Genomic DNA, 111,907 nt, shown 5'->3' with positions numbered 1-111,907 from the left:
AACGCGGTGCAGGCGTATGGTACTCGGCATGGTCGTGATCCTTTTTTGATTTACGGAATGGACGAACCTAGGACGGGCGTGGCTTGGCCGATCCGACACCGGATCGAATTTTTCTTCAAGAAAAATTGCTCGGGCTATGGCGGCTCAGCCGGGCATGCCATCGAACTGCGGAACATCGAGCGGCCTTGCCCAGGCGAGCCGCCGCTTGGTGAACATCTCGACCCCCGGCTTGATCAGGTCGGGCCGGTCCAGGCTGCCGACCGTCACGAAGACGAGGCCGGGGAAGCTCTCCAGGTTGCTGCTGAACAATCGGGCGCCGCAATCGGGGCAAAAGTTGCGGTCGAGGCCCTTGCCTGAATCGGCGATGTAATGAAACGCCTTCGGGCTGCCGCCGATCACGGTGAAGTCATCCTGAGGTACAGCGAAGAACGTCGCGGCCTCGCCGCCCGTCGCCCTCTTGCAGTCCAGGCAATGGCAGTTGGCGATGAAGTTCGGGTCCGTGTCGAAGGCAAATCTCACTGCGCCGCAAGCGCATTGTCCCGTATATTTCCCCGTCATGTCAGGCGCCTCTCGTGTTCGAACTTTTGCGATTGGCTCTCCACGGCCCTAGATCGCCGAGCGTCCTTTCGGGACGCACAAGGACGCTCTACTCTTTGAATCGACACGTGGGCACGAGCCGAATGAGGAAATCTCGCCTCCCCGTGGTGGCCATCGTGCCCAGGGCTGAAGCCCTTAAGCCGCGGCCTGCTTTCTCAAGGCGTCGAGCAGCGTCCGGGCACCCTGTTTTGACGAAGCGGGGTTTTGGCCGGTGATCAGCAGGCCATCCTGGACGACATGCACACCCCAATCGGCCGTCTTCGAAAACTTTGCACCCTGCTCCTTCAGCACGTCCTCAAGCAGATAGGGAACGACCTCGACGAGGTGCATGGCTTCTTCTTCGGAATCGGTGAATCCCGTGACGGCACGGCCCTTGGCGATGGGCTTTCCATCCGGTGCCTTCACATTCGTCAGGATTCCCGGTGCGTGGCAAACGAGCGCCACGGGTTTTCCCGCCGCAAGCATATCCTCGATGAGCGACAGCGCATTGCGGTCGTTCGTCAGATCCCAAAGCGGGCCGTGCCCGCCGGGGAAGAACACGCTGTCATAGTCCGCCTGCTTGATGTCGGACAGCCTCAGGGTGTTGGCGAGAGCAGCGGTTGCCGCCTGGTCTCGCTCGAACCGTCGCGTGTCTTCCGTCTGGAATGCCGGTTCGTTGCTTTTCGGATCGAGTGGAGGCTGGCCGCCCTTTGGCGAAGCGAGCGTGATGTCGACCCCGGCGCCACGGAAAACAAAGTAAGGGGCCGCGAGCTCCTCGAGCCAAAAGCCCGTCTTCCTGCCGGTGTTTCCCAGTTGATCATGCGATGTGAGAACCATGAGAATTTTCATTGCTCAGCTCCTTCAAAGCCGGCCGGCGGACAACGCCGTCGGCGCCCGGTTTTACGGTGATTACTGCCTGCAGATCTCATGCTGAACTGGGCAAATCATAGATCGCTCGCCCCCGCGACACAAGCTCTCCTTGCGCGGCAGCGACCGACCCGCCAGCTTCTAGCCCAGGGAAACGTCTCAAGGGCATTTGAAAAGCCTCACCGGCTTTCGCGGTCCGCGCTGGATGATGCCCTTGGCCTCCAGGTCCAGCTGAACGGCCTTCAACCACCATCCGGCCTTGGCGCCGCCGGGGAATTCGACCTCGGAGAGGTGCGGCAGGATGGCGATATTTGCCTCTGCCACGGTCAGTCCAGGTGCCTGCGCGGGCAATGCGGCCAGCAGAGCGTGGCGCATTGCCATGTATTTCGCCTTGTTGACCCGCTCCGTATGATGCGGCGAGGTTATGCTTTCAATGAGGATTTTTTCGTCATCAGGCATCGATAGCTCCTTTGATGGCGATGTCGGGGGCTTTGAAACCCATCGCAATCCACGCGGTGAGAAGCCTGCCATAGAAGCCGGCCGTCGCCAGTGCGCCGGAGGGAACATCATCAGGCACGCTCGCGCGATCGGGCGCATCCTGGGTCATCGTGCGCAATTGCAGACGTGGAAGCTCGTCCTGCTTCCAGAGATTGCCGTAAAGGCTAAGCCAGTGACCGCCCTTGAACTCCAGAAAAATGGGCGTGTTGCAGCAGGATGCCAGGACGCGCCGCGTTGACGCATTGGGTCCGAGGCGGAATTCCCGCAGGTTTTCGGTTCCGGCCAAAAGGCTAACCCGATCCTTGCGATAGAGCACGTAGCGCGTACCGCCATGGATCGTCCGGATCGCCTCCGGCATAGAAAGCGTCTCCAGCCTTCCGGCCGCGTCACTGCAGCTCCTGCAGTGGCATTCCGCGCAGATGATCGGGGCGCCGCGCACCTCGAGGTGAAAGGTTCCGCAGGCACACGTCAGATGGGTTGTCTTGTTGTTCATGACATCGCTCGCTGTTGAGGATCGCTAAATAGCCGCAAAATCAAACTAGACCGTTTAGTTCCGTTATAAGAACTAGACGGTTCAGTTTGATCATGTCAAGTAGGGTTGGAGCGGAGATCGAGAATGTTGATACCGGGTATGGAAGCCGACCTGGCCCAGGGGCGAGCCGGCACTCGTTCGGAGCGCAAACAGGCGGCGATCGTCGGTGCCGCGGCCGAAGTCTTTCTGAGCACCGGTTATGCCGGAGCCAGCATGGACGAAATCGCCAGCCGGTCCGGCGTGTCCAAGCAGACGGTCTACAAGCACTTCTCCAGTAAGGAGGCGCTGTTCGTCGCGGTGCTCACCCAGATGATGGGAGAGGCAGATACCGCCGTTCACACCGGCCTCCCCCAGGTGGAGAACCGCGCTCAGCTGGAAGCCTATCTCCTCGACTACGCCGTCCGCCAGCTCACCATCGTCCTGACGCCCGGACTGATGCAATTGCGCCGGCTCGTGATCGCGGAGGCGCAACGTTTCCCGGAACTCGCCAAGCTGCTTTACGCGCGAGGCCCTGCACGGGCGCTTGAGGTCATGGGCAGCGCTTTCGAACAGCTAGCCGGCATGAATCTGCTGCAGTTCTCCGATGCAGCGGTAGCCGCATCACAGTTCAACTGGCTGGTGATGGCCGACCCCGTCAATCGGGTCATGATGCTGGGCAATGCGGCCATTCCGACGAAGCAGGAGATTCACCGCCACGCCGAGGCGGCCGTCGCCACCTTCCTGGCGGCATTTCTGCATCCAGATCAGCGATGAACGCCGCCGAAGGCCCGGTCATCACAGCGGCAGTGACTGCAATTTTCCGCACGTGCCAACAGGTCGGAGGTCACAAAGCCGCCGCTCAATCGTCAGCAAATCGCCTCGTTACCGCCGCACCGTGCCCTCTTAAAGGTTCCATCGTCGCGACCTCGCCCGGCCTTTGAGTGGCTGAGCGATCGACCGAGGCGGTCTTGCTGCCAATCAATCATGCACTTGAAGAGGAATGAATATGATCACTCGTTACACATCTGTCGCAGCATTGAGCGCAGCAGTCTTCAGTCTGCTTGCTTTCAGCCCGGCATCCGCTGTCGACATGGCCCAGGCGCAACAGCAGCCGGCACAGGCGCAGCCGCCGGCGCAAGGCCAGACGCCGATGCAGGGACAGCCCGGCGGCAACGGTGCGACGGCCCCCGTCAGCGATCAGAAAATCGAAGCCTTCGCCGTTGCCTATCTGCAGGTCGACAAGGTGAGACAGGAATATTCGGCCAAGATCGGCGCGACCAAGGACGAGGCTGCCAAGCAACAACTGCAGGAGGAGGCCAAGAAGCAGATGGTCGATACCGTCCAAGCCTCTCCCGACATCTCCGTCGAAGAATACTCGTCGATACTGACGGCGGCGCAGAGCGACCCGGCTCTGGCCAAGAAGGTTCTGGAAAAGATCGGCGCGCCGCCGCCGGGCCAGCAACAACAGCAGCCGCAGCAATAGGCTGCGCGCAGCGCACCACCAATAGGCAGCGGACGTCCTTCCGTTCGCGCCGGCAGCAGTGCCCGCCATTTGCCGGGCTCTGCGTTCCACCCAAAAAGTCGACGAAATGATCGGCTAGAACAGGATGATTTTAGGCCGGGTCGGCCTAAAATCTGAATCCTGTTCTACATTATATAGTTAGAGCATGATGTCGTCCGAAAACCGCTCACACTTTTCGGCATCATGCTCTGGTTCAGTATTGCGACCCGCTCTTGTTGTTCAGGTCGTGCCGTTCGGTGCCCGTCAGCGGCGGGTTGAAGATGCTGACGAGAATGAGATCCTGATCCTTGCCGCCGCGCAGATAATGGCGGTCGTGCTTGTCCAGCACATAGATATCACCGGTGCGGATCGGAAAGACGTTGCCGTCCATATCCTCCACTTCGCCCTCGCCCTTAATGCAATAGCAGGCCTCCAGGTGATTGCGGTACTCAAGCAGGGCTTCGCTATTGGCGCGAACGACGGTATGGCACACCGTAAAACCCATGCCGTCGTCTTTGGTCAGCAGGCGGTGGCTCGTGCCATTGCCCCAGTCGACGAAACGCTCGGTGAGCTCCACCTCCTTCAGATTTCTGACGAACATAGCCTGTTTTCCTGATAAATTATTGAAGATGTAGCGATGATTCATTTTTATCGCTCATGGCAATTAGCTATTGAAATAGCTGGAATTTTCAAATGATGATTCTTGCGTCATCTGTGAGGAAATTTTACAAATGCGATTGCCGCCGTTGAACGCCCTGCGCGCCTTCGAAGCCACGGCCCGCCTGATGAGCCTTTCGAAAGCGGGCGACGAGTTGCACGTCACTCATGCGGCGATCAGCCATCAGATCAAGCATCTGGAGACTTGGCTCGGCCGCAAGCTGTTGCAGAAATCGGGCCGCGGCGTTGCGCTGACCGCAGCCGGCAGCGAATATTACCGGGCCGTCTCCGGCTCGCTGGCGGCGATTGCACATGCGACCGGCAATATGCGGCGCGATCACGACATGCGGGCCATCACTGTCGGCTGCATTCCTTCGATCGCATCGCGCTGGCTCGTCCCGGCCCTGCCCTCCTTCCACGAAATCGCCCCCGATCTCGACGTCAGGATCGTCTATGCCCGCGCCGAAGAGCGCTTCGACGACGAGAGCCTGGACGTGCTGATCACCATGGGCGAGGATCTGAGCGGCGGCAGGGAAAGCCGCCTGCTCTTCTCCCGCCGCAACCAGCCTGTCGCCAGCCGCCATTACCTTGCCAAACGCAACTGGACGATCGACGACGTCTCGCTCGGCGGCGCCGATCTGCTGCACGACGAATCCGTCGACGGCTGGAAGGAATGGTTCCGCAAGGCCGGCCAGAAAGCGCCGGAGCTGCTCCGCGGCCCGATATTCCAGGATTTCAATATGCTGGCGACGGCCGCGATCGCCGGCCACGGCGTGGCGCTCTGCCCCGTCGAAGTGTTCCGCCGCGAGATCGAACGCGGCGACCTGCTGGTGCTTTCCGATATCGCGACGGCAGAAAACCAGGGCTATTACGTCATATCGAACAGCTGGGCGAAAACGCCGGTGCACCGCTTTATCGACTGGTTCATGACCGAGTGCGGCCCCCCCGTGTGTGATCCCATGCCGCAACCCATCGCAGGGTCGCCGTTGAATCGATGGATGAAAATGGGTCGCGGTCATAAAGACATGGCATAAGCCCATCCGAGCGCCAGTTGGGCAGAGTTGGGGATTGTTAATCAGAAATACCTAATGTAAATCTTGGCGTGCACAAGTTGTGTGGGAGCTGATTTGCTACGATATCTGGTTATGACAAGCGACTAGGGAGGGCCTCGGACATGCGAAAAATTCGTGCGGCCCGCTCGGCCCTCGGACAAACAGAGGCAAAAGCTTCGAGCCCGATCGACCGGCTTTTGTTCTTTGACCGCGAATTCAATCCCGTCGAGAATTTGCTGGGCAATGAGCTGCCTGCTTCTGTCAAACCGGCAGCGTCGTTTTGGGAGCATTTTCCAGAATTGGACAAATCGGCGATTACGCTCGCCCTCCGTTCATTGGGTGACAGTGCCCAGCCTTTGCGAATATCGGGGAATCTTGGCACACCAGGGTCGCACGGGCTGACGATCTATCGGATCGGAGATCTGTTTGCCGTGGTTCGGTCCGAGGAATCTATTGACGATGAGCGCGCAACCCTTTTGCATCTGGCCACCCACGATCCACTCACTGGACTGCCGAACCGACGCCAGTTCAGTGAGGACCTCGCTGTGTCCTTACTGGAGACGGAAGGCTCGAATGAAGCTCTATCTCTCATGCAACTCGACCTTGATGATTTCAAGCCTGTGAACGACACGCTTGGGCATCCGGCTGGCGACAAGCTTCTTCAGCTCGCTGCAAGCCGCATTCAAGCGTGCCTCTCCAGCGATGACAGAGCCTATCGACTGGCCGGCGATGAATTCACGGTCATTTCCATGGGCCCGGGGCACCCCGCCAAAGGGCATCAACTAGCAGAAGTTTTGGTTGATGCATTCAAAAAGCCCTTCACGATAGATGGCATCGCACTGTTCGTCGGTGCCAGCATCGGCATATCTGCTTCTCCCCCGGACGGTACAAGCCCGGAGCAGCTTATGAAGGCGTCGGACGTCGCACTCTATGCCGCGAAGAAGGAAGGACGCGGCCGCGCGAAGCCGTTTGATCCCTCGATGCTTGAATTGCTGGAACAACGCGAACTGCTGCGCCGCAGCCTTCGCATGGCGTTGGTCCAACAGCAATTCTCCGTCGAGTACCAACCCATCGCCGAGGGCGGCTGCATTGTCGGCTTCGAAGCATTGCTGAGGTGGTACCATCCCTTACTTGGAAAAATTCCGCCTGCGGCATTTATTCCGATGGCCGAGGCCGATGGAATGATGCCAGAAATAGGCGCATGGGTCTTGGAGCAGGCATGTCGCGAGGCGATGAAGTGGCCGCCGAACTATATCGTCGCCGTCAATTTGTCCCCAGCTGAATTCCTGACAAGCGGCCTCACGGATCGGGTATCCCAAACGCTAGACCTGATCGGGTTGCCGCCAGACCGTCTGGAGCTTGAGATAACCGAAAGCGTGCTGCTTGAGCGCACCGTCAACAATATCGACACCCTGAATACTCTCAACGTGCTAGGGATAAGAATCTCGCTTGATGATTTCGGGACCGAATACTCTTCGCTCAGCTATCTGAAGACATTCCCTTTCGACACGATCAAAATCGACAAATACTTTATCACCGACCTCGAAAGCGATCTGAAAAGCCAGGCAATCGTCCGCTGCATCGTTAATCTCGCACATGACCTCGATATGCAGGTGACAGCCGAAGGAGTCGAGACGCCAGGTCAGGCGGAATGGTTGCGCAGCGTGGGCTGCGACAGGCTTCAAGGCTATCTGGTCAGCAGGCCGCTTCCGGTCAAGGCAATTGGCGAGTTCATCGCCCGGGCGGAAACATCCCTAAGCCACGCCCTGCCGCAGTGAACAACCGATTTCGCCGTGTTTTTCGTGATTGGCATGCATCGACCTGACGCCGCAGGCAAACGAATGGAGGGTCTATTGGAAGAGGAAGCACCTAGCTTCGATGACCATGCATTTGCGCCGATGGTATCGCTGGAAATGAACGTTGCGATGTTCAAATCTCGATGGCAGTTTTGCGACAGGATCACGGAATATCTCTCGGACATTCTCGGCCAGGGTCACAGCGATCCCGCTCGATATTCGAATTTTCTTTCCGTCGCAGCCAACGAGCTCATTGAACTCGCTTTCCGTTCAACGGGTGAACTGGGAAGGATACGTTTCAGTCTCTATCGGAGCGCGGCATTCAATCGGCTGAGAATTGCGTTTCCCGGCGAGGAAGCATCTGGCCGCAAACACACGAGTGCGAGATCAGGCGAATACCTGCCTGTCCCCGATACCGAGTGCGGATACTTGGTCATGAAATCCGATGGGACGGTTTTGCTCAGCGATTTGGCAACAATATTCCGCGCCGCTATCCGAATTGAGAAAGACGGCGGACAAGGGATTCAAATCATTGCGGATTTCCCCTCGGCCGAGGACTTCCGATGAACCTGCTGCTGCAACCCTTCACGGTTTATTTTGATCCGACAAATCAGGAGCTGGTGCTGTCTGGCAAGATGCGGCCCGAAAGTGCCGCCGAGATTGGCGATGCTCTCGAGCTGGTGCAGCAAAGTTTGGGAAAATACGGCGGAGTCGTTTACGTCAACGTCAAACGTCTGACGCACATCAACATGACCGCCTTCGCCGCCCTGTCCGATGTTCTCGCGGCAAACTGCCGGACCAGGCCGGAGCGGAAGATCGTCATCATTACGTCGAGCGTGGTGGCATGGTCGACCTCGTTATTCCAAACGCTTGCAGCATCACAACCAAACTTATCGGTCGAGGTCTACGATTCGGCATTCTATCCGGGCCAGAGCTTTGTCGAGGATGAGACTTTCATTCCGATTCTCCGTACCCAGACGAAAATGACATGGAGGCACGAACGCGAATTGCTGCCTCGCCACGGCCTGCGCAGCGGTCTTGTCATCGCCGATATCTGTTGCGGAATAGGTGATTTCGCGGCCTTGGTTCAGAGGGAATTTAAACCGGCACGCCTTGTCGCACTGGATCATTCGGTGCGCAGCCTCGAATATGCCCGCAGGGTCGCCGCCGACTTCGATCTGCAGGGAATCGAGTACACCTATGGCGACGCCTCGCAAATGTTGCTGCGAGACAATCAATTTGACTTTGTGACCTGCCGACATTCGCTGCAGATCTTCAACCGTCCCGAGATGCTGCTGCGGGAACTCTACCGCATCTGCAAGCCTGGCGGCCGTGTCTACATCACCAACGAAAAAAACTCGCATTGTCTGGGCGAGCCACATGCTGAATCCATAAAATGGACTTACGAAGAAGTCGCCAAACTGTTCAAGCACTTCGACATGGATGTCGAGATGGGGCCGAAAAGCCGCCACCTTCTCGCCGACGCGGGGTTCGATAACATCAAGGTCGATTCCTTTATGGTCACGAATCTTGACGGGGATCCCCAAGACTTCGCAGACGTGATCGAAGCTTGGGAAAATGTCTACGCGGGCGAGATGGCCGTCAGACGGGGCGACTCATCAGATTTCATTCGTAGGTTCCGGCAAGGATTCAAAGATCATGTCTTTGCTGCTCTTCATCCCAAGGGTTATGCAGGCTGGCCTATCTGGGCAGCTTCGGGCCGAAAGCCGCTGTGATGGACGAGAGATCATCGAAGAGGCCGGCAAGATTAGGCTCATTTCGGGCAAAGTTCATCTTGGTCGTCGGTGGAGCTGTCCTTTTTGATCTGCTGGTCAGCGGCGGACTAGCACTTTGGAATGTTCAGAGGCTGTCGCGCGACGCCACCCTCGAAGTCGGACAGGGTCTGGAAGCAGCAAGCCAGGAATACATCCGCACATATGCCGATTCCACCGCAGCCCAGGTGAGTTTGCTCCTGCGGCAGGTTCATAGCGACGTCAGCACCTTGGCAGGTGTGCTCCAGGCGCAAATCGACGATCCCGAGCGTAATTCCGATGTCGGCGCGGCGATCGCGCGCACATCGCCTGGCAGCGTCAGCCTTGTTTACGACGAGAAGGGAAAATGGTCTCAGAACCTGCCCGGCTCCGCTTCGGTTGTGAGCGTCTGGGGTTACTTGCTCGGACCTGACCATCGGCCGAAACCCGACATCCAGCGCGATCTAGAGACGAGCGCGGTTCTCGACATCGTTGCGCCGAGCCTGCTGCAGCACGGCGCTTCCAAGCTGCAGATGTACTACATCGGACCGAAAGAACGGCCAATCTTCAGGACGGCGCCCTACACCGACCAGGCTCAGACCTTCGATCGCCTTTATTCGGGGCACAACGAAGCCGATTTCTGGGACTTCTTTTTCCCCGGGCTTTACGAGTCCTGGCAGAGCTGGGCCAAGGACGCGAAAACGCGACCGGTCGCCGACGATATCACGCAGACCGCTCCATATACCGATGCCATTACCGGAAAGCTGATCGTCAGTTTCTTTCATCCATTGTGGACAGCCGACCGGCAGGATGTCGCCGGGACGGCTGGCGCGGACATCACACTCGACCAGCTCGCGCAGATTGTTGAGAATGTGAAAGTGGCCCAGTCCGGCTTTGGATTTCTCGCAATGTCCGACGGAAACGTTGTGGCGATCAACAGCACAGGAGAAAAAACCCTCGGTCTGCGTTCTGCGAGCGATGCGAGCGGAGCCGGCGCCTTGACCGGCCTGGAGCGCTCCCTGAAGGGAAGTTCCCAGCCTGCCATCGCCAAACTGGCTCTTGACCGAGAACAGGGCATTCAGCACCTGCTGTTGCAGCAGGACGGCAACGAGGTCCCCTATATCGCTATCGTCAAGAAACTGCCGGCGACCAATCTCTGGGTCAGTGGCCCGGTTCGGCAAGAGGCGATGTTGCTGGGGGTGGTTGTGCCTGAACGAGAAATCCAGGCCTCGCTCTATGCGGCCCAGGCCAAAATTTCGGAAGCTACCAACCGGATAGTGATCTACCAAATCCTGGCGATCCTAATGTCACTGCTTGTTGTGGCTATAGCAGTAATTGCGGCTTCGAAACGAATAACGAGCGGAATCAGCGCACTTGCCAATGCCGCCAAACGGATTCAGGCGAAGGATTATTCGGTCAGGGTGGCCATATCAAGCAAGGATGAGGTCGGTGAGGCTGGTGAAGCATTCAATCGGATGGCCGAACAGATAAGCTATCACACGGAAAATCTCGAACAGCTTGTCGAAGAGCGAACAGCTCAAATCGAAGATGCAAAGGAAGAGATTTCGACACTGAACGCACAGCTCCAGCGAGAAAATCGACGTCTCGGAACAGAGCTCGCCGTCGCCGAGAGAATCCAGCTCATGGTTCTTCCGCTGCACCAGGAGCTTGAGGAATTTCAGGCGCTCGAGATCGCCGCCTATATGAGACCGGCGGAAGAAGTCGGCGGCGATTATTATGACGTATTGAAGAGCGGAAATCGGTTGAAGATTGGCATCGGCGACGTCACCGGACACGGGCTCGAAAGCGGCGTGCTGATGTTGATGGTTCAGTCCGTCGCCCGCGCCCTGCAGGAAGCAGGAAACACCGACGCCGTCAAATTTCTCACAGACCTGAACAGCGCCCTGTTTAAAAACATAGTGCGAACTAAAATCGACAAGCATCTCACTCTGGCGTTTCTTGATTACGACGGCAAAGAGATGATCCTGTCGGGACAACACGAGGAAGTTGTCATCGTGCGGGCGAACGGCGAGGTCGAGCGCATAGACACTATGGATCTGGGTATACCGATCGGGCTGGAAGCCGATATTTCTGCCTTCATTAAGACCCGCGAAATAAGCTTCGAGACGGGCGACCTCATACTCCTGCATACCGATGGCGTAACAGAAGCCGAAAACGACGCTGGAGAACTCTTTGGCATCGAACGTCTGTGCCGCGAAGCACTGCGCTTGAAGGACCAGAGCGCTGAGAAAGTCGTTGCCGGAATTGTAGCGACATTGATGCTCTTCATCGGACCGCAGAAGATTTACGACGACATTACGCTTCTCGCAGTGCGACATAGGTGAGACATGACGCCAACGGTATATGGTATCGAATCTCTGGCGGGCATAAGCCTGGATTCAAGCACTCGCCTCACGTTAAACGACGGACCGCTTCAGCTTGGATGGAAGCACTCAGGAATGACTTCGGACTTTATAGCGGAGGTCATGGCTCTGCCCTATTCTCGTTCAAGAAAAGACTATGTGCAGGCGCATCATGACATCGGATATCTCAGCAATGAGTTGATCGAAAATGCCGTTAAGTTTCGACAGCCTGGGGAGATCCTTATTGAAGCCGGCATATTCGACTGTACTTTTTTAATCAGGGTGAAGAACACGATCGATGGCGTGACATCCTCTCGCTTTCAGCAGCTGCTGCATCGCCTTCAATCGAAGGACCCTGGGGAACTTCTTCTTGAGCAAATCGAAACCAATGCCATATCGGCAGAAAGCAGTTCGGGCTTGGGGTTGCTCACCCTTCTGAGCGACTACGACGCAAAAATGGCATGGGCATTCGAAGGGAATAATGACGAGCGTATCATACTGACGACGACTGCAGCTGTGGCGATGCCACCCTCCTCCAATCTGTGAGCGAAGAATGGAAATCAGCGACGAAAACTTCCGCGTATGGGCTGAGAAAAACGAGGTCTATTTCGATGGCGTATTCCGGCTGGCGGGACCGGACGCCTATGCGCCTATCTACTCATTGATATCGGGCCTGCTCCACGAGGGGCACAAACAGGTGACGTTCAACCTGACGGGTCTCGAGTTCCTCAATTCCTCCGGCATAAATCTCCTGGCCAAGCTGACGATCGAAGCCAGAAAGATGGGCGACCTCCTGCTCGTCGTCAAAGGCACCAGCCAATATCCTTGGCAAGCGAAATCGCTGCCGAATCTCAAGAAGTTACACCCGCTTGTCGATTTGCGCCTGGCGTGATTTCAGGCGAAGCGGATTTCGGCCGGACGCGACCTCGGCGCCGCACAGCACTACCTTTCCTCCCTTCCTGTGCCTGTCACAGGAATCCAGTGCGACCAATCCTTGGGCGAAAGACTTTTCCCGCTTGCGGGTATTGAGTCATTCACGGCGCAGACGCGCCGTGGCTGGATTCCTGTGGCAGGCACAGGAATGAGGGAGAGTGAGGTGGGCGTCTTTGCCTAATTTTCCGATTGTATGTGTGACCCTTTTCGCTTTTGTGGGTAACCGGCGCTCCGCTCTCACCTTATCCTCGCCGCCCCAATCTGTGATCGCCTTTCCATGGACGAGCAACGGGAATTTTCTCCATGGAACTGCATGTTGCATAGCAGGTACGATCTAACCCATCCGGATGATTGTAATCACTGGTCCGGTCTATAGTTTAGAGCAGGTTTCCGGCGACTCCACGCGAAATAGTCGTCGATTGGGGCTCGATCTTCGCGACGAATTCTTTCTTCAAAGATCATGCCCGAAGCAAGTAGATGTGGCTGGTGTAAAGGAACCTTCATGGCTGGAGCAGCCTTGATCGGTTAGGCTCCATGTCATCGGCTGATGTTTGAAAGGTAGCGACATGCACAAAACAATGGCAGTCGGCCTGGCAGCCTTGATCGCCATCTACCTTCTCGGCGGCATGAGCGCGAGACATGAGATCTTTCCTTGGCCGCAACTTTCCGCGCTGAGGAAAATGGTTGGCGGAGAGAAGGTGGCGGCTCCAAGCCGTTACACTTTCGACGACAAGGAACGACTGATCGGGGATGAATCAAAAACGCTTGTGACCTGCCCGACTCAGACTGACCGAACTGCTGTCTTACTCATTCTTGGCCAATCGAACGCAGCCAACTACGGTGGACAACGGCACAGGTCAAATTATGGCGCTCGCGTTGCAAACGCCTTTGACAAACGGTGCTTCATCGCGGCGTCGCCACTTCTTGGATCGACCAACACCAGGGGAGAGTATTGGACGCTTCTTGGGAACAATTTGATCGCATCGGGTCAAAATGACAGCGTCATCCTCGCACCTCTCGCATATTCCGGATCTGAGGTCGCACGATGGGCGGCAGGTGGTGACTTCAATCCCGTACTGGTCGATACAGTTAAACAGCTTCAGGATTCCGGTTACCGGATAACGAGCGTCCTCTGGGTGCAAGGAGAGGCGGACCTCGTTATGGGCACCACTGCGGAGGCCTACCAGGAACGTTTCATGTCGATGGTTGACACATTGCGTCAGCACGGCGTTGAAGCACCCGTTTACATTTCGATCGCATCGAAATGCCTCGAACCGAGCAACGGCGGCTTCAAGGAGCATATTCCAGACAATGCGATAGTACGGGCGCAACTGGCCCTGTCAAAAAGCGGCCACGGTATCCGAGAAGGTGTAAATTCTGATGCGTTACTCGATGGAGACGACCGCTACGACGATTGCCATTTTGGGGGCACAGGCGGGGAGAAAGCGTCGCAGGCCTGGCTGAACATTCTGCGCTCCGGTGGCCGCCTGGAAACCGCGCGATAGTCTTGCCTGAACCGGTTTTCGCGCCTTCGCGAGCGTCGGCCTCGGGCTCTGTGCGGTATTCGACACCTTGTCACTTGTCAGCGACTTCAACGAAAAGGGCAAGGTTTCAGCCGGCGCTCTTCTTGTGGCGAGTTCTCATAATGAGGAGAGGCGCGCCTCTTCGATCCTCCCGTTTCGAGCCGACGAGATTGGCTGCGACGATTACCGCCAGCACCGGCGGTCAGGAGCGGCTGGATGCGGACGAGAGCGGGCCCCACATGGCCAGCGTTCCTCTAGTGCCTTTCCGGGTTAGATTGAAGCATTCTGCCGGAGCAGGTTTTCGTCAGGGCAAAGGCGATTGGCGAAGGGCATACCTCTTGATACGTCCGAGCCGATCGCCTTTGATCCTGGCGGAAAGATGCCCGGCCCACCGGCCGCACCGCTTCGCCATGCGAAGCGACAAGTGCGTCCGGCGATTCTTAAGTCTTGCAGATTTGCCAGGCAAATCTGCGGGAGGGTTGGCTGAAACGGGCCGGCTGATCGACCGGCCGGCTTGGCCGTAGAGCCGGGCCACGACGCGCGCCGGCCGGTCGACCATCCGACTCCGTTTGAGCCAACAGAATGCTGCAATCTAACCCGGAAAGGCTCTAGGACTATAGGCGGGGGCCGGCGCCGGACCTCAGTCCGATGTGCAACGGGCGATCGCAATCTATCTTTCATATCTGCTCAAGCCGTGCATCTGCCCGGCGCTTGATGATCTGGTTCGGAGGAAAACGATGCGGACAGCAACCTTAGCGTCCTTGGCCTTGCTCTCGCTCGCGCTTGCAGCAAGCCCCCTAACGATTGCCGGGATCGACATGGCCGCACTGGCAAAGAGCGGTGGAAACGGTGGGGGTAATGGCGGCGGCAATGGCGGCGGCGGTGGAAACAGCGGCAACCATGGCAGCAGCAGCCAAGGTAGCGGTTCAACCCATGGCAGCTCCAAATCGCAAGGCGTGAAAGGCAAGTCCAGCGAGGCGGCAAGCAAGTCCAAGTCCGTCAAGGCGGACGGGACCAAAGTCAGCGCGAAAGAAAAGAACCTGTCGGCGCAACTCGCCGGCCTGAACTCCTTGAAGCGAAACTACAAGGCGTTGATGCATACGTCGGACCCGCGCATGACGGCTATCGCGGCCTACGCCGTGGCCTATGCCCAGTATGAACTCGACAATGGAATCGAGCCCGCGGCCGATGACCCTCTGTTGGGGGACGAGGCGCTGGAGGACGCATTGGCTTCCGCGACGAAAACCGGTGAAGTCAGTCCGGCGGTTCTGAGCCAGGCCAAGACCATTCTCGGGATTGGCGACGCAAACGGGAAGATCGATCAAATCCGCACCTCGTTGGAGAACGCCGCGCCGGCGACACCAGACGAATAGCCGCGAATTCAGGTGCGAGCGGTGTGGAGCTGACAAGCATAGCTCCACACTAAATTAAGAGAGCATTTCCGTTTTGTTTGAGTACGGAAATGCTCTTTTTTTGCAATTTCCCGACAGTCCCAATTGCCCCGGCGGCTCTAGAGCCTTTCCGGGTTAGATTGCAGCATTCTGTTGGCTCAAACGGAGTCGGATGGTCGACCGGCCGGCGCGCGTCAGCCCGGCTGCCGATGACTCTCACGATGGTGCGTTTATCCTTCGCTCCAGATATCTCTGCTAAGCCGGATCTTGGCTGTACGATCGCATAGTCCGCTTCGGCAGATCCACTCCGCCGCAAGGCGACGATAGCATTTTTGGGGCCATTCCAGCGATCAGGGACATTCGAATGCTCCCAGATGGCAGAGAGTTCCCCATGTCCGGCACTGCCTTTCAAAATCTCGCTTACCTCGAACGTCACCCGCGCCTTCGAATGCATCTTCAGGACTTCATAGTTGATGAAAGTCCCGCGGATGATGACATCAGCCTCGAACAGACCAGAGAAAACTGGCCGGGGCACCGCGCAAGCATGCGCACTCGCCAGAGCAGTGAAAATGAACAGCAAGGTTGCCGCAAGCAGCAGTTTCATTCCACAATCCTATCTCCAAAACACATTTGTGCAGAAGCCTCATGAAACACTACGCCGTGGCGATGCCGGGACGGCTTGACCAAGATGGAGCAATTTCATCCAAGCATGGTAGCGGATTTGGATGAGGGGGTACCTCGAATGTCAATCTTGCTAAGAAGTTTGTCGCTACTGGTCGGAATAACTTTAGCGGTGCCAGCCTTTGGCAATTGCTTAACCGCCAATGAGACCAAACAGGGCGTGCTGCTGACCAGAGAAGTGCCTTTCCTTTCCGTATTCTACAAGCCGGACGGTCCGCGTCTCACCGAACAAAAGCTGGTGGAGCGTAACCGTTCACTACAGCCGGTGTCGGCTGTATATTTGCACCCCTTGCTCGTCGAAAAGAGAGTTGGTCCCAACGGGAAGCATGAGCTGAAATACGCGAATGAGATTGCGTTGGACGATCTACCACAGAAGAAGAACTGGCAATCCGACACTACGCTTTTCATCAATGGCAAAAAATCCGTTTCGGGCACGACTTTTATTAGGTTCGACGGCTTGGGAGAGGAAACTATTTCATCTTGTTCCTACAAAGTTTGGGCCATCAACAGCCGCCTGGAACTGACGGAATTGCCTCCGATCATTTTCGAACAATACTATTCCCCCGAGCTTCGTCTCGTTCTTCGTTCGGTAAGGCTAGGCCCCTCCAACCAGCCATTGAGCGAGGTTCGATTTGATCGGCTCCAAATTGGCTGGGGCAACTGATTGATCGTCATATCCCGTTACCAACACGAAAGCTGGATCGCATCAATTTCCTGAAGTCGAGGCCGCAGAAGTCGACAAGGGAACGACGCAACGATCGCGGGTTTGACCGTCTCCGGCGGGTCGCCTTCGGCCTTTGCCTGTTCGAAACGGTGACGAAGCTGCGTTTCGCTCGCCGCGCGCGCCTCTATCAATGCCTGCCGCACGGGTTCAGACTCAATGAATGTAGACAAGAGCCGGTCATCCGGCAGATTGCGCAGCGCAACCTCACCCCTCCAACTCAACAATCGCACACCCATACCCCTCAAGCTCCAGCCTCCCCCTCACCGGCTTCTCCCCATCCAGCAAATCCCGTCCCGCCGGCACGCCACCAACCGTCACCGCCTGATCCGTATAATTCTGCACAAACAGCAGCCGCCGCTCCTCGTTCATTCGCATCGTCACCTCCACACCCTCCGGCAGCCCGCCGACCAGCGGTTCGATGCCGGCAGGTGCAAACAGCCGTTCGGTCAGCGCCTCGGTCAGATCAGGCGTGAGATAGGTGCCGAGATAGACCACCTGCCCCTTGCCGAGTTTGCGGGATGTCGCCATCGGCTGGCCTTCGGCGTAGCGGTTGGACCAGGCGGCGATCACCTCGACGTCGGGGTCGATGGTGAGGTTTTCGTAGAAATGGCCGGCCGTCATTTCGCGGTTGCCGATCTTGAAGCGGCGCTGGCGGCGGTGGGATTCGGCCGGTTTGTTCGGCGGAATGACAAGGCCGCCGGAGCGCTCCATCACGTCGAAGAGGCCGTTGGCGCCGGGGGCGGCGAGGCGGCCGAAATCTTCGACGCGCACGCCCGTCAGCTTCGAAAGCGCCGTACCAGGTGCCGTCTCTCGGATGACGTGGTTGTCCTCGTTGCGGGTGCCGGTGCGTGCGCCGATGACGACGGTGCCGCCTGCTTCAGCGAAGGCTTCGAGCCTCGCCGTCCATTCGTCCTTCCACATCACCCAATGGGGGACATAGAAGAGCTTCAGCTTGGAAAGATCGTCCTCGGGATGGATGAAGCCGCAGGCGATGCCGCGGTCGTAGCAATATTGATGCAGCAAGATCGCATCGTCCTGCGGGCTCGGCAGGCCGATCGGGTAGGTCTTGTGGGCTTCCTGATTGTCGAAATCGGAGCCGGCGATACCGACATCCATGCGCACATAAGTGCCGAGGATCTTGTCCTTGAGCGCCGTCATCTCGGTCGCGAAGCGCTTCGCCTCCTCATAGCGATGGCGGCCGATATCGTCATGGTCGATAATGCCCATCCAATAGATCTCCGCGCCGAAATGGGCGGGCCGCCAGCGGAAGAACATCAGCCCGTCGGCCCCATGGGCGACGGAAGAGAGCGCCATGCGGCGCAGTTCGCCCGGCTCCGGCGTCAGCGTGCAGAAACCCGGCTGGCTGCCGAAGCCCGATTGCTGCTCGGGAACGATGTAGTTGCCGGAAAAACCGCGGCAGATATCGAGATGCAATGCCTGGACCTTGGCGTGGTTTCCAAGCCGCTGGAACTCGTCATAGAGCATCGGATAGATATCGTAGCCGACGAAATCGAGATCGGTGGTGAACTGGCCGCGAAAGTCGATATCCCTCAAGCCGCCGAGATTGTGGAAGACGAACCAGGAAGGCTTCACATCCCGCAGGATCTCGACCTGATCGTGCTGGAAGCGCGCCGTCGAAAAGGCCAGGAAACGGTGATAATCCTGCAGATGGCCGGGGCTCGGGAAGGTCGGGCCGAATTCTATCGGCAGCACCACCTGGTCGAAGCTGTCATAGGCCGTCGCCCAGAAATCGCCGCCCCACGCCGTGTTGAGCTTGCTGATCTCGCCATATCTGCCGGCAAGGAAGGCCCGGAATTCGGTGAGCGTTGCCGTCGAAAAGCTCTCTGGCATGCTGGTATTCAGCTCGTTGTCGGTCTGCCAGCCGACGACAAAAGGATTGTCGCGATAATGCTCGGCCATCGCTTTGGTGATACGCCGGCTGTGTTCGCGAAAGACCGGGCTTGCCGTGTCGCAATGCTGGCGCGAGCCATGGCTCATCGGCCGGCCCTTGCCGTCGACCCTTAAAATCTCCGGATGCGCCACGGTCAGCCAGCGCGGCGGCGTCGCCGTCGGCGTGCACATGATCGTGTCGATGCCGTAGCGCCCGAGCATGGCGATGGCGCGGTCGAACAGGTCGAAATCGAAGGTGCCGAGTTTCGGCTCGAGAATATGCCAGGCGAATTCGGCCATTCTGACCACGTTGAAGCCGGCCTTCGCCATGCGCTCGGCGTCGCGCTCCCAGTAGCTTTCATCGACGTGCTCGGGATAGTGCGGGGCGCCGACGAGGAAGCGGTCGGTCTTGACGGGGTTCCATACGGAGAGGGTCTTGTCGGACACGGTGGGGTTTCCTGTGATTATCTGTCGAGGATGGTCTTGCGGGCGCTGATCGTGCGTCCGCCATCGGATGAAAAGAGATAGAGTTCCCGGGCGTCGAGCTTCAGCGCCACGTTCTGGTCGGCGGCAAAAGGCGCGACGTAGCCAAGCTGCACCGTGATGTTGCCGGTGCCGCTTTCCGAGGCGATGGTCTTGAGATTGCCGGCGTCGACATAGAGGATGGTTTCGCGGCCGAGATGCTCGACGAGCCTGATCTGGCCGTGGATCGCCCCGCCCTCGCCGCCATCGGCGACCATCGATATGTTCTCCGGCCTTACACCGAGCGTCAGGCTGGCGCCCTTCTGCAGCACCGTCGCCTCCGCCAGTTCCACCGTCACCGGCAAGAGGCCCGGCGCCGAAACCGTGACATTGCGGCCGGACACGTCGTCGACGGTAACGCCGAGGAAGTTCATCCGCGGGGCACCGAGAAAGCCCGCGACGAAGAGGTTGTTTGGGTTGCGGTAGAGCTCGAGCGGCGAGCCGACCTGCTCGATCACCCCCTGGTTCAAGACGACGATGCGGCTTGCCATGGTCATGGCCTCCACCTGGTCGTGAGTGACATAGACCATGGTGGCGCCTAATTCGGCATGCAGGCTGCTGAGCTCGACGCGCATCTGGGTTCGAAGTGCAGCATCGAGGTTCGACAGCGGCTCGTCGAAGAGGAAGACGTCGGGCGAACGGGTGATCGCCCGGCCGATCGCCACGCGCTGCCGCTGCCCGCCGGAGAGCTGCTTCGGCCGCTTATCCAACTGGTCGGTGATCCTGAGGATCTTGGCTGCGCGCGCCACCGCCGCCTCGATCTCGGCCTTCGGGCGCTTGGCCATGCGCAAACCGAAGCCCATGTTTTCCGCCACCGTCATATGCGGATAAAGCGCGTAGGACTGGAAGACCATGGCGATGCCACGATCCCCAGGCTCCTGTTTGCTGACGTCGCGGCCGTTGATCAGGATCTGGCCGGAGGAGATCTCCTCCAGGCCGGCGATCGTCTTCAAAAGCGTGGACTTGCCGCATCCGGAGGGGCCGACCATGACGATGAACTCGCCTTGCGCTACGGAAAGATCGATGCCGCGCAGCGCATGATAGGCGCCGTAATTCTTGTTGATCTGGCGGAGTTCGAGACTGGTCATGCGTCCTGGCTCTCTGCTGTTGAAATCGGAACTTCCAAGGGCCTGTTGTCGAGATCGCTCATCCCTTCACCGCCCCCATCGTCAGGCCGGCGATGAAGTGCCGCTGCATCAGGAAGAACATGACGACGGGCGGCACGGCGACGACGATGGTGCCGGCGGAAATCAGGTTCCAGGCCGAGACCCACTCGCCGCGAAGATTGGCAAGGCCGGCGGTCACAGGCTTGACGCTGTCGCTGACGGTCAGCACCACGGCCCAGAAGTAATCGTTCCAGATGAAGGTGAAGATCAGGATGGCGAGTGCGGCAAGCGCCGGCCGCACCAGCGGGATCGCCACATGCCATAGCGTCTGGAAGGGAGACGCCCCTTCCGCCCGGGCCGCCTGGAACAGTTCATCGGGCAATGCCGCGATAAAATTGCGCATGAACAGCGTCGCAAAGCCGGTCTGGAAGGCCACATGGAAGATGATCAGCGCTGCGGTCGTATCGATCAGATCGAGCCGGACCATCAGGTCGCGCACCGGGATCATCATGATCTGGTGCGGCAGGAAATTGCCGCCGACGAACAGCGCGAAAATCAGCATGTTGCCGGGAAAGCGGTAGCGCGACAGCACATAGCCGGCGAGCGTGGAAAGCACCAGGACGCCGATCACCGAGGGAACGGTGATCGTCAGGCTGTTGAGGAAGTAGCGGGCCATCGGTGTCTGCGTGAAGACCGCCGTATAATTGTCGATGACGCCGATGCCGGTCGGCCATCCCCACAGATTGCCGCCCATCACATCCTCGGACGAGCGGAACGAGGTGAGGATGATCGCAAACAGCGGGCAGAGCCAGAGCAGCAGGACAATGACGACAGCGAGAACATAGAGGCGGCGCTGCCAGATGGCGGCATCGGGAATGGGACGAGGATACATCAGCCTCCCCTTTCTTCGGTATGGATGATGCGGCTGAGGTACCAGACGATGAAGACGGCCATGATCACGAACAGCACGGAGGCGATCGCCGCGCCGTAACCGAAGCGGTAGGAGAAGATCGACTGTTCGAACATCTGGTAGGCGAGAACCGAGGACGAACCGAACGGGCTGCCATTCGTCATCACCGACACCATGTCGAAGGACCTGAGCGCTCCGACGACGGTGACGGCAATGGCGATGAAGGTGACCTGGGTCAGTTGCGGCAGCACGATGTGCCACAACATGTTCCAACCCCTTGCCCCGTCGACGCGCCCTGCCCCGATCAGCTCTTCGCTCAAATTGTTGAGGCCGGCGAGATAGAGCACCATGCAGAAGGTGACCTGCGGCCAGAGGGCTGCGATGACGATCGCGAAGGTGACGAAATGCTCGTCGGAGAGAACCGCCGGCGCCGTCGCGCCGAACGCCCTGAAGATCAGTGCGAGCAAGCCGAACTCCGGCGTATAGACCCAGGTGAAGACGACGCCGACCGTCACAGAGGCGAGCACCAGCGGAATGAAGAACAGCGACTTCAGGAAGCGCATGCCGCGGATTTTCTGGTTGACCAGCAGCGCGATGGCGAGCCCGAGAGGGGGTGCCGCCATGAACATCACCAGCCAGATCAGGTTGTTCTTCAGCGACACGTAGAATTGCGGATCGTTATAGAGCTCGACGTAATTGCCGAAGCCGATCCAGACCATCGGGCCGAAGCCATCCCAGTCGTGCAGGCTGATCCAGAGGCTCCTGACGGCCGACAGCAGGATGACCGTGAAGAACAGCACGATCGCGGGCGCGATGAGCAAAGTCGGGGTCAGCCACCAACGCTGGCGGCGCCATAATGTCTGCATTACAGGAGCCTCATTTTATTCGTCTGGGTTTTGCCGCCCCTCAAGCCGCTGTCAAAGCCCGCCACCCCCTCCTTCGTCATGCTCGGGTTTGTCCCGAGCATCTACCTCCCCATCGATAGGGCAGCAGATCCTCGGCACAAGGCCGAGGATGACGTCGAGTGAGGGAGCGGCTTACCAACAGACAGAGCGACCGACACCCGCCCCTTAAATCTTATAAATCCGCTTCCGCGTTCCCTCGAGGCGGGTCAGGATGGCCTTGCGCCGGTCGGGCTTGGCCATGAACTCCTGGAAGCCGACGAGACCTGCCTGCGCCATGTCGGGGTCGCTGTCGCGGTCGTAATATTGCGACGTGCCCTGCACTGTCTTCATCGTCTCGACGGCGATATTCACCAGCGGATCCTTGCTCGGCGGCAGATCGCTGCGCGGCGGCACGTTGCCGCCCGGCTCCAGATAAGCCGCCAGATTCTCCGGCTTGTAGAAATAGGCGAGGAATTCGCGTGCGCCCTGCTTGTTCTTGGCCTTGGCGGGAATGTGGATCGAATTGACCGAGAATTCCTCGAAGTGGCCGACCTTGGCGTCGAGCACCGGGAAGGTCGCATAGGAGAGCTGCGGCAGATCTTCGGCGGTGAAAGCCGAACGCAGGAAAGCGCCGAGGTTCATCATGCCGGCCTTCTTCTGCGCCAAGAGCGCCGCAGCCTCCTGCCAGCCGAAGGACGTATGGTTCTCCGTGAAGAACCCCTTCGAAATCATCGCCTCCCACTGATCGAAAACCGCCGTCAGCGCGGGATCGAGATAGCTCATCTCGCCGTTCATCAGCGCCATATGCTTGTCGAGGCCGTTGACGCGAAGGTTCATCTGGTCGAACCAGCCGGCCGCCGGCCACAATTCCTTGGTGCCGATCGCGACCGGCGTGATGCCCGCGGCCTTGCACTTGTCGCCATAGGCCATGAACTCTTCGGCCGTCTTCGGCACGGTCAGGCCATACTGCTCGAACACATCCTTGCGATAGAACATGCCCCAGAGCGTGCCGCCTGTGGGAAGGCCGTACTGCTTGCCGTCTTCGGTGACGGCCCCTGCCGTCGCGCCGAGCACGTCCTTATATTTCTCTTTCTCGAAAAGGTCGGAGATATCGTCGAACAGGCCGCGCTTGACGAAGGCGCGCATGCGGTTGCCCGAAAACCAGGAGCAAATGTCAGGCGCGCCGGCGACGAGATAGTTGCGAATGGCCGTCTTGTGGGCCTCGTGGTCCATATTGTTGATGACGACATTGACGCCGGCTTCCTTGCTGAAGCCCGCGGCAATCGCCTTCAGCGCGTCGAGTGCAGCGCCATTGTTTTCGGCCGAGATCATCGTGACCTCTTGGGCCTGCGCGATCGCAGGGATCGGAAAGCTGCCGGTGACCGCCGCCGCAGACACCATGCCCGCACCCTTCAGGAAGCTCCTGCGGGTGGTTGACGGAAATTGCTTCGAAAATGCCATTGAATTCCTCCCAGTTGACCGATCGACACCGCCTGGCCCAAGCGACCTCCTCCTTGAAGCGCTCGATCAGGCATTCAACGCGCCGATCCATCCGTCATCCCAAGGCGTATAATCCGCTTGGCTCAGTTGATCGGCGGCCAAACTTATGCATAGATCGAACCAGCCCGCAATAATTAATTTACAAAATTAAGGAATGTATCGTGAAGCTGAAAGGCGACCAGACCACGGCGAGAGCCATGAACCGACGCCTCATCCTCAACCTTCTCCGCCGCGAGGGGCCGAGGAGCCGCGCCGATATCGCGACAGTCATCGGCTTGAGCCCGGCCGCCGTCACCTTCGTCGTTGCCGACCTTTTGGAGGAAGGCATCGTCATCGAAGGGAAGACCGTGCCCGGCCTCACCGGCCGCCGCCCGATCCCCGTGGATATCAACTACGAACACGCGTTCGCCGTCGGCTTCAAGCTGATGGTGGATTCGGTGGAATGCGTGGCAACCGACCTTGCCACCAACCCCGTCGCCGCCATGCGGGTAAGCCTCGACGGCCACGAACCGGATAAGGTCGCCGACCTGCTGGCGGGTACCGTTCCCGAACTGGTGAAGCTCGCCGGCCGGCCGAACGCCAAGCTCGCCGGTATCGGCATCTCCATGCCCGGCGTCATCAATCACGAACAGACGGCCTGCGTGCGCAGCTACCGATTCAAGTGGGATAATGTCCCCCTCGCCTCGCTCGTCGCCAGCCGCGTCCATGTGCCGGTCTGGCTGGAAGACGACACCAATGCCTATGCCATCGCCCAGCAGCTCTTCGGGCTCGGCCGCCAGCATCGCAACATGGCCGTTCTCGCCGTCGGCGTCGGCATCAGCTGCGCGCTCGTCATCGAGGGCAAGCTCTATCGCGGCGCCAATGGTGCCGCCGGCAAATTCGGCCACACGCTTTACGAGGAGAACGGCCGGCTCTGCGAATGCGGCAAGCGCGGCTGTCTTATGGCCTATCACTCCGAAATCTCGATGCTCCGACGCTGGCGGGAAGCGACCGGCCGCGAGGAACTGGGACTGCCGGAATTGTCGGCTGCGCTCGCATCAGGCGATGCCGCCGCCCTCGCCCTCGTCGCCGATTCCGGCCGCGGCATCGGCACCGCTCTTGCCAATCTCGTCAACATTACCGATCCCGAAGTCATCGTCGCCGGCGGCGAAGCCGTCTCCCTCGGCGACCCTTTCCTCACGCCCCTGCGCGAAGCGCTTTCCGCCCGTACCTTCCGAACCGCCCCGCCGCTCTTGCCCGACTGGGAGGACAATTCCTGGGCTCGGGGGGCGGCCGCCCTCGTCACCCAAAAAATCTTCGACTTCGAATCCTCCGGCGGCATTACGGACATTGCCAGCTTGGCGAGTGTCATGACCGCGGGTTCGTCGTCGGCGGCGTAAAGCCGCGAGAGATCGGCGGGATTGCTTGCCGTGTAAAGCCCCCTCTGCCATCCCCCCACTGGTGGGGAGATCACAAGCGGCTCGCGCTTCCTGGTCATCTGCCGTTTCGCCGCGCTGAACCGCTAATTGATTGGGGAAGCCGTTGCGCCCAGCCAATCTCCCCACCTGTGGGGGAGATGGCCGGCAGGCCAGAGGGGGGCTCCAGGCACACCCTATCACAAGCAACGTTGGCCCGAACCGATGCCGGCCCAATCTTTGACAGTTATCTCACGCAGACCAACGCCGCGGCGCCGCAGATACACTGGCTTACAAAAATGCGGGTTTGCCGACACATCCCTGGTTCAATCATCGACTTAAATCCCGATGCGGCCGATGAGCCGACAAATGGTCAATTCAGGAAGGATGACACAATGAAAATGATCCAGGCTATGGCGCTCGCCCTTGTTCTCGGCGGCGCGGCAGCGGCACATGCGGAACAGCCGATCCAGCGCACCGATCTCATCAAGAACGATATCGACGTGCCCGGCCACGAGGTCGTTCAGGTCCGCGTCGATATCGCCCCGGGCGTTCTCGCGCCGAACCACTCGCATCCCGGCGAGGAAGTCGCCTTCGTCATCGAAGGGACGCTGGAATACCAGCTCGAAGGCAGAGAGCCGGTGACCCTGAAGGCCGGCCAATCCTTGTTCATTCCCTCCGGCGTCGTTCACTCGGCAAAGAACGTCGGTAGCGGCAAGGCGTCGGAATTGGCAACCTACATCGTTCGCAAAGGGGCGCCGCTCGTCGTGCCCGCCAAGTGAGCCGTTTGTAGAAATTTTCGTCCGGATCGGGAGCTGCCGTGGCAGGGATCCTCGGATCAAGGTTCCGCCCTCGCATGGCAACTCCCTTCGACCCGTTTACCGAGACAGGGTTAGCGCCAAGGGCGCCCCGGGCCGAATGCCGACGGACGGCCACGCCGCTTGCGTTGGAGCCGCCGTTTTGCCCTTGCGGTCGCCTTCCATTCACGGCAGCATGTCCGTGTCCTCAATCATCTGAACCTCTCACATCAGGAGGATTACCATGGCAACGTCGGAGCGCCCCTCCTTTGTCGTCCACTGGAGCGAGATCGAACGGCCTGACGACTCGCACTATGACGAAGACGACGAGTTGATGAGCATCGGTGCGCCCTTCGGACGCTATTTTGGCCTGGCAAAATTGGGCATTCATCATGAGCGCTTGCCGCCCGGCCGGCGTACATCCTTTCCGCATGCCGAGAGCGCCGAGGAAGAATTCGTCTATGTCATCGAAGGCGAGCCCGACGTCTGGCTCGATGGCCATCTGCATCGGCTGAAGCCCGGCGACGCCGTCGGATTTCCTGCCGGCACCGGGATCGCCCATAATTTCCTCAACAACACGCAAGCCGAAGTGCATCTCCTCGTCGTCGGCGAGCGCCACAAGGCCGAAAACCGGATCTTCTATCCACTCCACCCTCACCGTCGACCACTGCATAATGATTGGTGGGATGACCATCCCACCCATGCCCTTGGTCCGCACGATGGAATGCCGGACCTGGTGCGGGAAGCAAAGGGCCGAGGAAACAGCGAATAGATCAGCCAGGCCGATAGTCGGCCGCAATGGCGGCTTCGCGCAAAGCGGAGACCAACTTGTTTGGAGCTTCGACAGTTTTGGGCTCAGGCCAGCCAACCGCAACAGCTCGTCATTTTCGTTTGCAACGCCTTCCGTCAGCCGGGCGGCGGCAATCGGGGGAAGCCAGACCAGAATGCTGCCGACCTCCGATCCGGTGACCGAGGCGTAAGCTTCAACATAGCCCATCGCCCTGTCCGGCACCGCATGGTGCAACAGAAGGTATGTTCGGCAGACATCGGCCAGAGGATTGCCACAGCAAGCGTCGAGCCAGTCGACGATCATAAACCCCTGCCCCGATCCGTGAATATTCCAGGGGTGAAAATCGCTATGACACACCCTGTCGCCATCCGGAAGGGAATCGAGTTCCAACAGGAGCCGCTTTCTGGACGCAGGATCCAGCCCCTCGGCTCGCCGGATCCTGGCCGAAAGCCTGGCCATCAGAGACTGCAACCCGTCGCCGGGTTTTTCGTGAATGCTTCGATGCAGTTGCGCCATGTCTTCAAGCGGCGCTCTTGCAGGTGGGACGCTTGGCCGGCGGCCATAGGTCTCCAAAGAGACGCGGGGCGCTTGCATCTCGATGCGCTCCATGCGTTGGATTTGTCCTTAAACTAATCCGGATAATTTGTCAGAGGAGCGTCGACGATGAAGACCGCCATCATATTCGACTGTGAATTTCTTTGCCTGGAAGGCTCGCAACGCAGATTTTGGTGCGCGGCCCACGATCCCGATCCTGTCATTGCGCAGATCGGTGCCGTCAAGCTTGGCCTCGAAGGCGAGTTTCCGATCCTCGATACGTACAAGTCCTATGTTCGGCCCATCGATCGCTTCGGCGAGAGATATCCGCTCGATCCTTATTTCACCAATCTGACCGGCATCACCGAAGAGGATATCGACGCCCATGGCGTGGCGTTGGAGGATGCACTTTCCGGCATCGACAGCTTCTCGGGCGGCGCCCGGTTTTGGTCGTGGGGCAAGGACGAGTTGAACATGTTGGCCATCAGCTGCTATGTCGCAGGCATTCAGCCTTCTATCCCGGCCCGCCGCTTCGACAACGCCGTCAAGCTTTTCATCGCTGCGGGCATGCCGATCGAGGATTTGGCAAAGACACCCAGCAACAAACTGGCCGACTACTACGGCGTCGACCATCCTCCATTGCGTGGGCATGACGGGCTCGACGACGCTCTGTCAATATCATACACGCTGCAGCATCTGATGAAGATTGGGCAATTGCAGCCCGAGGTTTTTGACCGAACCTGAGGACACAGAGAGCGTCACGATCCTCCCCTACCGTGCAAACCTGCGGGCGCCGGCCACGCAGAGGATGACGGCAACGGTGACGGCGAGCATGGCCCAGGTCACGGGCTCGTGCAGCAGGGTTGCGGCAAGCGCCAGGCCGAAGAACGGCTGCAGCAGCTGCAGTTGGCCGACCGCCGCGATGCCGCCCTGCGACAGGCCGCGATACCAGAAGATGAAGCCGATCAGCATGGAAAACAGCGAGACATAGGCCAGGCCAAGCAGCGCCGGCGTTTCGATGCCGGAGAAGGTCGCCGGCCGATGCAAAAGCGCGACTGCGACCGTCGCCGGCAGCGACAGCACGAGCGCCCAGGAAATCACCTGCCATCCGCCGAGCGTGCGCGAAAGCCTGCCGCCTTCGGCATAGCCGAGGCCGCAGACGACGACAGCCGCCAGCATCAGCAGATCGCCGACCGGCGACGCCGTCAGTCCCTGCGTCAATGCGAATCCCGCCACCAGCGCGCTGCCGAGGACGGAGAACAGCCAGAATGCCGGCTTCGGCCGTTCTCCGCCACGGATAACGCCGAAGATCGCGGTCGCAAGCGGCAGCAGGCCGATGAAGACGATCGAATGAGCGGAGGTGACGTGCTGCAGCGCTAGCGCCGTCAACAGGGGAAAGCCGACAACGACGCCGAGCGCCACGACCGCCAGGGAGAGAATGTCACGCCGGCTCGGCCGCTTCTCTCTAAAGGCGATCAGCAGGCCGAGCGCAAGAAAGCCGGCGATCGCCGCGCGCGCCACGGTGAGGAAGACCGGATCGAACTGCATCACCGCCACGCGCGTCGCCGGCAGCGATCCGCTGAAGATCACCACCCCGATAAAACCATTGATCCATCCCGATGCCATGCGGTCCATCTCGCGCTCCATGATGCGCTGCACTCCTTCATTCTCTAGCTTTTATCGGCCAACACGGATGGTTATGACAGTCACAGTCTGATACAATTTTGCAAAACTGTAATGGTGCAGGAAGCAATACGGATGAATGAAGACGCACACGCGTGGAGATGGTCACCGCGACGATCAGGCAGCGCATCGCCGGGCGCAGCCTGACGCCGGGCGCAAAGCTACCATCTGTGCGAGGGCTGGCTGCGACGTTGAAGCTGTCGACTTCGACCGTCGTCGACGCCTATGAGCGGTTGGTTGCCGAAGGCGCGATCTTGGCAAGACCAGGCTCGGGATTCTACGTCGCCAATCAGGCAGCCCCCTTTGCGCTTGCCGAGGCCGGGCCGAAGCTCGACCGCGCCGTCGACCCGTTCTGGATATCGCGGCAATCGCTGGAGGCTGGCGAAGCGGACCTGAAGCCGGGATGCGGCTGGCTTCCGCCTTCCTGGCTGCCGGGGGACGGCATGCGCCGCGGGCTCAGAACGCTTGCCCGCGCCGACGGGCCGGCACTCGCCGATTACGGCTCGCCGCTCGGCTTGCCGCAGCTGCGCCAGCTGATTTCGCGGCGCATGGGCGAACGGGGGATCGAAGCCTCCCCAGACCAAATCATGCTGGCCGATTCCGGCACGCAGGCAATCGATCTGCTCTGCCGTTTCCTGCTTGAACCCGGCGACACGGTGCTGGTCGACGATCCCTGCTATTTCAATTTCCATGCGCTGTTGCGCGCCCATCGGACAAAGATCGTCGGCGTGCCCTACACGCCATCCGGTCCCGATGTCGAAGTGTTTGCGCAAGTCGTCGCCGATGAGCGGCCGCGGCTCTACATCACCAACTCCGCCATCCACAATCCGACCGGCGCAACCTTGTCTCCCGTTACGGCTCACCGGGTTCTAAAACTCGCCGACCAGTTCGACTTGACCATCATCGAGGACGATATCTTTTCCGATTTCGAGCACACGCCGGCGCCCCGCCTTGCCGCCTTCGATGGGCTCGAGCGGGTCATCCACATCGGCAGTTTCTCGAAGACCCTGTCGGCCTCGGCGCGTTGCGGTTTCGTCGTGGCGAAGCCGGAATGGATCGACGGCCTGACAGACCTCAAGATCGCCACCTCCTTCGGCGGCGGCCGGTTGGCGGCGGAACTGGTGCTGAACGTCTTGAGCGACGGCAGCTATCGCAAACACATGGAGACGCTGAGACACCGGCTGGCCCGGGCAATGAGCGAGGTCTCGGCCAAGCTGAAGAATCTCGGTATAACGCCCTGGCTGGAGCCCCAGGCCGGGATGTTCCTCTGGTGCCAACTGCCCGATGGCATCGATGCGGCTGATGTGGCGCGGGCCGCACTCGAAGAGAGGATCGTTCTGGCTCCGGGAAACGCGTTCAGCCTGTCGCAATCGGCAACGAATTCCATGCGTTTCAATGTGTCTCAGACGCTCGATCCAAGGGTGTTCGAAGCGCTGGGCGGTATGCTGGCAGGAAGAAGATAATGGAAGGTAGGTGGTAGCGGAACGAGCGCCTTGCTCCCTCTCCTCCCCAGCGGGGAGAAGAGATATGCGGCAGCGCCTCGCCCTCCTTGAAAGTATCTTTCCCGGAAATGGAGGACGTTGTCCTTCCTTCCCCGCCATCGATCATCAGAACGACCGGTGGACCGCCTTGTCGTTGGCAAGGCGCGTCACGCAGCCTTCGAGCTTGGCGAGCAGCAGATCGAAGTCGAGCGGCTTCGTCAGATAGTCCGCCGCTCCGCCGCGCAGGCCGGTCAGCGTGTTTTCCCGGTCGGTCAGCGCCGTCAGCAGGATGAACGGAATGTTGGAAAGCTCCGGGTGATTGATCTGAATTTCGGCCAGAAGCTGGTGCCCGTCCATGACAGGCATCGAAATGTCGCTGATGACGATATCGGGCCATTTCGACAGGATCACTTCCAGTCCCTCGGCGCCGTTGGAAGCCTCGAGCGTCTTGTAGCCGGCTTCGCTCAACTCTTCGACGAGCAGGTTCCGGATCTCGACTTCGTCTTCTATGCAAAGGACGGTAACCATGAGCTCTTCCTTAAGCTGCGACTTGTTGATCCGACAATAGAAACTCTATTGGCAGAAGAATGGTGAATGTTGTGCCTTTGCCGAGCTCGCTCGTCACCTCGACGGTGCCGCCATGCAGTTCGATGACCTGCTTGACGACGTTGAGGCCGATGCCGGTTCCGGCAATACCCGTCGCGCTGCGGGCGCGATAATAGGGCTGGAACAGCTTCGGCAGATCCTCCGCATCCATGCCGATGCCGCTGTCGGAGATGGCGACCTCCACCGTCTTCTCATCGACCCGGGCGCGGACATGAATGTCAGGCGCGTTGGGCGAATATTTGACGGCGTTCGAAATCAGGTTGGTGAAGACCTGTTCCATCGCGCTGCGGTCGAACGTCAATATGTCAGGTATTGGCTCAAGATCGAGATGGAACACATGCGTGCGGCTGAGATGGCGCTGCCTGTCGCAGCAGGTGACGAGCAGGGCTTTCAGATCGCCTTCGCTGCGCTTCAGTGTGATCTGTCCGGTTTCGAGCCGGCCGCTGGCGAGGATGCTCTCCATCAGGTCGACCATGCGCACGACGGCGCTTCGGATCACGCCGGCTTTTTCGTGAACGTAATCGCCGCTGACGTTGGTCGTCGAGCGGCAAAGCCGCTGGGCGGCGGCGTCGATGATGGCGAGCGGCGTGCGAAACTCGTGCGAAGCCATGGCGACGAACTGGCGCTGGAGCACATTCACCTGACGTTCGTGCACCAGCAGGCGGTCCAGTTCCTCTCTCTGCCTTTCGATCTCGGCCGTTCGATCGGCCACCATCTCTTCCAGATGGTTGCGGTGATGGGTGAGCTGCGCCCGGCTATCCAGCAGGGTCAGCGAAGTGCGATGCAGACCTCGTCCGAGCCAGAAAACGACGGCAATCAGCAGCGCAAGGCAGCCAAGTCCCGCCGGCGCAATCTGCTGAAGCAGCATAAATCCGGGCAGGATAGGCGGCCACACGAGATAGCCGATCGTGCCGCCATCATGGGACGGCACTGGCACCTGCGCCCGCTCGTCCTCCCCTTTCGAAGGCGCGAAATGTAATCCTTCGAGCCGCGCGTAATGGGCGATGCTTTCGGCAGCTTTTCCATCGATGAACTTGATCGAGATGGCGATGAACTCCTGGCCCGCCTCGATCTGCATCCGGGTCGAGCTCGGCAGAATAGGACGCGCGCTGGCAATTGCCGGCCGGTTGCCGATCATGATCGTCCGAACCGCGGCCAGTTGCCCGAGCGCTTCGGCGCCGGGTTTTGCAGCCGGCTCGACGAGAACGGCGCGCATCTCCCCGGCCAGAGCGGTCACTTCCCGGCCATCGTCGTCACCGAGCCGCGGCGGCACGGCATCCGCGCCGTCACGGAACGCAAACATCAGGCGATTGGTATCGTCGAAGACATAGGTCCTGTCGTGCCCGAAATACCGGCTCGTCCACCGGCCGACATTGTCGAGCAGCCATTCATGGTTCCGTTGCTTGGCATAAAGGAAGGCGTCATCCCATTTGGTCACGCTTTCCTGCTCCCGGGGAAGTGCCGCGATCTGCTCTTCCAGTCCCTGCCGAACGAAGTCGGCCTGCCGGCGCAACGAGAGATCATCGACCTTCACCGCAGCGAGCCACGCAAATCCGCACAGCAACACAGCCGCGGCGCAGGTGAGCGTCACCAAGACGAATGTAATGTGGGATGTGAGCCCGACCTTCAATATCTGCAACCTTTTGATGGCGCCCGCTGCCGAGAAATTGACACGCAAAGGTTGACGGACCGTGAATTATGCGCTCCCGTGCGGGGTCTGCGGCAGGTCTCCGATAGGCATTCCGCAATCGTTGAAGGAGAAGCACATGGATGCAGCAGCATTGTCGGATACGTCAGGCATCAGGATCGAGCCGATCGCTGCCGTCCATATCGACAGCTTTCATCGTACGCTGGACGTCGTAGCGCGGGAGAAAAAATACCTGTCCATGCTGGAAGCATCGCCCCTGCCCCAGACTCGTGAGTTCGTGATGGGCATGATTGCGAAGGGCAATCCGCAATTCGTTGCCGTCGCGCAGAACCAGGTCGTCGGTTGGTGTGACATCAGCCGGCATTTTTTCCCGTCGCACGCCCATCGCGGAAACCTCGGAATGGGGATCCTTCCCGCCTGTCGGGGCAGAGGTCTGGGACGAAGGCTCATCCAGACGACCTTGAGAGCCGCACAGAAAGGCGGTTTCGCCAGGGTTGAACTCGATGTTTACGAAGACAACGCCCGTGCTATCGCTCTCTACGAAAAGATGGGATTTGCCCGCGAAGGCATCGTCCGGCGTGCGGCACGCATCGACGGTCGGTTCATCGATGCGATCAGCATGGCGCTTCTGTTCGACGAGCGCGACTTCTCATAGATGCTGGTATCGCCATCGATTTCTGAAAAAGCCCCAGCAAGCCCGACTGATCAATCATTTGGCCTGGAATTGGAACAAACGCCCTTCGCGCAATTAAAGCTTGTCGCGTGGCGAGTGATGGAGCACTTTCGAGGCCTTCCAATCGGCAAACAATAAGCAGAATCGAGGCGGGAGGCTGGCAGTGGCGCACCAAATATCGGCGTGCCACCCACCGATAGAATCGACAGATGGCCGAAGCGGCCGTCGCCCTCCGGAGCCGACGGCTGAGGACGCAATCTTGCTTGATCACTGCGGTCCACCCGAATTTCCTTGTCCAATCCTTATACGCACTGTGCATCCGAACCAACAAACTCTATCCCAGATCAATGATCCTAAGCCGGTGTGCGACGGCTGCGGCCGCGCCCCGGCTGGAGACGGAAAGCTTGCTCAAAATGTTAGACACATGAACGCTCGCCGTTTTCGAGGAAATGAATAGATTCTTCGCGATCTCCCGATTGCTATGGCCAGCCGCTACGAGCCGGAGGACCTCGAATTCTCGATCTGTCAGGCCGAGGGGCGCCTTCGGCGCCTCCTCATCCTCTTCATCCCGTAAATTAATACGCGCTTTTGCAGCGAGGGCTTCAATCTGGTTGGCCAAAAGTCGGGCGCCGATCGAATGAGCAAGCTTCGCACCGTGCCTGAAATGGCGCACTCCACTCGCCCGCTTACCGGCGTTCACTGCGGCGGCACCTGCCTGCATAAGGGCGTACGCCTGCCGAAAGGGCTGGTTCAATCCAGCCCAGCTTTGGGCAACTGCAGCCCATCCATCGAGATCAGAAACCGTGGCGCGCGACATCTCAGCCAAAATCGCCAGCCTCTCGGTCTGCTCTACCATATTTCGGCACGGGGTCTGAGCGGCAAGCTCGGCCAATTCCAGAGCAATGTCTCTCTGGTTCGTATCGACGGCAACGCGGATGGCGGAAGCCAGGAGCGGCCAGGAGGCGCTCCCTCGCTTCTCCAGATGCGCCAGAGCGAATCTGACCAAAAGCGCCGACTGATCCATGTCACCTGATAACGCTGAGCTTTCAATGTCAAATCGCAGAAGGTTGGCCGCCATACGGCTGACAACTTGGGGGCCTGGCGGGAGAGCGCGCAACGATCTTGCCAGCGCGCCAATTCGATCCGCATCCCCCAATGCCAAGGCGATCTCCGCTTGGCATTCGAAGACGTGAACAAGCCCCAATGCCAGCGGATCCAGTGCCGCCATCCGTTCGCATGTCTCAGTGGCTTCGGAGACACGGCCCAAGACCAAGAAGGCGCGGCAGAGGGGCGAACCAACAAGTGCTCCTATATACCGTGCCTGCCCGAGCTCGACCGTCCGCGCAAAAATCGCCGGTCCGATCTCAATGATTTCACCATATTCTCCTGCGTCGAGCAGGGCCTGCAGCAGTGCTGCGCCCGCAAGAATCTCGACTCGGCCTATGGACACCTGCTCCGCCTGCATTGCGACGGTCCGATGGGCCTCGATGCGAGACACGTTCAGCGCCATGTCCAGCGACGCCGCAATGATCAGGGCCTCGATACGATACTCCTCATCGTCGAGCCTCTCCGCCAAATCCCTCAGTTCCACGCCCAAGCACCTGGCGCGATCGAACTCTCTCCGTAAAATCAGCGCACGGGAAAACTGCCCGAGGGCATCAGCGCGCAACCTTGTGGGACGGACTGCATGATCGAGCGCGCGCTCAAGGTCTGTGATCTCGCCTGGAAGAAGCGCGTGCTGACGCATTACCGCGCGCTGCAGAAGAAGCGCCGCCAATTGTTCGCCATCGCCGTCGGTATCCAGTTCGGCGAGTGCGCGTTCGACAAAGGCGAGCCCCTGCTCCGCCTCCGCTGCCCAGCAGGCGGCGTCAGCAGCGAGTTCCAACACCTTGCAATGGTCCACGCCGATCAATCCAGTCGCACCTTCGACCTCGGGCCACGCCGCTAACACGAGCTTCAGCATCTCCATCTGGTCTACATAGGCGAAAGTGGCAGCGGCTTCCGCAGCAGCATGCCAGGCCCATTTTAGGCACCGTTCCGCTTGGCCGGCGCCGTGCAGATGACGCGCGAGCGCTACGGAATGCCAAATCCGATAGCTTGGAACTGGTCCGCGTTCGAGCACGTCGGCATAGAAGCGATGGATGGCCACCTTTTCGCCGGCGATCAGGTCGCTCCGCACAGCGTCCTGGATGAGCGCGTGGCGGAACGCATATCCATCACGCTCGGCCGCGACCACCCCCGCCGAAATCGCGGGGCGCAACAGTTGCGCGAGCTCGAGGTCAGGTTTGTCCGTCACGTTGCGAAGTAGCGAATGGGTAATATGGGGTCCGCCGAGCGCCAGCACTTTCAGCAACTCGCCCGTGGATGCCGGCAGGTCTCTCACGCCTCTCAGCAGGTAATCGTTGAGCGAGCCTGGAACATCTGTGCGCAAGCTTCCGCTCGCATCGATAAGTGCCTCGGTGAACAGCGGGATTCCGCAGCCCCGCAAATACACGCTGTTAATCATAGCAGGCGTTGGCGGCGACCCGAGCAGGCCCTGGAGCTGCACGGCGATCTCCGCGCGGGTGAGGCGAGGAAGTTTCAGCACTTCAGAGCCTTCGGAAAGAGAGAGGTCCACGATGGTTGTCCGCAATGCGTTGGGGCCGTTCGCCTCCTCGGGTCGATAGGTGACGATCAGCATGACCCGAGTTTTCTTCAGCCGCGTCGAAAGAAAGCGAAGCAAATCGCAGGTTCCCTGATCGGCCCAGTGAATGTCCTCGATGACCAGGATGAGCGGCATCTCGCGCGCCAATTCCTCGAACAACTTTCGAAGTGTCTCGAACAGCCGCGACCTTGCGATGCCAGCATCAAATCGCTCGGAGGTCTCGCCGAGTTCGGGAAGAAGCCAGGCCAGTTCTCGGGCACCCTCGCCGCTGACAAGCGATCCGACTGCCGACTGGCCGCGCAGACGAACCAATTCATGCAGAAGAGCTGTAATAGGCGCGTAAGGTAAGGCCGATTCCCGTTGCTCAATGCACCCACCTTTTAGGATCAAGGCCCGGCCTGAGAGTCGCTCGGCGAACTCCTCGACCAGCCGACTTTTTCCGCCACCTGCTTCTGCCCCGAGAAGAATGCAACATTGCCGACCGTCAGAGACATCTCGGAAAGCGGTTTCCATGGATTTGAGTTCTGCGGCTCTGCCCGAGAACCGCGCCCTTTTGCGGAAAGTCGACACAAAATGCTCCGATACCTGGAATTCGAGATTAGCCGAGATGAAGCCATAATCATCCCATGTGTACAACCGGCAGCAGGCTGCCCGATCCCGACGGTTAGTGAACACCAGCAGGCAGGCCTTCCAAGGCAGAGTTGCGGTTGATGCAGAGCGCCGCCGACTAGATGCACTCAGTCGGTTCGGCTGGATTTTTCTGCCCCCGGACGTGCATTTCCAACCGGTCCTACTCAATATGCCCGATGCGGCACCCCCCACCTTAGCCACAGTATGCGGACATCGAGAGGACATCTGAACACGGGCGATCGGGTAACCGCCTGACCCTGCCCACCTCTTCTTGGACCATGGGCAGATGAAACGAAGGAAGGAACGGTTGGATGAAACTTTACTCTACGCCCGGATTCTCCAGCTTGGCGGACCACATCGCCATGCTGGAGGCTGGAATTCAATTCGACCTGGTCAAGGTCGACCTAGAGACGAAGCAGATTGAAGGGGGCGGCCGATACATGGACATCAATCCGGCGGGCTATGTGCCCGCCCTTATGTTCGACGATGGTGAGGTGCTGACCGAAAATGTTGCCATCCTGGCTTGGATCGCCGACCGCGCACCGGAGTTGGCACCGCAGGGTCATCTGGGCCGCTTCCGCCTGCTCGAGATGCTGAGCTTTCTCGCAACCGAGATTCACAAGCGCTTTCCCACCTACCTATCGCTTCCGGAGGAAGCCAGGGAGCCGACGGGCCAGCAAATAGTGCACTGGTTCGGCTTCGTCGCCGGCCGACTTGAACGGGGTTATCTGTTCGGAGAGACCTTCATGGTCGCTGATGCCTATCTTTTCCAACTCGCGTGGGGCGCAGCTCAACTCGGATTCGCTCTGCCCGAGCCGTTAGACGAATACATCGCACGGATCGAACAACGGCCGGCGGTGCAAGCCGCGCTGCACCGAGAGGGCCTGGCATGAGTGGGCTGATGATCCGCACGGACGGAGTCGAGCTCGCGACGCAGAGCTTCGGCGATCCGAACCAGCCGCCGCTACTTCTGATCATGGGCGGAATGGCGTCGATGCTGTGGTGGCCGGAGGAATTCTGCCGCCGGCTCGGCGAACGGGGTCGCTTCGTGATCCGCTACGACCAGCGCGATTCGGGCCTTTCGACCAAATATCCGCCCGGTCGGCCCGGCTACACTTTCGAGGACGCCGTCGATGACGTCTTCCGCGTGCTCGACGGTTACGGAATCCCGAACGCTCATATCGTCGGCTTTTCCCTCGGCGGCATGGTCGGGCAGGTGGCCGCACTGAAGAGCCCGGAACGCGTGCTTTCCCTAACGGCGATCAGTACTTCGCCAGTCGGTGTGGATACATCCCATTTCCCTCCGAGCGGCGAGGCCTGGCTGGAACATATGGCCGTGGAGGCGGACTGGTCGGACCGGGCGGACGCGGTCGCGTACCTGGTCGAGGATTTGCGCCTGACCGCCGGAATGGCACGTCCATTCGACGAAGCCGGAACTCGAGCCTTCCTCGAACGGGACTTCGACCGCTCCGGAGGCTATCTGAGCGCCACCAACCACAGCGTCCTCTTTGAGATCGGCGAGACATGGCGGGGCCGGCTCGACGAGATGAACGTGCCGCTTCTCGTCCTTCACGGCACCGCTGATCCGGTCTTTCCGCCGACGCACGGAGAGACACTCGCGCGGACTGTGAAAGATGCGAAGTTCGTGAAGATCGAGGGTGGCGGCCACGAACTTCATCCCGGAGATTGGGAAGAGATCATTTCCGCCATCGACGAACATGTCGCAAGATCGATGTGCGTCTAATAACAGAGACAAGCCAAATGGGGATAGAGATATTGGATCGTGCCCGGCCACTCCCCTATCGGGCGAAAGCCTCGAACGGATTGTCGTGGGTCAGGCGCGTCAGGGTGCCGTCGTCTATGCCCCGCCGTTTCAACTCGGGCAACAGGACCGCGGAAAGATGGGTGTAAGGCTTGGGTGTCCCGCCCATCGGCAGCGCCGGATCGAACCAGCCCCGGTCATGGCTTAACAACAGGCGGTCGCCGCAGCCAGCATCCAGCGCCTTTATCACCAGCTCGGCCACCTCCTCATCCCCGGCCCGGCCCACATGGTCATATTCGATCCAGGCGCCCCGCTCGGCAACGGCGACATTATAGCCGAAGTCCTTTTCTTCCTGCGTGTGGATCGAGATGAACCTGTCGGCCCGATAGCCTTCCGCCTCGATGACATCGAGCTGATCCATGACGACCCGTCCCCTGATCGTATGGCTGCCGATGACGGCGCCCGTCTGAGCCGCAGCGCGCGCGGCTGCCCGCAGGATTTTCGTCTCGAGCGCCGTCATCCCGTCATCACCGGCGCTGAGCTTGATCCAGCCTGCCTCGAACCCGGTCTTGTCGATCTGCTCCGTCAGCTCACGGAGCATCCATGCCTCCAGTTCCTTCTCGGAGGCATGGCGGACCCATTCGGGAATCCAGGGTTCACGGTAATTGCCGGTGGGAACGACGATCGGAAAATCCGTCGCAAGGGACACGGCAAGATCGATATCCGCACGGCGTCCGACGCCGCCTGTCGAGCATTCGACCAATGCCGTTACCCCGAGCTTCTTGATCCGCTCGATCTCGGGGGCCATCAGCCGAACGACGTCGTCGGTCACTGCTTCGGCATAACCGGGCTGGTCCGGCGTCCTGAGATCGACGAAGACGTGCTCGTGCGGGAGGATCATCCCAAGTTCGGATTTGCTCTTAGGCCCGAGCGTCGTGCGCAGATATTTCAAAGTCTCTCCCCCACAGTCGCACCGGCTTTGCGTGCAGCCCTCGACCGATACCGGAGCCTCGACACTGCCGCAAAAGTAGATCGTTACATGATGAAATCAATTGCCCGCTCGATGGAAATTCTGACAACCTGACCCTTCAGAGCCTTTCCGGGTTAGATTGAAGCATTCTGCCGGAGCAGGTTTTCGTCAGGGCAGAGGCGATTGGCGAAGAGCATACCCCAAGGTACGTCCGAGCCGATCGCCTTTGATCCTGGCGGAAAGATGCCCGGCCCACCGGCCGCACCGCTTTGCCATGCGAAGCGACAAGTGCGTCCGGCGATTCTTAAGTCTTGCAGTTTTGCCAGGCAAATCTGCGGGAGGGTTGGCTGAAACGGGCCGGCTGATCGACCGGCCGGCTTGGCCGTAGATCTGGGCTACGACGTGCGCCGGCCGGTCGACCATCCGACTCCGTTTGAGCCAACAGAATGCTGCAATCTAACCCGGAAAGGCTCTAGGTCGACTTCCGACCTGGCGCCCTCCGGCAGCCATGCCCGCTACCACTTCACGCTGAACCTGACCTTGGCCCCGACGGCGTTGCTATCGCCAAAGTCCTTGAGGCTGGTGCGGGCGAAGGCCTCGCCGTAGGCCGCGTATCGGTCGTCCGCCCAGCTGAGCGAGCCGCCCATGCCAAGGCCGCCCCAGAGCGCCTGGTTCTCGCTGACTAGGCTGGTCCCCGAGACATCGACATCCGAGCCGTCGAGGAAGTCGTAGTAGAGATTGGCGATGCCGTAGAGCTTCGAGCGGCTGGTCCTTCCGGAGACATCCTTCCAGTCGTTGTCATAATCGGCTGAGATGCCGAGACGGCCGGTCAGGCTGTCGCCGTCGTCGAGCGATGTGGCGGCGCCATATTGATCGGTGAAATCATCGAAACGCACGGAGGAATAGGCAAGCTGCGCCTGCGGCGTCAGCGACCATTGGTTGGTCAGCGCAATCTTCTGGCCGGCTTCGACGCTGAGCCCATAGCCGAAGCCGTCATTGTCGTCGGCAAGCGTGGCATGAAGCGTCGAGGATTTAAGATCACTGCTGTACCAGGTCACGCCAGCCTGCGTGTCGATGTAGAAGCCGCTGTTGCCGTACCAGGTCAAGGTGCCGTCGAAGCCGTAGCCTGTGGTGTCGATATCGCCCTTGCCGAAGCGCGAAGAGACGTCTGCCGAGGCCGTATCGACATGAAAGCTGAGCCCGCCGATCAGCATGCCTGCCCCGCTTTCGTGCAGCATTCCGTCGACGCCCGCCTGCAGCGTCCAGCTGTCGACGTCATATTCGGTGCCCGTCGTCGAAGTCTCCGGTTCGAAATGCGAATGCGTCCCGTCGATGCGGGTCCAGATCGCCTTGGAAGGGTCGTTCTGGGCGGCGGATTGGCCACCGTCCACTTCGCGGCCGCCGGTGCGCTGGCGCAGCGTGCCGAATTCGTTGAGGTTCTGCAGCACGCCGGCATAGGCCTCGTAGAGCGGCACGCTCGGCGCGTATAGCGGCCCGGTCGCGGTGCCTGCGGCATCGAGAATGGCTGAGCGCAGATACCAGTCGCCATCGGCAGGCGTGCTGACGCCACCTTGGTAAAGTCGATAGGCATAGGCGCCGCCGACCACGGCCTGATCGCCCTCGAACACATAGTCGCCGAGCAGCGAGAAGGTGCCGGCCGACGTACCGCCGACATCGACGATCTTGATGCCTTCGACGGTTTGTCCGCCACCGCCCCCGAGGTTGGTCACCTTGACATCGGTGGTGCCTGATGTGTTGCCGGTGACGACGAGGCGGTCGGTCGCGGAAGTATCGTCGCCGAGCACGCTCTCGATCTCCAGAGTGCCGCCGCTGCCAATATAGTTACCTGATATCGTCAGCGTGCCGATGGAATTGCCCGGCGCCACCACGCCGGCATTGGTCACATCGCCGAAGATCGTGCCGGTGCCGCCGAGAATACCGACGCCCGATGTCGTGACCGGGCTGGCGATCGAGCCATTGACGGCGAGCCGGCCGCCGCTCACCGTCGTGGCGCCAGTATAGGTGTTGACGCCCGAAAGCGTCTGGCTGCCGCCGGTGACGGTCAGCCCACCCGTGCCGCCGATCACGCCCGCGAAGGTGTCGTTGGCATTAGCGATCGTCAGGGTTTGGGGCCCGAGCAGCACGGTGCCGCTGCCGGCCAGGCTCTGGATGGTCGGGGCTGCTGCCCCGGAAACGTCAAGAGCGCCGTCGGCGACAACCCGGCTGGAATTGGCGACGGCGCCGGCGCCGGAAAGGGCGAGGCTGCTGCCGAAATCGATCTGCGTCTCGCCGGTATAAATGCTGCTCGCCAGCAGGCTGAAGACACCGCCACCGGTGACGGTCAGGCCACCGACGCCGGTGAACCCGGACGCGGCGTCGGTGCCTACGGTGAAGCCGTTGGTATCGAGTGTCAGCCCGCCGGCGAGCAGATTGAGCTCGCTGCCGGAAAATCCGTTGATGAAGGTCGCGTTAGCGGCGGTAGCGCGCAGAATACCATCATCGAAATTGGCCTGGCTCGCGCCTGCGCCGCCGCGCAAGGTTTGAGCCTGCAGCGTGCCGCCGCCGGTGATGTTGAGCGTGCCGGAAGATGTCACGCCGCTACCTAGGGTCGTGGTTGTCGCGCCGACTTGCCCGCCGTTCTGAATGTTGAGCGTACCAGCGCCTTGAAAACCGAGTACAAGAGGTCCGAGCGCGTTCCATTGCGATCCCGGTCCTGTCACCGTGACGATGCCGGTGCTTCCAGCCGCAATTCCCAGCCGGGCCTGGCCCGTGCTTGTCAGGGTGCTACCATTCTGGATCGTCAGAACCCCAGGCACTGTACCAGCTTGGCCCACGGCTGTGATTCCCACCGAGACGCCGACCGGCCCGTTGACGCCGAGGACAGTCGGCCCCTGCGATGGCGGCTGACCAATGGTTACGGGTTGACCGGCGACGGGAGCGATGCCCGCCGACCAGTTGCTCGCGTCTGTCCAGTCACTGCTTGTTGCTCCGGTCCAAAAAGCGGTTTGGGCCGAGGCCGCCCCCGCGGACAGGGCCATAAGCACCGCTCCCGACACTATCGAGAGATAAAGGTGCCGTGCTATAAACTCCCGACGCTTTCCCGCGCTGCTTAAAGCCGGCGTTGCGAACGAACAGCCGGAACTCAGCACCGCGAAGCAAATCCGTGAAAGAAGCTTCTGTTTCCTGGTCCTGCGAAACACAGAGCTTGCCCGCATGATGTCGCCCCATAAAATGCTCTTAAAGATTGATTTAAAATAGATTTTATCGAATCGGCAACTAAACCGCGATTAAAATTGACGAGTGTTAAGAAATCATGACGGTCTCGGGCGCTAAAAATGGCCATAAGGCAAAGCCGTGGATGGGCCACCCGACTGACGGTAGCCGAAACATCGCAGCACTTTGCTTTCCTAGATGCGGCTGGCCGTCCCCGCCCACGCCGCATCGACAACTCGCCTTCCATCCTTGCCTCTCCCAGCCCTTCGCATAGCTCAGGGCGTTCGGCCGATCCACTGGATCGATCACTCCCGCTTTGCGGGACCGGGCCTCACTTCGGCCGGCTGATCGCGCGGACCTTACCGCTGGCGCCGCCACCGCAGAAGAAGCAGTCGGCGCCGTCGGATTCGAGGCCGGAGACGCCGGTGCCTTCGGGCATCTCCAGCCGCTCCAGCACCTCGCCGGTTTCGGGGTCGATGCGTCTGACGTCGCTGTCATCGCCCTCCCAGGTTCCGTGCCAAAGCTGGCCGTCGACCCAGGTGACGCCTGTCACGACGCGGTTTGATTCGATCGTGCGCAGGATCTTGCCGGTCCCAGGGTCGATCTGATGGATCCTGCGGCCGCGGTGCTGGCCGACCCAGAGCGAGCCTTCGGCCCAGGCAAGGCCGGAATCGCCACCATTGCCAGGCGCCGGGATGGTGGAAAGGATACGACCGGACTTCGGGTCGATCTTGTGAATGACATCCTCGGCGATCTGATAGAGGAACTCGCCATCGAAAGCCGTACCGGCATGGGACGCAACCTCGATCGAGCGCACCACCTCACCGCTTGCGGGATCGAGCGCGTTCAGCCTGTCGCCGGAGGCGAACCAGACATGCTCACCATCGAAGGTGACGCCGTTGACGCGCTCTGCACCGGGAAAGGGTCCATATTCACGGATAATCGTCGCAGCCGATTTTTTCATCTCTTCCATCCTGTTTGCCCGTTGACCAGGGCCATCTTCATCAGTCAGGCCATACTAGTCGCTTGGCAAAGGTCCCGGGAGTAACAAGATCGTCGGGAAACCTGGTAGCGGCGGACTCATCCAGCGCCGCGCCCGCCCGCGCCCGAAGGATTGCACCTTGCCCTCCCCGGCAAGCGAATCCAGCGCCCGCTGTACGGTGCGCGGGCTGGCACCGAGCGCGATCGCCAGCGCCGAACTCGACCACGCCTCGCCGTCGGCGAGAAAGGCGAGCACCGCGCCATGCTGGCCTTCGACCAGCGGCGCCAGCACGGCGGTCCCTCCGGCACGGCGCGGCGAGAGTGCAAAGCCGCGTTTCGTCGCCGCGACCTCGGCGAGCGCCCGCAGTTCGGCACGCAGCCGGCCGATCTCGACGCGCAGCCGAGCACGATGCGATTCATCGGCATGTTTGCCGCGGAAAGCGCGCGCGATGAGTGTGCCGCGTGCCACATCCGCCGGCCAAGCTTCGGCAAGCGTCCGGGCGAGCGTGAAGAGCACCGGCCGCGTTGCCAGCGACACCGAGAGCTGATCGTCGCGCACGACATGCCGGCAGGCATCGACGACGAGCGTGCCCGAACCGAGCAACTCTTCCACCTCCCCGAGCAGAAGCGGGCTTTCCCGCCAGCGCGAGATCAACCGCGCCACCGGCGCGCTGAGCACGCGGGCTGCATTTTCCACCTCCGCCGTCAATACCGGCATACCGGCCTCGCGTGCAGCCCGCCTCGCCCGGTCGAGAGCCTCGTGCGCCGCTTTCGTCTGCAGGCGCCGGATCGCGATGCCCGCGACCACCAGCTCATGAGCAGCCCTTGCCGCCGGCGGCAGCGGCGTCGGATCGAGCGTTTCCAGCGCCCGCTCGGCCTCGTCGAGCCGGCCGATCAGCACCAGCCGGCGAAGCTCGACATTCCTGGCATGGGCGGCATTGACCCTGTCGCCATGCGCTTCGAGCACCTTGCGCGCCGCCTCCAGCGCCTTGGGCGGCCAGGTGAGATCGCGCGAGACCAGCGCGATCTCGGCCTCGGCGACCACGCAGCGCGCTCGCGCCATCGCCTCCCGCGGGCCGAAAGCACGCGCCGCACTCTTCAACAGCGCCTTGCCACGGATGAGATCGCCGAGCTGCGCCATCGCAATGCCACGCAGCGCCAGCGCGGGCGCATCGTCGCGCAGCGCCACCCGCTTCAGCGCGCCGAGCGCATCGCCTGTTGCCAGCGCTCGCGCCGCCGCCGTGATCAGCGAGTCCATTCAAATCCCGTCACACTTGTCACTCCCACCATTTCCCCACCCGGCCTTAGATTTGTCGTCGACCGGCAAGCAAGCCAGCGCCGGATGCTACGACGAGAAACAGGCAAAGGAGAAGACCCATGACGGCACAGCTGAACGCAACACGCCAGCAATGGCTGGCGGCTCGCCTCGATCTGCTCGAAGAGGAGAAGGCGCTGACCAGGCAGAGCGACGCGCTGGCGATCAAGCGCCAGCAATTGCCGCGTGTCAGGATCGACAAGCAATATCGCTTCGACACTGACGGTGGCAACGCCTCGCTGAAGGATCTCTTCGGCGGCCGCTCGCAGCTTCTCGTCTATCACTTCATGTTCGGGCCGGATTATACCGCGGGATGCCCCTCCTGCTCGTCGATCGCCGATGGCTTCAACGGCTTCTTCGTTCACCTCGAAAACCACGATGTCGCCTTTTGGGCGGTCTCGCGCGCGCCGCTCGCAAAGCTCGAAGCGTTCAAGCGGCGGATGGACTGGAGCTTTCCCTGGGCCTCCTCCTTCGGCAGCGACTTCAACGGCGATTTCAGCGTCTGGTTCTCTGCCGAGCAGCAGCACCAGGGCGAGGTAGACTATAATTACCGCCGCGAACCGCCCGCTCCCGAACCGCTCCCAGGCAGGACTGTCCAGGAGTGGCAGCCCCGCGACAGCGAAGCCCCGATCGCTCAGATCGCCGCCATGACCGGCACCGACATTTCCACCTATACGCGCGACCGTCCGGGTGTCAGCGCCTTCGAGTTCATCGACGGCGCCGTCTACCACAGCTATTCCAGCTATGCGCGCGGGCTGGACGGGCTCTGGGGCATGTACCAATGGCTCGACCGCGCACCCAAGGGCCGCAACGAAACCGGCATCTGGTGGCGCCACCACGACCGGTACGGCAAGGAGTGACGCCGATGCTGCTCTCCGCCCACACTCCAGAGCGAGGCGACGGCAACGTCGCTCTCAACGCCGCCGAATGGCTCTCGCTGGCCGCCTCAGCAGACGCATCAGCTGCTAAGCCGAGCAGTGGCATGGCGAGCCCGGGCAGCCGGATCGCCGCCCACGCCGCCGATTGGCTGTCGCTCGCCGCAGCCCCGACATTCGTGATCATGGCACTGCTGACAGCCGCGACCGGCAGCGCCGACATGATCTGTATGACGACGCCGGAGACCTTTCCGATCGGCGGGATGGTGCCGATGTACCTGCTGATGAGCGGCTTCCACCTGGCGCCCTGGCTACGGCTCGCCGCCGGCTGGCGGGCATAACCCACCGATCACGCGCCGCGACGGCGCCGGTATCTCTTCTCCCCAGCGGGGAGAAGAGGGAGCGAGTCGCACTCCCGCTTAACCGAGTCCGGCCTTACCCATTACCAAAGCGACCAAGTTCGTGCCCTCACGTCTATAAAGTCGATCGGCCCGCCGGCAACATCATCGTCGAAGACCGCACAGGAAAGCTTGCCGCCGAAGACGCAGCCGCCATCGATGTTGGTGCGGTTTCCTGTCGTCACCGGGTTGGACAGCGACGGTGTATGGCCGTGGACCAGGTGCTTGCCCCAATAATTGCTGGACTCACCGGGAGGGAACCGTAGCCAGAGAAGATCGCGCTTGGTCTGCCGTTCCAGCGGAAATTCCGGAACAACGCCGGCATGGACAAAGATGCGATACCGATCAACATGCATGAGGGGACGATCGGCGACCCATTGCAAATGCTGAGGAAGAACCCTGCCGTCATAGGACATTTCGGTTTCAAGCCCGCCGTTGCTGATCCATACGTCTCTGCTGTCGCGGTCGGCATAAGCAGCGACCATCATGTCCTCATGATTGCCTTTCAGGCAAATCCATCTCCACGACTCCGATGGACCGGCGATGATCCGGTCGAGGACGCTTTTGCTGTCAGGCCCGCGATCAATATAGTCGCCAACGAAGACGACGGTCCCTTCAGACGCATAAGCCTCGATCCGATCGATCATCCTGTTCAGCGGATCGATACAGCCGTGGATATCACCTATGGCGAACGTGTAGGGCATGTTTCAAGCTTCTCGGTTGCAATGCGACGGCCCGCAGCCAAGGATGAGAAGACGCGCCAGGACTTTGTGCGGAGGCTCACGCCGCTCGCCGTCTGCCGCATGATAGCAAACGGAAGCCCGCTGCCATCGCAAAAACCGACTCGTTCTCCAGCATTTATGGCCATAGCTCTCCTTCCGCTTGAATTCGGATATGATCATCGCACCAACCATCGAAGATGCCGATCCGCAGACGGGTGCGACCTTGCATTGTGCGGTCGCCAACGGCTATGTCTTCATCACCATGAAGAAATACGGACGAACCTATCACCTACCGATTTCGCCCGGAGCGACAAGCGACGATAAGGTCATGGCGAAGCTTGACGGGCTGATGATTGGCGATCTTGTCATCACAGAGAAAATGGATGGTGAGAACACGACCATTCATCGGGGCGGGTCTCATGCCCGTAGTCCCGATAGCCGTTACCATTCATCGCGTGATTGGCTTAAGGCTTTTGCTGCCGGCATCAGCCCGCAGCTGGCAGATGCCGAACGCATCGTGGGTGAGAACCTCTATGCCCGGCACTCGATTGGTTATGATGATCTTCCGTCATACTTCCTCGGCTTTGCTTGGATTGTCGACGGCGAAGTTCAATCCTGGGATCGGACTCTGGCTCGATTCGAAGAACTGAGCATCGTTCCGGTGTCGACTCTGTATCGGGGGCCATACAAAACCGGCCTGTTCGAGGATACTGCGGCCTCGCTGGATAGGACGAAGCAGGAGGGGTTTGTCGTTCGGATCGCTGATGCGTTCCTGGAAGCCGAAATGCCAGTTCGGATGGGCAAGTATGTGCGGGACAACCACGTTCAGAGTGAAACGCACTGGATGCAGTCGGAACTCATCCCAAATCGCTTGGCAAATTCCTGACGGCCGCTCGCCTCTCCTCCGTCATTCCTGTCACAGGAATGACGGAGGGGTGGGGTTGCGCTTCTGCCAAAATTCACGCCGGCGCAATGCCGAAACGCAACAGCTATCTCCCCTCGACAAAGCTCCTGCGGATCGCCTCCCAGCTCTCCGCATCCGGCGCCAGCAGCAGCCGGCCCTCGGTCATCGCAGGACGATAGGCTTCGCCGCTGAGCAATGCCCCGTAGCCGCCGGCTTCGTGATGGATCAGCACGCCGGCGGCGTGGTCCCAGGGCTTGAGCTCGGCGTTGAGCGAAAGGCTCATAGCGCCTGTCGCCACCGCCCGGTATTCATAGGCCGAGCAGCGCCATGTGGTGGTGCGGGCAAAGTGCAGCATGCTCCGAGCGTAGACCGGCTGCTCCTCGGCAGGGAACATATGCAGCGGCACGAAGCCGTGCATTTCCCCGATCGGCCCTGGCGGCGCGACGCTGAGCCGGGTCCTGGCGCCATCGCGGGCGATGTGCCACGCGCCCTGCCCCAGCCGGGCGGCAAGGAAATCGCCGGTCACGGGATAGTGGATCAGCCCGGCAACCGTCTCGCCGCCGGAGACGATCGCCACGATCATGCCGAACAGCGGCAGGCCGTGAGCGAAATTCCAGGTGCCGTCGACAGGATCGATGATGACGGCGAGATCGGCTTCGCCAAGCCGCGTCAGAATCGAGGGATCGGCGGAGACCGCTTCCTCGCCGACCAGCAGCGCCTCGGGAAAGTGCGCCGACAGCGCTTCGGTGAGCCGCCGCTCGGCGCCGAGATCGGCATCGGTCACCAGATCGTCGGGAGCGGTCTTGGTGCGAATGCCCTCGGCGGTGACGCCGAGGAAGCGGGGCAAGATTTCCGCCTCCGCCGCCCGGCGCATATCCTCCATCACGGCGGAGAGTATGTCGTCCGATACGTCCCTCATGTCCGGCGCGCCTCGATATAGGCCTTAAGCGCGGCGGGCTGGTCGGTCTGGATGACGCTAACGCCGGCCGCCATCATCCGTCCCCAGATCGCATCGGGATCTTCAAGTGCCGCACTGTCGGTCAGGCCGCAGCAGGAGACCGGATCGAGCGTGTTGACCCAGAGCGAGATTCCGGCGTTGCGCAGACGTTCGTGCTGGCCGGCCAGCGTTTCAAGCTCATCGAATTTGGCTTCGCACATGAAGGGGCGCGCCGCGATGACTGCCTTGGCGGTCTCTTCGGCGCTCCCGACCCTGAAGAACGCCTGGCCCATGAACGGAATGCCGTCGATCCCGGGCTGCCTGGCGAGCCAGGCCAGCGCCCCCGGCGTGTCGGCGCGAGCCTTGAGATCGACCTGGTCGGCCATGCTCATCTCTTTGACCTTGGCCGCGACGATGCCCATCATCTCGAGGTCCTTCAGGTCGAGATCGACGAAGATGCGGCCGCGTACGGTTTCGAGCACCTGTTCCAGCGTTGGAACGGTCTGCGTCGTGAACGGCTGATCCGGCCCGCCATCGGCCATGCGCAGCCGCAGGCTGGTGATCTCGGCGATGGTCATCTCCTCGGGGATGCGATCGATGCCGGCCATGCGCTCGAGCGTGTCGTCGTGCAGGATGAACAGCACGCCATCGGCGCTCTGGCGGATATCCACCTCGACGATGTCATAGCCGCCGGCAATCGCATTCTCGATCGCGGCAAGGCTGTTTTCGGGAGCCTGATGCCAGGCACCCCGATGGGCGACGATAGCGCAGGGGCGCGACGGGTCGGCAATGTGGTCGATATATTTCATGGGGATGTCCTTTAGTTTGCGCCGAATGCGCCTGGCATGGCCTTGCCGCTCTCCGCATCGAAGAGATGCAGGCGGGAGGCAGGGAGATTGAGAAAGAGTTGGCTATGATCCGGTATTTCAGCGCCGAAGGGCGTGGCGATCCTGACGACCGAGCCGCCGAGCTCGACTGCCAGGATCGCATGCGAGCCGAGATCCTCGCGAAACCGCAAAGCTGACGTGACCACATGTCCGTTGGCAGTGTCGCCGATGAGGATATCCTCGGGCCGAATGCCGAGCTGATAGGCGCCGTTAAGCCGCGCTTGCGCCACCACCTGCCCGTCGGCGAGCCTGAGCACCGTGCCGTCGCCGATGACCGGCAGGATGTTCATCGGCGGCGCGCCGATGAATTTGGCGACGAAGACCGAGGCCGGATGGTGATAGATCGCCTTCGGCGTGTCGAACTGTTCGATCCGGCCCTTGTTGAGAATGAGGATGCGATCAGCAAGCGTCATCGCCTCCACCTGGTCATGGGTGACGAAGACGGTGGTGGCGCCGATGCGCCGGTGCAGTTCGGCCAGTTCGACGCGCATCTCATGCCGGAGCTGCGCATCGAGGTTGGAAAGCGGCTCGTCGAACAGAAGCACGCCGGGTTCGCGCACGATGGCGCGGCCGATCGCGACGCGTTGCCGCTGGCCGCCGGAAAGCTGCCCCGGCTTGCGGCCGAGGTAATCGGAAAGGCCGAGCATCTTCGCCACCGCCCCGACCCGCTCGATGCGCTCGGCCTTCGCCATGCCTGCGACCTTGAGGCTGTAGGCGATATTGTCGAAGACGCTCATATGCGGATAGAGCGCATAGTTCTGGAACACCATGGCGCAGCCGCGATGTTTCGGTTCCAGATCCTGCACCTGCCGGCCGCCGATGACGATCGTGCCGCCGCTCACCCGCTCCAGCCCGGCGATCACCTGCAACAGCGTGGACTTGCCGCAGCCGGAGGGACCGAGCACGACGGTGAATTCGCCGGCTCGGAGTTCGACATCCATCGGCGGGATGACGACGGTCTCGGCGTCATAGGCCTTGGTGACGCCTGATAGCGTGATGTTGGCGGCAGCGGCGCGGATGGCCATGTCGATGGCGTTCATGCCTATTTCTCCGTGAGAGCGAGGCCCTGGACCAGATAGCGCTGCAGGAGCGCGATCATCGCGAGCGGAATGATGGAAACGATGACGGCGCCGGCCATGATCATCGGAAAGTCGGGGATCTCTCCCTCCGAATCCGGCACGAGCCGCGCCAGCCCGACGACGGCGGTCTGCATGTCTGACGTCGAGGCGGCGACCAGCGGCCAGAGATATTGCGTCCAGCCGCTGAGGAAGGTCAGCACGAAGAGCGCGGCGAAGCTGGTGCGCGACAAGGGTAGCAGGATATCGAAGAGAAAGCGGATCGGCCCTGCCCCATCCATGCGCGCCGCCTTGAACAGATCCTTGGGCAGGGTGAGGAAGAACTGGCGGAACAGGAAAGTGCCGGTGCCATGCGCCACAAGCGGCGCGATCAGGCCGAAATGCGTGTTCAGCACGCTCCATTCGAGCTTCACCGGCGCGCCGAAATAGTCGGCGATCAGCCCGTTCAGGCCGGTGATATCGAGCAGCGCGTTGACCGGCGAAAACACGTTCGACGCCACCTGGTAGGTGGTGATGACGCGGATCTCGATCGGCAGCATGATGGTCGCAAGGATGAGCGCGAAGACAACGCCCGCCAAGCGAACCCTGAAATAGACGATGGCATAGGCCGACAGAAGCGACAGGACACAGGTCGCGAATGCATCACCAAAGGCGACCACCAGACTGTTGAGCATCTGGACCGGGATGTGCGTCTCGGTGAAGATGTGCGCCGCATTGGTGAAAAACTGGTCGCCGGGATACCAGGCGAGCCCGTTGCGCAGGATGAATTCATAGGACTGCGAGGCTGTCGCCAGCGTCAGATAGAGCGGCCCGAGGATATAGACGATGCCGACGATGAGCACGAAGCCGGCAGCGGTGTTGAGGGAACGTGCGTTTTCGATCATGGGGTCACCGCTCGTAGTTGATGCGCCGGCCGAGGAAGAGGAATTGGGCGGCGGTGAGGAGGACAACGAAGACCATCAGGATCGCCGTCTGGGTCGAGGCGCCGGAGAGGTCGTAGCCGCTGAAGCCGTCGGTATAGATCTTATAGACCAGCAGCGTGGTGGCGCCGCCGGGGCCGCCATCGGTGATCGTATCGATCAGCGCGAAAGCCGAGGTGACGCTTTCGGTGAACTCGAGCACCAGCGTCAGGAAGAGTTGCGGCATGATGAGCGGCAGTTGCACGTCGAAGATGCGCCGCCACGGCCCTGCCCCATCCATTGCGGCTGCCTGGTGCATGGTCTTCGGGATCGACTGCAGGCCGGCGAGCAGGATGACGAAATTGAACGGGATGCCGCCCCAGACATGCGCGGCGATCAGCGTGATGAAGGCATCCGTGCCGTTGATGCCGGGCGCCCAGATGCCGGGAAAGGCTGAGTTGAGTGGCGCGAGCACGCCGACGAAGGGATTGAAGATGAAGGCGAAGACGACGCCGATCGAGGCGCCGGCAACCCCCTTCGGCCAGACGAGCACATTACGCGCCGGCAGCGCCAGGCGGATCTTCCGGTCGGCCGCGAGCGCAAGGATCAGCGGGATCAGCACCGCAAGCGTGGATGCCGTGACCATGAAGATGATTGTGCGCCAGCCGGCCTCCCAGAATTCGGGATCTGCGAGTACCCGCGCGAAATTATCCCAGCCGACGAACATCGAGCCGCCGCCGAAGGGGCGCTCGAGGAAGAACGACCAGTAGAACGCTTGAAAAACCGGCACGTAGAAGAAGAGCGCAATCAGCAGCATGAGCGGCGCTACCAGCAGAAGCGGCAGCCAGCGATGGCTGAAGAGAGAAGATTCCGACGTCATGGAGAAGCCCTGCATTGGAAGACCGCACGGGAGCGCGGGACGCGCCCGTGCGTGGGACGCGCGGGACGTTCAAACGTCCCGCGCGTGAGATGTCGGGATCACTGCATCCTCACGCCCTTGTAGGTCTGCTCGAAGCGGCGCAGCAACTCGTCGCCGCGCTTCTTGGCATTGTCGAGCGCCGCCTGCATGGTCTCCTGGCCGGCAAAGGCCTTCTGCGTCTCTTCCATGAACACCTGGCGGAACTGCACGTAGAAGCCGAGACGGATGCCGCGGGTATCCGGCGTGCGCGGCTGGTTCATCGACTCGATGCCGACGGCGGCCGTCGCATATTTCGGCGCGTTCGCCTCGCCGCTCTTGGCGATCGCATCCATCACGTCGTTGGTGACGGGCACGTAGCCGGTGGCGGCGGTCAGGAACATCTGCTGTTCGGGACGGCGCAGGAAATCGAGGAAGGCCTTGGCGCCTTCGACCTCGGCCTTGTCGTGGCCCTTCATGATGTAGATCGAGGCGCCGCCGACGAGCGTGTTGTGGCGCTCATGGCCCTCATACATCGGCGCCATGCCGACAGTGATCTGGTATTTGCCGTCGAAAGCCTTGGCGGACGCGGTGTAGGAGCCCGACGAATTCTCCATCATCGCGCATTCGCCGGTGTTGAAGGCGGCGGTGAAATTGCCGGCCTTGGTATCGGTCCCGAGCTTGACGAGACCTTCCTTGCGCCAGTCGACCAGGTTCTGGAGATGCTTGGCGCCGAAGGTGGTGTTGAAGACATATTCGGCGTCGAGGCCGTCATAGCCATTATGCTCGGAGGCGATCGGCAGACCGTGACGGGCCGAGAACTGTTCGAGCACACGCCAGGTATCGCCGTCGGTGACGAAGGGGCATTCATGGCCTGAAGCCTTCAGCTTGCGGGCGGCCTCGATGATCTCTTCCCAGGTCGTCGGCGTCTTGGTGATTCCGGCTTTCTCAAGCTCGGTCTTGTTGGTGTAGAACAGCAGCGTCGAGGCATTGTAGGGCTGCGCGAAAAGCTTGCCGCCGGATGTTTCGTAATAGGCGCGCGCCCCGGCGATGTAATTGTCCCACTTGACCTCGGGCAGTACGTCCTGAACCGGGACGACGGCATCCGACAGCATCAGGTCGAGCGTGCCGGCATCGAAGAACTGGATGAGAACGGGATGGTTTTTAGCCCGGAAAGCGGCGATCGCCTTCTGCATCGACACTTCATAGCTGCCCTGGCCAACGCAGGTGACGTGATGCCCAGATTGCGCGGCATTGAAAGCGGCGCACTGATCCTGGATCGCCTTTTCGGCAGCGCCCGTATTGCCGTACCAGAATTCGATGTTGGCGGCCTGCGCAGAACATACGCCCGCCATCAGCGCGGCCACAGCCGCGAGAATGGAAATCTTCATCTTGCCCTCGCCTGTTTTGATAGCCGGGTTCATGCCCGGCACCCTGACGAGGCTTTATTACACGCAGTGTGTAACAATTTGGTGACGCACACAAGACACTTGTCGCGGAACGAGGCTGCTGTTATAGGGTGAATGAGCTAAGTAGCCAGGAATACAACAACAATTACTACACCTCGATAGTAATTTTTGGACGAAGGAGGTGTTTGATATGGCCTATTTTCCGGAGCCGCTCATCGCGCCGCACTTCCTGCGCGAAGGCGGCGGCGTCGTCTCCTCGAACGAGCGCGATCTGCTGAAGCTGATCTGGCGCAATCCCGGCCTTTCCCGATCCGAGGTCACCTGCCACACCGATCTCACCCAGCAATCCGTCTACCGCATCATCGACCAGTTGGAGGAGCGCGGCATCGTTTCCTTCGGCTCGCCGAAGCCCGGCGCCGGCCGCGGCCAGCCGAGCCCGACGCTTAGGCTGGACGGCCGCTACGCCTATTCCTGCGGCATCTCTGTCAACACCGACGTGATCGGCGTCTGCCTGATGGATATATCGGGCAATGTGCTGGCCGAAAGCAGCATTGCGCTACGCGAACGCACCATGGCCCAGGCGCTCGATCTCGTTCGCGAGCAGCTGATCGAGCACCAGAGGGCGAACAATCTTTCCGAAGGGGCCTTCTTCGGCATCGGCTTTGCCATTGCCGGCTTTCACGTCAGCGGCACCCGCTTCAATGCGCCGCTGCCGCTGCATGAATGGTCGCTGATCGAGCTCGGCCCGCTGTTGTCGGAATTTTTCAACAAGCCGGTCTGGGTGCACAACGGCGCCAAGACGGGAGCCATCGCCGAATCCATGTTCGGCGTCGGCCGTTACATGAAGCACTTCGCCTATCTCAGCTTCAATTACGGCTTCGGCGGTGGCCTGATCACCAACGGCGAACTGCTGCATAACGGCATCGGCAATGCCGGCGAATTCTCAGGCATCTACGACGCCGAGGAAAACAAACGCCGGCCGGCCTTGCAGTACCTGATCGAAAAACTCAACCGCAACGGCGTCGACGTTCCCTCGATCAGCTATATGCGCAAGCATTTCGATCCGAAATGGCCGGGAGTGACAGAATGGGTTGATGAAGTGACGCCGGCCTATAACCGCCTCATCAATGCGATCTGGGCGATCTACGACCCGCAGGCGATCATCTTCGGCGGCCAGGTCCCTTACGCTCTGGCGCAGATGCTGATCGACCGGACCGAGATCTATGACCGCCCCCGCTACGGCGTGCCGCGCCCCCGCCCGAAGCTTGTCATCTCAGAAATCGCAAGCGACGCCTCGGCCATGGGTGCCGCAGTGACCCCGTTCAAATCGGCCTATTATTGAACCCGCCGCTTCCTCGGCATCAACGAGCCCGAAACCGACTCCCGCTCAGCGGCTTACGGCAATTGCCTCTGCTCTTGCTTTAGGAAGCCGATGGGCAAGTAGCGCTGGACGAGAAGCGCATTTTTTGCCCTGACTCGGCGCAGGCGATTTTCGCCCGGCCGGTCCTGCGCTATGATCTGATTCTGGCGCAGCCCACGCCTCCCCCCTCCACCGGGAAAGCAGATTTCATGCGGGGCCACCCGAAACCGAACCGACTGTTCGAGCACTTGCATAAGGAGGGATTGCGAAAACCGCTCGCAATAGGAGGTTTATGAATGAAGATGTCTGCGCCTATCTATCACCTGAAGCGTAAAGCCAGAAAGCTCTCCCGAGCCGAGGACCTGCCCCTGCACCAGGCGCTCGACCGCATAGCCCTGGAAGAAGGCTACGGCGGCTGGAGCCTGCTTGCGGCAAAAGCAGCGGCGGAAGCACCCGCCGGCAAGCTGTTTCAGCAATTGCAGCCCGGCGATCTCCTGCTCGTCGGCGCCCGGCCAGGCCACGGCAAGACCCTGATGGGCCTCGAACTCGCCGTCGAGGCGATGAAATCAGGCCGTCCCGGTGTGTTCTTCTCGCTGGAATATACGGAAGAGGATATTGTCGATCGCTTCCGCGCCATCGGCGTCGACCGGGCGCAATTCGAGCGTCTGTTCGAATTCGACGGCTCCGACGCCATCAGCGCCGGCTATATCGCCGAGAGACTGGCCTCCGCACCGCGCGGTACGCTCGTCGTCATCGACTACCTTCAGCTGCTCGACCAGAAGCGGGAGAACCCCGAACTCTCTGTCCAGGTCCGCACTCTGAAGGCTTTCGCCCGCGAGCGCGGCCTGATCGTGGTTTTCATCTCCCAGATCGACCGATCCTACGAGCGATCGCAAAAGCCCCTGCCTGATATCGCCGATATCCGGCTGCCGAACCCGCTCGACCTGAAACTGTTCGACAAGACGTGCTTCCTGAACAACGGCCAGCTGGCGTTTCAGGCTACGCGATAACGACCTGCCGTGATCCGCTCGCGGGCCTCACGCACGGCCCGCGGCACCTTGCTCCATTGGTCCGGTTTTATCATACTGCCCGGCATGAGCGGATATGGGAGCCCTGTCGATTTCTACACGCGCCCCCGGCCAGATGACATCGGCCGGGCCGCATGCCCCGCCCTTGCAGCGCTCAAGGGCGTCGAAACCGTTGCTGCGGCCGTGCAAGGCGCGTGCTGCATGAATCCTGGGCTCCGCGCTACAATCAGCCGCTCACCCCGGCGCGCAGGGGAAGTCTGGCGAGTGGATGATTTAGTTCGCCAGCGACATGTACGGCGAACCTTCCGTCCACGTGTGAGAGGAACACCGCTCTGATGTCCGTTGTCAATGCTTTGGGCATGAGGAACCGACCGCCCAAACGAACGGCTGTTAGGGTGATCGCGTATGGGTGGAGGCGGAACTCAAGGACGTCGGTGATCAAGCTCTGATGCGCGGGTTGGATACCGCATTCCCGATTGTGCGTCCGGGGCTGTTCCTATCTTACTGCGGGCGTCGGACAGTGCCGGCCACAAAGCGTCTGACGGGTGTTCCCCTGCCGTTGTCCCGCCTCCGCCCATGCGCGAGGTGCAAGTTCGTTGCGACGATCTAGGATCTGATCGATTGCGCCTCCCTTGCAACAGCCCACATGAAGCCCGCCAGTTCACGGGCGATCGCAGTGCAAACCACCGTCGTTCGCTTTCCTCGTCCGGCCAACATGCGATAACGAGCCGTCAACCGGCTCTGAGCCTTCCATGCGATCTCCCGCACTTTCGGCGGCGCTTCCTGCAGACGGTATAGCTTCCTCGCGCCGACCTTCGGCGGGTGGCGATAAGTCCACGCGCTCTCGACCAGCATGTGCCGAACCCGACCGTTGCCTGCCTTTGTGATCGAGCCCCGTCTGACCGTCTCACCCGTTGATCGCTCACCAGGGACCAAGCCGAGATAGCCCATCAACTGGCGCGGACTTTCAAAACGGCTCACGTCGCCGACCTCAGTGGCGAATGTGACGGCGACGATCAGATCGACCCCTCGCAGTGTCTGCAGAGCTCGAATGACCGGAGCCAGAGACCAATTCGGGACGAATTCCTCAATTACCGTCTCCAGACGTCCGACGCGTTCTTTCGAGACGCGCACCGCCTCGACCATTTCCTGCAAGGCTATCTGATGCGCCGGATGATCGAACTGTTGCTCCTGCAGCCAGCAAAGGTATCGCATCGTCCAGGCTTTCTTGCGTGGATAGATACGACCATGCTTGAGCATAAAGGCACTTATCTGTTGCCGGTGAACCCGCAAAGTCTCGACAGCGGCAGCTCGAGCACGAACGAGGTCCCGCATCGCCTCATGGCCCTCATCGGGAACCCATACTTCCGTGAGCTCGCCGGCCCTCAATAGCCGGGCGAGCGCAAGCGCATCTCGACGGTTCGTCTTTACCCTGTCGCCTGGTTTCCTTGGTATCAGTGAGGGAGCCACAACCACACATTCATGGCCAAGTGATCGGATTAGCCGATGTAGGCCGTAGCCAGTTGGGCCTGCCTCGTAACAGAAATGCACGTGATCAAACTTTGCGGCTATTCGCTGGATGACGCGGCGCATGTTGGCATCCGATGCATCAACCTCACCCCAGAAGCGAACCTCTCCCTCCCGGCCGGATTCAGCGACAGCGACCGCATTCTTTAGTTTGGCAACGTCGATTCCAACGAACACTTCTCTATAATCTGCCACGGCTCGTCCTCCTGTGATGAGGATCGGCTCGGCCTGTCCGAGCAACCCTCGGAAGACCAGTGTAGGGCGAGCCACCTCAGCTACGAAGACGGACATACGGTCTTACAGAAAAGGCAGTAAGTAGGCGATTTAACAAGTATTCAGGCGGCGTAGGGGTGCGGCGTATAGCAGAGAAAAAATGCTTGCTGGGGGCGTGAATGTTCTCGGGGCACACCAAGAGGGCCATCACCTGCAGCCTCGGTAGCGACGAACTCTGCAAGCACAACAGGTGCGAGTCGAAAGCCCCCTGGTGAACCGCTATCTCGGGTCACTCGGCTGAGCTTGCTTTACGAAAGCGCGCTAATTTCACCCGAGCAGTTGCGACTCGGCTAGCGTGAGGATGAGATCCGAGTCCGATTCTTGATTGTGCACCAAGCCAACAACTTTAGGCATGTGCGCAGCGACGTTGGTCACCCGGCGCACGCGAATGTGGTTGTCCTGAATCGTGTTGCGGACCTCGCCGCTGGGTAGGCCGCTGCGCACCAGGATCTCCAATGCGGCGGCCGTCTTTGCACGGCGCTTTATGGGAGCGGTGACGGTAAAGATTACAGCCTGCCCTTCCGGTACGACCTCAGCGAGAGCGACTTTCAAGCTGTTGATGAGCCGCACAACGGATTTGTCAAACCGCAGGCGAATCTTGGCAGCGGTGATGCGATCCATAATCTCACGCTCGACTATGGACGTCTCGACTGCTGGCGGCCCTGCATTCATGCGAACATTTCCTCTCGACAGAACGACTCCTCATCGTCCAGCCGTGCAGTGGCGAACTCCAATATACTGTAACACGCATTTATGTCAGCGGTTTAGCGCGGCACAACGATCTACCTCTGAAACGCGTTATATCCATCAATCGCAAAAGCAAAGTGCGAACGTCACCCAGGCTCCTCCAGTCCTGTGCCCATCACAAGATGAAGGAGGAGAGGTCCACGGCAGTTGATCCAATGCCGCACCCATTCGGTTCCGATTGTCTTCCGGGCCGAAATTGTGCGATGACCCATCGACCTCAGACACAACAGATCAAGGTGCGGCATCAGCATGAAGAAGATCGGTTTCCTCTCTTTCGGGCACTGGACGCCCTCGCCTCAATCGCAGACACGCTCGGCCGGCGATGCGCTGCTGCAGTCGATCGAGCTTGCGGTGGCGGCCGAGGAGCTCGGCGCCGACGGAGCGTATTTTCGCGTGCATCATTTCGCCCGACAGCTGGCCGCACCCTTCCCGCTGCTTGCCGCCGTCGGTGCCCGAACCAACCGAATTGAGATCGGCACCGCCGTCATCGATATGCGCTACGAGAACCCGCTTTATATGGCCGAGGATGCCGGTGCGGCCGACCTCATTGCCGGCGGCCGCCTGCAGCTTGGCATCAGCCGCGGTTCGCCCGAACAGGTGATCGATGGCTGGCGCCATTTCGGCTACGCGCCGCCTGAAGGCCAGAGCGAGGCCGACATGGCCCGCCACCATGCCGAAGTCTTCCTCGAAGTGCTGCGCGGCGAAGGGTTTGCCAAGCCGAACCCGCGACCGATGTTTCCCAATCCGCCCGGCTTGCTGCGCCTCGAGCCCCATTCCGAGGGGCTGCGCGAGCGGATCTGGTGGGGCGCGAGCTCCAACGCCACTGCCGTCTGGGCGGCGAAGCTCGGCATGAACCTGCAGAGCTCGACCCTGAAGGACGACGAAACAGGGGAACCGTTTCACGTCCAGCAGGCCGACCAGATTCGCGCTTATCGCGCGGCCTGGAAAGAAGCCGGCCACACGCGCCAGCCGCGCGTCTCGGTCAGCCGCAGCATCTTCGCGCTGATCGACGACCGCGACCGCGCCTATTTCGGCTACGGCAACGACGAGGGCGACAAGATCGGTTTCATCGACGAAAAGACCCGGGCGATCTTCGGTCGCAGCTATGCCGCCGAGCCCGATGCCCTGATCAAGCAGCTCACCGAAGACGAGGCGATCGCCGAGGCCGACACGCTGCTGCTCACCGTCCCCAACCAGCTCGGCGTCGAATACAACGCTCATGTCATCGAAGCGATCCTGACCCATGTCGCGCCTGCGATGGGTTGGCGCTAACGTCTCGGGCAAGCCGTCTTCGTCGGCAGGGCCCCAGCACTCTACCGCTCATGCGCCGTTCGATGTGCCGCGGCCAGTTTCCCCATGGCCTGCTGGATAGCCGAGAAAAACAGGGCCGTCGTGATCCCGAACATCATCAGCCCGTTGGCTGCCTGTAGCGGCCCAAGCAGCCGGATACGGCCATCGAGCACCACGTCGCCATAACCGAGTGACGTGAAGGTGACGCCAGAGAAATACATTGCCGTTTCGAAATCCTCGAAGGCGCCGAGCGCACGATATAACAGCGCCCAAAAAGCGACCTGAAAGATATTGCCCACCATGAGCACGATCATCAGAACCGAAAATTGCACGAAGATCGTCCGCCAGGGCTTTCGGCCGATGGGTTGTGTGCGCGCGTGAGCAAAATAACGCGCGGCCAGCACTGAAGCCAGTGCCTGCAGCGCAAGGCACATCGACATTGCAAGCAGGCCAAGACCAATGACTGTAATCATGGGGCCGGACCTTCGATCTGGGGTCCGTCCTCGGCCGGGCGCTGATGCAGCCATTCCATCAACAGCACGAAGCCGACGGCCAGCAGCACGGGGCCAACAAATATACCGAGAAGGCCGTCGGCTATCATCCCTCCGATGACACCGACCAGGATGACCGGCATTGGCACGTCCGATCCACGGCCGAGCATCAATGGTTTGAGCAAATTGTCGCTCAGCCCGGCGACCAAGGACCATATGGCGAAGATGATTGCCGGTGTTGTCGCTTCCGTGGCAAAAACATAAGCCATGACGGGCAGCGTCAACAGCAGCGGCGGTATCTGCACGACTGCCAAGAGAAACGTGACAAGCGTCAGAGCGCCGGCCGCCGGAACACCAATGGCAAAGAAGCCAATGCCAACGAGCACCGACTGGATCCCCGCCACGCCGACCACGCCGACCGCCACGCCCCGGATCGTTGTGGCAGTCAGGTGGATGAGCCGGGCACCCCGCGCCTTGCTGTTGGTGACGAGTTCCAGCAGACTGAGGGCAAATGCCGCAGCACCCCTGGCGTAAGCGACAAGCACGGCGGCGATCGCGATGGAGAGAACGAAGGAAAATCCGCCGGCGGCCAGGCCGCCAGCGAAGGATGCAAGCCACGCAGCAGGCTTGCTCAATATCTGGCCGTATTGACGGAGCGCCGAAGGTAGGTTGGCGACAGCGAGCGACCAGCCCTCCGAGAGCTTCGCCCCGACCACCGGCAGGTCGGCAAGCCGCGGTGGAGGCGGCGGAATTGTCAGACTGTGGTTCTGCAAGCCGGAAACAAGCCAATAGATGGAAGATCCGAGCGATGTGACCACGACGAACATGGGCACCAGCACGACGGCAACGCCGAACATCCCGATGAGAAATGCCGACCAGCGATTGCCGAGCCGGCCGGACAGGCGCAGATGCAAGGGATGAAGCATGACCGCCAGGATCACCGACCAAAGCAGAATGCCCATGAATGGCAATATGATCCTGGCACAGGCATAGACCAGAAGAGCGACCAGTCCCAGTTGAACCGCGGCATGGACAATGGACGGTCTCGACGGCGCAAGATCGACATTCGATACGCTGGAAGTCATTTTCCCCTCCCGGTCCGGAGCCTCCGCGATTGAGCGAAGCCGGACGTTCACGAATCGGACAACGAAACCTTCCACCCGCTATCGGGCCTGCACTTCATGGTGCGGCGAAAATTTTGCCTAGGCGATGAAAGACCGTCTCCAACCCTCGGTCATCATACATTACTTCGTGAACACGGGATACGCCGACCGCGCGTCTCGGTCTGCCGCAGCATCTTCGCGCCGGCCGGCGACAGCGACCGCGCCTATTTCGTCTGCTGTAACGACGATGGCGACAAGATCGGCTTCATCGACAAGACATTGCCCCGGCGCTCGGCTAGCGTTGACGCCAGTTCCCGGACCCCCAAACCCGCGGATATCTTGCACGGAATTCGCGGGGACTGCAGCCCTCGCGTTCGTGAAAGACCCGCGAAAAATAAAACGGGTCATCCAGGCCGATCATGGCGGCCACCGTTTCGATCTTTTCGTCGGTGGTTGCCAACAGCTGTTTGGCATGGTCCATGCGCACCCGAAGCTGAAATGCCTTGGGAGGCAGTCCGGTTTCGAGCGTGAACCGCCTGCGCAGCGTGGCCGCAGACATGCCGTGTTCGGCGGCAAAGGCTGCGAGGTCCAACGGTTGCATCGCCCGCCGCCGTAGCGTTTCCACGATGTCGGCCATGTCCCGCCTTTCCCGGCGCCGATCGGCCGCGCCGCTTGCCTGTCTGGCGGCTGATATGACGATGCGATGCAGCATCAATGCCGCCGACGCCTGCCCGAGGTTGGTGTCGTCAAGCAGATCGGCATGAAGCTTGCCGAAGAGCCGCACCACCTCGTCGAGATGATGCAGGGCCACGAGGGGACGTCGCTCCGCGATGATCCTCAGCCTCACGAAGTCCCGCGTGAACGACCCTTCGAAAAGCGCCCAGCGCTCGTCCCAGCCGTCTTCGTCGGGGCCATAGGAATGCACGCGGTTGGGAAACAGCCAGAACAGTGCAGGTCCGCTCAGGCTCATGCGGCCGGTGGCGACGGTTTCCAGCCAGCCCTGCCCGCGCTCCACCAGCACGACGGCGAAACTCGGTAGTTTCCGGTCCGTCACCGCACGGCGGGCCTGCTGCCTGCCGCTGCCGGTGACTGCCAGTCCGCCGGCCGCGCCGAGCGGCGTTCTATAGATGGCCTCGGCATCTCTCATGGTGAGCGAAAAGTCCAGCTATGAATTTTCTCTATGTCGGTTGGCATGCCGGATCAGGTAATTGATGACAAGCCAACTCAAGCGACGGAGGAGTGAAATGTCAATTGCTGCGGAGGTCATACAATCCCGCAAGATGGAATTTCCTCTTGCCGCAAATGGCAGAACCTTGCCCGCGGAGCGCATCGGTTGGCTCGCGCCGACCGATCCCGGCATCGGCATCGACGCCATCCGACGCCGCTATCAGGATGATGGTTATGTCTGGCTGAAAGGCCTTCTGCCGCGGGCCGATGTGATCGATTTCCGCCGCTGGGTCTTCGAACGCCTCGCCGAAACCGGGTTGGTCGAGCTCGGAAGCGATTTTTCGCTGGGCTTAGCGTCTGCCGGTGGCTTCGACAAAAGCCTGGCGGACAGGCGCCTGATGTCGCTCGTCCGCTCCGCCGCCTATGAAGGCTTCTGCGCGCAAGCGCCGCTCGCCCGCTTCATGGACGATTTCCTGCAGGGCATCTCCTATCTGCACAAGCGCAAGCTCATGCGTTTCGTCCAGCCGGGATCGCCGACGGCCACACCCGCCCACTATGATCTCGTCTATCTCCGCGGCGGCACCAGCCGCCTGGTGACGGCCTGGATTCCGATCGGCGACATCCCCACCGAGATGGGCGGCCTGGCCTATCTCGAAGGCTCGCACGCCCTGGGCGTCAGGATGGAGGCCGAGTTTCAGGCCGCAAGCGGCGATCTTTCTGCGGAAGAGCGGATCAGTGCCTATAACCGCCACATGGCGGAAGGCGGCTGGATCTCGAAGGATCTGCCCGATATGGCGGAGCGCTTCGACACCCGCTGGCTCGCCGCCGATTATGAGGCCGGCGACGTGGTGCTCCACTCGCCCTACATGATCCACGCCTCGACCACCAACCAGGACCGCAGCCGGCGGCTGCGCCTTTCCACCGACATAAGATATCAGAATGTCGACGACGAGATCGACGTCCGATGGAACAACCATTGGAGTCTCGGCGATATGCTGTAGTCCGGCTTTCCAGGGCCTATTCGGCAGAACCCCGATCGTCTGACGTCGACGCCGGCCGCGCGCCAGCCGGCATTGGCGGCCATGTCCGTTTCCTGCCTGTTTGTCGTGCCCCCGGCCACCCTTGTTGACCGGCGATCCGGTGCGATGGCGGCTATAGCAGGTTGTTTGACGAATGGATATCGATACAGAAGCGAAGCGGTCGGACCTTACTGCCGCGTCGGACGTTGATGGTCGGAACCTTGAATCGATCCCATGACTGACCGACTTATGGCTGTAGCCGAACCGCTCGAGTTGCCTGATGCCGCGTACGAACCTGAACGATATTCTGATCTTCATGGCCGTCGTCGATACCGGAAGCTTTATCGCCGGCGGCCAAGCCATGGGCCTGTCCCGTTCGGCGGCAGGAAAGGCCGTCATCCGCCTTGAAGACCGGCTCGGCGCGCGCTTGCTCAACCGCACGACGAGGACGTTGAGCCTGACCGACGAAGGCCGGATGTTCTACGAACGCGGGCTGCAGATTCTGGCATCGGTCGACGAGGCGGAGGCGAGCGTCGCGGGGCAGAACAGCACGCCACGAGGCGTTCTCCGGCTTACCGTTCCCGATGCCTTCGGGCGGCTCGTCGTGCTGCCTTTGCTTGAAAAATATCTTCGGGTCTGGCCCGACATCCAGGTCGAAGTGAGCTTCACCGATCGCGTGGCCGACATTGTCGAGGAAGGCTTCGATCTGGCGATCCGGATCGGCGCGACGGCGGCGGACACCCGCCTGGTCTCACGCGTGATCGCTACCTATAAGGCGCGGCTCTGCGCCTCGCCGTCCTACCTTGCCGAGCGCGGCGAGCCGCGCGACATCGACGATCTCCCGGTCCACGACTGCCTGATCTTCGCCGGCCGCAATCAAAGGCAGGGCTGGCGCTTTCGCCAGGAAGGCGGTTCCTGGATCAAGGCGCACGGCCGCAGCCGCCTGAGGCTCGACAGCGGAGAGGCGATCCGCGACGCCGCCCTGGCGGGGCTGGGCATCGCGCTGCTTCCCGACTTTCTCGTCGCCGACGACCTCGCCGCCGGTCGCCTGCGGCAGATCTTGCCCGACCTCGAAACCGATGACGCCAAGATCGTCACGCTTTATCCCGACAAACGCTTGCTGGAACCACGTGTCCGCCGCTTCATCGATCTGATGGTCGAGGAGCTTGGGCGCCAGGGGCAAGGCACGCGGCCGCGACGCTAGAACAGGATGATTTTAGGCCGGTCGGCCCAAAGTCTGAATCCTGTTCTAAATTATATGGTTAGAGCATGATGTCGTCCGAAAACCGCTCACACTTTTCGGCATCATGCTCTGGAACAGCAGGCGCACGCTTTCATGCGCCGGCATCGGCGACCGCCTTGTCGAAGCCACGGAAGCTTTTCAGCGCCAGGGGAAAGAGCGTTGCGGCGAGATAGGCGAGCCCGGTGAGCGAGAGCGCCGTGGCTAGGCCGATCGTGCTGATCAACGCGCCGCCGACGAGGCCGCCGAAGGGGATGAGGGCAAAGCAGAGGGCGGCGTTCATCGCAGTGACGCGGCCGGTCAGCGGCTTGGGGATGCGCTCGAAGATCACCGCCGACAGGATCGGATTGAGGAAGCCCGAGGCAAATCCTGCGATTGCCAGGGTGAGGAAAATGAGGGCAAGCGGCGCATCCAGCGCAAGAATGAAAAAGCGCGGAAATCCGGTCAGCAGGAAGGCCACGGTAAAGACCATCAGCCGCGGCATCCGTTCGCCGATCGCAGCGGCAATCGCAGCACCTACGATCGAGGCGCCGGTGAAGGTCGCAAACATCGTCCCCAGCAGTTCCGGGCCATGGCCCGAACTCTGCGTCCAGACTGGCAGCAGCACCGCCCCATAGGCCTGGTCCAGCAGGTTGGTGATCGCCACCATGACGACGATGCTGACGAGCACCGTATCACCACGTAGAAAGCGCCAGCCTTCCCTGAGATCGCCGAGATAGGAGGATATCTCGTCCGGCTGGGCCTCGGGAGTGCTGCGCGGCTCAGGCATACTCCTGAGCCGAGGTATGCCCACGCCAACGATCAGCGCCGCGGCGGCAAAGGTAATGGCATTGACGACGAGCGCCTGGCCCGGGCCGATCAGGCCGATCAGCGCGCCGGCGCCCGCAGCACCCGCCGTCGAGGCCAGCCGTTCGATGGCGCCGACGACGCCGGTGACCCGCTCGAGCGGCATGGCCGCCAGCGCGGCGATATCGGGAACCATCGCCTGCTTGGCGGCATCGGAAGGGCCACGCAGCACGCCCATCACAAAGACGATCGGCAGTAGCAGCGGCGTCGTCAGCAGTCCGAGCCAGTCAAGCATCGGCACCAGCATGACCACGGCCACCGAGGCGATGTCGCAGACGATAGCGATACGCCTCGGGCCGACGCGGTCGATCAGCGGGCCGCTGAGCGCCTTGGCGGCGACATAGGGCAGCATCTCCATCATCGCCGTCAGCCCGGTCAGAACCGGGCTGCCCGTCGTACTCAACACCAGCCAGGGAATGGCGATGGTCGATAGCCGCGTGCCGGAAAGTGAAAGCGTCTCGGCCGCAGCAAGCGCCAGAAATGGCCCACCCCTTCTCATGGCTCGCCATCCCCTTCGCGGTGCGGGAGTCGCCCCGGATAGGGAAAAGCGTGCAGCATGACCGTGAAGGGAACCATACCCGGGGGCGCTAGCTCGCCCAAAGGCGGAGCCACCCGCATTGCTTCGAGAATGAGATCGGTCAGCCGCCTGGTCAGGGCTTCGGCCTGTTCCGCCGTCATCGGGATGATGATGTCGCTGGCCGTACTCGCCTTGCGCCACTCCGCCGGCAGCTCGGCATATTCCTCCAGCGCCTGCTGCATCTGGCCGACCTGCAGGGAGAGTATCGCCTGGTTGAAGGCGAGGTCGAGATAGAGCGCTTCACCCTCGGCCTCGCTTGCCGGCACCGAGGTGAGCTCGTGACTGGCGCGCCACCAGCGGTCGCGCCGCGAAGCATGCGGCGCTTCCTCGATGAAGCCGTATTGGGCAAGCTGGCGCAGGTGATAGCTGGTCGCGCCGCTGTTTAAGCCCAGCCGCACTGCCAGTTGCGTCGCCGTGGCGGGTCCATCGAGCCTGAGCATGCCGAGCATGCGCAGCCGGACAGGATGCGTCAGCGCCTTCAGCGCGGTCGGATCGGGTACGACGCGGCTGAGGGCGCGGGGTGCGGTGACTGATTGAGCAGGCTGCGGGCGCGGATTTTTCATACCGGAAGCCTACTATTGCAAAGATATCTTTGCAAATCTTTCTTTGCATAAACGAAGGTCGCTCACAGCACCCTGCGTTGCGGCTCAATTTTCCGGCAGGGTGAAGACCGCGCAAGGCTGGGCGATGCCGCGCAAGCTGTGCTCTCCGAGCGGCATCAGGGCCGTCGCCGTATTCGCTGCAACCGCGCCCGAGATCAGCACACTTCGGCCGAGCGGCTTGCACAGTCCTTCCAGCCGGCTGACCAGATTGACGGCGGGGCCAATGGCGGTAAAATCCAGCCGGTCGGCTGCGCCGATATTGCCCCATAGGATCTCGCCGAAATGCAGCGCCGCGCCGAAGGGCAGCGGCGCCAGCCCCTGCGCCAGGCGCATCTGGTCGAGATGGGCCATGCCGGCACGGCTGGCAGCAACCGCCCTGAGGGCTGCCTCGCAGGCTTCCCGGTCTCCGTGGCCCACCGTTCCCGCGTCGTCGGAAGTGTCCATGACCGGAAAGATCGCCAGCACGCCGTCGCCGATGAATTTCAGCACCTCGCCGCCAAAGGCGTGCACCGCGCCTGCCACGCGGTCGAACCATGCGTCCAGCGTCGCGATCATCGCGTGCGGCTCCGTCACCTCCGAAAGCGCGGTGAAATCACGCAGATCGGCGCAGAGAAGAGCGGCACGTATGGTCTCGCCGGTGCCGCGAGCAAGCTCGCCGGCTTGCACCCGGGCGGCACTACGCCGGCCGAGATAGGCTTCGAGCAGGGCTGCCCGCGCCTCCCGCGCCGCGAGCGCTGCGAGCGGTGCGGCGGCAAAACGCGCGACCTCGCGCAGCCGGTCGGCTTCGGCCGGAGCGAATCCGCCGGCCTCTGCCCCGTTGTCGGTACCCGCCCAGCCGAGCATGGGACTATCCTGCGAAGGTCCTCTTCGCTCCTCCCATACAGGCCCGAGCGCGGTCAGCCAGTCGCGCCCGGCCTCGCTCTGCGGGGATGCGGCAAAGGCGAGCGCCTCGATGACAGCACCGGTCTCGGCCCGCCACAACCAGGTGCGCCGCGCAATGATCGGATGAGGCACCGAAAGCGTCAACGTGCCGCCGGAAAGCGGCAGGCCGTCGGCCAGCAGCCGGCGCCCGAGTTCGGCCAGAAACCGTTCGGGACCGGGCGAGGCTCCGGCCTCGTCAACCAGCCAGGCAAGGGGAGATGGCAAATCCATACCGTGATCATGGCACGCCCTCCCGTGCAGCCGCAAGGACATCCCCGAGGTGTCGACAAACCGATATCCCGCACGTCCGTCGGGACATCGATCAGGCTGTTGTCTCGAGCGCGTCCTCCCGCAGACGCCCGACATTAACAGCACGCCCCTGTCGAAAACCATTCACCGCGGTGGAAAACGAAAAATAAACACTTTAAACTTGCGCCGCTTTGATTCCATTATAACGTCGTTCGTCATCGTGTGATTGAGGGGTGCGATGGGTACGATATTCTGGCCGAAAGATCCGCTGGATGGGAATGACATGACGCTGCTGACGTCGATCCTTCGGCGATGGTGCGCACGCTACGAGATCGAGTTTACGGCAGACGAGAGCAAGCTGAAGGCGAAAGAACTCGTCGAATGGTTCGAATTCGGCGTCAAGGATCCCGTCGAGCTCGAAGAACTAATCGACGGCAAGAACTGGCTCGTCAGCAGGATTTGATCGTCTCGAACAAATCGGGAGGACGCTGCCTGTCAGCGTCGGCGAAGCTGTTTCACCAGAAGAGGCCGGGCGAAAATCGTCCCGGCCTCCGTCCATCTACAACTAAGCGGGACCCTTAGTCATAATCCCGCCAACGACGGTCGCGATCCCAACGCCGTTCATGGCGCCAGCGCGGGCCATCCCAATCCCGGTGACGCCGCTCCCAGCCCCAGCGGGGTGGACCACCGTAGAAAGCGACCGGCGGCGGGCGGCGCCAGTTTCGCCGGCATTCGCCCCAGCGCGTCAGATGCCAGCCGCGACCGCACGCGTAGTCGACCGTTGTGATATTGCTCTGGACATTGATTGTCCCAATCGGCATCGCCTGCGCTGTGCCGAATGAGAGGCTGCCAGCGAGCAAGGCAGCCGCGATAGAAAGTGCCTTCATCGAGAACTCCATTTCAATCCAGCCGTCCACACCTTATGACCGCCAAATTGAACTGGAGATGAACTACGCGTTCATGTTTGCGGAAGAAAAAGAAGCGCTTCCGCACGGCCGGTCTGAGCGTTCGCCGACCGCTGCTGTCGCAACGTCAAGCGCTTCAGAGGCGCCCGGCTGCCTGCAAAAATTGTTCATGTCCTGCCGTAAAAAGGGTCGGGACCCGGATCACCCCCGGCGGCGACCTCGGTCAGCCGTCCGAGATAATGTGCCCAGCCCTCCGCATGGCCGGCGCATTGCTCGGCGCTCGGCAGGCCACTATGGGTGAGCCGCAACAGCGTTCCACCTCCCTGCTCGATCAGATCGATCTCGACCAGGCTCGACCCCGGCGGCACCACCTCGCTGCCGTCCCAGCCGAAGCTGTAGGCAAGGCGATGAACCGGCACCACCTCACGAAACGAGCCACGCGCAAAGCGGGCGCCGGTAACGTTGACGAGATAGAGCCCGCCGGGCCGCGGCTCGACCTGCGCCTCCGTTCCCATCCAGCGCAGAATCTTTTCCGGGTCGGTCATCAACGCGAACACCGCGGCCGGCGGCGCCGCGATATGGGTCTCGCGGCGGACGACGAAGGGGTCTTCCATCTCTCTGTCTCCCATGGTTGCCACGGCCCTGCCCGCCGCCGGTGGAGCGGCGTATCCTGTCCTGCCGTGCTATTCTGACGTGAATGTCCTCATTCACAGCATGTAGGCGCAAGCCCATCCTCCGCAAGGTGGCTTTCCCGCCGCGATGGACGAACAAGCGAAATCGCCGCGTCGGGAGCCCTGATACTGCATTGGCCTCGAAGCATTCGACCTATTGCCAGCCGGTCGCCTTCCCCCTATTGTCCGCGCCGTTCTCAGGGCGGGGTGCAAGTCCCTACCGGCGGTATGCATTTAGATTGCGAGCCCGCGAGCGCCTTCTTCGGAAGGGTCAGCAGATCAGGTGAGATGCCTGAGCCGACGGTCATAGTCCGGATGAAAGAGAACGTGCGTTCCTGCCGCCCTCGCGGCCGTCGGGGACGTTCGTGATCGCCTTGGGTGATGTGTCTGTTCGCCAAAGGAGATTACCGTGACACCCACCCGCTACGCCTTCGTCAAAGCCAACTGGCACGCCGACATCGTCGACCGCGCCCTTGATGGCTTCCATCAGCTTATTCCGCCTGACCAGGTCGACGTGTTCGATGTTCCCGGCGCATTCGAGATGCCGCTGCTGTCACGCGATCTTGCGGCAACCGGACGCTATGCCGCTGTCGTTGCCGCCGCCTTCGTCGTCGACGGCGGAATTTACCGCCACGAATTCGTTGCCCAGGCCGTCGTCGATGGGCTGATGCGCGCCGGCATGGATACCGGTGTGCCGGTGCTGTCGGTTTCCCTGACGCCGCACCAGTATCAGGAAACCGAGCACCATAAGCAAATCTACCGCTCACATTTCGTCGAGAAAGGGCGCGAGGCAGCAAAGGCGGCTCTGACGATCGGTAAAACCCGCGCCGCTCTCGCTGCGTGAGAGCGGCTCGACGAGCAGAAGAACAACAACCGATGAAGACGGCGGGGTTATCCCGCCGTCGACCACTCAATACCGACAGAATAATTGATTCGACGCCCTCACCGCGCTGTGGTCCACTGGCGGTGACATGTATCGCCATTCTTAACGCATCCCAAACCCCAAGGAGCTGAAGATGAGCAATGCAATGCGCAGTGAAACCCCCATTGAGACCCCGAATACACGGCCCGTCGACACCAAGCTCGAGGTGGTCGTCATCCCCGTTTCCGACGTCGACCGCGCCAAACGTTTTTACGACGGCCTGGGCTGGCGGCTCGACGCCGACTTCACCAATAATGCCGATTTCCGGGTGATCCAGTTTACGCCGCCGGGCTCCGGCTGCGCGATCATCTTCGGCAAGAACGTCACCGCCGCAGCCCCCGGCTCCGCCCAGGGGCTCTATCTTATCGTCTCCGACATCGAGGCCGCCCGCCGCGATCTCATTGCCCGCGGCGTCGAGGTCAGCGAAGTGTTCCATGACGCGGCTGGCGTCTATGCCGGAAAGGACGAACCCTATCTGTTCGGGCGGCTTCGCATTGCCGGCCGCGATCCCGATCACCGCAGCTACCGCTCTTTCGCATCCTTCAAGGATCCCGATGGCAACGGCTGGCTGTTCCAGGAAGTCACCACGCGCCTGCCAGGACGCATCGACGCCGACGGGACGACATTCGCCAACTCAACCGATCTTGCGTCAGCCATGCGCCGTGCGGCGACCGCGCACGGCGAACACGAGAAGCGAAACGGCGGCAAACACGACGAGAACTGGCCGGACTGGTACGCCGAATACATGGTCAGTGAACAGGCCGGCAAGCAGCTGCCTTTATAGGCAAAGGCTGCGGCGTCAGACGGCAACATCATTTGAGAAGCGTCTCGGCACGCACCGCGCCGAGACGTTTTATCATGTCCTTGCCCTGCTCGTAGCGGCTCTTTGGTTCAGATACCCTCGCCGCCCCGTGAGCCGATCTCGGTTGGACCTCAGCCGCCATACCACATCCGCCGCAGCAGGTGATCGCCGCGGACGAACTGGTGATAGAGCGCGGCGCCGGCATGGAAGACCAACAGGCCGACAAGCAGGAAGGCGCCGAACCCATGCGGGCCACGCGGCGGATAGGCGGTGAAATCAGGCAGCGTGGCACCGGCTGCCCCGAAGACGGCGGGAGCAGCGCCGCTGAGGATCATCATTCCGATGCCGCTGGCGACCATGCCGAGAATGAAGACGTAAAAGACGACGTGGACAAAGCCCGCCAGGCGCTCCTGCCAGCGAGGCGATGCCGCCACCGGCACAGGTTTGCGATCGAAACGCCACCACCAGACAATGCGAAAAGCCGTCAGAAGCAGGACGACGACTGCCACCGGAATGTGGAAGCGCAGCAGCCCGGCCTTGGTCGCCGCGTCCATGGCGTTGGCGGCCCGGAAGCCGGAGCCGAGCAGTGCCAGGATCAGAAACGCACTCAGCCAGTGGATCGAAACCGCTATTGCGCCATAGCGATCAGCCCTGCTCTTCAACATCTCCATGTCCTTCGAGCTTGCTGCGCAGCGCCTTCATGACGGCATGCGTGGTTTTGACATCCTCGACCTGAAGCCCTTCCGCGAGCATGTCGACCCAGGGGGCCTGCAGGCGCATGGCGGTTTCATATGCCTGTTTTCCCCCGGCCGTCAGCACGACGAGCTGTGCCCGTCGGTGGTGAGGGTTGGGCCGGAACGCCAGAAGCCCTTCCTTCTCGAGATCGTTGACGATGCGCTGGACGTTCTGGCGGTTGGCCCCCATGTTGCGCGCCAGCCACGCGACCGGTTGTGGCCGGCCTGCTGTGACGACGGTGCCGAGGACATGCCAGCGGGCGCTCGTCAGGCCGAGCCCGTCGACGAGCTTGTCGCCCGCGTTGATCATCCGGTTATTGAGCCGGAAGAGATCCAGAATGAGGTCAGTCAAAGCTGTTCCGGCCGGGGTCCGTTGGGGCTTCATTTGTCACCATATAGTTATATTGACATCATAGTGTCAAATTGAATATGTATCGGTATTACCAGATTGACATCATGTAACCAAATCAGATGGAGTCGACCATGTCGCTCATGCGCCCGATGGACCCTGCCTTCCCGATCGATCGCCAAATCGCGATCGATGCCTCCGCGATCGTCCTCATCAACCTCTTCACGCTCGACAAGGCTGACGAGCAGGCCTTCCTTGATGCCTGGCAGGCCGATGCGGCCTTCATGAAACGGCAGCCTGGCTTCATCTCGACCCAGATGCATCGCGCTATCGGCGAAAGCCCTGCTTATCTCAATTATGCCGTCTGGGAATCGACCGCCGACTTCCGGGCGGCATTCTCGCATCCGGAGTTTCGGGCGAAGCTCTCGGACTATCCGTCCTCGGCGGTCGCCTCCCCGCATCTCTTCCAGAAGGTCGCCGTGCCGGGCATCTGTGTGGCGTAAGCAAAGCGGCGGTGGTGGAGTATGACGGAGGAGTTCCCTTGCCAACGGGCTGAAGGGCACGAGCCTCGACGGCCAAGTCCTTGAGTGTCGGGTTGATCTCGGCCTCCGGCGAGCCGGAAGCCGTCATTGCGATGCGGGAGACATCTGCGACGTTATCCAATTGGAAAATGCGAGCATAGCCGCTGTTGGCGGCCTTGATTGCAGTCGGGTTAGCCAGTAGCTCCCCAACGATATGGTCGTAGGAAAAGGTTGTCTGATAGCCCCCGAGGATAGATGTCTGGAAAACATCGACGGCGGCGCCAGAGCGATCCCCAGTCCTTGCAGGGCCGCCTCCATCATGCCGAGGGAAGAGTCGAAGACGATACCTGCGTTTATCTGCGCCGCCGGAGGAACGTTCGCTGCCGCAAACCAGGTGCTCCATTCGTCCGCCCTGTAGCTCCGCAAAAGCGTCGCCTCGACCAGGTCTGCAGGCGACCTCAAACACGCGGCCAATTTGGGCGTGCACAAAGGAGAGAGCGGAGCGTCGAACAGACGTAGCGCATCTGTGCCGTGCCAGGAACCGCTGCCGAAGCGAATGGCAAAGTCCAGTCCCTCGGCCGCCATATCGACGCGATTATTGTTTGTCGAAACACGCACATCGATGAACGGGTGCTGCTGTTGAAAATCCGAAAGCCTTGGCAACAACCAGCCGACGGCAAACGTCCCGACCACACCCAGGAATAGCAATTCCCGAACATGCCCGGCTTCAATCCGGTCCAGCGTGATCGCCATCTGATCGAAGGAATTCGTCAAGGTCGGCAAAAGAGCTTCGCCTTCAGCGGTGATTTTCAAGCCTCTTGGGAGACGCTGAAAAAGGGCAGCTCCCAATCGCTTTTCCAGGCTTTTAACCTGCTGGCTTACAGCGGCCTGGGTAACGCAAAGCTCGATCGCGGCCCGGGTGAAGCTGAGATGTCTTGCCGATGCTTCGAAGGCCCTCAAGCCATTTAAAGGGAGGAATTGCCGAACCATCTTAGCCCTAGATTTTCTTGGATCTCCTCCGAGATATCATCGTTTGCTGCCGTAAAACAGTGCCATTAAATGCCGTCCTCATGCGCCTTTGCGCTGATGAAGCTGCTTTTAGAGGATGAAAAAATGAAGCGTGATTGGATAGGAATTCTATCGGCCGCATTGGTCTCGACATGCATTTCCACAAGTGGCTTTGCGGCTGACGAGCTGAAACTGAAAGCCATCTCGGACGCCGCGATTAAACCAATCATGGATAAATACGGCATTCCGGGCATTGCCGTTGCCATCACCGCTGATGGACAGAACCACATCTTCAACTACGGCGTCGAGTCGAAGGACACTGACAGGCCCGTTACCGCGACGACCATGTTCGAACTGGGATCGATCAGCAAAACCTTTACAGTTACCCTCACCTCCTACGCGGACGTGACCGGCCGACTTTCGCTGTCGGACAAGGCAAGCAAATATCTTCCGTCGATGAAGGGAAAGCCGTTCGGCGATGTCGTGCTGATGGATTTGGGCACCCATACGGCTGGTGGATTTCCGCTGCAATTTCCCGACGAAGTCAAAACCGAAAAGCAGCTGATGGAGTATCTCGCAACCTGGAAACCATCATATGCCGCCGGAACGCACCGAACATACGCCAATCCAAGCATCGGCGCGCTCGGATATATAACGGCAAAAAGCATCGGCAAAGACTTCGCAGCTCTCATGGAAGACCAATTGTTTCCCTCCCTTGGATTGAAAAGCACGTTTATTGATGTGCCGAAATCGCGGATGGTCGACTATGCCCAAGGCTACAAGCGAACCGGTGAGCCGGCTCGGATGACACCTGCCATTCTTTCGTCCGAGGCCTATGGAGTGAAATCCACAGCAAGCGACATGATCCGGTTCATCGACGCGAACATGGGTCTGGTCGAGCTGGACGATAAGTTGCAGCAGGCGATCATGAATACGCACAAGGGATACTTCGATGTCGGCGCGATGACCCAAGACCTTATTTGGGAACAGTATTCCTATCCCGCGACATTGACGACGTTGATGGACAACAATTCCAGCGCCATGCTCAAGACCATTCCCGTCAAGCAACTGATGCCGGCAATGAAACCGCGTGACGATGTGTGGATCAATAAAACCGGTTCCACGAATGGTTTCGGCGCCTATGTCGCGTTCATCCCGAGAGATCGAGTTGGTATCGTCATTCTGGCCAACAAAAACTATCCCAACGAGGACCGTGTCTCTGCCGCTCACCAGATACTGACTGATATAAGTTCGGCGCGCTGACCCGGTAGAGCATGATGCCGAAAAGTGTGCGCGGTTTTCGGACGACATCATGCTCTAACTATGTAATTCAGGACAGGATTGAGATTTTGGGCCGACCCGGCCTAAAATCATCCTGTTCTGGCATCAACGGTCGAAGATGTCCCGCCATTGCTTCTCACCGATCAGGCAGTCGGCACCCGTCTCGGCGCTGGCTGTTTTTTGCACCGTCGCCGGCGGGGAAATGCCGCTGATCTCCAGTACCAGCTTACGGCGCACGGCAACGGCGAAATCCTCGATCTTGCGCACCGGCAGCACGAAGGCGCCGGGACCGCCGATCACGCAATCGGCGTAATATTTGTCGAGCCCGTCAGGCGCATCGGAAGGCCGCAGCATGATGGCGAGGCCGTTGATGATCATGCCGGCTTCCACTGCCCTGTCGCGGGCGGGCGTCACGGGATTGCCGGAATTGTTCGGGCCGTCGCCGGAAACATCGATCACCTCGCGCCGGCCCTGAAAGGGGCTGGCGATGATCATGCTGGTGCCCTGGGTGATCGCGGTTGAGATCGAGGTGCGCCGCTGCGTTGCGATCGGCCGAGCTTCGAGCTTGTCGGCAAAGGCGATCGCATCCTCTGCCGTCTCGATCACCTGCCAGTCGATCACGGAATCCTGGACGACATAGCCCGCCCATTCGAAATAGCTGATGGCGATGCGCCCGGTGAGGCCGCCCTTCACCGCATCGATGAATTCCTTGTGCTTGATCGCCTCGACATAACCTTCGCGCTGGATGCCGATCTCCTCGAAATCCATCGACCGCGAGGTGTCGACGGCAAGCACCAGCGTCACATCGACCTCGTTCGCGCCGGCTCCGGCGGCCGGAGCGACGGCAGAAAGACCCATGAGCACCGCAAGCGTCGTCAGCATCGGCAAATCCCCGCGCCATCCAAGCGCGGAAACTGTAACACAGCTTGGCCGACGCAGGACGTCAGGCTGGGCGGGTGGCTTCAATTTTCGGTGATATCATGAGCACCCGCCTCGCCCTTCGAGGCCCCTTGGGCGCGCGCCCCGGATTCAATGCAATGGCAGCCACAAGGGGCTTTTCCACGCCTTCAGCGCCTCGAGAAAGACCTGCAGGCGCAGGGGCAGGAAGCGGCGGGTGGGATAGACGGCATGCACGAAAATTTCCTCGGAAGACCAGTCGGGCAGCAGGCGGATGAGTTCGCCCTTTCTGATCTGCTCGTCGCAATAGGTCGAGGGCAACAATCCGATCCCGTGGCCGCGATAGGTGAAAGCGCTGACCGCCTCGAAATCCCGGCTCGATATTGGCCCGGAGACATGCACGCCGACCGATTTGCGGCCGCTGACGAGATGCCACTCCGCCTCGCCGTTGCGGCCGTTCAAGAGGACGCAGTGATGGTCCTTCAGGTCTTCCGGCTTTGAGGGAAGCGCCCTGCCCTTTAGATAGTCCGGCGCGGCGACCAGATAACGCACGCTCTTTCCGAGCCGCTGCGCGACGATGGAGGAATCCTTGAGTTCGCCGAAGCGGATGGCGAGATCGATATTCTCGGCGATCAGATCGAGGAACAGGTTGGTGACGAAGAGATCGATCTGGATATCGGGATATGCCTTCAGGAAGGATGAAATGAATTCGTAGAACACCTCCTGCCCGAAGATGACGGGCACGGAGATCTTCAGCAGACCTTCCGGTTTTCTCTGTGTCTCGGTGAGAGCCTGCTCGGCGTCGAGGAGATGGGCGAGCGGTTCGCTGCAACTGTCGTAATAGGCCCGGCCCTGCGCGGTGAGACTGAGCTTGCGCGTCGTCCGCTGCATGAGCGTCACGCCGAGCTGCTCCTCCAGCGACGTCACTTTCCGGCTGACGGTCGACACCGGCATGCCGAGGGAATGGGCAGCGCGGCTGAAGCTGCCATACTGCGCTACCTTTACGAAAACAGCGATGTCGTTCAGATCGGCCATGCACTGATTTTTGCATGGATGCAAAAGAGAATCCAGATATTTCCATCTAATCGGGGAATGAAGTTTTCGCCATATTCACCCTGCGAAAACAAACACAACCCGATGAGGCGCATTCGCGGCAGCCCCATCTCGAGCGACCCGGCCTTCGAAGGTCCCAAGTTGCCCGAACCATATTTATGGAGTTCAACATGACTACGGGAAAGACTGTCATCGTTACGGGCGCCTCCCAGGGTATCGGAGCAGGCCTCGTCAACGCCTTCATCGCGCGCGGCGACAATGTCGTCGCCACCTCGCGCCAGGTAAGCGCCTCAGAGGCTTTCCAGGCCTCCGACAAGCTGGCGCTCGTCGACGGTGACATCGGCGATGCCGAAACCGCAGCGCGGGTGGCAAGGACCGCGATCGATCGCTTCGGCTCGATCGATGGCCTCGTCAACAATGCCGGCATTTTCTTGGCCAAGCCGTTCGTCGATTTCACGATGACCGACTTCCGGACATTGTCCTCGACCAATCTCGAAGGCTTCCTGCACCTGACCCAATTGGTCGTCCGGCAGATGCTCGCGCAGAAAACCGGCGGCAGCGTCGTCAGCATCACCACGCCATTGACCGATCATCCGATCGCCGGCTTCTCCGCTTCGGTGTCGATGATGACGAAGGGCGGCATCAACGCCATCTCCAAGAACCTGGCGATGGAATATGCGAATGAGAAAATTCGCTTCAATATCGTAGCGCCTGGCGTGGTGGACACGCCGCTGCACAAGGACAATCCGAAGGATTTCCTCAGCACGCTGTCGCCGATGGCAGGCATTTCCAACGTCGAGGAGATCGTCGACGCGGTCGTCTTCCTGACAGAAGCTCCGCGCGTCACCGGGGAGGTGCTGCACGTCGATGGCGGCGCACATCTGGGCAAATGGTAAACCAACAGAAAGCGCACGCAGCCGGCGCGGAACGACGGCTGCAGGAGCTCGGCATCACGCTTCCTCCGCCGCCGACGCCCTTCGGCGCCTATGTCGAGGCGGTAAGGACCGGCAGCCTGGTCTTCTTCAGCGGCATGCTGCCGGTCGTCGGCCACGAGCCCCGCTATATCGGCCGCGTCGGCGGCGCGCTGACGGCCGAGGACGGCAGGAAGGCGGCCGAAACGGCGATCCTGAGCGCCCTCTCCGCCGCCAGGGATTATCTCGGCTCGCTGGACAAGGTGGTGAAGGTCGTCAAGCTCGGCGTCTATATCGCCACCGAAGGCGATTTCCGCGGCCACCCCAAGGTCGCCGACGGAGCATCCGAAATGCTGCTCCAGGTGTTCGGCGAGGAAAAGCTCTCCGGCCGCGTCGTCCTCGGCGTCGCCAGCCTGCCTTTAGGCGTACCGATCGAGCTGGAACTGGTCCTGGAGATTGAGGATTGAGTGAAGGGCGCGCTTCGGCGCGCCTTGCCCATCGCCTCAAGTGGCTTCGCTTACGCTCAGCGCATTCGCTCCTATCGTCGCTCACCCCCTTGCATGTCAAACTGCATCTATTGCTGATGGGTGCAGTTTGAACATGCAAGGGGGGTGAGGAGAGCCACGCCGAACGCCTTGAGCGGCAAGCGAAAGGCAAAGAGGGTGTTAACGCCCCATCCTTACACCGCCACCAGCAACAGCACATAGGCAATCACGCTCACCATCAGCCCCCGGAACGCAAAGGTGACGCAGCGATATTTGCTGCGGGCGATGGCAGAAAGGGTGTTGGCGTTTTCGAGGTACTGATCGAAGAGGTAGCGCTCGTCACGGCGAAGGGCGGCCTCGCAGAACATGTCGCGATGATCGGGCCATGCGCCCCAGAAGAGCGAGGTGGAAGTGCCGAAACGTCGCGGCAGCACGACGAGGATGGCCGACAGGATGGAGAAGACCGAGGCTGCGGCAAGCAGGCCGGAGAACAGCATGCTGCCCGGTGTGCCGCCGGTATAACGCGCCAGGCTGAAGACTGCCCTCACCTCGCTGGAACTCACCAGAAAGGCGAGCATAAAAGTAAAGATATAGGCGGCCTTCTGGTCGGATATCTTGATCTGATCATAAAATATATCGTTGATTTTCTTGATATGGTCGAAGTACTCGGCGCCAATATCGCCGCTTGATGGCTTGCTCAGCATAACCTCGGTCGCATTTTCGAATTCGCTCACGTAAATACTCCACCCCAAAAGTGTATCCCTGATAGTACACTTTGGAATGAAAGCAAGAACACGTGTGCAACGCGCTTGACTTTTCCACTCTACACGGACAAAGGGGAAGTGGGGTGTGGGGTCGAGGACATGCGGAGTTATTCCAGTAACATCTGCCGCGCCGGCGTGGCGCTGGCGCTTGCTTTGCCCGGTTTCGCGCCGTCGGCAATGGCCGATCCCGTGCAGCGCGCAACGCCCGTCGCCGGTTCCGTCATCGCCCGCAAGACCGGCGAGGAAGTCCGCTTCATCGACGTGTCGGACTGGCGCGTCGTCGACATCAACCAGGATCTCTTGACCGGCGACGTGCTGCGCACCAATGCCAACGGCCAGCTCGCCATCGTCTTTTCCGATCACACGCAGGTGCGCCTCGGGCGCAATTCCTCGCTGCAGGTCAAGAAGATGGCCGCGAGCGGCGATACGGTGCTCAATCTCCAATCCGGCACGATCTGGGCGCGCGCCGAGCGCGGCGGCCAGGGCCTGACGGTCGAGACGCCTGCGGCCGCAGCCGCCATCCGCGGCACGGACTGGACGATGACCGTCGAGGGCGCCAAGACCTCGATGATCGTGCTGGAAGGCCGCGTGGCGCTCAGCAACCCGCAGGGCAGCGTCGAGGTGAACGAGGGCGAAGGGGCCGTCGCCACCATCGGCCAGGCGCCGACCAAGATCATCAGCGTCAATCCCGACGACCGCGAACAGATGCTGTTCTATCTGGACCTGCGCGACGGTTTCGACCTGATGCCGACATCGCCGCTGCGGGCCGACCGCATGGCCGCGGAGCGCCGCCGCCTTCTGGCGCTGCCGCCGGAGCGGCGCACGACCGAAGACTGGCTGGAGCTTGCCGAAGTGCAGAGCGCCTTCGACGGCCGCCAGGCCGCGGCCGCAGCCTTGCAGAAAATTCGCGGTCGCAAGCTGACCGTGGCCCAGCAGGCGCGCGTCGACCTGATAGACGCCACGATCGCCGGCTCGGAGAAGCGCTATTCCGAAGCCGCCAGGCTCTTCCAGAAGGCCTTGCCGCATCTCGACCCGACACGCCGCAACATGGCGCAATTCGGCGGCTATTTCGCTCGTTCGCTCGCCGACCCCGCCCATGCCGAACAGCCGCCGGCCAACACCACCGGCCCCTATGGCGCGATCATGGAGGCCTATACGACGGGCTTCCTGAAGAACCCGCGCGCGGCGATCGAGATCATCAAGAAAGCGGAACAGCGCTATCCCGACGATCCGACCCTGCCGGCGATCCGCGCCCAGCTGGCCGAGCTCACCGATGACCGCGAGCAGATGAAAGAAGCAATAGAGCGCTCGCTGTCGCTCGACCCCGATCATCCGATGGCGCTGTCGGCCCGCGCTGGCTACCGTGCGACCTATGAAAGCGATATCAACGGCGCGCTCGCGGACCTGAACCGCGCCATCGCGCTTGCCCCCGGGGCATCGGGCACGCTGAATTCCCTCGGCCTGCTGCAAAGTTCTCGCGATGCCAATGGCGAAGCGGAAAAGGCCTTCAAGAAGGCGATCGAGCTCGATCCGCAAGATCCGCTGCTGCGTGCAAACCTGGCCATCCTCTATCTCGACCAGGGGCGGATGAAGGAAGCCAAGCGCGAGATCGACACGGCGATCGCCCTCGATCCATCATTCGATCTCGCCTTGCTCGCCCGCGGCCGCTACTATCTGCAAACCGGCGAGCGCGAAAAGGCGCTGCAGGACCTGCTGGCCGCCAGCACCGCCAATCCCGGGCACTCGCAGTCGCAGTTGATGCTCGCCGCCGCTCACTATGAAAAGGGCGACCGCATTCCATCCCAGCAGGCGCTCGACAATGCCGACCGGCTCGATGACAACGATCCGGCTATCTCATCTTTCCGTACTGCGGTCGATATCGACGACTACGACGCCGACGGCGCGATCCGCAACGCTCAGGAATATCTGCGCCGTTCGCGCGCTCGCGGCGGTGATTACAGCTCACTCGGCGCCAATGCGAGCGCCGGCTCGACGCTCAACAACGCCTTCCGCCTGCAGGGCCTGGATGCCTGGGGCCGCTATTACGGCGATGCCGTCTTCGATCCCTTCGAAGGCACCGGTTATATCGACCAGGCGATCAAGGGCAGTATCTTTCCTTTCGTCAACGCAACGAGCTTCAGCGACGACAATATCATTCAGTACCGCGGCAACGCGTCGAGCTACTCGTCCTTCATCCAGGGCCTGCTGCTCTCACCGCACATGCTCTCCGGCCGTTCGCGCTCGGCATCGCTGTTCGACGTGCCCTTCATCGAAGGCTCGCTCGGCGGCGGCATCAACAGCGTCGACGGCCATACGAGACGCATCGGCGAAGCCGATATCCAGGGCTATTCGAACGAGACCATTCCGATCAGCTTCTATGGCAACCTGACCTGGGAAGAGCTGGCGCTCGACCGCGACTATCGGGATTTCGGCGGTGTCCAGACGGATAACAAGCTGCTGAGCGCCAACAGTTATCTGACGGCAACAGTCACGCCTGATGATCGCGTCATAGCCTTCGTCAACCACGGCAAGAATGATGGAGCGCTGAGCGCTCAGACGCAGGGCACGACACTGACGGACCTGTTCAATTTGGCAGGCTTTCCGATCAGGACGACGATATTGCCGGAATATGTCGGCCGCGATGTTGACAACGAAATAACCAATGCTGGCATCGGTTGGAGCCACACTTTTGCCTACGAAAACATATTGAACGGTGCAGTCCTCTATTCGGAGAGCAAGTCGCGAACGGCAACTTCACTTCAAGTCGACGATGCCCCGATCTTACCCCTGCCCGACCCGGATATTATTCCTGTCCTGAGCGGGACCGAGGACACCTCCTCCAAAACCTACATCGGGGCTCTCAGCCATTCTATCGGCAACGGGCCGCTGACCTGGCGGTACGGTATCGAAGGCGGCTGGATCGATGTAAGCTCGACCACCTCCTCCCGCCTTTTTGAACTCGTTCCTCGCGTCCCGCTCATCCCGGAAATCATCGAGGGTCCGACCACCACCAGCAACACTATCAATATCGGCCGCGCCTATGTCGATGTGCTGCATGAGATAACGCCGGACCTCAAGGGCGAATATGCCTTGTTCGCCACGCGCCTGGAGGGCGACGGCATCGATATCAGCCGGCTGGAGCCGCGCTTCGGCCTCGCCTGGGCGCCGGTTCAAAACCACTGGCTGCGTGCCGCCTTCATGCGTCAAAGCTTTGACAGCACCGTCCCGACTCTTGCCCCGATCGGCATACTCGGACTCCAGGCCAACCAGTTTTCCGCCAATCCGCGAGGCTATACGGATACGGTCGCCCTGCAGTGGGATGCCGAATGGACCGACCGCTTCTTCACTTCGGTCGAGTATCAGCATCAGGAATTGCACGATTTCTCCGTCGATATCCCGCTGATCTCGCTTCCCTCGGATACCAGCCTGCCGATCTCGCGCGGCAGCATCGATCGCGCTGCCGTCACAGCAAACGTCGTGGTCGGCCATGGTTTCGGCCTTTCGGCTACCTATGCCTACATGGATTCGGAAAACAGGGATCCGCTCGAGCCGAGCTACGGGGGCCCTCTTCCCTTCGTACCGCAGAATTCCGGGCAGATTGCGCTGACCTGGGTCAACGAAGCCAAGGTCAAGGCGACGGTCGCCGCCAACTATATCGGCGAGCGCGACGGCGATCGGTTTGGCACCAAGCTCGACGATTACTGGAGCCTCGACGCCCACCTGGTATGGGAGCCGTTCGACAAGCGCATCGAGCTGGAGGCAGCCGCCTATAACCTGCTCGACGAGGACTTCGAGATCACGCCCGGCGTGCCCGGCTGGGGCCGCGCCTTCAAGGGCACACTCAAAGTCCGCTTCTGATGCACGTGCGGGACAAGCTTCGGCAGACCGGGCAGATCAGGAGCCGCCATCTGAGGCTCCTGGTGCTGTCGCTGACGACGCTGATCGTCATCTCGCTCCTGTCGCGCCTGCCCGCCTGGTCACTGCTCGAGCTCAGAAGCTTCGACTATCTCTCGACCATCGACGATCCCCGTCCGCCGCCGGGCGGACCTGTCATCGTCGCGATCGACGAACCCTCGCTTGCCGATATCAATGCGCAATGGCCCTGGCCGCGCAGCCTGCATGCCGAGCTCGTCAGCCAGCTGCGTGCCGCCGGCGCCCGCGTCATCGGCCTCGATATCATCATGGCCGAGCCCTCGAACCCCGATAATGATGCGGAGATTGCCCAGGCCGTCGGCCCCGATGTCGTGCTGGCCGGCGACGAAACGCTGATCGAGACGCCGCAGGCCTCGCAGCTGATCCGCGCGACACCGCTGCCGCAGCTGACCGAGGCGGGTGCCGTGACCGGCATCGCCTCCGTCGAGCTCAGCGGCGACGGCACCTTCCGGCGCATTCCAGGCTACGAGGACGGCTTTGCCGCCATGCTGGCCAAGGTCGCCGGCGTGGCCCCCGAGACTCTGCCCGCAGACCGGCTAATCCAGTCCTTCGGCCCGGCTCGCAGCTATCCCACCGTCTCCTACTACCAGGCGCTCGACCCGAAGAATCTGCTACCGCCGGATTATTTCAAGGACCGTGTCGTGCTGGTCGGCCTTAGCCTGCAGAATGCGCCGGCAATCGACAAGGGTGGCGTCGATGCCTTTGCGACGCCCTACACCGTTCATACCGGCAAGCTCGTCTCCGGCGTCGAGATCCAGGCGACGATCTACGACAATATCCGCAGCGGCCTGTCGATCGCGGAAGCCCGGCTGCCGACGGTCGCTGCCTGCATCCTGATATCGGTGCTGCTGGCCGCCGCCACCGTCTGGCGCTCGACGGGATGGCTGACGATCGTGACGACCGCGGCGGCCCTCCTTGCCTTCGCCGCCGTCAGTGCCGCCGGTATGCGGCTAGCTCATATCTTCGTCTCGCCGCTTGGCCCGACGGTCGCCTATATCTCTGTCGTCTTCGGCCAGGCCGCCTTCGATTTTGCCGAGGAGCGCCGCAACAAGCGCCAAATCACCCGCGCCTTTGCCCAATATATCTCGCCCGATCTCGTCAAGCGCCTGTCGAGCGACCCCTCGCAGCTGAAGCTCGGCGGCGAGCGGCGCACGCTCTCGGTGCTTTTCTCAGACGTACGCGGCTTCACCACGATTGCCGAGACGCTGAAGGACGACCCAGAGCAGCTGACCGGCCTGATCAACCGCTTGCTGACGCCGCTTTCCGACGTGGTAATGGATCATGGCGGGACGATCGACAAATATATGGGCGATTGCATCATGGCCTTCTGGAACGCGCCGCTCGACGATCCCGATCATGCCCTGCACGCCGTCAAAGCCTCGCTCGCCATGCAGGCGGCGATATCGAGCCTCAACCGCGAGCTGGAGCGAGAGGCGGCGATGCGCGGCGTCAGGCCGCATGTGTTGAAGATGGGTGTCGGCATCAACACCGGCGAATGCATCGTCGGCAATATGGGCTCGACCCGCCGCTTCGACTATTCCTGCCTCGGCGACAGCGTCAACCTCGCCTCGCGTCTCGAAGGCGCCTCGAAGAATTATGGCGTGGCGCTATTGCTCGGCGAGGAGACCGCAAGGCTGGTCACTGAGACCTACATCGTCGTCGAACTCGACCGCATCATCGTCAAGGGCCGCACCGTCCCCTCACCCGTCTTCACCGTCGTGCACAAGGCCGAAGCCGAAGCCCTTGCCGCCCATCGGGTCTTGCTCGAGGCGAAATACGCCGGCACGCTTGCGTCATCCGACCCCGCCTTCGACAGGCTGGCCGCCGATATCCCCGAGCTTGCCGGCTATTACGCGATCGTCCGCGAGGCGCTGGTCGAGTCCGGCGAGGAATGACCGAGCAGAATGCAGCCAACGTAAATCGATACTATTCCAGGCGGCGCGCTTCCAGCGGTGCATCCTGCCTGAAACCCTCGAAATAGCGGCCGCCATGCAGGGCAAGCTCCCGATCGGCCAAAGCCAGAAATCGGGCGCCGTCGCCCGCTGCCGCCAGTCTGAACGCCGCGTCCAGCTCGGCTGCCAGTTGCGCATCGAGCTTCCTCATGAGGCGCGGCGCCCATTTTCCGCGGCCGGTCCATGCGCCGCGTCCGAGCAGAATCAGGTCGGCCAGCTTCTGGTAGAGCAGCGCGGCGACGGCGGCGATCTCTTCGGGCGGGCGGGTACCGCGCAGATCATCGGCCAAATCGGTGACCTGGTAGCGCAGCATGTCGTAGTCTGCCCCGGCAAGAGGTTTCGGTCCTGCCGCCAGCATACTTGCCGCCTTTGCCTGGATGACACCTGCGCTGTCGATATCCGGTCCCAAAATGCTGCCCGTCGCGACCATGTTGACCATGATGGGATAGCCGCTGTCTGCGTCCTGATGGAGGTAGTGCGCCAGCGTCTGCGGATCGTGGACGAAGGCCTCGACCGGAAAACCATCTGCGGTGAACGACTCCCGCCAAGCTCTTTGGAGCGACGGGGACACCACGACGAGATCGATATCCGAAAAGACGGTGCCCTCGCCGCGCATGATGGAGCCGGCGACATAGGCGAATGCGGCCCCGGCATAGCGGCTGGCGATGCAGTGGCGGGCGACGGCCAGCGCCCGCTCCGCAAGAACATGTTTCTGGATATCGTCCACGATCTCGTCCTCGAATACGGGAAACGAGCGGGAACAAAAAACCCGCTCGTTTCCGGCGGGTTGGTCTTAGCAGCAATGAACGGAATTCAGTTCACGCGTCTACCACCCACCGCGATGCGGTGGTCGTAGACGTCGTCGAAACTGCAAGAGTCCTGCTCATGGCGGTAACGATACCGCTGGATAGTGATAGCGTCAATGCGCCGGCCAAGGAAGCTTCCCCGACGCGCCGATTTCCGTCTAAGATGACCCGCAAAGCAAGACTCGAAACAGGAAGAACCCGCCAATGCCCCATCCCGCCACCGTCATTCCGCGTCCAGCACCGGTACTGCTGCCGGTGGACGGCAGCGCCGAGCGTTTTCCGGTGCGCCGCGTCTATTGCGTCGGGCGCAACTATGCCGACCATGCGATCGAGATGGGCCATGATCCCAGTCGCGAGCCGCCCTTCTTCTTCCAGAAGAATGCCGATAACCTGCTGCCGGCGGGCAAGGCCTTTCCCTATCCGTCGCTGTCGAATGACGTACATTACGAAGTCGAATGCGTGCTGGCGCTGAAATCAGGCGGCGCAAACATCGAGGCCGCGGACGCGCTCGACTGCGTCTATGGCTACGCCGTCGGCATCGATTTCACCCGCCGCGACCTCCAGGGCGAGGCAAAGAAGCTTGGTCGTCCCTGGGAGGTTGGCAAGGCCTTCGAACATTCCGCCCCTATCTCCCTAATCGTTCCGGCAAGCCGCCTCGGCCACCCCGCGGAAGGCAGGATCTGGCTGGAACAGAACGGCAAGCGCATGCAGGACGGCGATCTCAACCAGATGATCTGGAAGGTACCGGAGATCATCGCCGAACTGTCGAAGCTCTTCACTCTCGCACCCGGCGATATCATCATGACGGGCACGCCCGCCGGCGTCGGCGCGGTGGCCAGGGGCGATCGCATCAATTGCGGCATCGACGGCGTCGCCACCCTATCGGTCGAGGTCGTCTGAGGAGAGAGCAATGCCTGTCTACGCGCTTGGCGGATCGACGCCGAACCTGCCCGCCGCCGGCCTCTATTGGATCGCCCCGGATGCCAACATCATCGGCCAGATCGAACTCGGCGAGAATGTCGGCATCTGGTTCGGCGCCGTGCTGCGTGGCGATAACGAGCCGATCAGCGTCGGCGAAAGCACCAACATCCAGGAAGGCGTGATGGCCCATACGGACATGGGCTTCCCGCTGACGATCGGAAACGGCTGCACCATCGGTCATCACGCCATCCTTCACGGCTGCACCATCGGCGACAACACGCTGATCGGCATGGGCGCGACCATCCTCAATGGTGCGAAGATCGGCAACAACTGCCTCGTCGGCGCCAATGCGCTGGTTACGGAGGGCAAGGAATTCCCCGACAACTCCCTGATCGTCGGCGCACCTGCCCGCGCAGTGCGCGGGCTCGACGAGGCGGCAATCGAAGCCATCCGTCGCTCGGCAGAAAACTACGTCGCCAACTGGCAACGCTTCGCCAGGGATCTCAGGCAGATCGGGTGATTGGGTAACGCAGCGGCGGGTGGCGAAGCATCCACTCCGCTCACCACACGCCCGGAATCCACCGCCAGCGCACACGCGCCATATAGTCCGCATAGCCTTCGAGGCCCTCGCGCAGTTCGGCTTCCTCGCCGAGTGTGCGGCCGAAGAGGACGACGACGAGCAGGCCGGCGGGGATCAGCGCGTAGAGCGATCCAAGCGACAGCGCCATGCCGGCGCTGAGCACGATGGCGGTTGCGTATCCGGGATGGCGGATTACGGCGTAGGGTCCGGTGTCGATCACCTTGTGGTCGCGGTCGGTTTGAATGCGCACGGTCGGTTCGAAATGCCGGTTGACCGATTGCGCCCAGGTCAGGCCGAGATAACCTGATGTCATCAGGAGATAGCCGATAAACACGACCCAATCGGGCTGCGGCGCCCAGTGGAACCGTCCGTCGTCGAATGCGCCGACCGGAAGAATGGCGGCAAAGAGAATGATCGTCAGCGTCGCCACCACGGCGTCCCAGGATTTGGTACCCTTCTGGTATCGGCTACGCGCCGCAAACAGCTCCGGATTCGTCCGCCAGATCCAGATGATTGCGACAACGGTCAGCACAAGGAACAGGCCGAGAAAAATCCAGCCGCGCGGCCAATCGAGCGTGCCGGCGGGCCCAAACAGCGCGTCAAACATGACGGCAATGGTGATGGCGAGCGATCCAAGCGATGGTGCCGCGGCGAATGAGTGACCGGGCCGGATGTCCCGCTGCGTCATGATCGCTCTCCGTTCCATTACAACGCCGCGCGTCCTTTTAGACGCGCAGAAGGACGCTGCACATGGCGGATTTCATTGAAAAAATCGCCTTACTCGGCGGCTTCGAGAAATTGGCTGTTTCGTGAGGATGAGGCAAGCGCCTGAACCCTCGCTTCCGCCTTGGCGATCAGCTGATAGAATTCGTCCTGCGCTTCGACATCCAGCTGAATGACGGCATTGACATCGTCGGGCGTATCGCAAACGCAGGCGACCGCAGAAATCGGACAGATACCGCCGGGATAGCGTCTTCCGGTGCCCGTATAGGCGCGACGTCCCCAACGCTCGGAATAGACCGTCTCTTCCCGCTCAAGCTGCAGGATCGTTCCCTTGCAGGCGGTTACGATAGCCGCCTTGCCGTAGGCGAACCAGTGATAGTTCAGCCTCCGGAGAATATATTTGCCGGTGATATCTTCGCCAGCCAGTTCGGCAGGGTTTTCAATCATTCTAATCATGACGGCTTCCTCAACGTTTAAACAATATCCGTCATGTCTTCGCGCGCAGCAAGTCAAAAAACGCTGCTTTTGGAGACACTTAGTCACAAAGTGTTTCCGATTCTTACATTAACCACGCGTCGAGCACCCCCTTGCGCACACAATTCTTCGTCGAATTTCCCGCAACCTGCTACCGATTTCGTCATTGTCCGAGGTGGTAGTCACGTCAATGTCCCCTTGTGTTTTTCGGCGCGGGCTCGATATGTCTCCCTGATTGGCCCGAAGACCGCGCCGTTTTCATCCCGGAAAGCGGGCGGCTGGTTCGCCGGTTCGCCATGAGCATGATGCCGAAAAGTGCAAGCGGTTTTCGGATGACATCATGCTCTAACTCTTTAATTTAGAACAGGATTCTGGTTTTAGACCGATCAGGCCTAAATCATCCTGTTCCACCAGGAGAATCTCATGGTCGACGCGATCAACCCCATCTCCGCCACCGCTGGGTCCGAGCCCACGAAGGTCGGCACCAGCACCTCGATCGGCTCCGAACCAGACAATGCCTGGGTCGCCGCCCGCCAGTCGCAGATCACCGCCGACCAGCTGGCAACGAAGAAGGCCGTGGAGAAGGAGGCCGCAAACAGTCTCATCCCGCACGCGGATCTGATCGTCGAAAACGAGGAGCATCCGCAAAAGCGGCACGGGCATGCTGCATCGGACGACCGGGAAGAGGCCGGCGAACAGGCGCAACAGCCGGTCTTGTCAGGCGAAGGCGATCGGATCGGCACCCGGAATTTCGACGACGATACGCCCTTCGGCGAGCGCGTCGCCATCATCTGATCAAAAGCGCTGCCAGACGCTATGAATGCAAGCTGCAGCGCTTCACGGGCCAACTCGTCCACCCCTTCCAACTGGTCCGTCTTGCTCGGTCGATCTACCAGCCTCTGGAGGTCGTTCTCAAGCGCTCGAAGAACTTCGACCGACAGTTTTTCGACAATCAGTTGAAAGCAGAAATACTTTTGAGAGGAGTCCTTTCCTCGGAGAACGCGCAACAGCGGATCAACAATTGGCATTCCAAGTGTGACTAGAAAACGAGCCAGGGGTTGGGCAATAGGCCAGTTGCCGTCCGCGGTCCACGCCAGCAAGTCATCCAGGATCGGAGCGATCGCAGGATAACCAGCGCTCTCGATACCAAAAAGAGCGGCAATGTCGTGCTTGTCACGAGGGACAAGGCTCTCTGCATCGAATACGCCAATCATTCCATCTCGTTGGGCCTCTGCCCACCTTGAAGCTGGGCTTCGATTGCCACTTTATCGATGACCGACCAGACCTCGACGATCTTGCCGCCGCGAAATTCATAGATGACGTTCTCGGTGAAGGAAAGGCGCCTGCCGTTCACATCGAGGCCAAGGAATTTTGCCTTCGGCCTGCAATCGAAGCCGAGCCGGCAGGCGATGTATGGCGGATCGCAAAGCAGCATCAGCACATTGAAATAGAGATCGGGAATCTCATCGAAGTCCCGCTCGAGCATGGCGACGTAACCCGGCAGCCCGAGCCGCCGGCCGTTATGAACCGCATCGTCGCTGACGAACTGCCCGAGATTGGGCCAGTCCTGCCTGTTCAAGCAGGCGATGTAGCCGCGGTATATATCCGCGAGTTCGGTTTTCGACACGCGATCGCCCCTGGCTTGGATTCTCAGGCAAAGAAAGCGGAATGCGCTATCATAAGAACGGAAGAAGGCGAAGAAAGGCAGAACAACCAAATCGGCCCCCGCGACTTTGATGACGACGAGCCTTTCGGTGAGCGCGAGGCGATCGCGTAGCGAACGCAAACGAAGCTTACGCCGCGCAGGCCTCGCACAATCCGCGGATCTCGATCGTCGTCTTTTCAGGCTTGAACTTCTGCCCGCGCACCCACTCCATCAATCGGTGGTCGACCTCGTGGTCGTGGAACTCCGTCACCTGGCCGCAGCTTTCGCAGATGGCGAAGGCGACGATGCCGTGGCTGTGGCAATCGTCGCCCGGATGGGCGCAGGCGACGAAGGAGTTGATGCTTTCGAGCCGGTGCACCACGCCATATTCGAGCAGCTTCTCCAGCGCCCGGTAGACCTGCAGCGGCGCGCGAAAACCGTGGTCGCGCAGCTTGTCGAGGATGGTGTAGGCGCTGAGCGGCCCTTCGGCCTTTTCAAGCACGTCGAAGACCAGCGACTGGTTCTTGGTCAATTGCGGTGTCGTCATGAGCCTTTTCCTTGCATGACCGCGCGGTGGCGCCTGACGGGAAGCAGGCTGAGAATGAAGAGGATCAGCGCTGCCACGACGATCGAGGGGCCGGAGGGCGTGTCGTAGGTGAGCGAGCCGAACAGCCCGCCGACGACGGCCGCCGCCCCGATCAGCGAGGCGAGCACCGCCATGATCTCCGGCGTCGGCGAGAAGCGCCGCGCCGCAGCCGCCGGAATGATCAGCAGCGAGGTGATCAGCATGATGCCGACGATCTTCATGGCAATGGCAATGACGACGGCCATCAGCAGCATGAAGAACAGCCGCGCCCGCTCGGGCCTCAGCCCCTCGGCCTCGGCGAGCTCGGCATTGACGGTCGCAGCCAAGAGCGGCCGCCAGAGCCAGGCCATTGCCACGAGCACGAACAGCCCGCCGCCCCAGATCAGCGCGATGTCGGTGGTGGAAACGGCAAGGATATCGCCGAACAGGAAGGCGATGAGGTCGATCCGCACCCAGCTCATGAAGGCGACCATGACGAGGCCGATCGCCAATGTCGCATGCGAGAGGATGCCGAGGAGCGCATCGGCAGACAGCGCCTGGCGCTTCTGCAGGAAGAGCAGCAGCACCGACACAAGGGCGGCGACGGCAAAGACGGCCAATGTCAGGTTGAGTTCGAAGAGCAGCGACAGTGCGACGCCCAGCAGCGCCGAATGAGCGATTGTATCGCCGAAATAAGCCATGCGCCGCCAGATGATGAAGCAGCCGAGCGGCCCCGTCGTCACCGCCAGGCCGACGCCGGCAAGGATGGCACGCACGAAGAAATCGTCAAACATGGCGCTCTCCTGCTGCATGCGCGTGCGGATGGGCATGGTCGGTATGATCGTGACCATGTTCATGACCGGCATGCCCATGCTCATGTGCGTGCGCATGGCTGCCGTCATGCGCGTGATGGCCGTCGTCGGGGTGGCAATGATCGGTCACCGTGCCGTCAGCATGTTGCACCCGACCGTCCGGCAGATGCGTATGATCGTGGTGATGGCTGTAGACGGCCAGCGTCTGCGCCGCCCGGCTGCCGAACAGGCGCACATATTCCGGGCTGCGGCTGACGGATTCAGGCGTGCCGCGGCAGCAGACATGTCCGTTGAGGCAGATGACGGTGTCGGTCTCGGCCATGACGACATGCAGGTCGTGCGAGATCAGCAGGATGCCGCAGCCCGTCGCATTGCGGATCGACTTGATGAGGTCGTAGAGGGCGATCTCGCCGGAGAAATCGACCCCCTGCACCGGCTCGTCGAGCACTAGCAGATCCGGCTTGCGGGCAATGGCGCGAGCCATCAGCGCCCGCTGGAATTCGCCACCGGAAAGATGCTGCACTTCGGCATCGAGCATGTGAGCGATGCCAGCGGATTCGAGCGCCGAGAGCATGTCGCGCTCCGGCAGCGGTCCGGTCAGCGTCATCAGCCGGCGCACCGAAAGCGGCAGGGTCCAGTCGATCGTAAGCTTCTGCGGGACATAGCCGACCTTGAGGCCGGCCCTGCGCTCCACCCTGCCCTCGTCGGGCTTCAACACACCGATCGCCGCCTTGGCGCTGGTCGATTTGCCCGAGCCGTTCGGCCCGATCAGCGTGACGATCTCGCCGCGCGAGACGGAAAAATCGACACCCCGCACCAGCCAGCGGCCGTTGCGCAGAATGCCGACATCTTCAAGCGAAACCAGCGGTTCGGCCCTGATACCAGCGGGGGTCTTTGCGGGAGAGAGCATCAAATTTTCCGAAAGTGCTGTTGCGTCCTGCTATTGCACACGTTATAGCATAACGCAATTGATGTAATAACATAACGACTGCAATTCAAGCGGAGCATATTGATGAAACGCGCCTTGGGGCCTGCCCTCAAAATCTTGGCCCTCAGAATGCCGGCCCTCGCAATCCCGGTCCTGGCGATCCCCACCCTGCTCTTTTCCGGCACCATGCAGGCAGCCGGTGCGCCCGTCGTCGTCACCTCGATCAAGCCGATCCATTCGCTGGTTTCGGCGATCATGCAGGGTGTCGGCGAACCTGAATTGATCGTCGATGGCGCCGCCTCCCCGCATACTTACAGCATGAAGCCATCGAACGCGCGTGCCCTGCAGGAGGCGAAGGTCGTCTTCTGGGTCGGCCCGAACCTGGAGGCTTTCCTGGAAAAGCCGCTCGAGGCGCTAGGCTCGAACGCCAGCGTCGTCGAGCTCGACAAGGCGCCTGATCTGACCAAGCTGCCCTTCCGCGAAGGCGGCGCCTTCGAGTCGCATGACGACGCCGACCACGACAGCGCCTCCGCCGATGATCACGATCATGATCATGATCACGATGCCACCAAACCCGGACATGATGGCGGCCACGCCCATCATGATGATCATGAAGAACATGACCACGGGCACGGCGCCTTCGACACGCACCTCTGGCTCGATCCGATGAATGCGAAGGCGATGGCCGCGGTAATCACCACGACGCTGGTCGCCGCCGATCCCGCCAATGCCTTGACCTACCAGGCCAATGCCAAGGCGCTTGATGATAGACTGACGGCGCTGGACAAGGAGATTGCCGCCACCGTCGCCCCCGTCAAGGACAAGCCCTTCGTTGTCTTCCATGACGCCTACCAATATTTCGAGCACCGCTACGGCATCCGCGTCGCCGGCTCGATCACCGTCAGTCCGGAAACTATTCCCGGCGCCGAGCGCGTCTCTGAAATCCACCGCAAGGTCGGCGAACTCGGCGCAACCTGCGTCTTTGCCGAACCGCAGTTCGAGCCGCGCCTCGTCAAGGTCGTCACCGAAGGCACGAAAGCCAAGTCAGGCGTGCTCGATCCGGAAGCGGCGACGCTGAAGGCCGGCCCCGATCTCTACTTCACCCTCATGCGCGGCATCGCCGGCAGCATGAAGGCTTGCCTCTCCGGCGCATGATTGCCGCGCGGTCTCGCGGAGAGAGCTGAGGCGGAAAGAGGCGGATGACCCCGTTCCGCCTTTTTTTTCGGCACACCAAATGTAATGATATAACATATATATCAATGAGGTTCCCATGGACAACAGGCTTCCGGTCACGGTGCTTTCAGGCTTTCTCGGCGCCGGCAAGACGACGCTGCTCAACCACGTCCTCGCCAATCGCGAGGGCCTCCGCGTCGCCGTTATCGTCAACGACATGAGCGAGGTGAATATCGATGCCGCGCTGGTGCGGGATGGCGGCGCCAATCTCTCGCGCACCGAGGAACAGCTGGTCGAGATGACCAATGGCTGCATCTGCTGCACGCTGCGTGACGACCTGTTGAAGGAGGTCCGCCAGCTCGCCGATCAGCGCCGCTTCGATTACCTCTTGATCGAATCGACCGGCATCGCCGAGCCCCTGCCCGTCGCCACCACCTTCGAATTTCGCGACGAGAATGGCCAAAGCCTTTCCGACGTCGCCAGGCTCGACACCATGGTGACCGTCGTCGACGCCGCCAATTTGCTTGCCGATTACGCCTCGGCCGATTTCCTCGCCGACCGCGGAGAAACGGCCGGCGACGGCGACAACAGAACAATCGTCGACCTGCTGGTCGAGCAGATCGAATTCGCCGACGTCGTGGTGCTGAACAAGATCGGCACGGCAACCAAGGAAGAGCGCGACGCCGCGTGCAAGATCGTCACCGGCCTCAACCCGGATGCGAAGCTGATCGAGGCGGATTTCGGCAAGGTCGCCCTGAAAGACGTGCTCGGCACCGGCCGCTTCGATATCGACAAGGCCGAGACCCATCCGCTCTGGTACAAGGAATTGCACGGTTTCCGCGATCACGTGCCGGAGACCGAGGAATATGGCATTCGCTCCTTCGTCTATCGCGAGAAGCGGCCCTTCCATCCGGCAAAGCTGCAGACCTTCCTCGATCGGACATGGCCAGGCGTGGTGCGCACCAAAGGCTTCTTCTGGCTGGCGACGCGCCCGCACTATGTCGGCGAGATCAGCCAGGCGGGCGCAATCGTGCGCACCGGCAAGATGGGCCTCTGGTGGGCGGCAGTGCCGCGCGAACAATGGCCTGAGGAACCGGCCTTCATACGCGCCATCGGCCCCTATCTCGACCCCGTCTGGGGCGACCGCCGCCAGGAAATCGTCTTCATCGGTGCCGATCCCATGGACGAAGCCTGGATCAGGAAGGAACTCGACGCCTGTCTTATCAGGACAGACGCCTTCGCGCCCGAGCACTGGCGCGACCTGCCCGATCCTTTCGCCAGTTGGAACAGGCAGGCGGCATGAAGGCGCAGGCAATCAAACGCACTCTCTGCGTCTGTACCGAATGCGAACCGCTGCCGCCAATCGAAGGGCTTCATCCACTTACGCACGAGGAGGGTACCGACGCTGAAGTCGGAAGACCAAGAGGTTTTCTCGACATCATTGCTGAACGGGTCATTCCGTCCCGCAGGCAACCCTGAAGCGGGTCATCGCCGCCGTCAGCTGAAGAAGAGGAGGATGGGCGCGAAACTGCTACACGCCCTCCCAGAATCAAAAAGGCGGCCGAAGCCGCCCTTTCCTGATCTAACGACCGATCAGCGACCGGCAATAACGCTGGAGATGATGCCGCTGGTGACGCCGATCAGCAGGTAATCGTTATCGGCCCGCACCCAGCGATAACCGCGGGGCGGAGGCGCCAGCCGGTAGCGGCGGTAGTCGTTGACATTGGAGAACCGGCGACGCTCGCCGGCATTGACGCGGTATCCCCTCTTCCAATGCGACCGGACGACCGTCTTTTTGACGACCACCTTCTTCTGCACGACGATCGGCGGACGGCGATGATCGTCGGCGCTGGCCTGGGAAACAACCATCGGGGACAGAAGGAAGGAGGCGGAAAGAAGAGCTGCAAAAATCTTTTTCATGTGGGGTCCTCATGTTGGGCACGTGACCAAACTAGGGCCGAAAAGATGAACCGAAACTGAAATAAAAATTAAACTTTTGTAATGAAATCCGATAGCTACGGGTCGAAGTTTATATTTTAGATTAAACTTATACACGATGGCGAATATTCTATCGCCACAGATGGGGCATCGGCGCGGCCGGCCAGTTCGTCCTTGGAAGCCCTTGGCAGCACATCGGGGCGGGATTGAAGAAAAGATAGTTGCGGGCATCCGAGGATGAGGCTGGGACGGCGCGCCCTTCCTGTGCCCATCGCCTGGAAGACGCCGCCGTGGAGGGTTGCTGCTGATGGCGGCCGGCGGGCGGCATGCCCTCCATTCGATATCATATCTATCGCCCAGAGGTGCTCGCGATTTGGCATAACGAGATGCATAAACTTGAAACGGGCGCATAATCGAATTCGAAGCGACGCATTTTAGGAACAGGAGAATTCTGCATGTCCCGCGAGGGGACGATCAGATCAAGACAACGAAGACCACAATGGAGGAAAACATGCCCGGTATCAGCATGCGTTACATCGTCCACGACGTCGACGCCGCAGTGGAATTCTACACGAGACATCTCAGCTTCTCGGTCGCGCTTCGTCCCGCCCCTAGCTTCGCCATCCTGACCAGGGACGGTTTTCGCCTGCTGGTCAGCGGCATGACGGGACCTGGCGGAGCGTCTCAAACAATGCCAGATGGGCGAAAGCCGGAGCCCGGCGGTTGGAATCGCATCCAGATCGAAGTCGCCGACTTGGAAGCGGAGGTCGCAGCGCTGCGTCAGGCCGGCGCGCGTTTCCGCAACGAGATCGTGCAAGGCATGGGTGGCAAGCAAATCCTGCTCGATGATCCGGCCGGAAACCCGATCGAGCTCTTCGAGGCGCCCAAGCGATGAATGGCGCGACGCCAGTTACGTCATTCGCCATACCTATTTGCGCTCCACATCAACACGCATGACCCTGATCATGCGGTTCGCGACACAACTTGCGCTCCGCATCCGCACACCGGCGCTTGTCGATCATAGCGAGCTCCTGCCGCGAGAATATCAGCAGCGCCTTGCCACCGGTGTGCGAGCGTGTAGTTTCGGATTCCCATCAATTCGAAGGCAGGGAAAACATGTCCGATTCCGCCGGCGGGCTCTCCGACTATGTTGGGATACTAGCCGTGTTTCTTCTCGTCGCCGCCAATGGCTTCTTCGTTGCCGCCGAATTCGCCCTGGTGTCGGTCAGGCGTAGCCGCGTCGCCGAACTCGCTGCGGCAGGCCGCATGAACGCCTCGGCACTTCAGCGCGCCGTCGACAATCTCGACTCCAACCTTGCAGCCACGCAGCTCGGCATCACCATCTCGTCGCTCGCGCTCGGCTGGGTTGGAGAACCGGCGCTTGCACACCTGATCGAGCCGCTGCTGTCCTGGTTGCCCGGGCAATGGGCGACGGCGGGCGCGCATACTGTTGCCGTCGTCATCGCCTTCGTCATCATTACAGCACTTCATATCGTGCTCGGCGAGCTCGCGCCGAAGAGCCTGGCGCTTCAGCGCAGCGAGGCCACTTCGCTTGCCGTGGTGCGCCCGCTCGGTCTGTTCCTGGTGCTGTTCAAGCCGGCGATCTTTGTCCTGAACGGCATGGGCAACATGGTGCTGCGGGGCGTCGGCCTTCGCGCCGGAACCGGCGAATCGTCGTTCCATTCGCCGCAGGAGCTCAAGCTGCTGGTCGCCGAGAGCCAGGAGGCCGGCCTTCTCAACCAGGTGCAGCAGCAGCTCGTCGAGCGGGTGTTCAATATCGGCGACAGGCCGATCTCCGACATCATGACCCCGCGTCTCGACATCGAATGGTTCGACGCCGACGACAGCGAGGCCGAAATCCTGAAGACCATCCGCGAATGCAGCCACGAACAATTGCTGGTCGCCCGGGGCTCGATCGATGAGCCGATCGGCATGGTGTTGAAGAAAGACCTTCTCGACCAGGTTCTTGACGGCGGCAAGGTCCGGCCGATGGAGGTGATCAAGCAGCCGTTGGTGCTGCATGAGGGCACCTCGGTCGTCCGCGTGCTCGACAGTTTCAAGGCCTCACCCGTTCGCCTCGCCATCGTCATCGACGAATATGGTAGCCTCGAAGGCATCGTCACCCAGACCGACCTGCTCGAAGCCATCGCCGGCGACCTGCCGGGATCCAACGAAGAGCCCGATATCGTCGTCAGGGAAGACGGTTCGCTCCTGATCGATGCGATGATGCCGGCCTTCGACGCCTTCGAACGGCTGGGCCTGCGCGATCGTCCGGATGCCGATTTCCATACGCTGGCGGGCTTCGCGCTGCATCAACTCCAGCACATCCCCGAAGCCGGCGAAACCTTCGTCTTCGACAACTGGCGCTTCGAAGTGCTCGACATGGACGGCATGCGTATCGACAAGATGCTCGCGACGCGCATTTCCACCGATGGGGCGGAGGCCTAATTCACCGCCAGCGTCCAGAGCATTCCCGCGGCTGCGCAGGCTAGCAGCGTCGCGATCACGGAAGCCTTGAAGCGGAAGATCGCTATCGCCGCGGCGGCAGACAGCGCCATTGCCGCCGGCACGGCCGATCGCAGCACCGGAATATCGAGCCGCAACCCGCCAAGGTGAACGGTCGCAACCTCTGCAAACAGCGTGTGCAGGGCAAACCAGATAGCGAGGTTGAGGATAACCCCGACCACCGCCGCTGTTATGGCCGACATCGCGCCGGCGAGCGCGATGTTGCCGCGCAGTTTTTCGATGAACGGCGCGCCGAGGAAGATCCAGAGAAAACAGGGCACAAAGGTGACCCACGTCGTGAGCATCGCCGCCAACGTGCCGGCTAGCATGGGATCCAGCGATCCGGGATCGCGGTAGGCGCCCATAAAGCCGACGAACTGCACGACCATGATCAGCGGTCCCGGCGTCGTCTCGGCCATGCCGAGACCATCTAGCATCTCGCCGGGTTTCAGCCAGCCGAAATGCTGCACGGCCTCCTGTGCGACATAGGCAAGCACGGCATAGGCCCCGCCGAAGGTCACGACGGCCATCTTACTGAAGAACAGGCCAATTTCGGCAAAGACGCTGTCCGGCCCGACGAATGCGTAGAGCCCGGCGACCGGGACGAGCCAGAGGGCAAGCAACACGCTCGACATGCGCAACGACCAGGCGAGGTTTGGACGAGCATGCGCCGGTATGTCCTCGCCCAGCGCTGAATCGGCATCCGACAACACCGCCCCGCTGCCCGCCTTGTGTCCGCCACCAGTCCTGAAGGCGGCGATCCCGGCCCGGCCGCCGAAAAAACCTATAATGCTGGCAGCGAGCACAATCAGCGGGAACGGCACATGAAGAAAGAAGATGGCGACAAAGGCCGCGGCCGCAATCGTTACCATGACCTTATTCCTCAAGGCCCGCCCGCCGATGCGGATGACAGCCTGCACGACGACGGCAAGCACTGCCGCCTTCAGCCCGAAGAACAGGCCGGCGACGATGGCGACGTTGCCAAAGGCGGCATAAATGTAGCTGAGACCGAGAATCGACAGAAATCCCGGCAGCACGAACAGAATGCCGGCAACGAGACCACCCACAGTCCGGTGCATCAACCAGCCGATATAGATGGCGAGTTGTTGTGCCTCGGGGCCGGGAAGCAGCATGCAATAGTTCAGCGCGTGCAGGAAACGATGCTCGCCGATCCATCGCTTCTCGTCGACGATGATTCGGTGCATGACGGCAATCTGGCCAGCCGGGCCGCCGAAGCTCAGGGCAGCGATCCGCAGCCAGATCCGGAAAGCCTCGCCAAACGAGACGCCGTGATGATGTTCCTTGCCTGTGTCTTTTTCCACCATCTCGCCGGCGGACGCATTTCCTGTCATCTCGACCATCTCATGCCCTCTTCTTTGGAGCGGGCCAGTTGTGGGTTTCCTCGGTTGCGTCGCGACACCAGCGGAAGAAAGCGTCGTAGAGAAGCATCCCCGCCTCGAGTTGCTCCAGATCGTCGGAGTACATTCTGGAGAGGCCTAGCGACGCCGCAAGCAGGCCCGCCGCCTCGGCGGCAAGATCGAGCCTTGCGGTATCCGCCGCCCTGACGATCCGCGCCAGGCGCAGAAGCGGTTCAGACGCTAGCCCGAGCTCTTCGATCATGACGTCGAAAGTGCATAATTCGCCGCGATGGCTCCAGAACACGTCTTCGATATCGAAGGGCACCGCCGCGAAGCGCTCGCCGACTGCCAAAACCTCGGGCGCCGGCACGAACAGGAATACGGCGTTCGGATCGACGAAGCGCCGGATCAGCCAGGGACAGGCGATGCGGTCGATCTTCGGCCGCGCCCGCGTCACCCAGACGGTGCGTCCCTCCGCGTCGCGGCGCGGCAGCTTCTCCTCGGGCACAACCAGTCCACCTGTGACCCAGGCTTCGAAGCCGCCTTCGAGGCTCTCGGCGTCGATCCCGGCATGGCGCAGGTAGGCGGCAACGCCATGGCTGAGCTTGCTGCCCTTCTGGCAGACCACGACGACGGCACCGGCATTGACGCTGCCCGCCCAGGACCCGACCTCGGCATGGCCCCGCCGGATCGAGCCCGGCACCAGGCGCGGATCGAGCGCGAAGTCCTCCTCGGTGCGAACGTCGATAATGCAAGGCGCACCGGGGGTTCCGATAAGGCGATTGAGCTTGTCGGGAGAAATTTCGAGAAATGACGGCATGACGCGTCCCTCCGTTGATCGGTTTTACTGGACGCGATTCTTCAGCATGACGCCTCGTGGGGTGATCGCGACCCCATGCAGAAATCATTCGCAAACAGACCCCGTGGTGTCAAGCGCATTGCGCCATGGCGGCTTACCGTCCGCACCGGCGGCCTGTCAGCCGGCAGGTCTACCACAGGGTCTCAGCCGGTCGCCCCCAAGCAGATGAGGGGTGAGCGGCAAAGCCGCGAATGCACGGAGCGCCAGTAAAGCGAGAATGACGAGTAGGAAAAGCCAATCAGCACAAGTGCTTCGGCCCAGAACGGAACAAAATGCCCACTTCGGCATTCTTCTGTCACCGAAAGAGGAGAAAGTACCATGACGTACGACCCCAATAATGCCAACGACCCGAACCGCCCGCTGAACCCAAATCTGGATCTGCGCACCACGCCGAGCGCGCGCAGCAGTAATACTTGGGTTGTCTGGGTCGCTGCATTGGCCGTGATCGCTGTCGCTGCATTCGCCTATTCGCAGTGGAGCACCCCCGGCACATCCCCGGACACGACAGCCTCCACAACCCAATCAGAGCCGGCGCCGGCCAAGCCGATCGCTCCGACCGACAACAGCGCAACGCCCGCACCGGCACCAGCACCGGCCACTCCGCCGGCTGCCCCCGCCCAGCAGTAACCGCTGTTTGGCCAGAGGAAGCCGGCCCAGTGCCGGCTTCCTCTCTGCTGCGAGCTCTTGAAGATTTTTAAGTAAACCCTATTTTAGGGATACTAGAATCTGTCTCTGACGGCTGACCACGGATGTACTGGCAGCCGTTATCGAGACCGATCGAGGAAGGTCGGTGCGAGCTTCGCCCGGCCTTTTTCTTGACCCTATTGGCAACGCTTAGAACGGGATATTATTTGGGGATCCTGTTATAGAAGGACTGCGGATCGTACACGCACTCGTAGTCGAGGAGGCAGAGCTTGCCATTGGCATCCTTTACTCTTGCGGTGTCGTACTTGTCGCCGAGATTGCACCTCGCCGGCGGATAACGGAAGCTGCGGCCGCCAAAGCCCATGCGGACAAAAACCGCCTTGTCCTTGCGGATGATCTGCGCAAGCTCTTCGCAACTGTGATCCCTGGCATTGACCTCCGCTGCCTTGACGGCAAGAGCGACGGACGGAAACAACAGTGCGACGGCCAGAACAACGCTTTTCATGGAAACTCCTGAATGTGAGAGAGCGAAGGTAGGGCATCGCACCACGTGCCACCAGTGCGGGAACCGTCCGAATTATCGGCTAAGCACAGCCATGCCCTTATGTCTCCGGCACACTCGACAGCGCAGCGCGTCGAAGCGGACATTATCGAGTGAGCGACCAACAGAGCCGGCTCTCTGAGGCAGCGAAGTCCAGGTGGACGGGACGTTCCTTCGCTACTGCTCCTGCGAGGGCATCGCTACATCCCGATCCATTAAGATGTTTGGCCTACGATGCCGGCCATGAAACCGACGTTTGGACGCAGACACCTTGCATTGCCCGGTTGGCGCCGCCTGAAGTTGATCGACGCCGCCCCTTCTCTAGACGGAAGCGTCTAGGGAAAATTATAGGGCGAGGCAGGGTCGAAGACGCAGGTATAATCAAGGATGCACTGTTTTCCACCTGCATCGCGCAAACTGGTGGTGCTGCGCTTATCGCCCATGCTGCATTGGGCGGGCGGATAACGGAAACTGCGGCCGCCGAAACCGACGCGGACAAAGACCTTTTTGTTCTGGCGGATGATCTGCGTAAGCTCGCTGCAGCTATGCTCGCTCGCTTTGACGTTCATGACGCCTGCGGCAAAGGCAGGCAACGGCAGAGACAATGCGACGGCAAAAATAACGCTTCTCATAGACCCCTCCCCGATACGCGAAAGGGAGATAGGGCGCACGACCGAAGTGGCCAGTCCTGCGCACGGCGCCAACCATGCCGCTCGCTTCGAGAACAGTTTCCGGCAGGCCGGAAAATCCGGCCTGAGTTCGAATATATCAATCTTTTCAAGAAATTTGGTGGGTGATGTAGGGCTCGAACCTACGACCCGCTGATTAAGAGTCAGCTGCTCTACCAACTGAGCTAATCACCCGTTCGCGCTTGGCTGCGCGGTGTGACGGGGCGTATAAACAGGATCGGCAGGCTTGTCCAGCGCATCGGCGAAATTTCTTTGGTTAATCGCGAAGATTTTTCGGCATGGCTGAAATGCAGCGCATAACCCCGAAAGTCGGAATCGATTTTCGGAAAGGATTATGCGCGGATTCAACGTGATAGAGCGTCCTTGGCGCTGATCAAATCAAAGGTCGAGCGTTCCGCTGGCCAGCCGCACTGCCTGGCCGCCGATCCGCGCGTTGGAGATCGCCCCGCTGTCGACATCGATATGCAGGTGGATGAAGGACGGCCGGCCCATCTCGACCCCCTGCTCGATCATGATCGGATGATGCCCGTCCGTCAGCCGGTCGAAATGGTGGATTGCGCCGGAGAGTGCGGCTGCCGCCGAACCGGTAGCCGGATCTTCGACGATACCCATGCCGCTTGCGAACATGCGCGCATGGAACTTCGCCACGTGGTTGACGCCGCCGCGGCAATAGACATAAGCCGAGGCAAGCGCGCCATCGACGAAGGGCACGATCTTTTCCCAGAGTTGCGGATCGAATTCCACCCGCTGCGTGGCTCCGACATCGTGCACCGGAATGAGCAGGAAGGGAACGCCGGCGCTCCAGATCGACGGGACGTGATTTTCGAAGCCGATCTCGGTCACCTTCAGCGATAGCGCATCGGCGATGCCGAGCTTGTCGAGCGGCATGATGGCCGGCTGCGATTTGCGCGGCAGGTCGAATTCGGCAAAGCTCGCCTCCCCCTCTCTCAGCCGCACCGCGCAACGCACCGGCCCGACATTTTCCTCGAGCACCGAGACAAGATCGCGCGTCGCAGCACCATGCGCCCGTTCGGCCAGCGCCACCGCCGTGCCAACCGTCGGATGGCCTGCAAAGGGCAGCTCGCGCCCCGGCGTGAATATCCTCAGCCGCGCCGCATAGGCGGGATTGGTCGAAGGCTGCACGAAGACCGTCTCGGAGAGATTGATCTCCCGGGTGATCGCCTGCATCGCCTCGTCGCTGAGATCGTCTCCGTCGAAGATCACCGCCAGCGGATTGCCCGCAAGCTTTCGATCGGTGAACACGTCATAGACGCTGTAGCTTCGCGCCACATCGGCCTCCTTGAATCGTCATCGCGCCGCCAACCTGCCCGACCATGCGAGCGAGTGCAAGGCGCTAAAACGCGTCACGTCAACCGGATTCACACGACGCGCTTGCGATCTTTACGTGATGCGTGTCGTTATTCCGAAACGCTACATGGCTTTGGGCGGCATACATCAACTCCGCTCGGCCTTACCGAAATACCAGTCGATCACAGGCAACATGGCGATGTTATAGGAATGGGCGGAGGGATCGGCCGAGCGGATCGCCACCGCGCCCGCGATCTCCTGGTCCTCGGCGACGAGCATATGCCGCTCAATCCGCTCGATCATCTCGTCCGCCGTCATGTCGAAGCGGAAAAGCCGCAGCAGCGTCACCGTGCGCTTGTTATGGGTGGCGAACAGCCCCTCACCCGCGACGGATTCGGCAAGATCGAGCCCGGTCTCCTCATGGACCTCGCGGCGCATGTTCGCCTCGATGTCGCAACGCCCGTCGACGATATCCTCCGGCTCCAGCGAGCCGGCGGCGAAATAGACCTGGCCGGGATTGGCCGTATGGGCGCCCATGCGGATCGCCACTAGTGCGCCGTCGGAAGTCTCGAGCACCGGATAGGCGAAGATGTGAATGCCGCCCTGGCGCTGCGGCTGCCGACGCCACCACATGAAGGCGGAAAAGGGTATGACATGACCCTCCCCGGTAATCCCGTCTTCACCGAGCGATACCAACCGCTGGAACACCATGCGCCCGTCGAACAGCGCCGGATTGGCAGCAGTCTCCCTGACCCAGTTCTCCCGGATCGCCGCTTCTTCGGCGGCGACGAAGGGATGGGGACCGGGCAGGATGCGCAGATCGACGCCGGTGATCGGGAAGACGGTGGCCTCAGGGGGCCAGCCGGCGAAATCATCGGAAAAATCGCTGTTCGGAAAATTCATGTTCAAATTGGTTTTCATGTTCGCTCTCATGGGAGATCCAGTGTCATGACGACGGGGCAGTGATCGGACGCCTTCGGCCTGTCCCAGCCGGTGCGCGGATAACGCTCCACCTCCTGCCCCGGCGGGAAGATGGTGCGGTAGGGCTGGCCGCTGCGGATGATTTCGGGCAGGCGGCCGGCATTATGGGCGGCAAGTGCTGGCGAAAGCCAGAGATAGTCGAGTTGGCAAAGCCACTGCTCCTGCGGCCCGCGCGCGTGATAGAGCGTCCAGCGGTCGAGGGGTTCGCGGCGGCGCACGACATTTTCGGCAAAGCCGTCGCTACTGAAAAGGTCGAGCGCGCTTTCGGTCTCGTTCTGATGTTCGAAGCGATAACCGGTGCCCCGGCGGCCGATGACATCGACACGCTCCTGATAATCGTTCATGTCTCCGCAGATGGCGAAGCTCTTCGTACCGGCTTGCTCCGCACCGAAGCGATCCTCGATGATGCGGCGCACGGCGCGCGCCTCGGCGCGGCGGATCGGCATCGTCGATTGCCGCCCGTCCAGCCCGTCGCGCGGATTGCCCATCGACTTGAAATGCACGACGTAGAGCGAAAACGGCCGGCCGCCGATCAGAAGGTCGAGCTCCAGGCAGTCGCGCTTGAAGATCTTGTCGTCGATGCGGTTGGTGAGCGCCAGCTCCTCATTGAACAGATCGAGATCGCGATAGGTCGTCATCGCATGGCTTCTGATATCCCTGAGCTCGATCTTCTGGCCGTCGCGCGTTTCCTCGCGCATCAGCACGGCAACATCAATGCCGCGGCTGTCATTGCCCTCGACCAGGTATTTCTGCCGGTAGCCGTTTCCGACCATGCGGAAGAGATAGCCGTATTCGAAGGCCTGAAGGGCAGCCATGTTGTCGATTTCCTGCAGGCAGAGGATATCGGCGTCAGCGTCGGCGATCGCAAGGGCCGACATCTGCCGCGTGTCGTCGGTCGCGGCAATCACCCGCGCCTGCTCGAGCTGCTGATAGACCCCCTCGCTCGACACCTCGAAAAGCTTGATGACGCGGTCCTGGCGCAGCTGGTTTCGGAAACCGGTGAAATCGAAACGGGTGAGAAGATTTTCGACATTGAAGGTGGCGAGGCGAAGCGACATGGGAAGGATCCGGTTGCGGCCAGTACCTTATCCGTCAATAGCCGCGGGAAAAGATGGCAGGGCCAAGAAATATGCGGATAATCACTCCTCTTGGAGCCCCAGGGGCGATTGCTTGTGACTTGGGCCGCAGCCATTCCGCCGTAAGCCTCGGACAGTTCTCCGTACAGGACAATCGTCGTTCCGGCGCGGGGCATTTCATGAAGCGGGTTCTTGCATCGTTTGCGGTTCTGACGTCCCTCGCCGGCCTGGCCCTTGCCGACACCTATGGCGCCATTGCTTATTCGCCGTCGACCCGCGCCATCGGCTGGTCCTATGCTTATGCGGCAACGCCGAAACCGTTGCCCGGCGCAATTGCGACAGCAGCGCCAACGATTGTCGCATCACAATCTGGTTCCGAAACGGTTGCGGCGCGGTGGCCGTCGGCCATCGCAGCGGCTGGGGCTCCGGCTGGGGTAATGATGGCCGCGAGGCCCAGCGCCAGGCGATCCGCAGTTGCAGAAAGCAAACCGGCAGCTGCCGCGTCATCCGCTGGCAATGTTCGGAGAACGAATAAGCCCGGCTGGGTTGCCGCAAAACCATCGCACCATTAATCCCAAGACGGTGGCGGTGATCGCTGAAGTCATGTAGCCTCTGATTTCATTGTGTATTCTAGGTGCGCAGGAGCCTCAAGAGTCATGACCCTCGAAGAGAAAGAGATACTGAAAGCGCTGGCGTGGATGTGTGAACAATACATAAGCGAAGGCAACGGCTATCTGAATCATAAGGCGATGTATGCCGGCGAACTGGCGGTCGAGGTTCTCGCCGCTTACGGGCTGGTTGAGCCAGCTCCCCTAGGTGGCCGCTGGACGAATAAGGGAATGCTTCTTCTCGACGATTCATCGGGCTTCAGCTTTTGAATGTCACCGTACGAGTCTAGCGACGCCCTCTATCAAAGCCGCCAGCCGGCGCGGATGACGACGCGCACCGTCTCGCCAGACACGACAGCCACGCGGCTGAAGGCGCGCAGCGTCTGGCCGTTGCCGAGCGTCAGTTTCACAGCATAACGCTCGCCCTCGAAGAGCGCGGATTCGACGATTGCCCGAGCCCCCTCGCCGCCGATGACCACATCCTCCGGCCGCACCAGAATATCGGCGCCATCGGTATTGGCGGCATGAAGCGCATCCTGCAGCTCGTCCCACTCCAGTTGGCGTTCGCCGCCCATGACCGGCAGCGTGAGAATGGCCCCTCGACCGATCAAGCCGCCGACGATGCGCCCTTCCGGCCGTGCGTAGATCTCGGCGGGCGCCGCCACTTGCAGCAGCCGCCCTTCCGACATGACGGCGACGTCGGTGGCCAGCGCCATTGCTTCGCTCTGGTCGTGGGTGACGTAGATCATCGTTGCACCCGAGCGCTGGTGGAACTCGCGGAAAGTCTCTTCCATCTCCTGTTTCAGGTGCCGGTCGAGATTGGCAAGCGGCTCGTCGAGTAGAACGACGTCGGGCGATGTCACCAGGCAGCGGGCAAGCGCCACGCGCTGACGCTGGCCGCCGGAGAGATCGGCCGGGCGCCGTTCAGCATAGTCGGCGAGCCGGACGGTGCCGAGCGCGTCGCGCACCTTCGCCCAGTAGGTTTCGCCTAATATGCCGCGCACCTTGAGGGGATAACCGACATTGTCGGCGACGCTCATATGTGGCCAGAGCGCATAGGACTGGAAGACCATCGCCATGTTGCGCTTTTCCGGCGGCAGCGACTGCGCGGAGTCGGCAAGCAGCCACTCGCCGAGACGGATCGAGCCGTCGGTGGGCGTCTCGAAACCGGCGATCATGCGCAGCACCGTCGTCTTGCCGCAGCCGGAAGGTCCGAGTAGCGCCAGGAAGCCGCCCTCGCGCACGTCGAGCGAAAAACCGCTAACGGCGGCGCGCCCGGTGCCGAAATCCTTGCCGAGCTGGTTGAGGATCAGCCTCGCCATGGGACCACTCCTTTCGGCAGTCGTTTCGCCAGAAGTTCGAGCAGCAGCATCAGCACGACCACCATGAGGACGACGAGCACCGAGAGCGCCGAAGCAAGGTCCGAGCTGCCGCTGTCGTCGAGATTGTAGATGGCGACACCGAGCGTCTGGGTGCCCGCCGACCAGAGCAGCGCCGAGATCGTCAGCTCGTTGCAGGCAATCAGGAAGACCAGGATGACCGAGGCGCCGGCGGCCGGTGCGACCAGCGGCACGATGATATCGGCAAGCCGGCGGAAGAAGCCGGCGCCGGAAAGCCGCGCCGCCTCTTCCAGCGCCGGATCGAGCTGGTGGAAGGCGCTGACCACGGGCTTCAAGCTGACGGCGAAGAACGAGGAGAAATAGGCGATCAGGATGATCCAGATCGTGCCGTAGAGCGAGACGTGCAGGAACGGGATCGGTGCTGCGAACACCAGGATGAAGCAAACCGCCATGACGATGCCGGGCAGCGAATAGGGTATCTCGATCAGGCTGGAGACGATGCGGGAAGCCGCATCCTTGCGCCGCGTCAGCGTGTAGGCTGCGAGCACCGTTATAACGAGGAGGCAAAGCGCAGTCGCGCCGGCGAGCGACAGCGAATTGATAAAGGCGGTGCGCGTCACCGCCTGCCGGAACAGGATCTCCTCAAAGGCATGCAGCGACATCGTCTTGAAAGTGAGCGGCACGCCATAGGCCGGCACCAGCGCGCCGGCGACCAGCGCGAAGAAGGGTGCTGCCAGCATGAAGAACAGGATCACCCAGACGAGCGGCGTAAAAACCAGGCGCCAGGCGCCGAGCTCGAAGGCCGCACTCGCGCCCGACAGCCCGATAACGCGGTAGTCGCGGCCGCGCAGCGCCCGGTCTTGGATCATCAACCCGACGACCGAGATGATGGCGATGATCGCCGAGAGCACGGCGACATCGCCGAAGGTGCGGCTGGTGAAAGCGGAAAACTTGGTGAAGATCAGCGTCGGCAGCGTGAAGATCGAGGCCGGAATGCCGAGAATGGCCGGAATGCCGAAATTGCCGGTGCAGGAGACGAAGGAGATCGCCGCACCCGCGATGATGCCGGGCAGCGACAGCGGCAGGATGATATCGCGGAATACCCGCAAGCTGGAGGCGCCGGAAAGCCGTGCAGCCTCGACGCCGTCGCGCGGCAGCGTCATCAGCCCGGCCCGAAGCGCCAGGTAGACCAGCGGCGCATGCTGCACGCCATAAAGCAGCGCGATGCCGCCCACCGAATAGAGCGGCTGCGGCGAGCCGAGTGGCGGGGCGACGGATAGCGCCTTCAGCAGCGGGCTGGAGGGGCCTGACATCTGCACCCAGGCAAGCGCCGTCACCTGCGGCGGGATCATCATCGGCAGCACGAAGAAAAAGCTGAGTGGCCCTTTGGCGCGGATATCGGTCAGCGTCAGCAGGAAGGTGAAGAGGCAGCCGACGGCGAGCGAGATGATCGTGCCGAGAATGGCCGTGACGATCGTATAATAGGTCGCCGACCACAGCGACGTCTCGCTCAAAACCGTCATCACGCCGCCATCGGCGAAGGCCGCTATTCCGACCATGGCGAGGCGGGCGAGCGGCAGCACGCTGAGGATCAGGACGACGATGACGACAAAAGGAAACAGCCAGGCGGGCTGGCTGTTTCCGGTTTTGATGTATCCGTGCATGAAAGGATCAGTTCGAGCCGTAGATGCCCGAGAAGGCCTTGAGATCCTGGTCGGTATTCTTCAATGCTTCGGCCGCCTTGATCGGCAGGACCTTGATGGTGTCGCGCGCCGGAAAGCCTTCCGGCAGCTTCATGCCGTTGCGGGCCGGGATGTAGCCGAGTTTCAGGAAGCCTTCCTGGCCCTTTTCGGAGAGCACGTAATCGACGAACTTCTTGGCGGCATCGGCATTTTTGGTGCTGGCGAGGATGCCGACCGGCTCGGTGACGGCCGAAACGCCTTCGCTGGGGAAGACGAATTCGACGGGAGCGCCCTTGGCCTTCTCGCGGATCGGCAGGTAATCGACAACCATGCCATAAGCCTTTTCGCCCGAGGCGACGGACTTCAGCACGGCGCCGTTGCCGCCGGCAGCAATCGCGCCATTTTCCGCAAGCGACTTGTAAAAGTCCCAACCGAGTCCGGGAACGGCGGCAAGCGTCTGGGCGTGGATGAGGGCCGCACCCGAGGCAAGCGGGCTCGGCATGGTGACGAGGCCCTTGGCTTCCGGCTTGGCCAGGTCCTTCCAGCTCGCAGGTTTCATCGCAGCCGAGGTATTGTACATGATGCCGGTGGTGATCAGTTTGGTCGAGTAGTAGTAGCCGTCGGCGTCATAAAGGGCGGCGTCGTATTGGGCAGCTTCCGGCGACTTGTAGGCCAAGAGCTTGCCGTCTTGCTTGAGGCGCTCCAGCGTCACCACGTCGGCGATGAGGAGAATGTCGGCAACCGGGTTGCCGGCCTGGATCTCGGCCTGGAGTTTCGCCATGATCTTCGGCGTGCCGTCGCGTACCCAGTCGACCTTGATATCGGGATTGGCGGCCATGAAGCCATCGACCGTCGCCTGCGCGTCCTCGTTCGGCTGGCTGGTGTAGAGAACGAGGTTTGCGGCCGTAGCCGGAATGGCAAAGAGGCTCGCGGCGACAAGTGCTGCGGCAGAAACGATCGTTTTCATGGGAAGGATCCTCGATTTCGATACCCCTCCCTTATTAGGGGTCGTTGACAGAGATGTGACAGCGCGCCGCAGCCCACCCCAACCTCGCTGGCGTCGTCTTCAACTCTGTGAAAAAGCCGATCATCTGGTATCCTCGCGCGCAAGCGATCTCACACAGGCGTGAACACCCGCCGATTTGCCATCGCCTGGCTATGCGCTACGTCAATCACGTTTCAATAAGGAGGAATTTCAATGGAATATCGTCTGCTCGGCCGTTCCGGCCTGAAGATTTCGACACTGACCATGGGCACGATGACCTTCGGCGGCGTCGGTTGGGCGAAGATGGTCGGCGATCTCGGCATCTCCGAGGCGAAAAAGATGATCGATATGTGCATCGATGCCGGCATCAACCTGATCGACACCGCCAATGCCTATTCCGACGGCGAATGCGAAAACATCATCGGCGATGTGCTCTCCGGCAAGCGGCCGCAAGGCGTGTTGCTCGCCACCAAGGCCCGCTTCAGCATGGGCGACGGCCCGAACGACCAGGGTCTGTCGCGCTACCACCTCATCCGCGAATGCGAGGCGAGCCTCAAGCGCCTGAAGACCGATGTCATCGACCTCTACCAGGTGCATGAATGGGACGGCCAGACGCCGCTGGAAGAGACGATGGAAGCCCTCGACACCCTCATCAGGCAGGGCAAGGTGCGTTACGTCGGCTGCTCGAATTATTCCGGCTGGCACATCATGAAGGCGCTTGGCATCGCCAACGAGCACAGGTACCAGCGCTTCGTCAGTCAGCAGATCCACTATACGCTGGAAGCCCGCGACGCCGAATATGAACTGCTGCCGATCTCGATCGACCAGGGCCTCGGCGTGCTGGTCTGGAGCCCGCTGGCCGGCGGTCTACTCTCCGGCAAACATCGCCGCAACCAGGCAGCGCCCGAAGGTACGCGCCAGTTCGCCGGCTGGACCGAACCGCCGATCCGCGACGAGAACCGCCTCTGGAATATCGTCGAGACGCTGGTCGCGATCGGTGAGGAGCGCGGCGTTTCCGCCGCTCAAGTTGCGCTCGCCTGGCTGATCGGCCGCAAGGCGGTGACCTCGGTCATCATCGGCGGCCGCACCGAAGCCCAGTTCCGCGACAACATCGCCGCCGCCGAGCTGAAACTCACGGGCGAGGAGCGCAAGCGCCTCGACGCGGTCAGCCTGCCGCCGGTAATCTACCCCTATTGGCACCAGCTGAACACGGTTAGCGACAGGCTTGGTGAAGCCGATCTCGAACTTTTCGGACCGCATCTGGATCGATAGGCGATAGCGATCAAGCATTGCACGGCGAGAGACAAAGCATGTCGCGCAAAGTGTGCAGCGGTTGTCTAATCGCATTGCCTTGGTCAAGGTTATTTTGGCATTGGCA

At 61.1% G+C, this 111,907-nt stretch carries 111 protein-coding genes, 1 tRNA gene, 4 pseudogenes and 1 riboswitch (1 of these 117 cut by a window edge); of the genes and pseudogenes, 51 read left to right on the top strand and 65 right to left on the bottom strand.

Annotation, left to right across the window (positions count from 1 at the left end; genetic code table 11):
• The 5 genes from G9X64_RS16230 to G9X64_RS16210 all read right to left on the bottom strand — a co-directional run.
• Positions 1–30, bottom strand: the beginning of a protein-coding gene (locus G9X64_RS16230) for an SRPBCC family protein (RefSeq protein WP_171376940.1). The gene continues 414 nt to the left of window position 1, outside the view; the window shows 30 of its 444 coding nt (coding positions 1–30); it begins with the start codon at positions 28–30; its stop codon lies beyond the left edge, outside the window.
• A gap of 114 nt (positions 31–144) precedes the next feature.
• On the bottom strand, positions 145–558 hold the full coding sequence (locus tag G9X64_RS16225; RefSeq protein ID WP_168313928.1) for a GFA family protein: 414 nt from the start codon (positions 556–558) through the stop codon (positions 145–147).
• 174 nt (positions 559–732) lie between these two features.
• Positions 733–1,425, bottom strand: coding sequence for a type 1 glutamine amidotransferase domain-containing protein (locus tag G9X64_RS16220; RefSeq protein ID WP_003560610.1), 693 nt, complete (start codon positions 1,423–1,425; stop codon positions 733–735).
• Between the two features lie 177 nt (positions 1,426–1,602).
• Positions 1,603–1,902 carry a DUF6958 family protein gene (locus G9X64_RS16215; protein ID WP_168312625.1) on the bottom strand — a complete coding sequence of 100 codons (300 nt, stop codon included), beginning with the start codon at positions 1,900–1,902 and terminating at the stop codon, positions 1,603–1,605.
• Complete coding sequence (locus G9X64_RS16210) at positions 1,895–2,434, bottom strand: GFA family protein (protein WP_171376939.1); 540 nt, start codon at positions 2,432–2,434, stop codon at positions 1,895–1,897. Before G9X64_RS16210 ends, G9X64_RS16215 begins: the two co-directional genes overlap by 8 nt.
• A gap of 123 nt (positions 2,435–2,557) precedes the next feature.
• Between G9X64_RS16210 and G9X64_RS16205 the strand changes: the two genes are divergently transcribed.
• Together G9X64_RS16205 and G9X64_RS16200 are read left to right on the top strand one after the other, a co-directional pair.
• The gene (locus G9X64_RS16205; RefSeq protein ID WP_168312627.1) at positions 2,558–3,226 is read left to right on the top strand and encodes a TetR/AcrR family transcriptional regulator; all 669 of its coding nucleotides are present in this window, start codon (positions 2,558–2,560) and stop codon (positions 3,224–3,226) included.
• 226 nt (positions 3,227–3,452) lie between these two features.
• A complete protein-coding gene (locus G9X64_RS16200) occupies positions 3,453–3,935 on the top strand; it encodes a DUF4168 domain-containing protein (RefSeq protein WP_171376938.1) in 483 nt (160 codons plus the stop codon).
• A gap of 232 nt (positions 3,936–4,167) precedes the next feature.
• On the opposite strand, the gene G9X64_RS16195 is transcribed toward G9X64_RS16200, so the two are convergent.
• A complete protein-coding gene (locus G9X64_RS16195; protein ID WP_171376937.1) occupies positions 4,168–4,554 on the bottom strand; it encodes an ectoine synthase in 387 nt (128 codons plus the stop codon).
• Between the two features lie 130 nt (positions 4,555–4,684).
• Between G9X64_RS16195 and G9X64_RS16190 the strand changes: the two genes are divergently transcribed.
• The 9 genes from G9X64_RS16190 to G9X64_RS16150 all read left to right on the top strand — a co-directional run bounded on the left by G9X64_RS16190 (position 4,685) and on the right by G9X64_RS16150 (position 15,401).
• Positions 4,685–5,644 carry a LysR substrate-binding domain-containing protein gene (locus G9X64_RS16190; protein WP_376766399.1) on the top strand — a complete coding sequence of 320 codons (960 nt, stop codon included), beginning with the start codon at positions 4,685–4,687 and terminating at the stop codon, positions 5,642–5,644.
• A 140-nt stretch (positions 5,645–5,784) separates the two neighbouring features.
• On the top strand, positions 5,785–7,440 hold the full coding sequence (locus G9X64_RS16185; protein WP_168312630.1) for a putative bifunctional diguanylate cyclase/phosphodiesterase: 1,656 nt from the start codon (positions 5,785–5,787) through the stop codon (positions 7,438–7,440).
• A 75-nt stretch (positions 7,441–7,515) separates the two neighbouring features.
• Complete coding sequence (locus tag G9X64_RS16180) at positions 7,516–8,025, top strand: hypothetical protein (protein WP_168312631.1); 510 nt, start codon at positions 7,516–7,518, stop codon at positions 8,023–8,025.
• Complete coding sequence (locus tag G9X64_RS16175; protein ID WP_171376936.1) at positions 8,022–9,194, top strand: class I SAM-dependent methyltransferase; 1,173 nt, start codon at positions 8,022–8,024, stop codon at positions 9,192–9,194. Before G9X64_RS16180 ends, G9X64_RS16175 begins: the two co-directional genes overlap by 4 nt.
• Positions 9,191–11,554 carry a SpoIIE family protein phosphatase gene (locus G9X64_RS16170; protein WP_171376935.1) on the top strand — a complete coding sequence of 788 codons (2,364 nt, stop codon included), beginning with the start codon at positions 9,191–9,193 and terminating at the stop codon, positions 11,552–11,554. Before G9X64_RS16175 ends, G9X64_RS16170 begins: the two co-directional genes overlap by 4 nt.
• 3 nt (positions 11,555–11,557) lie before the next feature.
• Positions 11,558–12,118 (top strand): slr1658 superfamily regulator, encoded by a 561-nt coding sequence (locus G9X64_RS16165; protein WP_171376934.1) that lies wholly within the window; start codon positions 11,558–11,560, stop codon positions 12,116–12,118.
• A gap of 7 nt (positions 12,119–12,125) precedes the next feature.
• Positions 12,126–12,464 (top strand): slr1659 superfamily regulator, encoded by a 339-nt coding sequence (locus G9X64_RS16160; RefSeq protein ID WP_017961073.1) that lies wholly within the window; start codon positions 12,126–12,128, stop codon positions 12,462–12,464.
• Positions 12,465–13,071: 607 nt separating this feature from the next.
• Positions 13,072–14,010 carry a sialate O-acetylesterase gene (locus tag G9X64_RS16155; RefSeq protein WP_168312635.1) on the top strand — a complete coding sequence of 313 codons (939 nt, stop codon included), beginning with the start codon at positions 13,072–13,074 and terminating at the stop codon, positions 14,008–14,010.
• 755 nt (positions 14,011–14,765) lie between these two features.
• Positions 14,766–15,401: a hypothetical protein gene (locus tag G9X64_RS16150; protein ID WP_171376933.1), complete on the top strand. Its 636-nt coding sequence runs from the start codon at positions 14,766–14,768 to the stop codon at positions 15,399–15,401.
• A 49-nt stretch (positions 15,402–15,450) separates the two neighbouring features.
• Here the strand turns inward: G9X64_RS16150 and G9X64_RS16145 are convergent, their stop codons facing one another.
• Positions 15,451–16,023 (bottom strand): hypothetical protein, encoded by a 573-nt coding sequence (locus G9X64_RS16145; RefSeq protein WP_168313671.1) that lies wholly within the window; start codon positions 16,021–16,023, stop codon positions 15,451–15,453.
• Positions 16,024–16,161: 138 nt separating this feature from the next.
• On the opposite strand from G9X64_RS16145, the gene G9X64_RS16140 reads away from it, so the two are divergent.
• A complete protein-coding gene (locus G9X64_RS16140; protein WP_168312638.1) occupies positions 16,162–16,764 on the top strand; it encodes a hypothetical protein in 603 nt (200 codons plus the stop codon).
• A gap of 264 nt (positions 16,765–17,028) precedes the next feature.
• Here G9X64_RS16140 and G9X64_RS16135 read toward each other — a convergent pair whose 3' ends face one another.
• From G9X64_RS16135 to G9X64_RS16115, 5 genes are all read right to left on the bottom strand, one after another.
• Positions 17,029–19,161, bottom strand: a complete 2,133-nt coding sequence (locus G9X64_RS16135) for a beta-galactosidase (protein WP_168312639.1) — start codon at positions 19,159–19,161, stop codon at positions 17,029–17,031.
• Positions 19,162–19,178: 17 nt separating this feature from the next.
• Positions 19,179–20,324 carry an ABC transporter ATP-binding protein gene (locus G9X64_RS16130; protein ID WP_171376932.1) on the bottom strand — a complete coding sequence of 382 codons (1,146 nt, stop codon included), beginning with the start codon at positions 20,322–20,324 and terminating at the stop codon, positions 19,179–19,181.
• Between the two features lie 58 nt (positions 20,325–20,382).
• Positions 20,383–21,234: a carbohydrate ABC transporter permease gene (locus tag G9X64_RS16125; RefSeq protein ID WP_168312641.1), complete on the bottom strand. Its 852-nt coding sequence runs from the start codon at positions 21,232–21,234 to the stop codon at positions 20,383–20,385.
• Positions 21,234–22,118 (bottom strand): carbohydrate ABC transporter permease, encoded by an 885-nt coding sequence (locus tag G9X64_RS16120; protein WP_171376931.1) that lies wholly within the window; start codon positions 22,116–22,118, stop codon positions 21,234–21,236. Before G9X64_RS16120 ends, G9X64_RS16125 begins: the two co-directional genes overlap by 1 nt.
• 204 nt (positions 22,119–22,322) lie before the next feature.
• On the bottom strand, positions 22,323–23,597 hold the full coding sequence (locus G9X64_RS16115) for an ABC transporter substrate-binding protein (RefSeq protein ID WP_168313938.1): 1,275 nt from the start codon (positions 23,595–23,597) through the stop codon (positions 22,323–22,325).
• A gap of 200 nt (positions 23,598–23,797) precedes the next feature.
• Here G9X64_RS16115 and G9X64_RS16110 point away from each other — a divergent pair, with 200 nt between their 5' ends.
• The 3 genes from G9X64_RS16110 to G9X64_RS16100 all read left to right on the top strand — a co-directional run bounded on the left by G9X64_RS16110 (position 23,798) and on the right by G9X64_RS16100 (position 26,599).
• The gene (locus G9X64_RS16110) at positions 23,798–25,015 is read left to right on the top strand and encodes an ROK family protein (RefSeq protein ID WP_168313939.1); all 1,218 of its coding nucleotides are present in this window, start codon (positions 23,798–23,800) and stop codon (positions 25,013–25,015) included.
• A 410-nt stretch (positions 25,016–25,425) separates the two neighbouring features.
• Positions 25,426–25,812, top strand: coding sequence for a cupin domain-containing protein (locus tag G9X64_RS16105; protein WP_168312645.1), 387 nt, complete (start codon positions 25,426–25,428; stop codon positions 25,810–25,812).
• A 259-nt stretch (positions 25,813–26,071) separates the two neighbouring features.
• Positions 26,072–26,599, top strand: a complete 528-nt coding sequence (locus tag G9X64_RS16100; protein ID WP_168312668.1) for a cupin domain-containing protein — start codon at positions 26,072–26,074, stop codon at positions 26,597–26,599.
• A 216-nt stretch (positions 26,600–26,815) separates the two neighbouring features.
• Here G9X64_RS16100 and G9X64_RS36585 read toward each other — a convergent pair.
• Positions 26,816–27,211, bottom strand: a pseudogene (locus tag G9X64_RS36585) (phosphotransferase); the annotation flags it as partial.
• Positions 27,212–27,280: 69 nt separating this feature from the next.
• On the opposite strand from G9X64_RS36585, the gene G9X64_RS16090 reads away from it, so the two are divergent.
• Complete coding sequence (locus G9X64_RS16090; RefSeq protein WP_168312646.1) at positions 27,281–27,895, top strand: 3'-5' exonuclease; 615 nt, start codon at positions 27,281–27,283, stop codon at positions 27,893–27,895.
• A 27-nt stretch (positions 27,896–27,922) separates the two neighbouring features.
• Here G9X64_RS16090 and G9X64_RS16085 read toward each other — a convergent pair whose 3' ends face one another.
• Entirely contained in the window at positions 27,923–28,786 is an 864-nt protein-coding gene (locus G9X64_RS16085) for a DMT family transporter (protein ID WP_168312669.1), read from the bottom strand.
• A gap of 102 nt (positions 28,787–28,888) precedes the next feature.
• Here G9X64_RS16085 and G9X64_RS16080 point away from each other — a divergent pair.
• Positions 28,889–30,297 (top strand): annotated as a pseudogene (locus G9X64_RS16080) (aminotransferase-like domain-containing protein).
• 144 nt (positions 30,298–30,441) lie between these two features.
• Here the strand turns inward: G9X64_RS16080 and G9X64_RS16075 are convergent.
• Both G9X64_RS16075 and G9X64_RS16070 read right to left on the bottom strand, forming a co-directional pair.
• Complete coding sequence (locus G9X64_RS16075; protein WP_168312648.1) at positions 30,442–30,843, bottom strand: response regulator; 402 nt, start codon at positions 30,841–30,843, stop codon at positions 30,442–30,444.
• 10 nt (positions 30,844–30,853) lie between these two features.
• On the bottom strand, positions 30,854–32,599 hold the full coding sequence (locus G9X64_RS16070; RefSeq protein WP_171376930.1) for a sensor histidine kinase: 1,746 nt from the start codon (positions 32,597–32,599) through the stop codon (positions 30,854–30,856).
• Between the two features lie 88 nt (positions 32,600–32,687).
• Here G9X64_RS16070 and G9X64_RS16065 point away from each other — a divergent pair, with 88 nt between their 5' ends.
• Positions 32,688–33,224, top strand: coding sequence for a GNAT family N-acetyltransferase (locus G9X64_RS16065; RefSeq protein WP_168312650.1), 537 nt, complete (start codon positions 32,688–32,690; stop codon positions 33,222–33,224).
• A 352-nt stretch (positions 33,225–33,576) separates the two neighbouring features.
• On the opposite strand, the gene G9X64_RS16060 is transcribed toward G9X64_RS16065, so the two are convergent.
• Positions 33,577–36,456 carry a helix-turn-helix transcriptional regulator gene (locus tag G9X64_RS16060; RefSeq protein WP_171376999.1) on the bottom strand — a complete coding sequence of 960 codons (2,880 nt, stop codon included), beginning with the start codon at positions 36,454–36,456 and terminating at the stop codon, positions 33,577–33,579.
• A 371-nt stretch (positions 36,457–36,827) separates the two neighbouring features.
• Between G9X64_RS16060 and G9X64_RS16055 the strand changes: the two genes are divergently transcribed.
• Positions 36,828–37,409 (top strand): glutathione S-transferase N-terminal domain-containing protein, encoded by a 582-nt coding sequence (locus tag G9X64_RS16055; protein WP_171376929.1) that lies wholly within the window; start codon positions 36,828–36,830, stop codon positions 37,407–37,409.
• On the top strand, positions 37,406–38,260 hold the full coding sequence (locus tag G9X64_RS16050) for an alpha/beta fold hydrolase (protein ID WP_168312652.1): 855 nt from the start codon (positions 37,406–37,408) through the stop codon (positions 38,258–38,260). The genes G9X64_RS16055 and G9X64_RS16050 overlap by 4 nt, the downstream gene beginning before the upstream one ends.
• Before the next feature lie 55 nt (positions 38,261–38,315).
• Here the strand turns inward: G9X64_RS16050 and G9X64_RS16045 are convergent, their stop codons facing one another.
• The 4 genes from G9X64_RS16045 to G9X64_RS16030 form a co-directional block, all read right to left on the bottom strand.
• On the bottom strand, positions 38,316–39,230 hold the full coding sequence (locus tag G9X64_RS16045) for a phosphotriesterase family protein (protein WP_171376928.1): 915 nt from the start codon (positions 39,228–39,230) through the stop codon (positions 38,316–38,318).
• A gap of 533 nt (positions 39,231–39,763) precedes the next feature.
• Positions 39,764–42,286 carry an autotransporter family protein gene (locus G9X64_RS16040; protein ID WP_446689759.1) on the bottom strand — a complete coding sequence of 841 codons (2,523 nt, stop codon included), beginning with the start codon at positions 42,284–42,286 and terminating at the stop codon, positions 39,764–39,766.
• Between the two features lie 506 nt (positions 42,287–42,792).
• Positions 42,793–43,425 carry a Vgb family protein gene (locus G9X64_RS16035; RefSeq protein ID WP_171376927.1) on the bottom strand — a complete coding sequence of 211 codons (633 nt, stop codon included), beginning with the start codon at positions 43,423–43,425 and terminating at the stop codon, positions 42,793–42,795.
• Positions 43,426–43,479: 54 nt separating this feature from the next.
• Positions 43,480–44,700 (bottom strand): helix-turn-helix domain-containing protein, encoded by a 1,221-nt coding sequence (locus tag G9X64_RS16030; RefSeq protein ID WP_171376926.1) that lies wholly within the window; start codon positions 44,698–44,700, stop codon positions 43,480–43,482.
• A 119-nt stretch (positions 44,701–44,819) separates the two neighbouring features.
• Between G9X64_RS16030 and G9X64_RS16025 the strand changes: the two genes are divergently transcribed.
• Together G9X64_RS16025 and G9X64_RS16020 are read left to right on the top strand one after the other, a co-directional pair.
• On the top strand, positions 44,820–45,617 hold the full coding sequence (locus tag G9X64_RS16025; RefSeq protein ID WP_171376925.1) for a DUF899 domain-containing protein: 798 nt from the start codon (positions 44,820–44,822) through the stop codon (positions 45,615–45,617).
• 5 nt (positions 45,618–45,622) lie between these two features.
• Positions 45,623–45,973, top strand: a complete 351-nt coding sequence (locus tag G9X64_RS16020; RefSeq protein ID WP_171376924.1) for a hypothetical protein — start codon at positions 45,623–45,625, stop codon at positions 45,971–45,973.
• Between the two features lie 101 nt (positions 45,974–46,074).
• On the opposite strand, the gene G9X64_RS16015 is transcribed toward G9X64_RS16020, so the two are convergent.
• Entirely contained in the window at positions 46,075–46,734 is a 660-nt protein-coding gene (locus tag G9X64_RS16015; protein WP_171376923.1) for a metallophosphoesterase family protein, read from the bottom strand.
• 280 nt (positions 46,735–47,014) lie between these two features.
• Between G9X64_RS16015 and G9X64_RS16010 the strand changes: the two genes are divergently transcribed.
• Positions 47,015–47,638 (top strand): RNA ligase family protein, encoded by a 624-nt coding sequence (locus G9X64_RS16010; RefSeq protein ID WP_171376997.1) that lies wholly within the window; start codon positions 47,015–47,017, stop codon positions 47,636–47,638.
• Between the two features lie 103 nt (positions 47,639–47,741).
• Here the strand turns inward: G9X64_RS16010 and G9X64_RS16005 are convergent, their stop codons facing one another.
• The 6 genes from G9X64_RS16005 to G9X64_RS15980 all read right to left on the bottom strand — a co-directional run bounded on the left by G9X64_RS16005 (position 47,742) and on the right by G9X64_RS15980 (position 53,741).
• On the bottom strand, positions 47,742–48,575 hold the full coding sequence (locus G9X64_RS16005) for an inositol monophosphatase family protein (RefSeq protein ID WP_171376922.1): 834 nt from the start codon (positions 48,573–48,575) through the stop codon (positions 47,742–47,744).
• Positions 48,572–49,402: a glycerophosphodiester phosphodiesterase family protein gene (locus G9X64_RS16000; RefSeq protein ID WP_171376921.1), complete on the bottom strand. Its 831-nt coding sequence runs from the start codon at positions 49,400–49,402 to the stop codon at positions 48,572–48,574. The genes G9X64_RS16005 and G9X64_RS16000 overlap by 4 nt, the downstream gene beginning before the upstream one ends.
• A gap of 11 nt (positions 49,403–49,413) precedes the next feature.
• The gene (locus G9X64_RS15995) at positions 49,414–50,520 is read right to left on the bottom strand and encodes an ABC transporter ATP-binding protein (protein WP_171376920.1); all 1,107 of its coding nucleotides are present in this window, start codon (positions 50,518–50,520) and stop codon (positions 49,414–49,416) included.
• Between the two features lie 2 nt (positions 50,521–50,522).
• On the bottom strand, positions 50,523–51,440 hold the full coding sequence (locus G9X64_RS15990; protein WP_171376919.1) for an ABC transporter permease subunit: 918 nt from the start codon (positions 51,438–51,440) through the stop codon (positions 50,523–50,525).
• Between the two features lie 4 nt (positions 51,441–51,444).
• On the bottom strand, positions 51,445–52,335 hold the full coding sequence (locus G9X64_RS15985; protein WP_171376918.1) for a carbohydrate ABC transporter permease: 891 nt from the start codon (positions 52,333–52,335) through the stop codon (positions 51,445–51,447).
• 98 nt (positions 52,336–52,433) lie between these two features.
• Complete coding sequence (locus tag G9X64_RS15980) at positions 52,434–53,741, bottom strand: extracellular solute-binding protein (protein ID WP_171376996.1); 1,308 nt, start codon at positions 53,739–53,741, stop codon at positions 52,434–52,436.
• Between the two features lie 208 nt (positions 53,742–53,949).
• Between G9X64_RS15980 and G9X64_RS15975 the strand changes: the two genes are divergently transcribed.
• The gene (locus tag G9X64_RS15975) at positions 53,950–55,101 is read left to right on the top strand and encodes an ROK family transcriptional regulator (protein WP_171376917.1); all 1,152 of its coding nucleotides are present in this window, start codon (positions 53,950–53,952) and stop codon (positions 55,099–55,101) included.
• A 314-nt stretch (positions 55,102–55,415) separates the two neighbouring features.
• Positions 55,416–56,129 (top strand): DNA helicase, encoded by a 714-nt coding sequence (locus G9X64_RS15970; protein ID WP_168312666.1) that lies wholly within the window; start codon positions 55,416–55,418, stop codon positions 56,127–56,129.
• 624 nt (positions 56,130–56,753) lie between these two features.
• On the opposite strand, the gene G9X64_RS15965 is transcribed toward G9X64_RS15970, so the two are convergent.
• Entirely contained in the window at positions 56,754–57,869 is a 1,116-nt protein-coding gene (locus G9X64_RS15965; RefSeq protein ID WP_171376995.1) for an IS110 family RNA-guided transposase, read from the bottom strand.
• Positions 57,870–58,214: 345 nt separating this feature from the next.
• On the bottom strand, positions 58,215–58,619 hold the full coding sequence (locus G9X64_RS15960; RefSeq protein ID WP_171376916.1) for a hypothetical protein: 405 nt from the start codon (positions 58,617–58,619) through the stop codon (positions 58,215–58,217).
• A 324-nt stretch (positions 58,620–58,943) separates the two neighbouring features.
• Between G9X64_RS15960 and G9X64_RS15955 the strand changes: the two genes are divergently transcribed.
• Entirely contained in the window at positions 58,944–59,966 is a 1,023-nt protein-coding gene (locus G9X64_RS15955; protein ID WP_168312871.1) for an LLM class flavin-dependent oxidoreductase, read from the top strand.
• A 41-nt stretch (positions 59,967–60,007) separates the two neighbouring features.
• Here the strand turns inward: G9X64_RS15955 and G9X64_RS15950 are convergent, their stop codons facing one another.
• Both G9X64_RS15950 and G9X64_RS15945 read right to left on the bottom strand, forming a co-directional pair.
• A complete protein-coding gene (locus tag G9X64_RS15950; protein WP_168312872.1) occupies positions 60,008–60,457 on the bottom strand; it encodes a potassium channel family protein in 450 nt (149 codons plus the stop codon).
• Complete coding sequence (locus G9X64_RS15945; RefSeq protein ID WP_168312873.1) at positions 60,454–61,560, bottom strand: AI-2E family transporter; 1,107 nt, start codon at positions 61,558–61,560, stop codon at positions 60,454–60,456. Before G9X64_RS15945 ends, G9X64_RS15950 begins: the two co-directional genes overlap by 4 nt.
• 180 nt (positions 61,561–61,740) lie before the next feature.
• On the opposite strand from G9X64_RS15945, the pseudogene G9X64_RS36580 reads away from it, so the two are divergent.
• Positions 61,741–61,854: pseudogene (locus tag G9X64_RS36580) on the top strand (LLM class flavin-dependent oxidoreductase); the annotation flags it as partial.
• 19 nt (positions 61,855–61,873) lie between these two features.
• On the opposite strand, the gene G9X64_RS15940 reads toward G9X64_RS36580, so the two are convergent.
• Entirely contained in the window at positions 61,874–62,725 is an 852-nt protein-coding gene (locus tag G9X64_RS15940; RefSeq protein WP_171376915.1) for a helix-turn-helix transcriptional regulator, read from the bottom strand.
• Positions 62,726–62,822: 97 nt separating this feature from the next.
• Between G9X64_RS15940 and G9X64_RS15935 the strand changes: the two genes are divergently transcribed.
• Both G9X64_RS15935 and G9X64_RS15930 read left to right on the top strand, forming a co-directional pair.
• Positions 62,823–63,746 (top strand): phytanoyl-CoA dioxygenase family protein, encoded by a 924-nt coding sequence (locus G9X64_RS15935; protein WP_168312875.1) that lies wholly within the window; start codon positions 62,823–62,825, stop codon positions 63,744–63,746.
• Between the two features lie 298 nt (positions 63,747–64,044).
• Positions 64,045–64,968, top strand: coding sequence for a LysR family transcriptional regulator (locus tag G9X64_RS15930; RefSeq protein WP_168312876.1), 924 nt, complete (start codon positions 64,045–64,047; stop codon positions 64,966–64,968).
• Positions 64,969–65,098: 130 nt separating this feature from the next.
• Here the strand turns inward: G9X64_RS15930 and G9X64_RS15925 are convergent, their stop codons facing one another.
• The 3 genes from G9X64_RS15925 to G9X64_RS15915 form a co-directional block, all read right to left on the bottom strand.
• Entirely contained in the window at positions 65,099–66,349 is a 1,251-nt protein-coding gene (locus G9X64_RS15925; RefSeq protein WP_168312877.1) for an MFS transporter, read from the bottom strand.
• Positions 66,346–66,990: a winged helix-turn-helix domain-containing protein gene (locus tag G9X64_RS15920; protein ID WP_171376914.1), complete on the bottom strand. Its 645-nt coding sequence runs from the start codon at positions 66,988–66,990 to the stop codon at positions 66,346–66,348. Before G9X64_RS15920 ends, G9X64_RS15925 begins: the two co-directional genes overlap by 4 nt.
• A gap of 84 nt (positions 66,991–67,074) precedes the next feature.
• Positions 67,075–68,181, bottom strand: coding sequence for an adenylate/guanylate cyclase domain-containing protein (locus tag G9X64_RS15915; protein WP_171376913.1), 1,107 nt, complete (start codon positions 68,179–68,181; stop codon positions 67,075–67,077).
• Between the two features lie 256 nt (positions 68,182–68,437).
• Here G9X64_RS15915 and G9X64_RS15910 point away from each other — a divergent pair, with 256 nt between their 5' ends.
• Entirely contained in the window at positions 68,438–68,662 is a 225-nt protein-coding gene (locus G9X64_RS15910) for a hypothetical protein (RefSeq protein WP_168313962.1), read from the top strand.
• Between the two features lie 115 nt (positions 68,663–68,777).
• On the opposite strand, the gene G9X64_RS15905 is transcribed toward G9X64_RS15910, so the two are convergent.
• Both G9X64_RS15905 and G9X64_RS15900 read right to left on the bottom strand, forming a co-directional pair.
• Positions 68,778–69,086, bottom strand: coding sequence for a GCG_CRPN prefix-to-repeats domain-containing protein (locus G9X64_RS15905; RefSeq protein ID WP_168312880.1), 309 nt, complete (start codon positions 69,084–69,086; stop codon positions 68,778–68,780).
• 185 nt (positions 69,087–69,271) lie between these two features.
• A complete protein-coding gene (locus G9X64_RS15900; RefSeq protein ID WP_168312881.1) occupies positions 69,272–69,718 on the bottom strand; it encodes an SRPBCC family protein in 447 nt (148 codons plus the stop codon).
• Between the two features lie 246 nt (positions 69,719–69,964).
• A riboswitch (FMN riboswitch) is annotated at positions 69,965–70,106 on the top strand.
• Between the two features lie 78 nt (positions 70,107–70,184).
• Here G9X64_RS15900 and G9X64_RS15895 point away from each other — a divergent pair.
• Positions 70,185–70,619 carry a 6,7-dimethyl-8-ribityllumazine synthase gene (locus G9X64_RS15895; RefSeq protein WP_168312882.1) on the top strand — a complete coding sequence of 145 codons (435 nt, stop codon included), beginning with the start codon at positions 70,185–70,187 and terminating at the stop codon, positions 70,617–70,619.
• A 172-nt stretch (positions 70,620–70,791) separates the two neighbouring features.
• Positions 70,792–71,481 (top strand): VOC family protein, encoded by a 690-nt coding sequence (locus tag G9X64_RS15890; RefSeq protein ID WP_168312883.1) that lies wholly within the window; start codon positions 70,792–70,794, stop codon positions 71,479–71,481.
• 149 nt (positions 71,482–71,630) lie between these two features.
• Here the strand turns inward: G9X64_RS15890 and G9X64_RS15885 are convergent, their stop codons facing one another.
• Both G9X64_RS15885 and G9X64_RS15880 read right to left on the bottom strand, forming a co-directional pair.
• Positions 71,631–72,164, bottom strand: coding sequence for a cytochrome b (locus tag G9X64_RS15885; protein ID WP_171376912.1), 534 nt, complete (start codon positions 72,162–72,164; stop codon positions 71,631–71,633).
• Complete coding sequence (locus G9X64_RS15880; protein WP_171376911.1) at positions 72,145–72,618, bottom strand: MarR family winged helix-turn-helix transcriptional regulator; 474 nt, start codon at positions 72,616–72,618, stop codon at positions 72,145–72,147. Before G9X64_RS15880 ends, G9X64_RS15885 begins: the two co-directional genes overlap by 20 nt.
• A 98-nt stretch (positions 72,619–72,716) precedes the next feature.
• Between G9X64_RS15880 and G9X64_RS15875 the strand changes: the two genes are divergently transcribed.
• Positions 72,717–73,085 carry an antibiotic biosynthesis monooxygenase family protein gene (locus G9X64_RS15875; RefSeq protein ID WP_171376910.1) on the top strand — a complete coding sequence of 123 codons (369 nt, stop codon included), beginning with the start codon at positions 72,717–72,719 and terminating at the stop codon, positions 73,083–73,085.
• A gap of 123 nt (positions 73,086–73,208) precedes the next feature.
• Here G9X64_RS15875 and G9X64_RS15870 read toward each other — a convergent pair whose 3' ends face one another.
• Complete coding sequence (locus G9X64_RS15870; protein WP_168312886.1) at positions 73,209–74,093, bottom strand: LysR family transcriptional regulator; 885 nt, start codon at positions 74,091–74,093, stop codon at positions 73,209–73,211.
• Positions 74,094–74,216: 123 nt separating this feature from the next.
• On the opposite strand from G9X64_RS15870, the gene ampC reads away from it, so the two are divergent.
• Positions 74,217–75,374 (top strand): class C beta-lactamase, encoded by a 1,158-nt coding sequence (gene ampC / locus G9X64_RS15865; protein WP_171376909.1) that lies wholly within the window; start codon positions 74,217–74,219, stop codon positions 75,372–75,374.
• A 123-nt stretch (positions 75,375–75,497) separates the two neighbouring features.
• Here ampC and G9X64_RS15860 read toward each other — a convergent pair whose 3' ends face one another.
• Positions 75,498–76,274 carry a DUF1194 domain-containing protein gene (locus G9X64_RS15860; RefSeq protein WP_168312888.1) on the bottom strand — a complete coding sequence of 259 codons (777 nt, stop codon included), beginning with the start codon at positions 76,272–76,274 and terminating at the stop codon, positions 75,498–75,500.
• A gap of 147 nt (positions 76,275–76,421) precedes the next feature.
• Positions 76,422–77,324 carry a LysR family transcriptional regulator gene (locus G9X64_RS15855; RefSeq protein ID WP_171376908.1) on the bottom strand — a complete coding sequence of 301 codons (903 nt, stop codon included), beginning with the start codon at positions 77,322–77,324 and terminating at the stop codon, positions 76,422–76,424.
• 188 nt (positions 77,325–77,512) lie between these two features.
• On the opposite strand from G9X64_RS15855, the gene G9X64_RS15850 reads away from it, so the two are divergent.
• On the top strand, positions 77,513–78,238 hold the full coding sequence (locus G9X64_RS15850; RefSeq protein WP_168313968.1) for an SDR family NAD(P)-dependent oxidoreductase: 726 nt from the start codon (positions 77,513–77,515) through the stop codon (positions 78,236–78,238).
• Positions 78,232–78,720 carry a RidA family protein gene (locus G9X64_RS15845; RefSeq protein ID WP_168312891.1) on the top strand — a complete coding sequence of 163 codons (489 nt, stop codon included), beginning with the start codon at positions 78,232–78,234 and terminating at the stop codon, positions 78,718–78,720. The genes G9X64_RS15850 and G9X64_RS15845 overlap by 7 nt, the downstream gene beginning before the upstream one ends.
• Before the next feature lie 212 nt (positions 78,721–78,932).
• Here the strand turns inward: G9X64_RS15845 and G9X64_RS15840 are convergent, their stop codons facing one another.
• Positions 78,933–79,472 carry a Pycsar system effector family protein gene (locus G9X64_RS15840; RefSeq protein ID WP_171376907.1) on the bottom strand — a complete coding sequence of 180 codons (540 nt, stop codon included), beginning with the start codon at positions 79,470–79,472 and terminating at the stop codon, positions 78,933–78,935.
• 129 nt (positions 79,473–79,601) lie between these two features.
• Between G9X64_RS15840 and G9X64_RS15835 the strand changes: the two genes are divergently transcribed.
• Positions 79,602–83,360 carry a FecR domain-containing protein gene (locus G9X64_RS15835; protein WP_171376906.1) on the top strand — a complete coding sequence of 1,253 codons (3,759 nt, stop codon included), beginning with the start codon at positions 79,602–79,604 and terminating at the stop codon, positions 83,358–83,360.
• Entirely contained in the window at positions 83,360–85,330 is a 1,971-nt protein-coding gene (locus tag G9X64_RS15830) for a CHASE2 domain-containing protein (protein WP_168312894.1), read from the top strand. Before G9X64_RS15835 ends, G9X64_RS15830 begins: the two co-directional genes overlap by 1 nt.
• 31 nt (positions 85,331–85,361) lie before the next feature.
• Here the strand turns inward: G9X64_RS15830 and G9X64_RS15825 are convergent, their stop codons facing one another.
• Complete coding sequence (locus G9X64_RS15825; protein ID WP_171376905.1) at positions 85,362–86,114, bottom strand: nucleotidyltransferase domain-containing protein; 753 nt, start codon at positions 86,112–86,114, stop codon at positions 85,362–85,364.
• Positions 86,115–86,397: 283 nt separating this feature from the next.
• Here G9X64_RS15825 and G9X64_RS15820 point away from each other — a divergent pair, with 283 nt between their 5' ends.
• Entirely contained in the window at positions 86,398–87,093 is a 696-nt protein-coding gene (locus tag G9X64_RS15820) for a fumarylacetoacetate hydrolase family protein (RefSeq protein WP_168312896.1), read from the top strand.
• 10 nt (positions 87,094–87,103) lie between these two features.
• Complete coding sequence (locus G9X64_RS15815; RefSeq protein WP_168312897.1) at positions 87,104–87,634, top strand: gamma carbonic anhydrase family protein; 531 nt, start codon at positions 87,104–87,106, stop codon at positions 87,632–87,634.
• Between the two features lie 40 nt (positions 87,635–87,674).
• Here the strand turns inward: G9X64_RS15815 and G9X64_RS15810 are convergent, their stop codons facing one another.
• Together G9X64_RS15810 and G9X64_RS15805 are read right to left on the bottom strand one after the other, a co-directional pair.
• On the bottom strand, positions 87,675–88,382 hold the full coding sequence (locus tag G9X64_RS15810) for a methyltransferase family protein (protein ID WP_205917707.1): 708 nt from the start codon (positions 88,380–88,382) through the stop codon (positions 87,675–87,677).
• Positions 88,383–88,471: 89 nt separating this feature from the next.
• Positions 88,472–88,873 (bottom strand): hypothetical protein, encoded by a 402-nt coding sequence (locus G9X64_RS15805; protein WP_032992435.1) that lies wholly within the window; start codon positions 88,871–88,873, stop codon positions 88,472–88,474.
• Between the two features lie 441 nt (positions 88,874–89,314).
• On the opposite strand from G9X64_RS15805, the gene G9X64_RS15800 reads away from it, so the two are divergent.
• Complete coding sequence (locus G9X64_RS15800; protein ID WP_168312899.1) at positions 89,315–89,686, top strand: hypothetical protein; 372 nt, start codon at positions 89,315–89,317, stop codon at positions 89,684–89,686.
• A gap of 95 nt (positions 89,687–89,781) precedes the next feature.
• Here G9X64_RS15800 and G9X64_RS15795 read toward each other — a convergent pair.
• From G9X64_RS15795 to G9X64_RS15775, 5 genes and pseudogenes are all read right to left on the bottom strand, one after another.
• A pseudogene (locus G9X64_RS15795) lies at positions 89,782–90,105 on the bottom strand (DUF5071 domain-containing protein); the annotation flags it as partial.
• Positions 90,102–90,518 (bottom strand): ester cyclase, encoded by a 417-nt coding sequence (locus tag G9X64_RS15790; RefSeq protein ID WP_168312900.1) that lies wholly within the window; start codon positions 90,516–90,518, stop codon positions 90,102–90,104. The pseudogene G9X64_RS15795 and the gene G9X64_RS15790, both read right to left, overlap by 4 nt.
• Positions 90,519–90,684: 166 nt before the next feature.
• Positions 90,685–91,083 (bottom strand): Fur family transcriptional regulator, encoded by a 399-nt coding sequence (locus G9X64_RS15785; RefSeq protein ID WP_011652680.1) that lies wholly within the window; start codon positions 91,081–91,083, stop codon positions 90,685–90,687.
• On the bottom strand, positions 91,080–91,895 hold the full coding sequence (gene znuB / locus G9X64_RS15780; RefSeq protein ID WP_171376904.1) for a zinc ABC transporter permease subunit ZnuB: 816 nt from the start codon (positions 91,893–91,895) through the stop codon (positions 91,080–91,082). The genes G9X64_RS15785 and znuB overlap by 4 nt, the downstream gene beginning before the upstream one ends.
• Complete coding sequence (locus G9X64_RS15775; protein WP_168312902.1) at positions 91,888–92,823, bottom strand: ATP-binding cassette domain-containing protein; 936 nt, start codon at positions 92,821–92,823, stop codon at positions 91,888–91,890. Before G9X64_RS15775 ends, znuB begins: the two co-directional genes overlap by 8 nt.
• Before the next feature lie 204 nt (positions 92,824–93,027).
• Between G9X64_RS15775 and znuA the strand changes: the two genes are divergently transcribed.
• From znuA to G9X64_RS36575, 3 genes are all read left to right on the top strand, one after another.
• Positions 93,028–93,996 carry a zinc ABC transporter substrate-binding protein ZnuA gene (gene znuA / locus G9X64_RS15770; RefSeq protein WP_376766401.1) on the top strand — a complete coding sequence of 323 codons (969 nt, stop codon included), beginning with the start codon at positions 93,028–93,030 and terminating at the stop codon, positions 93,994–93,996.
• Between the two features lie 115 nt (positions 93,997–94,111).
• On the top strand, positions 94,112–95,317 hold the full coding sequence (gene zigA / locus G9X64_RS15765) for a zinc metallochaperone GTPase ZigA (protein WP_168312904.1): 1,206 nt from the start codon (positions 94,112–94,114) through the stop codon (positions 95,315–95,317).
• On the top strand, positions 95,314–95,493 hold the full coding sequence (locus G9X64_RS36575) for a hypothetical protein (RefSeq protein ID WP_168312905.1): 180 nt from the start codon (positions 95,314–95,316) through the stop codon (positions 95,491–95,493). The genes zigA and G9X64_RS36575 overlap by 4 nt, the downstream gene beginning before the upstream one ends.
• Positions 95,494–95,607: 114 nt before the next feature.
• Here the strand turns inward: G9X64_RS36575 and G9X64_RS15760 are convergent, their stop codons facing one another.
• Positions 95,608–95,934 carry an RcnB family protein gene (locus G9X64_RS15760; RefSeq protein WP_168312906.1) on the bottom strand — a complete coding sequence of 109 codons (327 nt, stop codon included), beginning with the start codon at positions 95,932–95,934 and terminating at the stop codon, positions 95,608–95,610.
• Between the two features lie 148 nt (positions 95,935–96,082).
• Complete coding sequence (locus G9X64_RS37290) at positions 96,083–96,280, bottom strand: excisionase (RefSeq protein ID WP_205919961.1); 198 nt, start codon at positions 96,278–96,280, stop codon at positions 96,083–96,085.
• Between the two features lie 183 nt (positions 96,281–96,463).
• Here G9X64_RS37290 and G9X64_RS15750 point away from each other — a divergent pair, with 183 nt between their 5' ends.
• Together G9X64_RS15750 and G9X64_RS15745 are read left to right on the top strand one after the other, a co-directional pair.
• Positions 96,464–96,847: a VOC family protein gene (locus G9X64_RS15750; protein ID WP_171376902.1), complete on the top strand. Its 384-nt coding sequence runs from the start codon at positions 96,464–96,466 to the stop codon at positions 96,845–96,847.
• Positions 96,848–97,068: 221 nt separating this feature from the next.
• The gene (locus tag G9X64_RS15745) at positions 97,069–98,400 is read left to right on the top strand and encodes a hemolysin family protein (protein WP_168312909.1); all 1,332 of its coding nucleotides are present in this window, start codon (positions 97,069–97,071) and stop codon (positions 98,398–98,400) included.
• Here the strand turns inward: G9X64_RS15745 and chrA are convergent.
• Together chrA and G9X64_RS15735 are read right to left on the bottom strand one after the other, a co-directional pair.
• Complete coding sequence (gene chrA / locus G9X64_RS15740) at positions 98,397–99,818, bottom strand: chromate efflux transporter (RefSeq protein ID WP_171376901.1); 1,422 nt, start codon at positions 99,816–99,818, stop codon at positions 98,397–98,399. The genes G9X64_RS15745 and chrA overlap by 4 nt on opposite strands.
• 1 nt (position 99,819) lies before the next feature.
• Complete coding sequence (locus G9X64_RS15735) at positions 99,820–100,635, bottom strand: chromate resistance protein ChrB domain-containing protein (RefSeq protein WP_171376900.1); 816 nt, start codon at positions 100,633–100,635, stop codon at positions 99,820–99,822.
• Between the two features lie 357 nt (positions 100,636–100,992).
• On the opposite strand from G9X64_RS15735, the gene G9X64_RS15730 reads away from it, so the two are divergent.
• Positions 100,993–101,301, top strand: a complete 309-nt coding sequence (locus G9X64_RS15730) for a hypothetical protein (protein ID WP_003541169.1) — start codon at positions 100,993–100,995, stop codon at positions 101,299–101,301.
• Between the two features lie 220 nt (positions 101,302–101,521).
• On the opposite strand, the gene G9X64_RS15725 is transcribed toward G9X64_RS15730, so the two are convergent.
• The 6 genes from G9X64_RS15725 to G9X64_RS15700 all read right to left on the bottom strand — a co-directional run bounded on the left by G9X64_RS15725 (position 101,522) and on the right by G9X64_RS15700 (position 105,896).
• On the bottom strand, positions 101,522–101,824 hold the full coding sequence (locus G9X64_RS15725) for a hypothetical protein (protein WP_171376899.1): 303 nt from the start codon (positions 101,822–101,824) through the stop codon (positions 101,522–101,524).
• Between the two features lie 371 nt (positions 101,825–102,195).
• The gene (locus tag G9X64_RS15720; protein ID WP_171376898.1) at positions 102,196–102,492 is read right to left on the bottom strand and encodes a hypothetical protein; all 297 of its coding nucleotides are present in this window, start codon (positions 102,490–102,492) and stop codon (positions 102,196–102,198) included.
• A gap of 155 nt (positions 102,493–102,647) precedes the next feature.
• Positions 102,648–102,723, bottom strand: a tRNA-Lys gene (locus G9X64_RS15715).
• Positions 102,724–102,927: 204 nt separating this feature from the next.
• Positions 102,928–103,839: a PhzF family protein gene (locus G9X64_RS15710; RefSeq protein ID WP_168312914.1), complete on the bottom strand. Its 912-nt coding sequence runs from the start codon at positions 103,837–103,839 to the stop codon at positions 102,928–102,930.
• A gap of 165 nt (positions 103,840–104,004) precedes the next feature.
• A complete protein-coding gene (locus G9X64_RS15705; protein WP_168312915.1) occupies positions 104,005–104,778 on the bottom strand; it encodes an NUDIX hydrolase in 774 nt (257 codons plus the stop codon).
• An 8-nt stretch (positions 104,779–104,786) separates the two neighbouring features.
• The gene (locus tag G9X64_RS15700; protein WP_168312916.1) at positions 104,787–105,896 is read right to left on the bottom strand and encodes an endonuclease/exonuclease/phosphatase family protein; all 1,110 of its coding nucleotides are present in this window, start codon (positions 105,894–105,896) and stop codon (positions 104,787–104,789) included.
• 214 nt (positions 105,897–106,110) lie between these two features.
• Here G9X64_RS15700 and G9X64_RS15695 point away from each other — a divergent pair, with 214 nt between their 5' ends.
• The 3 genes from G9X64_RS15695 to G9X64_RS15690 are packed head-to-tail and all read left to right on the top strand — an operon-like array spanning position 106,111 to position 106,792.
• Positions 106,111–106,449, top strand: coding sequence for a DUF4189 domain-containing protein (locus tag G9X64_RS15695; protein WP_312864052.1), 339 nt, complete (start codon positions 106,111–106,113; stop codon positions 106,447–106,449).
• Complete coding sequence (locus G9X64_RS37015) at positions 106,389–106,523, top strand: hypothetical protein (RefSeq protein ID WP_280526517.1); 135 nt, start codon at positions 106,389–106,391, stop codon at positions 106,521–106,523. Before G9X64_RS15695 ends, G9X64_RS37015 begins: the two co-directional genes overlap by 61 nt.
• 47 nt (positions 106,524–106,570) lie before the next feature.
• Positions 106,571–106,792: a hypothetical protein gene (locus tag G9X64_RS15690; RefSeq protein ID WP_017988887.1), complete on the top strand. Its 222-nt coding sequence runs from the start codon at positions 106,571–106,573 to the stop codon at positions 106,790–106,792.
• A 32-nt stretch (positions 106,793–106,824) separates the two neighbouring features.
• Here the strand turns inward: G9X64_RS15690 and G9X64_RS15685 are convergent, their stop codons facing one another.
• The 3 genes from G9X64_RS15685 to G9X64_RS15675 are packed head-to-tail and all read right to left on the bottom strand — an operon-like array spanning position 106,825 to position 110,511.
• Complete coding sequence (locus G9X64_RS15685; protein ID WP_171376897.1) at positions 106,825–107,844, bottom strand: ABC transporter ATP-binding protein; 1,020 nt, start codon at positions 107,842–107,844, stop codon at positions 106,825–106,827.
• Positions 107,832–109,526: an ABC transporter permease gene (locus tag G9X64_RS15680; protein WP_171376896.1), complete on the bottom strand. Its 1,695-nt coding sequence runs from the start codon at positions 109,524–109,526 to the stop codon at positions 107,832–107,834. The genes G9X64_RS15685 and G9X64_RS15680 overlap by 13 nt, the downstream gene beginning before the upstream one ends.
• 7 nt (positions 109,527–109,533) lie before the next feature.
• Positions 109,534–110,511: an ABC transporter substrate-binding protein gene (locus tag G9X64_RS15675; protein ID WP_168313633.1), complete on the bottom strand. Its 978-nt coding sequence runs from the start codon at positions 110,509–110,511 to the stop codon at positions 109,534–109,536.
• Positions 110,512–110,742: 231 nt separating this feature from the next.
• Between G9X64_RS15675 and G9X64_RS15670 the strand changes: the two genes are divergently transcribed.
• Positions 110,743–111,801, top strand: coding sequence for an aldo/keto reductase (locus tag G9X64_RS15670; RefSeq protein WP_168313634.1), 1,059 nt, complete (start codon positions 110,743–110,745; stop codon positions 111,799–111,801).
• Positions 111,802–111,907: the final 106 nt, after the last annotated feature.

It is taken from the genome of Rhizobium sophorae, assembly GCF_013087515.1.
Classification (GTDB): Bacteria; Pseudomonadota; Alphaproteobacteria; order Rhizobiales; family Rhizobiaceae; genus Rhizobium; species Rhizobium sophorae.
This window is presented reverse-complemented; position numbering and strand designations above follow the sequence as displayed.

Bases quoted from the DNA above. Each gene is read 5' to 3' on its own strand.
- G9X64_RS15735 (WP_171376900.1), bottom strand. From the start codon at position 100,635: ATGCCGTCATTTCTCGAAATTTCTCCCGACAAGCTCAATCGCCTTATC.
- G9X64_RS15975 (WP_171376917.1), top strand. From the start codon at position 53,950: ATGGCCTATTTTCCGGAGCCGCTCATCGCGCCGCACTTCCTGCGCGAA.
- G9X64_RS37290 (WP_205919961.1), bottom strand. From the start codon at position 96,280: ATGCCGCCCGCCGGCCGCCATCAGCAGCAACCCTCCACGGCGGCGTCT.
- G9X64_RS15720 (WP_171376898.1), bottom strand. From the start codon at position 102,492: ATGAGAAGCGTTATTTTTGCCGTCGCATTGTCTCTGCCGTTGCCTGCC.
- G9X64_RS15935 (WP_168312875.1), top strand. From the start codon at position 62,823: ATGTCAATTGCTGCGGAGGTCATACAATCCCGCAAGATGGAATTTCCT.
- G9X64_RS15775 (WP_168312902.1), bottom strand. From the start codon at position 92,823: ATGCTCTCTCCCGCAAAGACCCCCGCTGGTATCAGGGCCGAACCGCTG.
- G9X64_RS16040 (WP_446689759.1), bottom strand. From the start codon at position 42,286: ATGGCCCTGTCCGCGGGGGCGGCCTCGGCCCAAACCGCTTTTTGGACC.
- G9X64_RS15985 (WP_171376918.1), bottom strand. From the start codon at position 52,335: ATGACGTCGGAATCTTCTCTCTTCAGCCATCGCTGGCTGCCGCTTCTG.
- G9X64_RS15990 (WP_171376919.1), bottom strand. From the start codon at position 51,440: ATGATCGAAAACGCACGTTCCCTCAACACCGCTGCCGGCTTCGTGCTC.
- G9X64_RS16190 (WP_376766399.1), top strand. From the start codon at position 4,685: ATGCGATTGCCGCCGTTGAACGCCCTGCGCGCCTTCGAAGCCACGGCC.
- znuA (WP_376766401.1), top strand. From the start codon at position 93,028: ATGCAGGCAGCCGGTGCGCCCGTCGTCGTCACCTCGATCAAGCCGATC.
- G9X64_RS15700 (WP_168312916.1), bottom strand. From the start codon at position 105,896: ATGTCGCTTCGCCTCGCCACCTTCAATGTCGAAAATCTTCTCACCCGT.
- G9X64_RS16130 (WP_171376932.1), bottom strand. From the start codon at position 20,324: ATGACCAGTCTCGAACTCCGCCAGATCAACAAGAATTACGGCGCCTAT.
- G9X64_RS15850 (WP_168313968.1), top strand. From the start codon at position 77,513: ATGACTACGGGAAAGACTGTCATCGTTACGGGCGCCTCCCAGGGTATC.
- G9X64_RS16020 (WP_171376924.1), top strand. From the start codon at position 45,623: ATGCTGCTCTCCGCCCACACTCCAGAGCGAGGCGACGGCAACGTCGCT.
- G9X64_RS15995 (WP_171376920.1), bottom strand. From the start codon at position 50,520: ATGAACGCCATCGACATGGCCATCCGCGCCGCTGCCGCCAACATCACG.
- G9X64_RS16115 (WP_168313938.1), bottom strand. From the start codon at position 23,597: ATGGCATTTTCGAAGCAATTTCCGTCAACCACCCGCAGGAGCTTCCTG.
- G9X64_RS16125 (WP_168312641.1), bottom strand. From the start codon at position 21,234: ATGTATCCTCGTCCCATTCCCGATGCCGCCATCTGGCAGCGCCGCCTC.
- G9X64_RS15745 (WP_168312909.1), top strand. From the start codon at position 97,069: ATGTCCGATTCCGCCGGCGGGCTCTCCGACTATGTTGGGATACTAGCC.
- G9X64_RS15750 (WP_171376902.1), top strand. From the start codon at position 96,464: ATGCCCGGTATCAGCATGCGTTACATCGTCCACGACGTCGACGCCGCA.
- G9X64_RS15835 (WP_171376906.1), top strand. From the start codon at position 79,602: ATGCGGAGTTATTCCAGTAACATCTGCCGCGCCGGCGTGGCGCTGGCG.
- G9X64_RS16090 (WP_168312646.1), top strand. From the start codon at position 27,281: ATGAAGACCGCCATCATATTCGACTGTGAATTTCTTTGCCTGGAAGGC.
- G9X64_RS15705 (WP_168312915.1), bottom strand. From the start codon at position 104,778: ATGAAAACCAATTTGAACATGAATTTTCCGAACAGCGATTTTTCCGAT.
- G9X64_RS16165 (WP_171376934.1), top strand. From the start codon at position 11,558: ATGACGCCAACGGTATATGGTATCGAATCTCTGGCGGGCATAAGCCTG.
- G9X64_RS16025 (WP_171376925.1), top strand. From the start codon at position 44,820: ATGACGGCACAGCTGAACGCAACACGCCAGCAATGGCTGGCGGCTCGC.
- G9X64_RS16075 (WP_168312648.1), bottom strand. From the start codon at position 30,843: ATGGTTACCGTCCTTTGCATAGAAGACGAAGTCGAGATCCGGAACCTG.
- G9X64_RS16100 (WP_168312668.1), top strand. From the start codon at position 26,072: ATGGCAACGTCGGAGCGCCCCTCCTTTGTCGTCCACTGGAGCGAGATC.
- G9X64_RS15785 (WP_011652680.1), bottom strand. From the start codon at position 91,083: ATGACGACACCGCAATTGACCAAGAACCAGTCGCTGGTCTTCGACGTG.
- G9X64_RS15945 (WP_168312873.1), bottom strand. From the start codon at position 61,560: ATGACTTCCAGCGTATCGAATGTCGATCTTGCGCCGTCGAGACCGTCC.
- G9X64_RS15815 (WP_168312897.1), top strand. From the start codon at position 87,104: ATGCCTGTCTACGCGCTTGGCGGATCGACGCCGAACCTGCCCGCCGCC.
- G9X64_RS15920 (WP_171376914.1), bottom strand. From the start codon at position 66,990: ATGAAAAATCCGCGCCCGCAGCCTGCTCAATCAGTCACCGCACCCCGC.
- chrA (WP_171376901.1), bottom strand. From the start codon at position 99,818: ATGGTCGAGATGACAGGAAATGCGTCCGCCGGCGAGATGGTGGAAAAA.
- G9X64_RS16185 (WP_168312630.1), top strand. From the start codon at position 5,785: ATGCGAAAAATTCGTGCGGCCCGCTCGGCCCTCGGACAAACAGAGGCA.
- G9X64_RS16065 (WP_168312650.1), top strand. From the start codon at position 32,688: ATGGATGCAGCAGCATTGTCGGATACGTCAGGCATCAGGATCGAGCCG.
- G9X64_RS16140 (WP_168312638.1), top strand. From the start codon at position 16,162: ATGTCAATCTTGCTAAGAAGTTTGTCGCTACTGGTCGGAATAACTTTA.
- G9X64_RS16010 (WP_171376997.1), top strand. From the start codon at position 47,015: ATGAAGAAATACGGACGAACCTATCACCTACCGATTTCGCCCGGAGCG.
- G9X64_RS15885 (WP_171376912.1), bottom strand. From the start codon at position 72,164: ATGTTGAAGAGCAGGGCTGATCGCTATGGCGCAATAGCGGTTTCGATC.
- G9X64_RS15890 (WP_168312883.1), top strand. From the start codon at position 70,792: ATGAGCAATGCAATGCGCAGTGAAACCCCCATTGAGACCCCGAATACA.
- G9X64_RS16120 (WP_171376931.1), bottom strand. From the start codon at position 22,118: ATGCAGACATTATGGCGCCGCCAGCGTTGGTGGCTGACCCCGACTTTG.
- G9X64_RS15930 (WP_168312876.1), top strand. From the start codon at position 64,045: ATGCCGCGTACGAACCTGAACGATATTCTGATCTTCATGGCCGTCGTC.
- G9X64_RS16145 (WP_168313671.1), bottom strand. From the start codon at position 16,023: ATGAAACTGCTGCTTGCGGCAACCTTGCTGTTCATTTTCACTGCTCTG.
- G9X64_RS15800 (WP_168312899.1), top strand. From the start codon at position 89,315: ATGGTCGACGCGATCAACCCCATCTCCGCCACCGCTGGGTCCGAGCCC.
- G9X64_RS15900 (WP_168312881.1), bottom strand. From the start codon at position 69,718: ATGGAAGACCCCTTCGTCGTCCGCCGCGAGACCCATATCGCGGCGCCG.
- G9X64_RS16050 (WP_168312652.1), top strand. From the start codon at position 37,406: ATGAGTGGGCTGATGATCCGCACGGACGGAGTCGAGCTCGCGACGCAG.
- G9X64_RS15880 (WP_171376911.1), bottom strand. From the start codon at position 72,618: ATGAAGCCCCAACGGACCCCGGCCGGAACAGCTTTGACTGACCTCATT.
- G9X64_RS16225 (WP_168313928.1), bottom strand. From the start codon at position 558: ATGACGGGGAAATATACGGGACAATGCGCTTGCGGCGCAGTGAGATTT.
- G9X64_RS15870 (WP_168312886.1), bottom strand. From the start codon at position 74,093: ATGGTTCGGCAATTCCTCCCTTTAAATGGCTTGAGGGCCTTCGAAGCA.
- G9X64_RS15820 (WP_168312896.1), top strand. From the start codon at position 86,398: ATGCCCCATCCCGCCACCGTCATTCCGCGTCCAGCACCGGTACTGCTG.
- G9X64_RS15910 (WP_168313962.1), top strand. From the start codon at position 68,438: ATGGGTACGATATTCTGGCCGAAAGATCCGCTGGATGGGAATGACATG.
- zigA (WP_168312904.1), top strand. From the start codon at position 94,112: ATGGACAACAGGCTTCCGGTCACGGTGCTTTCAGGCTTTCTCGGCGCC.
- G9X64_RS16085 (WP_168312669.1), bottom strand. From the start codon at position 28,786: ATGGACCGCATGGCATCGGGATGGATCAATGGTTTTATCGGGGTGGTG.
- G9X64_RS16175 (WP_171376936.1), top strand. From the start codon at position 8,022: ATGAACCTGCTGCTGCAACCCTTCACGGTTTATTTTGATCCGACAAAT.
- G9X64_RS16005 (WP_171376922.1), bottom strand. From the start codon at position 48,575: ATGAGGGACGTATCGGACGACATACTCTCCGCCGTGATGGAGGATATG.
- G9X64_RS15925 (WP_168312877.1), bottom strand. From the start codon at position 66,349: ATGAGAAGGGGTGGGCCATTTCTGGCGCTTGCTGCGGCCGAGACGCTT.
- G9X64_RS16055 (WP_171376929.1), top strand. From the start codon at position 36,828: ATGAAACTTTACTCTACGCCCGGATTCTCCAGCTTGGCGGACCACATC.
- G9X64_RS15875 (WP_171376910.1), top strand. From the start codon at position 72,717: ATGTCGCTCATGCGCCCGATGGACCCTGCCTTCCCGATCGATCGCCAA.
- G9X64_RS15970 (WP_168312666.1), top strand. From the start codon at position 55,416: ATGAAGATGTCTGCGCCTATCTATCACCTGAAGCGTAAAGCCAGAAAG.
- G9X64_RS36575 (WP_168312905.1), top strand. From the start codon at position 95,314: ATGAAGGCGCAGGCAATCAAACGCACTCTCTGCGTCTGTACCGAATGC.
- G9X64_RS15730 (WP_003541169.1), top strand. From the start codon at position 100,993: ATGACGTACGACCCCAATAATGCCAACGACCCGAACCGCCCGCTGAAC.
- G9X64_RS15670 (WP_168313634.1), top strand. From the start codon at position 110,743: ATGGAATATCGTCTGCTCGGCCGTTCCGGCCTGAAGATTTCGACACTG.
- G9X64_RS15950 (WP_168312872.1), bottom strand. From the start codon at position 60,457: ATGATTACAGTCATTGGTCTTGGCCTGCTTGCAATGTCGATGTGCCTT.
- G9X64_RS16200 (WP_171376938.1), top strand. From the start codon at position 3,453: ATGAATATGATCACTCGTTACACATCTGTCGCAGCATTGAGCGCAGCA.
- G9X64_RS16215 (WP_168312625.1), bottom strand. From the start codon at position 1,902: ATGCCTGATGACGAAAAAATCCTCATTGAAAGCATAACCTCGCCGCAT.
- G9X64_RS16105 (WP_168312645.1), top strand. From the start codon at position 25,426: ATGAAAATGATCCAGGCTATGGCGCTCGCCCTTGTTCTCGGCGGCGCG.
- G9X64_RS15855 (WP_171376908.1), bottom strand. From the start codon at position 77,324: ATGGCCGATCTGAACGACATCGCTGTTTTCGTAAAGGTAGCGCAGTAT.
- G9X64_RS15830 (WP_168312894.1), top strand. From the start codon at position 83,360: ATGCACGTGCGGGACAAGCTTCGGCAGACCGGGCAGATCAGGAGCCGC.
- G9X64_RS16220 (WP_003560610.1), bottom strand. From the start codon at position 1,425: ATGAAAATTCTCATGGTTCTCACATCGCATGATCAACTGGGAAACACC.
- G9X64_RS15685 (WP_171376897.1), bottom strand. From the start codon at position 107,844: ATGGCGAGGCTGATCCTCAACCAGCTCGGCAAGGATTTCGGCACCGGG.
- znuB (WP_171376904.1), bottom strand. From the start codon at position 91,895: ATGTTTGACGATTTCTTCGTGCGTGCCATCCTTGCCGGCGTCGGCCTG.
- G9X64_RS15940 (WP_171376915.1), bottom strand. From the start codon at position 62,725: ATGAGAGATGCCGAGGCCATCTATAGAACGCCGCTCGGCGCGGCCGGC.
- G9X64_RS16030 (WP_171376926.1), bottom strand. From the start codon at position 44,700: ATGGACTCGCTGATCACGGCGGCGGCGCGAGCGCTGGCAACAGGCGAT.
- G9X64_RS16205 (WP_168312627.1), top strand. From the start codon at position 2,558: ATGTTGATACCGGGTATGGAAGCCGACCTGGCCCAGGGGCGAGCCGGC.
- G9X64_RS16015 (WP_171376923.1), bottom strand. From the start codon at position 46,734: ATGCCCTACACGTTCGCCATAGGTGATATCCACGGCTGTATCGATCCG.
- G9X64_RS15960 (WP_171376916.1), bottom strand. From the start codon at position 58,619: ATGAATGCAGGGCCGCCAGCAGTCGAGACGTCCATAGTCGAGCGTGAG.
- G9X64_RS16000 (WP_171376921.1), bottom strand. From the start codon at position 49,402: ATGAAATATATCGACCACATTGCCGACCCGTCGCGCCCCTGCGCTATC.
- G9X64_RS16210 (WP_171376939.1), bottom strand. From the start codon at position 2,434: ATGAACAACAAGACAACCCATCTGACGTGTGCCTGCGGAACCTTTCAC.
- G9X64_RS15845 (WP_168312891.1), top strand. From the start codon at position 78,232: ATGGTAAACCAACAGAAAGCGCACGCAGCCGGCGCGGAACGACGGCTG.
- G9X64_RS15760 (WP_168312906.1), bottom strand. From the start codon at position 95,934: ATGAAAAAGATTTTTGCAGCTCTTCTTTCCGCCTCCTTCCTTCTGTCC.
- G9X64_RS15690 (WP_017988887.1), top strand. From the start codon at position 106,571: ATGACCCTCGAAGAGAAAGAGATACTGAAAGCGCTGGCGTGGATGTGT.
- G9X64_RS16150 (WP_171376933.1), top strand. From the start codon at position 14,766: ATGCGGACAGCAACCTTAGCGTCCTTGGCCTTGCTCTCGCTCGCGCTT.
- G9X64_RS15860 (WP_168312888.1), bottom strand. From the start codon at position 76,274: ATGCTGACGACGCTTGCGGTGCTCATGGGTCTTTCTGCCGTCGCTCCG.
- G9X64_RS15905 (WP_168312880.1), bottom strand. From the start codon at position 69,086: ATGAAGGCACTTTCTATCGCGGCTGCCTTGCTCGCTGGCAGCCTCTCA.
- G9X64_RS16035 (WP_171376927.1), bottom strand. From the start codon at position 43,425: ATGAAAAAATCGGCTGCGACGATTATCCGTGAATATGGACCCTTTCCC.
- ampC (WP_171376909.1), top strand. From the start codon at position 74,217: ATGAAGCGTGATTGGATAGGAATTCTATCGGCCGCATTGGTCTCGACA.
- G9X64_RS15805 (WP_032992435.1), bottom strand. From the start codon at position 88,873: ATGATTAGAATGATTGAAAACCCTGCCGAACTGGCTGGCGAAGATATC.
- G9X64_RS15915 (WP_171376913.1), bottom strand. From the start codon at position 68,181: ATGGATTTGCCATCTCCCCTTGCCTGGCTGGTTGACGAGGCCGGAGCC.
- G9X64_RS16195 (WP_171376937.1), bottom strand. From the start codon at position 4,554: ATGTTCGTCAGAAATCTGAAGGAGGTGGAGCTCACCGAGCGTTTCGTC.
- G9X64_RS15955 (WP_168312871.1), top strand. From the start codon at position 58,944: ATGAAGAAGATCGGTTTCCTCTCTTTCGGGCACTGGACGCCCTCGCCT.
- G9X64_RS15725 (WP_171376899.1), bottom strand. From the start codon at position 101,824: ATGAAAAGCGTTGTTCTGGCCGTCGCACTGTTGTTTCCGTCCGTCGCT.
- G9X64_RS15675 (WP_168313633.1), bottom strand. From the start codon at position 110,511: ATGAAAACGATCGTTTCTGCCGCAGCACTTGTCGCCGCGAGCCTCTTT.
- G9X64_RS16155 (WP_168312635.1), top strand. From the start codon at position 13,072: ATGCACAAAACAATGGCAGTCGGCCTGGCAGCCTTGATCGCCATCTAC.
- G9X64_RS15810 (WP_205917707.1), bottom strand. From the start codon at position 88,382: ATGACGCAGCGGGACATCCGGCCCGGTCACTCATTCGCCGCGGCACCA.
- G9X64_RS15680 (WP_171376896.1), bottom strand. From the start codon at position 109,526: ATGCACGGATACATCAAAACCGGAAACAGCCAGCCCGCCTGGCTGTTT.
- G9X64_RS15980 (WP_171376996.1), bottom strand. From the start codon at position 53,741: ATGAAGATTTCCATTCTCGCGGCTGTGGCCGCGCTGATGGCGGGCGTA.
- G9X64_RS16160 (WP_017961073.1), top strand. From the start codon at position 12,126: ATGGAAATCAGCGACGAAAACTTCCGCGTATGGGCTGAGAAAAACGAG.